Annotated in this window: 87 protein-coding genes and 1 other annotated feature (2 of these 88 only partly in view); of the genes, 34 read left to right on the plus strand and 53 right to left on the minus strand. The window is 63.5% G+C overall.

Features of this window, described 5'->3' with window-relative positions; genetic code table 11:
- The 3 genes from AC1PPK_RS14565 to AC1PPK_RS14575 all read right to left on the minus strand — a co-directional run.
- On the minus strand, positions 1-798 hold the 5' end (the start) of the coding sequence (locus tag AC1PPK_RS14565) for an EAL domain-containing protein (RefSeq protein WP_481113766.1). The gene continues 2,205 nt to the left of window position 1, outside the view; only the first 798 of its 3,003 coding nucleotides appear in the window; the start codon lies at positions 796-798; its stop codon lies beyond the left edge, outside the window.
- Positions 795-1,964, minus strand: a complete 1,170-nt coding sequence (locus AC1PPK_RS14570) for an FIST N-terminal domain-containing protein (RefSeq protein WP_481113767.1) — start codon at positions 1,962-1,964, stop codon at positions 795-797. The genes AC1PPK_RS14565 and AC1PPK_RS14570 overlap by 4 nt, the downstream gene beginning before the upstream one ends.
- 144 nt (positions 1,965-2,108) lie before the next feature.
- Positions 2,109-2,819 (minus strand): FCD domain-containing protein, encoded by a 711-nt coding sequence (locus AC1PPK_RS14575; RefSeq protein WP_481113768.1) that lies wholly within the window; start codon positions 2,817-2,819, stop codon positions 2,109-2,111.
- 173 nt (positions 2,820-2,992) lie between these two features.
- Between AC1PPK_RS14575 and AC1PPK_RS14580 the strand changes: the two genes are divergently transcribed.
- The 15 genes from AC1PPK_RS14580 (at position 2,993) to AC1PPK_RS14650 (ending at position 19,310) form a co-directional block, all read left to right on the plus strand.
- Positions 2,993-3,436 carry a GlcG/HbpS family heme-binding protein gene (locus AC1PPK_RS14580; protein WP_481113769.1) on the plus strand — a complete coding sequence of 148 codons (444 nt, stop codon included), beginning with the start codon at positions 2,993-2,995 and terminating at the stop codon, positions 3,434-3,436.
- A 37-nt stretch (positions 3,437-3,473) separates the two neighbouring features.
- A complete protein-coding gene (locus AC1PPK_RS14585) occupies positions 3,474-4,934 on the plus strand; it encodes a 2-hydroxymuconic semialdehyde dehydrogenase (RefSeq protein WP_481113770.1) in 1,461 nt (486 codons plus the stop codon).
- 16 nt (positions 4,935-4,950) lie between these two features.
- Positions 4,951-5,811 (plus strand): alpha/beta fold hydrolase, encoded by an 861-nt coding sequence (locus AC1PPK_RS14590; RefSeq protein ID WP_481113771.1) that lies wholly within the window; start codon positions 4,951-4,953, stop codon positions 5,809-5,811.
- Positions 5,812-5,820: 9 nt separating this feature from the next.
- Complete coding sequence (gene dmpE / locus AC1PPK_RS14595; protein WP_079437414.1) at positions 5,821-6,603, plus strand: 2-oxopent-4-enoate hydratase; 783 nt, start codon at positions 5,821-5,823, stop codon at positions 6,601-6,603.
- 7 nt (positions 6,604-6,610) lie between these two features.
- Positions 6,611-7,405 carry an SDR family NAD(P)-dependent oxidoreductase gene (locus tag AC1PPK_RS14600; RefSeq protein ID WP_481113772.1) on the plus strand — a complete coding sequence of 265 codons (795 nt, stop codon included), beginning with the start codon at positions 6,611-6,613 and terminating at the stop codon, positions 7,403-7,405.
- A 30-nt stretch (positions 7,406-7,435) separates the two neighbouring features.
- A complete protein-coding gene (locus tag AC1PPK_RS14605) occupies positions 7,436-8,350 on the plus strand; it encodes an acetaldehyde dehydrogenase (acetylating) (protein WP_481113773.1) in 915 nt (304 codons plus the stop codon).
- 11 nt (positions 8,351-8,361) lie between these two features.
- The gene (gene dmpG / locus AC1PPK_RS14610) at positions 8,362-9,393 is read left to right on the plus strand and encodes a 4-hydroxy-2-oxovalerate aldolase (protein WP_481113774.1); all 1,032 of its coding nucleotides are present in this window, start codon (positions 8,362-8,364) and stop codon (positions 9,391-9,393) included.
- The gene (dmpH, locus tag AC1PPK_RS14615) at positions 9,390-10,178 is read left to right on the plus strand and encodes a 2-oxo-3-hexenedioate decarboxylase (RefSeq protein WP_481113775.1); all 789 of its coding nucleotides are present in this window, start codon (positions 9,390-9,392) and stop codon (positions 10,176-10,178) included. Before dmpG ends, dmpH begins: the two co-directional genes overlap by 4 nt.
- A gap of 23 nt (positions 10,179-10,201) precedes the next feature.
- On the plus strand, positions 10,202-10,393 hold the full coding sequence (locus tag AC1PPK_RS14620; protein WP_079437550.1) for a 2-hydroxymuconate tautomerase: 192 nt from the start codon (positions 10,202-10,204) through the stop codon (positions 10,391-10,393).
- 145 nt (positions 10,394-10,538) lie between these two features.
- Entirely contained in the window at positions 10,539-11,528 is a 990-nt protein-coding gene (locus tag AC1PPK_RS14625; protein ID WP_481113776.1) for a YCF48-related protein, read from the plus strand.
- 8 nt (positions 11,529-11,536) lie between these two features.
- Positions 11,537-13,927, plus strand: a complete 2,391-nt coding sequence (locus tag AC1PPK_RS14630; protein ID WP_481113777.1) for an efflux RND transporter permease subunit — start codon at positions 11,537-11,539, stop codon at positions 13,925-13,927.
- Between the two features lie 91 nt (positions 13,928-14,018).
- Positions 14,019-16,022 (plus strand): DUF1302 family protein, encoded by a 2,004-nt coding sequence (locus AC1PPK_RS14635; protein WP_481113778.1) that lies wholly within the window; start codon positions 14,019-14,021, stop codon positions 16,020-16,022.
- Between the two features lie 16 nt (positions 16,023-16,038).
- Positions 16,039-17,346 carry a DUF1329 domain-containing protein gene (locus AC1PPK_RS14640; protein ID WP_374486352.1) on the plus strand — a complete coding sequence of 436 codons (1,308 nt, stop codon included), beginning with the start codon at positions 16,039-16,041 and terminating at the stop codon, positions 17,344-17,346.
- 78 nt (positions 17,347-17,424) lie between these two features.
- Positions 17,425-18,849 carry a methyl-accepting chemotaxis protein gene (locus AC1PPK_RS14645; RefSeq protein WP_481113779.1) on the plus strand — a complete coding sequence of 475 codons (1,425 nt, stop codon included), beginning with the start codon at positions 17,425-17,427 and terminating at the stop codon, positions 18,847-18,849.
- Between the two features lie 83 nt (positions 18,850-18,932).
- Positions 18,933-19,310, plus strand: a complete 378-nt coding sequence (locus tag AC1PPK_RS14650; RefSeq protein WP_481113780.1) for a hypothetical protein — start codon at positions 18,933-18,935, stop codon at positions 19,308-19,310.
- Between the two features lie 15 nt (positions 19,311-19,325).
- Here the strand turns inward: AC1PPK_RS14650 and AC1PPK_RS14655 are convergent, their stop codons facing one another.
- Positions 19,326-20,063, minus strand: coding sequence for an SDR family oxidoreductase (locus AC1PPK_RS14655; protein WP_481113781.1), 738 nt, complete (start codon positions 20,061-20,063; stop codon positions 19,326-19,328).
- A gap of 155 nt (positions 20,064-20,218) precedes the next feature.
- On the minus strand, positions 20,219-23,107 hold the full coding sequence (locus AC1PPK_RS14660; RefSeq protein ID WP_481113782.1) for a bifunctional diguanylate cyclase/phosphodiesterase: 2,889 nt from the start codon (positions 23,105-23,107) through the stop codon (positions 20,219-20,221).
- 262 nt (positions 23,108-23,369) lie between these two features.
- Here AC1PPK_RS14660 and AC1PPK_RS14665 point away from each other — a divergent pair, with 262 nt between their 5' ends.
- A complete protein-coding gene (locus AC1PPK_RS14665) occupies positions 23,370-25,067 on the plus strand; it encodes a sensor histidine kinase (protein WP_481113783.1) in 1,698 nt (565 codons plus the stop codon).
- Positions 25,068-25,071: 4 nt separating this feature from the next.
- Complete coding sequence (locus AC1PPK_RS14670; RefSeq protein WP_481113784.1) at positions 25,072-25,425, plus strand: response regulator; 354 nt, start codon at positions 25,072-25,074, stop codon at positions 25,423-25,425.
- Positions 25,426-25,496: 71 nt separating this feature from the next.
- Here the strand turns inward: AC1PPK_RS14670 and parC are convergent, their stop codons facing one another.
- From parC to AC1PPK_RS14745, 15 genes are all read right to left on the minus strand, one after another.
- Complete coding sequence (parC, locus tag AC1PPK_RS14675; protein ID WP_481113785.1) at positions 25,497-27,857, minus strand: DNA topoisomerase IV subunit A; 2,361 nt, start codon at positions 27,855-27,857, stop codon at positions 25,497-25,499.
- 162 nt (positions 27,858-28,019) lie between these two features.
- On the minus strand, positions 28,020-29,045 hold the full coding sequence (locus tag AC1PPK_RS14680; protein WP_481113786.1) for a MerR family transcriptional regulator: 1,026 nt from the start codon (positions 29,043-29,045) through the stop codon (positions 28,020-28,022).
- A 233-nt stretch (positions 29,046-29,278) separates the two neighbouring features.
- A protein-coding gene (locus AC1PPK_RS14685; protein WP_481113787.1) for an IS3 family transposase occupies positions 29,279-30,501 on the minus strand; the annotation gives its coding sequence in 2 pieces (ribosomal slippage) (positions 29,279-30,219 and positions 30,219-30,501; 1,224 coding nt in all).
- Positions 30,107-30,223, minus strand: a sequence feature (AL1L pseudoknot). Its footprint overlaps the gene before it by 117 nt.
- Before the next feature lie 47 nt (positions 30,502-30,548).
- Positions 30,549-31,022, minus strand: coding sequence for a YcxB family protein (locus AC1PPK_RS14690; protein ID WP_481113788.1), 474 nt, complete (start codon positions 31,020-31,022; stop codon positions 30,549-30,551).
- A 117-nt stretch (positions 31,023-31,139) separates the two neighbouring features.
- Positions 31,140-31,433 (minus strand): YceK/YidQ family lipoprotein, encoded by a 294-nt coding sequence (locus AC1PPK_RS14695; RefSeq protein WP_481113789.1) that lies wholly within the window; start codon positions 31,431-31,433, stop codon positions 31,140-31,142.
- A 98-nt stretch (positions 31,434-31,531) separates the two neighbouring features.
- Positions 31,532-31,900, minus strand: coding sequence for a hypothetical protein (locus AC1PPK_RS14700; RefSeq protein WP_481113790.1), 369 nt, complete (start codon positions 31,898-31,900; stop codon positions 31,532-31,534).
- A 292-nt stretch (positions 31,901-32,192) separates the two neighbouring features.
- Positions 32,193-32,600 carry a hypothetical protein gene (locus AC1PPK_RS14705; protein ID WP_481113791.1) on the minus strand — a complete coding sequence of 136 codons (408 nt, stop codon included), beginning with the start codon at positions 32,598-32,600 and terminating at the stop codon, positions 32,193-32,195.
- A 631-nt stretch (positions 32,601-33,231) separates the two neighbouring features.
- The gene (locus tag AC1PPK_RS14710) at positions 33,232-33,663 is read right to left on the minus strand and encodes a hypothetical protein (protein WP_481113792.1); all 432 of its coding nucleotides are present in this window, start codon (positions 33,661-33,663) and stop codon (positions 33,232-33,234) included.
- Positions 33,660-34,049: a VOC family protein gene (locus tag AC1PPK_RS14715; RefSeq protein WP_481113793.1), complete on the minus strand. Its 390-nt coding sequence runs from the start codon at positions 34,047-34,049 to the stop codon at positions 33,660-33,662. Before AC1PPK_RS14715 ends, AC1PPK_RS14710 begins: the two co-directional genes overlap by 4 nt.
- A gap of 63 nt (positions 34,050-34,112) precedes the next feature.
- Positions 34,113-35,975: a M48 family metallopeptidase gene (locus AC1PPK_RS14720; protein ID WP_481113794.1), complete on the minus strand. Its 1,863-nt coding sequence runs from the start codon at positions 35,973-35,975 to the stop codon at positions 34,113-34,115.
- Positions 35,976-36,182: 207 nt separating this feature from the next.
- Complete coding sequence (locus tag AC1PPK_RS14725; RefSeq protein ID WP_481113795.1) at positions 36,183-36,929, minus strand: SAM-dependent methyltransferase; 747 nt, start codon at positions 36,927-36,929, stop codon at positions 36,183-36,185.
- 259 nt (positions 36,930-37,188) lie between these two features.
- Positions 37,189-37,911 carry a hypothetical protein gene (locus AC1PPK_RS14730; protein WP_481113796.1) on the minus strand — a complete coding sequence of 241 codons (723 nt, stop codon included), beginning with the start codon at positions 37,909-37,911 and terminating at the stop codon, positions 37,189-37,191.
- A gap of 146 nt (positions 37,912-38,057) precedes the next feature.
- Positions 38,058-38,432 (minus strand): DUF7674 family protein, encoded by a 375-nt coding sequence (locus tag AC1PPK_RS14735; RefSeq protein WP_481113797.1) that lies wholly within the window; start codon positions 38,430-38,432, stop codon positions 38,058-38,060.
- Positions 38,433-39,142: 710 nt separating this feature from the next.
- Positions 39,143-39,817 (minus strand): phytanoyl-CoA dioxygenase family protein, encoded by a 675-nt coding sequence (locus AC1PPK_RS14740; protein WP_481113798.1) that lies wholly within the window; start codon positions 39,815-39,817, stop codon positions 39,143-39,145.
- Between the two features lie 26 nt (positions 39,818-39,843).
- Positions 39,844-40,539: a hypothetical protein gene (locus AC1PPK_RS14745; RefSeq protein WP_481113799.1), complete on the minus strand. Its 696-nt coding sequence runs from the start codon at positions 40,537-40,539 to the stop codon at positions 39,844-39,846.
- Positions 40,540-41,638: 1,099 nt separating this feature from the next.
- Here AC1PPK_RS14745 and AC1PPK_RS14750 point away from each other — a divergent pair.
- From AC1PPK_RS14750 to pbpC, 3 genes are all read left to right on the plus strand, one after another.
- Positions 41,639-42,028, plus strand: a complete 390-nt coding sequence (locus AC1PPK_RS14750) for a hypothetical protein (RefSeq protein WP_481113800.1) — start codon at positions 41,639-41,641, stop codon at positions 42,026-42,028.
- A 477-nt stretch (positions 42,029-42,505) separates the two neighbouring features.
- The gene (locus AC1PPK_RS14755; protein WP_481113801.1) at positions 42,506-47,650 is read left to right on the plus strand and encodes an alpha-2-macroglobulin family protein; all 5,145 of its coding nucleotides are present in this window, start codon (positions 42,506-42,508) and stop codon (positions 47,648-47,650) included.
- 3 nt (positions 47,651-47,653) lie between these two features.
- Positions 47,654-49,999: a penicillin-binding protein 1C gene (gene pbpC / locus AC1PPK_RS14760; protein WP_481113802.1), complete on the plus strand. Its 2,346-nt coding sequence runs from the start codon at positions 47,654-47,656 to the stop codon at positions 49,997-49,999.
- A gap of 21 nt (positions 50,000-50,020) precedes the next feature.
- On the opposite strand, the gene AC1PPK_RS14765 is transcribed toward pbpC, so the two are convergent.
- From AC1PPK_RS14765 to AC1PPK_RS14815, 11 genes are all read right to left on the minus strand, one after another.
- Positions 50,021-51,118, minus strand: a complete 1,098-nt coding sequence (locus AC1PPK_RS14765) for a nucleotidyltransferase domain-containing protein (protein ID WP_481113803.1) — start codon at positions 51,116-51,118, stop codon at positions 50,021-50,023.
- Entirely contained in the window at positions 51,115-52,035 is a 921-nt protein-coding gene (locus AC1PPK_RS14770; protein ID WP_481113804.1) for an HprK-related kinase A, read from the minus strand. Before AC1PPK_RS14770 ends, AC1PPK_RS14765 begins: the two co-directional genes overlap by 4 nt.
- Positions 52,032-52,277 carry a hypothetical protein gene (locus AC1PPK_RS14775; protein ID WP_481113805.1) on the minus strand — a complete coding sequence of 82 codons (246 nt, stop codon included), beginning with the start codon at positions 52,275-52,277 and terminating at the stop codon, positions 52,032-52,034. Before AC1PPK_RS14775 ends, AC1PPK_RS14770 begins: the two co-directional genes overlap by 4 nt.
- A gap of 90 nt (positions 52,278-52,367) precedes the next feature.
- Positions 52,368-52,910: a hypothetical protein gene (locus tag AC1PPK_RS14780; protein WP_481113806.1), complete on the minus strand. Its 543-nt coding sequence runs from the start codon at positions 52,908-52,910 to the stop codon at positions 52,368-52,370.
- 425 nt (positions 52,911-53,335) lie between these two features.
- Positions 53,336-53,686 (minus strand): hypothetical protein, encoded by a 351-nt coding sequence (locus AC1PPK_RS14785; RefSeq protein WP_481113807.1) that lies wholly within the window; start codon positions 53,684-53,686, stop codon positions 53,336-53,338.
- The gene (locus AC1PPK_RS14790; protein ID WP_481113808.1) at positions 53,683-54,174 is read right to left on the minus strand and encodes a hypothetical protein; all 492 of its coding nucleotides are present in this window, start codon (positions 54,172-54,174) and stop codon (positions 53,683-53,685) included. Before AC1PPK_RS14790 ends, AC1PPK_RS14785 begins: the two co-directional genes overlap by 4 nt.
- A gap of 75 nt (positions 54,175-54,249) precedes the next feature.
- Positions 54,250-55,287: a CobW family GTP-binding protein gene (locus tag AC1PPK_RS14795; protein WP_481113809.1), complete on the minus strand. Its 1,038-nt coding sequence runs from the start codon at positions 55,285-55,287 to the stop codon at positions 54,250-54,252.
- 76 nt (positions 55,288-55,363) lie between these two features.
- Positions 55,364-55,567, minus strand: a complete 204-nt coding sequence (locus tag AC1PPK_RS14800; RefSeq protein ID WP_481113810.1) for a YbdD/YjiX family protein — start codon at positions 55,565-55,567, stop codon at positions 55,364-55,366.
- Between the two features lie 10 nt (positions 55,568-55,577).
- A complete protein-coding gene (locus AC1PPK_RS14805; RefSeq protein ID WP_481113811.1) occupies positions 55,578-57,635 on the minus strand; it encodes a carbon starvation CstA family protein in 2,058 nt (685 codons plus the stop codon).
- Between the two features lie 244 nt (positions 57,636-57,879).
- Complete coding sequence (parE, locus tag AC1PPK_RS14810; RefSeq protein WP_481113812.1) at positions 57,880-59,841, minus strand: DNA topoisomerase IV subunit B; 1,962 nt, start codon at positions 59,839-59,841, stop codon at positions 57,880-57,882.
- Between the two features lie 94 nt (positions 59,842-59,935).
- The gene (locus AC1PPK_RS14815) at positions 59,936-60,412 is read right to left on the minus strand and encodes a DUF302 domain-containing protein (RefSeq protein ID WP_481113813.1); all 477 of its coding nucleotides are present in this window, start codon (positions 60,410-60,412) and stop codon (positions 59,936-59,938) included.
- 225 nt (positions 60,413-60,637) lie between these two features.
- Between AC1PPK_RS14815 and AC1PPK_RS14820 the strand changes: the two genes are divergently transcribed.
- Complete coding sequence (locus AC1PPK_RS14820) at positions 60,638-61,249, plus strand: hypothetical protein (RefSeq protein ID WP_481113814.1); 612 nt, start codon at positions 60,638-60,640, stop codon at positions 61,247-61,249.
- A gap of 15 nt (positions 61,250-61,264) precedes the next feature.
- Complete coding sequence (locus AC1PPK_RS14825; RefSeq protein WP_481113815.1) at positions 61,265-61,807, plus strand: DUF6306 domain-containing protein; 543 nt, start codon at positions 61,265-61,267, stop codon at positions 61,805-61,807.
- A gap of 6 nt (positions 61,808-61,813) precedes the next feature.
- Here AC1PPK_RS14825 and AC1PPK_RS14830 read toward each other — a convergent pair whose 3' ends face one another.
- The 13 genes from AC1PPK_RS14830 to nifE all read right to left on the minus strand — a co-directional run bounded on the left by AC1PPK_RS14830 (position 61,814) and on the right by nifE (position 75,880).
- A complete protein-coding gene (locus AC1PPK_RS14830) occupies positions 61,814-63,115 on the minus strand; it encodes a diguanylate cyclase domain-containing protein (protein WP_481113816.1) in 1,302 nt (433 codons plus the stop codon).
- Positions 63,112-66,726 carry an ABC transporter substrate-binding protein gene (locus AC1PPK_RS14835; protein ID WP_481113817.1) on the minus strand — a complete coding sequence of 1,205 codons (3,615 nt, stop codon included), beginning with the start codon at positions 66,724-66,726 and terminating at the stop codon, positions 63,112-63,114. The genes AC1PPK_RS14830 and AC1PPK_RS14835 overlap by 4 nt, the downstream gene beginning before the upstream one ends.
- Positions 66,727-66,925: 199 nt before the next feature.
- Positions 66,926-69,166: a hybrid sensor histidine kinase/response regulator gene (locus tag AC1PPK_RS14840; protein ID WP_481113818.1), complete on the minus strand. Its 2,241-nt coding sequence runs from the start codon at positions 69,164-69,166 to the stop codon at positions 66,926-66,928.
- Positions 69,163-70,032 carry a transporter substrate-binding domain-containing protein gene (locus tag AC1PPK_RS14845; protein WP_481113819.1) on the minus strand — a complete coding sequence of 290 codons (870 nt, stop codon included), beginning with the start codon at positions 70,030-70,032 and terminating at the stop codon, positions 69,163-69,165. The genes AC1PPK_RS14840 and AC1PPK_RS14845 overlap by 4 nt, the downstream gene beginning before the upstream one ends.
- Before the next feature lie 31 nt (positions 70,033-70,063).
- The gene (locus tag AC1PPK_RS14850) at positions 70,064-70,564 is read right to left on the minus strand and encodes a hypothetical protein (protein WP_481113820.1); all 501 of its coding nucleotides are present in this window, start codon (positions 70,562-70,564) and stop codon (positions 70,064-70,066) included.
- Positions 70,565-70,663: 99 nt separating this feature from the next.
- Entirely contained in the window at positions 70,664-71,035 is a 372-nt protein-coding gene (locus AC1PPK_RS14855; RefSeq protein ID WP_481113821.1) for a hypothetical protein, read from the minus strand.
- A 14-nt stretch (positions 71,036-71,049) separates the two neighbouring features.
- The gene (fdxB, locus tag AC1PPK_RS14860; protein ID WP_481113822.1) at positions 71,050-71,331 is read right to left on the minus strand and encodes a ferredoxin III, nif-specific; all 282 of its coding nucleotides are present in this window, start codon (positions 71,329-71,331) and stop codon (positions 71,050-71,052) included.
- Positions 71,332-71,361: 30 nt separating this feature from the next.
- Complete coding sequence (locus AC1PPK_RS14865) at positions 71,362-71,571, minus strand: CCE_0567 family metalloprotein (protein WP_481113823.1); 210 nt, start codon at positions 71,569-71,571, stop codon at positions 71,362-71,364.
- A gap of 10 nt (positions 71,572-71,581) precedes the next feature.
- Positions 71,582-72,043, minus strand: coding sequence for a NifX-associated nitrogen fixation protein (locus AC1PPK_RS14870; protein WP_079436707.1), 462 nt, complete (start codon positions 72,041-72,043; stop codon positions 71,582-71,584).
- Between the two features lie 5 nt (positions 72,044-72,048).
- The gene (locus AC1PPK_RS14875) at positions 72,049-72,522 is read right to left on the minus strand and encodes a SoxR reducing system RseC family protein (RefSeq protein WP_481113824.1); all 474 of its coding nucleotides are present in this window, start codon (positions 72,520-72,522) and stop codon (positions 72,049-72,051) included.
- Positions 72,519-72,944 (minus strand): NifB/NifX family molybdenum-iron cluster-binding protein, encoded by a 426-nt coding sequence (locus AC1PPK_RS14880; RefSeq protein ID WP_481113825.1) that lies wholly within the window; start codon positions 72,942-72,944, stop codon positions 72,519-72,521. Before AC1PPK_RS14880 ends, AC1PPK_RS14875 begins: the two co-directional genes overlap by 4 nt.
- Positions 72,945-72,954: 10 nt before the next feature.
- Positions 72,955-74,373, minus strand: coding sequence for a nitrogenase iron-molybdenum cofactor biosynthesis protein NifN (gene nifN, locus AC1PPK_RS14885; RefSeq protein ID WP_481113826.1), 1,419 nt, complete (start codon positions 74,371-74,373; stop codon positions 72,955-72,957).
- A 10-nt stretch (positions 74,374-74,383) separates the two neighbouring features.
- Complete coding sequence (gene nifE, locus AC1PPK_RS14890) at positions 74,384-75,880, minus strand: nitrogenase iron-molybdenum cofactor biosynthesis protein NifE (RefSeq protein WP_481113827.1); 1,497 nt, start codon at positions 75,878-75,880, stop codon at positions 74,384-74,386.
- Positions 75,881-76,186: 306 nt separating this feature from the next.
- Between nifE and AC1PPK_RS14895 the strand changes: the two genes are divergently transcribed.
- A complete protein-coding gene (locus tag AC1PPK_RS14895) occupies positions 76,187-76,567 on the plus strand; it encodes an RNA recognition motif domain-containing protein (protein WP_481113828.1) in 381 nt (126 codons plus the stop codon).
- A gap of 168 nt (positions 76,568-76,735) precedes the next feature.
- Here the strand turns inward: AC1PPK_RS14895 and recJ are convergent, their stop codons facing one another.
- The 4 genes from recJ to AC1PPK_RS14915 form a co-directional block, all read right to left on the minus strand.
- Positions 76,736-78,427, minus strand: coding sequence for a single-stranded-DNA-specific exonuclease RecJ (recJ, locus tag AC1PPK_RS14900; protein ID WP_481113829.1), 1,692 nt, complete (start codon positions 78,425-78,427; stop codon positions 76,736-76,738).
- A complete protein-coding gene (locus tag AC1PPK_RS14905) occupies positions 78,424-79,455 on the minus strand; it encodes a hypothetical protein (RefSeq protein WP_481113830.1) in 1,032 nt (343 codons plus the stop codon). The genes recJ and AC1PPK_RS14905 overlap by 4 nt, the downstream gene beginning before the upstream one ends.
- Positions 79,456-79,601: 146 nt before the next feature.
- Entirely contained in the window at positions 79,602-80,477 is an 876-nt protein-coding gene (locus tag AC1PPK_RS14910; protein ID WP_481113831.1) for a peptidoglycan-binding protein, read from the minus strand.
- Positions 80,478-80,574: 97 nt separating this feature from the next.
- Complete coding sequence (locus AC1PPK_RS14915; RefSeq protein WP_481113832.1) at positions 80,575-82,167, minus strand: SH3 domain-containing protein; 1,593 nt, start codon at positions 82,165-82,167, stop codon at positions 80,575-80,577.
- A 156-nt stretch (positions 82,168-82,323) separates the two neighbouring features.
- On the opposite strand from AC1PPK_RS14915, the gene AC1PPK_RS14920 reads away from it, so the two are divergent.
- The 3 genes from AC1PPK_RS14920 to AC1PPK_RS14930 all read left to right on the plus strand — a co-directional run bounded on the left by AC1PPK_RS14920 (position 82,324) and on the right by AC1PPK_RS14930 (position 86,491).
- On the plus strand, positions 82,324-83,577 hold the full coding sequence (locus AC1PPK_RS14920) for a lipoprotein-releasing ABC transporter permease subunit (protein WP_481113833.1): 1,254 nt from the start codon (positions 82,324-82,326) through the stop codon (positions 83,575-83,577).
- Entirely contained in the window at positions 83,570-84,268 is a 699-nt protein-coding gene (gene lolD / locus AC1PPK_RS14925) for a lipoprotein-releasing ABC transporter ATP-binding protein LolD (protein WP_481113834.1), read from the plus strand. The genes AC1PPK_RS14920 and lolD overlap by 8 nt, the downstream gene beginning before the upstream one ends.
- Before the next feature lie 201 nt (positions 84,269-84,469).
- A complete protein-coding gene (locus tag AC1PPK_RS14930; RefSeq protein WP_481113835.1) occupies positions 84,470-86,491 on the plus strand; it encodes a methyl-accepting chemotaxis protein in 2,022 nt (673 codons plus the stop codon).
- A 52-nt stretch (positions 86,492-86,543) separates the two neighbouring features.
- Here the strand turns inward: AC1PPK_RS14930 and AC1PPK_RS14935 are convergent, their stop codons facing one another.
- The gene (locus tag AC1PPK_RS14935) at positions 86,544-87,650 is read right to left on the minus strand and encodes a potassium channel family protein (protein WP_481113836.1); all 1,107 of its coding nucleotides are present in this window, start codon (positions 87,648-87,650) and stop codon (positions 86,544-86,546) included.
- Positions 87,647-88,186, minus strand: a complete 540-nt coding sequence (locus tag AC1PPK_RS14940) for a DUF2062 domain-containing protein (RefSeq protein WP_481113837.1) — start codon at positions 88,184-88,186, stop codon at positions 87,647-87,649. Before AC1PPK_RS14940 ends, AC1PPK_RS14935 begins: the two co-directional genes overlap by 4 nt.
- Positions 88,187-88,337: 151 nt before the next feature.
- On the opposite strand from AC1PPK_RS14940, the gene AC1PPK_RS14945 reads away from it, so the two are divergent.
- The 3 genes from AC1PPK_RS14945 to AC1PPK_RS14955 all read left to right on the plus strand — a co-directional run bounded on the left by AC1PPK_RS14945 (position 88,338) and on the right by AC1PPK_RS14955 (position 92,317).
- Complete coding sequence (locus AC1PPK_RS14945) at positions 88,338-90,632, plus strand: DNA internalization-related competence protein ComEC/Rec2 (protein WP_481113838.1); 2,295 nt, start codon at positions 88,338-88,340, stop codon at positions 90,630-90,632.
- A gap of 69 nt (positions 90,633-90,701) precedes the next feature.
- Positions 90,702-91,631, plus strand: a complete 930-nt coding sequence (locus AC1PPK_RS14950; protein WP_481113839.1) for an alpha/beta fold hydrolase — start codon at positions 90,702-90,704, stop codon at positions 91,629-91,631.
- Positions 91,631-92,317 carry a DUF599 domain-containing protein gene (locus AC1PPK_RS14955; protein WP_481113840.1) on the plus strand — a complete coding sequence of 229 codons (687 nt, stop codon included), beginning with the start codon at positions 91,631-91,633 and terminating at the stop codon, positions 92,315-92,317. The genes AC1PPK_RS14950 and AC1PPK_RS14955 overlap by 1 nt, the downstream gene beginning before the upstream one ends.
- Here AC1PPK_RS14955 and msrB read toward each other — a convergent pair whose 3' ends face one another.
- The 3 genes from msrB to ppsR form a co-directional block, all read right to left on the minus strand.
- Positions 92,318-92,716: a peptide-methionine (R)-S-oxide reductase MsrB gene (msrB, locus tag AC1PPK_RS14960; protein WP_481113841.1), complete on the minus strand. Its 399-nt coding sequence runs from the start codon at positions 92,714-92,716 to the stop codon at positions 92,318-92,320.
- A gap of 71 nt (positions 92,717-92,787) precedes the next feature.
- Positions 92,788-93,957 carry a DUF2863 family protein gene (locus tag AC1PPK_RS14965; RefSeq protein WP_481113842.1) on the minus strand — a complete coding sequence of 390 codons (1,170 nt, stop codon included), beginning with the start codon at positions 93,955-93,957 and terminating at the stop codon, positions 92,788-92,790.
- A 60-nt stretch (positions 93,958-94,017) separates the two neighbouring features.
- Positions 94,018-94,842, minus strand: a complete 825-nt coding sequence (ppsR, locus tag AC1PPK_RS14970) for a posphoenolpyruvate synthetase regulatory kinase/phosphorylase PpsR (RefSeq protein WP_481113843.1) — start codon at positions 94,840-94,842, stop codon at positions 94,018-94,020.
- Positions 94,843-95,110: 268 nt separating this feature from the next.
- Here ppsR and ppsA point away from each other — a divergent pair, with 268 nt between their 5' ends.
- From ppsA to AC1PPK_RS14995, 5 genes are all read left to right on the plus strand, one after another.
- Positions 95,111-97,477, plus strand: coding sequence for a phosphoenolpyruvate synthase (gene ppsA / locus AC1PPK_RS14975; protein ID WP_481113844.1), 2,367 nt, complete (start codon positions 95,111-95,113; stop codon positions 97,475-97,477).
- Between the two features lie 144 nt (positions 97,478-97,621).
- Positions 97,622-98,065 carry an NfeD family protein gene (locus AC1PPK_RS14980; RefSeq protein ID WP_481113845.1) on the plus strand — a complete coding sequence of 148 codons (444 nt, stop codon included), beginning with the start codon at positions 97,622-97,624 and terminating at the stop codon, positions 98,063-98,065.
- 19 nt (positions 98,066-98,084) lie between these two features.
- Positions 98,085-98,945 (plus strand): SPFH domain-containing protein, encoded by an 861-nt coding sequence (locus AC1PPK_RS14985; RefSeq protein ID WP_481113846.1) that lies wholly within the window; start codon positions 98,085-98,087, stop codon positions 98,943-98,945.
- 73 nt (positions 98,946-99,018) lie between these two features.
- Entirely contained in the window at positions 99,019-99,996 is a 978-nt protein-coding gene (locus AC1PPK_RS14990) for an ABC transporter permease (RefSeq protein WP_481113847.1), read from the plus strand.
- On the plus strand, positions 99,996-100,770 hold the 5' portion of the coding sequence (locus tag AC1PPK_RS14995; RefSeq protein ID WP_481113848.1) for an ABC transporter permease. Its footprint extends 629 nt past the window's final position; the window shows 775 of its 1,404 coding nt (coding positions 1-775); it begins with the start codon at positions 99,996-99,998; the stop codon falls past the right edge of the window. The genes AC1PPK_RS14990 and AC1PPK_RS14995 overlap by 1 nt, the downstream gene beginning before the upstream one ends.

A 100,770-nucleotide genomic window follows, 5' to 3' on the forward strand; every position in this document is an offset into this window, starting at 1 on the left:
CGGGCACAGGCGGGCGACCACGGCGCTGTGGCGACGCATGGTCGCAAGGGGGCTGCCCGTTTCGGCCAGGTGGGTTGGCAGGGCGAGCAGCGTGAAGAAGCGCCGGTTGCAGGCCACCAGATGTTCGTCCTGACCGAATACCGCAATGCCCTGGTCGATGCTGTCCAGCGTGGACTGCAGCAACTGGGACTTGCGGGCCAGGGCTTGCTGGCGCAGCAGGGCCTCCTCCGCCTTCAGGTCGGTCACGTCTGAATAGATGCCCACCAGGCCGCCGTCGTCCATGCGTCGTTCGCGGATCTGAAGGATTTGTCCCGACGGCAGCTTCAGCTCGCTGCGCTCGCGCCTGTTCCGGCAGGCCTGCAGGCGGTGGGGCAGGGTAGGGTCAGTGGCGCAGGCGGCGAGCAGCTCGCGAAAAGGACGCCCGCCGAGGTGGCCGCCAAGCCCCCACAGGCGGCGGAAAGCCTCGTTGCACAGCAGGATGCGGTCGTCGGCATCGAACAGCGCGAAGCCGTCGGACATGTTGTCCATCGCCGCCTCCAGCTGGTGGCGGGCCGCGCTGGCTTCGGAGGACATCTCGCGCAGGGCCTTCAGCGTGGCAACCAGCTCCTCGGTGCGCTGGCGGATCTGCTCCTCCAGCATGAAGGTGGTCTGCAGCAGGCCGTAGTCCTGTCCGGGGGCGGAGGGGTTGCTTTCGGCCTGGTAAACCAGGGCCTCGATGATGCGGTCCCGGCGCGCGATCTCCGCGCGCAGGCCGGCCGCATCGTCCGGGGCGCAGCGCAGGTCTTCGGTACGGCTCATCGTCCGGGCCCCTTGCCAAAGGCGATGCCGGTGAAGGTCTGGTTGAGGTGCAGGCCGCGGAACTGCTCGCCAAACGTGTTGAAGCCGATGACGCGGCCCTTGGCGAAACAGCGCCCCACCGCGTCGGCAAGGCCCGTCTCGGTGGCCGCCAGGCGCCGCAGGATGCAGTCACAGCCGAGGATCAGTTCCGCCTCGCCGACTGCTTCGGAAGCGCTGTCGAGGGCCTTGTCCAGATTGCTCAGCAGGTCTTCGCCATGGGCGATCTTGAAGACGATGCCGCGGTCGATGGCGCAGAAGAAGTCCAGGCTGCCGTCCGGGTTGGCGCGCTGGATGGAGCGCACGAAATCGGCGCCGCCGATACGTACGAGCAACGGGTTGGCGGCGAAGACAGCCGGCGTCAGTCGCGCGACGCTGACGCCGAGGGCGCGGGCGTATTCATCCGCGGCGGGGCAGCCGTTCAGTTCGGTGACCCGGCGCTCGGCGGGACTTGCGCCAGTGACGATCAGCCGTTCGTCAGTGGGAGTGAAGTGCTGAGTCTGGAACACATCCAGCCGGCGGTGGCTGACGCCTACCAGCAGCACGGCCGCGTTATCCACCAGGCGCCCCTTGTAGATCACCCGCGTATCGACGAAGTGCAGGTCATCCCCGGCCGAGCCGCCGGACAGGGGAATGCCGCCAAGGCCGTCGTGGAACGCGCGGGCGACGCTTTCCTCACGGCCGCACAGGCCATCCACCAGCATGAAGGCGAAGCAGGACAGGCCGTCGAGGCGGCTGTGGCGGGTCTGCAGGGCGTTGCGCAGGTCGCGGGCGAAGGCCGCCATGCGGTGCGGATCGAGGCGGTCGAGGCCGTCGAGCAGACCGATCTCGAAATCGATCACATCGTCGCTGAGGGAGGCGCCGGCCAGGCTGGCCTGCTGGTAGCCGCGCGGTCCGATCTCTCCGGCCGTCGTACAGCCGATCAGCGGCGTCTGCCCGAAGGCATCGGCAAGGCCGGCTTCCAGTTGTTCCGGCGCGAAATTGCTGGAGGCGAACACCACCGACAGGCGATCCGGGGCGGGGGTCAGCTTCTCGGCGAGTTGGCGAGCGGCCGCCGTCGCGTCCGCATGATGGCTTTCGCCGACGCGGATGCCCTTTGCCGGGACTCCGTTGGCAGGGTGGGGCGTCATTGTAGTTTTGTCTCCTCGGCGTGGCACGTCTTCGCGGCCACTACGCGCCTGCGCGGGCGCGTTATAGGGAGGGAGATTAACGGAGCCGCTGGTGTATGTCTTTAGTTATATCTCACGAAAGTGGGTGAATAGCCCGGCTTTGCGCTAGTTGATGAAGTCCGCCGGCAACTGACGCACAGCGTCCAGTGTGCGCAGGATGTGATCGGACAGGATGCGCGTCGCCTCGGCACTGTTGCGGGCGAGGGCTGCATCGACGATGGCCTGGTGCTCGGCGTGGACGTCCCGCGGGATCGGCTGGCGGAACAGGGACAGGCGGCGGTAGCGCTCGGACTGGTGGTACAGGATGTTCTGGAAGTGGCGGATCCAGCGCGATGGGCAGGCCGAGATGAGCACCTCGTGGAAGGCCCGGTTGCGCAGCTCCCATTCCTCGCGGGTGCCCTTGGCGCCTTCGACGAGCTTTTCCTCGGCGCGGGACAGCATGTGGAAGGCCGCCACCACATTGGCTTCCCAGGTGTCGTCGCCGAGCTCGATGGACTGCTGCAGTGCGGAGGTTTCGAGCAGCACGCGGGTGCGGGTGATGTCCTCGAAGTCGTCCAGCGAAATCGGCGCCACGCGGAAGCCGCGTTGCCCCTGGGCCACCACCAGCGCGTCGGTGACGAGCAACTGCAACGCTTCGCGCAGCGTGCCGGCACCCACTTCATATTGATCCTTCAGGTGCTCGACCCGCAGCTTTTCGCCGGGGCGATGCAGGCCTTCGATGATGTCCCGGCGCAGCTGGCGGTAGGCCGCCTCGGCCAGGGTCTTGGGTTCGTCGGCCTCGCTGGCGAGGTCGGTGCTGCTGACTAGGTCGTTCATGGTGTGGAGTTCCGGTGTTTCTGGCGGTGCCTCGCGGGCGCCCGTTGCTTGTTATGAATTCTAGCCGAACCGGCTTGAAGCGATCATAATCAAAAATCTCGAGAAAAACTGTTGACGTCGAGATAAGAAGGAAATATCGTTCCATCAACGTCACTGATTCAGGACTGCCCACGATGAGCCAGCCTTCCGCCACCCCGCTTTCCGTTCCTCAAGCCGTGATCTCCGCCGAGGCAGCCGCCCTTGCGCTGCAGGCGGCGGTGGCGCACGCCAACAAGATCGGCGTGCGCATCAACGTGGCGGTGGCCGACAGCGGCGGCAACCTGGCTGGCTTCCTGCGCATGCCGGGCGCCTTCGTGCAGTCCATCGACATCGCCATCGACAAGGCCTACACGGCCGCGGGATTCGGTTTTTCAACCAAGGACTGGATGTCCGTTATCGGCCATGACGAAGGGATGAAGCTGGGCTTCTCCGCGCGGCCGCGCCTGGTGGTTTTCGGTGGTGGCCTGCCGATCCGCAGCGCGGACGGCCTGATCGGCGGCATCGGTGTGTCCGGTGCATCCGAAGCCCAGGACGAGGAATGCGCACGGGCGGCCCTCAAGGCCATCGGCGCCGAGTGAACAAGACAAGCTCTTCACCAAGAAGGACGAACAGCAGATGAAACTGATCAAGAACTTCATCAACGGAGAATTCGTCGAGGCCGCCGGCGGCCGCCTCTTCGAGAAGCGCTCTCCGCTGGACAACAGCGTCATCGCCCAGGTCAGCGAAGCCGGCCTGCCCGAAGTGAATGCGGCCGTCGCCGCCGGCCATGCGGCGCTGGAAGGCGAGTGGGGGCGCATCACCGTCGCCGACCGTGTCGAGCTGCTGTACGGCGTGGCCAACGAGATCAACCGCCGCTTCGAGGACTTCCTGGCCGCCGAAGTGGCCGATACCGGCAAGCCGCGCAGCCTGGCCAGCCACCTGGACATTCCCCGCGGCGCGGCCAACTTCAAGATCTTCGCCGACGTGGTGAAGAACGTCCCCACCGAGTTCTTCGAGATGGCCACGCCGGATGGTCGCGGCGCGATCAACTACGCGGTGCGCCGCCCGGTCGGCGTGGTTGGCGTGGTATGTCCGTGGAACCTGCCGCTGCTGCTGATGACCTGGAAGGTCGGCCCGGCGCTGGCCTGCGGCAATGCGGTGGTGGTCAAGCCCTCCGAGGAAACCCCGCAGACCGCCACGCTGCTCGGTGAGGTGATGAACGCGGTCGGCATCCCGAAGGGTGTCTACAACGTCGTGCATGGTTTCGGCCCGAACTCCGCTGGCGAATTCCTGACCCGCCACCAGGGCGTCAATGCGATCACCTTCACCGGTGAAACCCGCACCGGCGCTGCAATCATGAAGGCGGCTTCCGACGGTGCCCGTCCGGTGTCCTTGGAAATGGGCGGCAAGAACCCGGCTATCGTGTTCGCCGACGCCGATCTGGATGCGGCCATCGAAGGCACGCTGCGTTCCTGCTTCGCCAACTGCGGCCAGGTCTGCCTCGGCACCGAGCGCGTGTATGTGGAGCGCCCGCTGTTCGACAGCTTCGTCGCCCGCCTGAAGGCAGGCGCCGAGAAGCTGGTGGTCGGCCTGCCCGACAACCCGGAAACCGGCATGGGCCCGCTGATCTCCCTGGAGCACAAGCAGAAGGTGCTGTCCTACTACCGCAAGGCGGTGGAAGAGGGCGCCACGGTCGTCACTGGTGGTGGCGAGCCCGACATGCCGGGCAGCCTGAGCGAAGGCGCCTGGGTCCAGCCCACCATCTGGACCGGCCTGGGTGACGAAGCCGCCATTGCCCGCGAAGAAATCTTCGGCCCCTGCACGCTGGTGATGCCCTTCGACAGCGAAGAGGAAGTCGTCCGCCGCGCCAACACCACCACCTACGGCCTTGCCGCCTCGGTGTGGACCAAGGATGTGACCCGCGCCCACCGCGTCGCCGGCCGTCTGGAAGTGGGCCTGGTGTGGGTCAACTCCTGGTTCCTGCGCGACCTGCGTACGCCCTTCGGCGGTGCCAAGCAGTCCGGCATCGGCCGCGAAGGCGGCGTGCATTCCCTCGAGTTCTACACCGAACTCAAGAACGTCTGCGTCAAGCTCTGAGAGGAATTTGAAGATCATGAGCAGCAGTCCGTCCTCCCCGGAAATCGGCCGCTTCCTCCCGGCGGCCGGCCGGCAGACCAACGTCCATGACCTGGGCTCTGGCGAGCCGGTGCTGCTCATCCACGGTTCGGGGCCGGGCGTCACCGCCTGGGCCAACTGGCGGCTGGTGATGCCGGCCCTGGCCGCGGACCGTCGTGTCATCGCGCCGGACATGGCCGGCTTCGGCTACACCGAGCGCCTGCCCGGCGACGTGTATTCGATGGAAGACTGGGTCGCCCATGCAATCGGTGTGCTCGACGCTCTCGGCATCGAACGTACCGACCTGGTCGGCAACTCCTTCGGCGGTGCCATCGCACTGGCCCTGGCCATCCGCCATCCGCAGCGAGTCCGCCGGCTGGTGCTGATGGGCAGCGTTGGCGTGCCCTTCGAGATCACCCCGGCGCTGGATGCCGTGTGGGGCTATCAGCCGTCCTTCGAGGCGATGCGCGGTCTGCTCGACCTGTTCGCCCACGACCGCAATCTGGTTAACGATGAGCTCGCCCAGTTGCGTTACGAGGCCAGCATCCGCCCCGGCTTCCAGGAGTCCTTCGGTGCCATGTTCCCGGCCCCGCGCCAGCACTGGGTGGATGCGATGGCCAGCCGCGAGGCCGACATCCGCGCGCTGCCCAATCAGACCCTGGTGATCCACGGCCGCGAGGACAAGGTGATCCCGCTGCAGACCTCCCTGACCCTGGCCCGCTGGATTCCCCGCGCCCAACTCCACGTGTTCGGCCAGTGCGGCCACTGGACTCAGATCGAACACGCAGCCCGTTTCGCCCGTCTCGTCGCCGACTTCCTCGCCGAAGCCACCGACGCCGAACCCCAACCGCTTTCCTGAGAGAAATCCATGGACAAGGCCCTGATCACCCAGCTTGGCGATGAGCTCTACAACGCCCTCGTCAATCGCGAAACCCTGACCCCGCTCACCGAGCGCCATCCCGAGATCACCATCGAGGATGCCTATCAGATCCAGCAGCAGATGATCGCCCGCCGTCTGGCGGCTGGCGAACGCGTAGTCGGCAAGAAGATCGGCGTGACCTCCAAGGTCGTCATGAACATGCTCGGCGTGCATCAGCCCGACTTCGGCTGGCTGCTCGACGGCATGGTGTACAACGAAGGCGAGGCGATTCCTGCGAACACCCTGATCCAGCCCCGCGCCGAAGGCGAGATCGCCTTCCTGATGAAGAAGGACCTGATGGGCCCCGGCCTCACCGCCGCCGACGTACTCGCCGCCACCGAGGGCGTGATGGCCTGTTTCGAGATCGTCGACAGCCGCATCAAGGACTGGAAGATCAAGATCCAGGACACCGTCGCCGACAACGCCTCCTGTGGCGTGCTGGTGCTGGGCGACCGTATGGTCGACCCGCGCAAGGTGGACCTCGCCACCTGTGGCATGGTCCTCGAAAAGAACGGCGAGATCGTCGGCACCGGCTCCGGTGCGGCAGCCCTCGGTCACCCGTGTAATGCCGTTGCCTGGCTGGCCAACACCCTCGGTCGCCTGGGCATCGGCCTGAAGGCCGGCGATATCGTGCTGTCCGGCTCCCTGGCCGCGCTGATCCCGGTGCAGGCCGGCGACAGTCTGCGCGTCACCATCGGCGGCATCGGCGGCTGTTCCGTCCGTTTCAGCTGAGGCCGCCATGGATCTGCAACTGACCGGCAAGCGTGCCCTCGTCACCGGCTCCACCTCGGGCATCGGCTTCGCCATCGCCCGCCAACTGGCCGCCGAAGGCGCCGAAGTGATCATCAACGGGCGCAGCCGCTCCGGCGTGTCCGCCACCATCGCCCGCCTGCTCGAGGCACTTCCGGAAGCCAAGGTCACCGGCATCGCCGCCGATCTGGGAACCGCCACCGGTTGCGAAGCGCTGGTCACCACCTGTCCGGACGTGGACGTCCTGGTGAACAACCTCGGTATCTTCGATCCGCGCCCCTTCGAGGAGATCGATGACACCGAGTGGTTCCATTTCTTCGAGACTAACGTGATGAGCGGCGTGCGCCTGTCCCGCCACTACCTGCCGGCCATGAAGGCCCGCAACTGGGGCCGCATCGTCTTCATCTCCAGCGAGTCCGGCATCTGCCCGCCGGCCGAGATGGTGCATTACGGCATGAGCAAGTCGGCCCAGCTGTCGGTGGCTCGCGGCATTGCCGAAACCTGCATCGGCTCCGGCGTGACCGTCAATTCGGTGCTGCCCGGCCCGACCCGCACCGAGGGCGTCACCACTTTCTTCGGCCGCCTGGCGGAAGAGCAGGGCGTGTCCCTGGAGCAGGCGGAGAAGGACTTCTTCGCCAATGCGCGGCCGACCTCACTGATCAAGCGCTTCATTGAACCGGCGGAGGTGGCGAGCCTCGTCGCCTACGTCTGCAGTCCCCTTTCGTCTGCCACCCACGGCGCGGCCCTGCGGGTCGAAGGCGGTGTGGTGCGCAGCATGGTTTAACCCTTCGCGACCCCCAAAGGAAACACAGCGATGACCAAGAAAATCAAATGCGCCCTGATCGGCCCGGGCAACATCGGCACGGACCTGCTGGCCAAGCTGCAGAGGAGCCCGGTGCTGGAACCGGTGTGGATGGTCGGCATCGACCCTGAATCGGACGGCCTCAAGCGCGCCCGCGAGATGGGCCTCAAGACCACCGCCGAAGGCGTGGACGGGCTGCTGCCCCACGTGCTGGCCGACGGCGTGCAGATCGCCTTCGACGCCACCAGCGCCTACGTGCATGCCGAGAACAGCCGCAAGCTCAACGAACTGGGCGTGCTGATGGTCGACCTCACCCCCGCCGCCATCGGCCCCTACTGCGTGCCGCCGGTGAACCTCAAGCAGCACGTCGGTCAGCGCGAGATGAACGTCAACATGGTCACCTGTGGTGGCCAGGCGACGATCCCGATGGTCGCCGCGATCAGCCGCGTGCAGCCGGTGGAATACGGCGAAATCATCGCCACCGTGTCCTCGAAGAGCGCCGGCCCCGGCACCCGCAAGAACATCGACGAATTCACCCGCACCACCGCCGGCGCGGTCGAGAAGGTCGGCGGCGCCAAGAAGGGCAAGGCCATCATCATCATCAACCCGGCCGAGCCCCCGCTGATGATGCGCGACACCGTGCATTGCCTCGTCGAAGGCGAACCCCAGCAGGACGCGATCCGCGAATCCATCGCCGCCATGATCCAGGAAGTCCAGAAGTACGTGCCCGGCTACCGCCTGGTGAACGGCCCGGTCTTCGACGGCAATCGCGTGTCCGTCTATCTCGAAGTCGAAGGCCTCGGCGACTACCTGCCGAAGTACGCTGGCAACCTCGACATCATGACCGCCGCCGCCGCCCGCACCGCCGAGATGTTCGCCGAGGAAATCCTGGCCGGCAGCCTGACCCTCAAACCCGTTACCGCGTAAGGAAAACCGCCATGGAACTCAAAGGCACAAAAATTCGCGTTCATGACATGACCCTGCGGGACGGCATGCACCCCAAGCGTCACCTGATGAGCCTGGAGCAGATGAAGTCCATCGCCACCGGCCTCGACGAAGCCGGCGTGCCGCTGATCGAAGTCACCCACGGCGACGGCCTGGGTGGCAGCTCAGTGAACTACGGCTTCCCGGCCCACACCGACGAGGAATACCTGTCCACCGTCATCCCGCTGATGAAGCAGGCCAAGGTCTCCGCGCTGCTCCTGCCGGGCATCGGCACCGTCGATCACCTGAAGATGGCCAAAGAGCTGGGCGTGTCGACGATCCGCGTCGCCACCCACTGCACCGAGGCCGATGTGTCCGAACAGCACATCACGATGGCCCGCAAGCTCGACATGGACACCGTCGGCTTCCTGATGATGGCCCACATGAACAGCCCCGAAGGGCTGGTCAAGCAGGCCAAGCTGATGGAGAGCTATGGCGCCAACTGCATCTACGTGACCGACTCCGCCGGCCACCTGCTGCCGGAAACCGTGAAGGCCCGCCTCAGCGCCGTGCGTGAAGCCCTGAAGCCCGAAACCGAACTCGGCTTCCACGGCCACCACAACCTGGCGATGGGCGTGGCCAACAGCATCGCCGCCATCGAAGTGGGCGCCACCCGGATCGACGCGGCCGCCGCTGGCCTGGGTGCCGGAGCCGGCAACACCCCGATGGAGGTGCTGATCGCCGTGTGCAGCCTGATGGGCATCGAGACCGGCGTGGATGTGGCCAAGATCACCGACGTCGCCGAAGACCTGGTGGTGCCGATCATGGACTTCCCGATCCGTATCGACCGCGACGCGCTGACCCTCGGCTACGCCGGCGTGTACGGCTCCTTCCTGCTGTTCGCCAAGCGCGCCTCCAAGAAGTATGGCGTGCCGGCCCGCGACATCCTGGTCGAACTGGGCCGCCGCGGCATGGTCGGCGGGCAGGAGGACATGATCGAGGATACGGCCATCACGATGGCGCGGGAGCGGGGGCTGACGGTATGAAGCTCGATCAAGCCACCATCGCCCGTCTGGCCGAGCACCTGGAGAACTGCGAGCTCGAGGCCAGGGACACCGTCAAGATCACCGACGAGTTCCCGGACATGGACTGGGACGATGCCTACGCGATCCAGGACACTATCAAGGCCCGCAAGGTCGCCCGTGGCACCCGTATCGTCGGTCTCAAGGCTGGCCTGACGTCCTTCGCCAAGATGAAGCAGATGGGCGTCGAGACGCCGGTCTTCGGCTTCATCACTGACTACGGCACGGTGCCGGACGGCGGCGAAGTGAAGGTGTCCGAACTGATTCACCCGAAGGTGGAGCCCGAGATCGCCTTCGTGATGAAGCACGCGCTGAAGGGGCCTGGCTGCCATATCGGCGCCGTGCTGGCGGCGACCGACTTCGTGATCCCCGGCATCGAGGTCATCGACAGCCGCTACCGCGACTTCAAGTTCGACCTTAAGAGCGTGATTGCAGACAACACTTCGTCGGCCCGCTTCGTGGTCGGCGGCCAGCCGCTGCCGGTCAGCGAAGTGGACCTGCGCACGGTTGGTGTGGTGATGGAGAAGAACGGCGAGCCGGTGGCCTTTGGCGCCGGTGCTGCGGTGCTAGGCCATCCGGCGGCAGCCATCGCAGCTCTCGCCAACCACCTCGGCGCCCGTGGCGAGGAAATCCCTGCCGGAGCGCTGATCCTGTCCGGCGGCATCACCGAAGCCGTGGCTGTGAATTCCGGAGACAACGTGACCCTGCGGGTCCAGGGCATGGGCTCCGTGTCCATCCGTTTCAAGTAATCAAGTAAGCAAGGGAGAGAAACATGCCTTTCGCGCAGATCTACATGATTGAAGGCCGCACCGAAGAACAGAAGCGGGCGGTCATCGAGAAGGTCACCCAGGCCCTGGTCGAAGCCGTCGGCGCCCCACAGGAGAACGTTCGTGTGTGGATCCACGACGTTCCCAAAGCCAACTGGGGTATCGCCGGCGTCAGCGCGAAGGATCTGGGCCGCTGATTTTCCCCTGGGGCCGGCGGCGAAGCCCGCCGTCGGCCTCTGACAATTCGGGCGAGTGACTTCGCACAACAACAAGAACTCCAGGCTTCTGCCATGGAGCAGGGCCGTTTTGCGCCCAAAAAACGAAATAGCTGGAGGAGACCCAGTGAAAGTCAAATTCGGATGCCGCGCCCGCGGCATGGTTGCGCTCGCCAGTGCGACCACCTTCCTCGCCGCTTGCCACGCTGCGCCAGACCTCTCCGGGGTTGCCAGCGAGTCGGCCAAGCCCGTTCAACGTTATGACACCACCCAAGCCCTGGCCAGCAACGGCAAGGTCGTCGTCGCTGGAACCCAGAGTGGGGCTCTGTTGGTTTCTGGTGACCAGGGACGTACCTGGAAGCGCCAGCCGCTGACCGGCGCCTCGGTGATCGGCATCGCCACCTGCCCGGACGGGCGCTTCGTGGCGGTGGATTTCTTCCGCAAGGTGTGGAGCGCCGATGCCTCCGGCAGCGGGTGGAAGTCCGTATCCCTCGACAAGCCGCGCACGCCGCTGGCCATCAGCTGTGATGGCGAAGGCCGCTGGTGGGTCGCCGGCACCGGCGCGACGCTGGCGGTCAGCACTGATGCCGGCGCCAACTGGAAGGTCACCGACCTGCAGGAGGATGCCCAGCTCACCGGCATCCAGATGGTGGACAAGGAGGCCGGCTACGCCACCGGCGAGTTCGGCCTGGTCGCGACGACTACCGACGGCGGCGCGACCTGGACGCGCCAGGGCAAGATGCCCGACGAGTTCTATCCCTACGCCAGCCTGTTCGCCAGCCGGACCGAAGGCTGGGTCAGCGGTATCGCCGGCCAGATCCTGCACACCACCGACGGTGGCAAGAGCTGGGCCAAGCAGACCAATACGAGCCGGGCGCCGCTGTACCGGCTGTTCATGCATGAGGGCGTGCCCTACGGCGTCGGTGCCGGTGGCGTCGTCGCCCGCCTCGAAGGCGATACCTGGCGCAACGTGGCGTATCCGGACGCTGTCCCGGTCTTCCTGGCCGCAGCCGTGTCCCTGCCTGAACAACACGCCATCGTCGCCGGCGGACCGGGGGGCCTGCTGCGCCTCATCGGTACCCAGGCCCAACCGCTCGTCGCTTCTGCGGCCCACTGAGGCGCATCATGGTCAGCCAATCCCGTCACCGCATCACCCACGCCCTGCACAAGGGTGAAGAGTGGATCTTCGCCAACCCGAAGATCGTCCTGTCCCTCATTTTCTTCGTCACACTGATCTTCGGCGCCTTGGTGCCGAAGCTGCGGATCTATTCCGACTTCGCCGACCTGCTGCCCCAGAACCACCCCTACATCCAGACCTACAACCGCCTGAAGGAGAATTTCGGCGGCGCCAACATGATCGTGATGTCGATCGAGGTGGAGAAGGGCACGATTTTCAACGACGAAACCCTGGCCCTGATCCACAAGGCCACTCAGGGCCTCGACAGCCTGCCCGGTGTCAACCACAACCTGGTCAATAGCCTGACCCACCGCACCGCTCGCAAGATCTTCCTCGATGAGCAGGGCGGCTTCGCGTCGGAGTCCTACTACGACCCGCTGAAGAGCGGCCGCACGGTGGCCGAGCTGGAGCAGCTGAAGAAAGACGTGATCGCCAACCCGACGATCTACGGCCTGCTGGTATCCCCCGACCTGAAGGCAGCTCTCATCAAGGCCCAGCTCAACGAGGCGGACATCGACTACCCGAAGACCTTCGCCGCCCTGCAGCAGGTGCGTGAGTCCCTCGCCACCTCCGGCCACAAGATCTACGTGACCGGCAACCCGGTGCTGACCGGCTGGGTGTACACCTACCTCAACCAGATCGTCGAGATCCTGGCGTGGACGCTGGCGCTGCTGACTTTCCTGCTGGTGATCTACTTCCGCCGCCTGTACGGCATCGCATTGCCGCTGCTCGGCATTGCGCTGTCGTCCATCTGGGGCCTTGGCTTCATGGCGCTGATGGGCATCAACCTGGAGCCGCTGTCGCTGCCGATCCCCTTCCTGATCGCCGCCCGCGCCACGTCCCACGGCGTGCAGCTGGTGGTGCGCTATTACGAGGAGCTGGCCATCGTGAAGAACGGCCAGAAGGCTGCCCGCAACGCGCTGGACGCGCTGTTCCGACCGGGCTCGTTGGCGATCATCGTGGATGCGGTGGGCATCGCCGTGCTGGTGCTCGGCGCTGCGCCGTTCAATCACAAGCTCGGCCTGGCGGCTGGTTTCTGGGGCTTCTCGGTAATCTTCACGGTGCACTTCATGGTGCCGCTGGCTCTCACCGTGCTGCCCGCGCCGAAGAACACCGTCAATGCCAACGAAGGCGTGCGCAACTTCCTGGCCGGGGCGATGGCCCGCACCGGCGGCACCGACGGCGGCGCCCGCAGCATCCTGCTGCTCACGTTGATCGGCGCGGTTGGCGGCCTGTACTTCGTCGGCAAGGTTCAGCTCGGCGAGTCGGAGCCCGGTTCCCCGCTGCTGCATGTGAACCACGACTACAACGTGTCCACCAAGGCCATCAATACGCGCTTCCCGGGTTCCGAGGAGCTGCACGTGCTGATGCGCACCGACGAGAAGGGCGGCATCAAGCGCCCGGAAGTGATGGCGGCCATCGAGCGCTTCCAGGCCCACATGCTGTCCGACCCGACCCTCGGCGGCGCGAAGGCGATTCCCGGCGTGCTGCGGGTGGTGAACAAGCTGACCCACAACGACGATCCGCGCTGGATGCAGGTGCCGGACACCGCCGACGAAGTGGGCGGCCTGATGTTTGCGTACATGGCGGCCAGCCCGATCCCCGGCGCGCTGAAGGAGTTCGTCAACGCCGACGAGAACGAAGCCGACATGGTCTTCTACTACAAGGATCACCAGGCCGACACCATCAACCGCGTCGTCGCGCTGGCCGAGGAGGGCAAGCGCCTGATCGAGGCCGACGTGAAGGGCGTTCACATCGAACTCGGCGGTGGCATCGTCGGCGTGACGGCGGCCGGCAACCAGGCCCTGCACACCGACCACATGATCATCATCCCGACCGTGATGCTGATCGCCTTTGTGATCGTGATGATCTACTACAGCTCGCTGCATGCCGGCTGGTTGATGGTCCTGCCGATGCTGTTCGCCACGCTGATGACCTACGCCTACATGGGCGCCGCCGGCATCGGCATCAACGTGAACACCGTGCCGGTGATCGCAGTGGGCGTCGGCGTCGGCATCGACTACGCGGTGTACTTCATGGACCGCATCCGCGAGGAATACGCGCTGCTTCAGGACATCAAGAAGGCCGTGATCCGCGCCGTGGCCACCACCGGTTACGCGGTCAGCTTCACCGCTGCAACGCTGATCGCCGGGGTCGTGATGTGGATCTTCATGTCGGACCTGCGCTTCCAGTCGGATGCTGCTGTGCTCCTGTCCTTCATGCTCATCGTCAATGCCATCGCCGCGGTGCTGATCGTGCCGTCCTGGTGCGTGGTGTTCAAACCCAAGTTCGTCACCGCCGCCCACTACGACGCGGATGGCGTGCTCGAGAACGACTAGGAGGAAAGCCCGCTACAGCCAAGTCCATCGATTCAAGGGAGGGCGGCCGGCTTTGCTCCGGCCGCAATCGAAAATTCAAGGAGGAGACACCATGAAGAACAGATCAAACCGGGCACAACCGGCTCTCACCCTTTGCGCACTGGCGGTGGCATCCGCCTGTGCATCCCAGGCTTTTGCAGAAGACAACCTGCCCGACATGGGCAGCAGCAGCGAGCCGTGGAAGGTGGACACCTTCTACGAGAACCACACAGCCTTCCGCGGTCGAGACGACACCGGCAAGGTCGTCGGCCTGTCCAAATTCCGCAACACCGTGCAGGTGGAGGCCGACAAGAAGCTCGACAAGGGCTGGGCTTTCCACGGTGTGTTCCGTGGCAGCTGGGACGGCGTCTATCGCATGAACAAGGGTCAGTACGGTGAGGACGCCGGTGGCGCGATCACCTCCCAGAGCACCCTCGGCGGCGTGCAGACGACGGTGCCCTGGGGCACCACGTCGCCGGCCGGACCGATCGGCTATACGGCAGTAGCGGGGCTCGGCTATCCCGGCTCGACGAATAATGCGTTTCTGGATTCCTACGCCAACAATCCCAATTCCGGCCTGCGCATCCTCGGTGACCGCTGGCACAAGACCAACGGCGGTGTCGGTTTTGCCACTCCGGTGCGTCCGTGCAACGTAGATAGCCGCGGCTGCGCCGACTTCGGCGGCTACGGCGACAAGAATCTGAACGAGCTGGAGTTCCCCGAGTTCAACAGCCGTCTGGACTTCATCCGTGAAGCCTATGTGAAGAACAGCATCGACATCGGTGGCGGCCAGGAGCTGTTCCTCAAGCTCGGCAAGCAGCAGGTGGTGTGGGGCCGGACCGACCTCTTCCGCGTCCTCGACGTGGTGAACCCGGTCGATTTCTCCCGCAACAACATCTACGACGAGCTTCAGGACATCCGCATTCCCATGTGGATCGCCCAGGCCGAGTGGCGGATGGGCGCCAGCGAGTCCATGCAGGACCGCAACCTGCAGCTGATCTGGAACGTGGACCAGTTCCGCGCCAACAACCTGGGCCAGTGCGGTACGCCCAACGTGGCGCTGGATGCGGGCTGCTTCTTCCGTGGCATGAAGAGTCTGTGGGACAACGGCGGCACGGTGGCCAACTTTGCCAACGTCGGGCCCAACACCTACCTGGCGACCAACTTCGGCCCCGGTCAGATCGGCCTTGCCGACGTGAACCTGCCCAAGTGGAGCCTGGCCAATACGCAGATCGGCGGCAAGTTCGAAGGCGTGACGATGGGCGGCTTGTCCTTCTCGGTCAACGCCCTGCATTACCGCTCCCAGCTGCCGTCCCTGCATGGGGGCAAGCGGGCCACCAACTCTTTCACCGGTGCCTATCAGAACGCCTGGCCCTACCTGATCTCCTTCGACATGAACTTCCCGCGGGTCAACCTGCTGGGCGGTTCGCTGGACTTCCAGTCGGAGACGCTGGGTGCCGCCTTCCGTTTCGAAGGTGCGATGACCTGGGGCGAAGAGTTCGCCAACACCATCAAGCCCGAGCTGTATTCCAAGAACCGTGTGTGGCGCAGCGTGATTGGTGTCGACCGGCCGATGTTCGTGCCCTTCATCAACCCGCACCGCACCACGCTGTTCTCGGGCCAACTGTTTTGGCAGCACATCTTCGACCATGAGCTGGAGAGCACCTCCCTTGGCATGCGCGGTATTCCGGACTTCAAGGACAACGTGATCGGCACGCTGCTGATGAAGGGCTTCATGGCCGGCGACCGGATCAGCCCGCAGCTGATCATCGCCCGCGACTTCCGTGCGCGCTCCCACGCCATTGCCCCGGCGGTGGAGTGGAGCAGCACCGACAACCTGAAGTTCACCTTCGGCGCCAACTTCAAGGGTGGCTCCAACGGCCGCAACGAGTTCGACGACTGCCGCTCGTGCAACCCGTTCGCGCCGTACACGGCTGGCACCTATCCGGGCGACCCGATGACCGCATATTCCCGCGGCCTGGCCGGCATGGAGCCCCTCGGCCGCTTCCGCGCCGGCCCGATCGGCACCGCGATGCGCGAAGACGAGATCTACCTGACCATGCGTTACAAGTTCTGATCGAGGAGACAGCTACATGAAAAAGACCTTTATTGCCGCGGCCCTGGCCGTGCTCGCTTCCGGCCTGGCCCATGCCGCCACCGAAGCCGACGTGGAAAATACTTTCAACCCTTACAAGGGTGGTTTCCCCAAGGCGGCCGGCCTCAGTGCTGGCACCGTGATCAACAAGGGCAACGCCGACCAGTTCAAGGATGTGCTCCCGGCCGGCGTGTTCAAGCTGCTGAAGGATGGCCTGTTCGAGATCAAGGTCGGCCCGACGACCCAGTTCGAGCTGTCCAAGCCCTACATCGAGGCGACCCGCAAGAACCTCGGCAAGGCCAAGCTCGGCGCCAAGAACGGCGACATCGAAGGCTACGTAGCCGGACGTCCGTTCCCCGAAGAACCGGACGCCAAGGACCCGCGCGCCGGCGAGAAGCTGGCCTGGAACTACAAGTACGGCGTCAACTGGGGCGACAACGCGGCGATCTACCCGTTCTACTGGAAGTACCGCAACATGCAGACCGGGCAGGTCGAGAAGACCCTCAAGCTCAACATGCACTTCCTCAACTTCAAGCACCGCGTGAAGGATGCGCCGATGCCGGAAGTGACGCCGAACCCGTCCGAGCTGTTCCGCGCCATCTACATGAAGGTGCTGGAGCCCCAGGATCTGAAGAACACCCAGCTGCTGATCCAGCGCTACGAGGATGACCAGAAGCTCGACGACGCCTACCTGTACCTGGGCTTCCAGCGCCGTGTGCGCCGCCTGGCCACCGGCCAGACGACCGACGCCTTCCTCGGCTCCGATCTGATGATCGAAGACTTCGAGGGCTACAACGGGCGCATCTCCGACATGAAGTGGACCTACAAGGGCACCAAGAACGTGATCCTGCCCATGTGGAACCACAGTGACCTGAAGCTCGCCGGCGATATGCCGGCCGAGGGCGACGGCTACAAGTACGTGAACTTCGGCGGGCAGGGCGGCTGTTTCCACGAAGGCACCTGGCAGCTGCGCAAGGTCTATGTGCTCGAGGCTGCACCGGTCAATCCGAACCATCCGGTGTCCAAGCGCGTGTTCTACATGGACGCCCAACTCGGCAACCTGAACGGCGCCAACGAAATCTACGACCGCAAGGGCGAGCTGTGGAAGGTCTTCATGGTCGGCAAGTCCCATCCGGACCACCACCTGCCGCTCAACAAGGGCTCCGGCATCGGCATCGACGACGCCTTCTCGATGGTGGACGTGCAGAGCAAGCACTGCACGACCGGTCAGTTCAAGGGCCAGGTGGACGCCAAGCTGAACCCGCCGTCCATGTTCCAGGTGCAGTACATGCGCGGTGGCGATTGATTCGCTGAAAGCATGACTTTGGGCCAGCCCGCGGAGCATCCGCCGGCTGGCCTTTTTTCCCTCAAGACGGGGCTTTTCATGACGACTGAGATTCTCGTTTCCGGGATCGGCCTGATCCTGGTGCTGGCCACCTGCGGGTTGGTGTTTGTGCTGGCGCGCCGCCCGCTGCGCCAGGTGCAGCGGCAACTGGACGACATCCGTGGCCTGCTCGACGACCCGAGCGCGTCGGCCAGCGCCGCCGACTCGGTGAGCCGCCTCGAAGGGCTGCTGCAGCAGAAGGTTGCCGCCGCCCGCCGCATGGGCGAGCTGGCCCGCAACCTGATGGTGTCCTCCGGCACGCTGGTGTCGTCCTTCACCGACGTGGTGCAGACCGCCGACCAGCAGTCGGAACTGGCGATTGCCGCCTCGTCGGCGGTCGATGGCATGGCGGCCGGCATCGGTGCGGTGTCGGCGGAGGCCGGGCAACTGCTCGGCATCGCCGCCGACGCCCATGCGCGGGCCTCGTCCGGCGGCGGCCGGGTGGCCGAGATGTCGGACAGCGTGCGCGAACTGGCCGGCGTGGTTGGGGCGGTGGGGCAGGAATTCGCCGGTGTGCACGCGCACATCGAGCAGATCGGCAAGATCGTGCAGATCATCCAGGGCATCGCCAGCCAGACCAACCTGTTGGCCCTCAATGCGGCCATCGAGGCGGCGCGGGCCGGCGAGCAGGGGCGCGGCTTCGCGGTGGTGGCCGACGAGGTGCGCAAACTCGCCGAGCGCACCAGCGAGGCGACGGTCAGCGTTGGCGAGATCATCGCCGCCATTGAGAGCGGCAGCGACGGGCTCAACGTGCTGCTCAGCCGTGTGAAGGCCCAGGCCGGCGCCAGCGCCGACAGTACCGGCGAGGCGGCCCAGACCCTGGCGGCGATCGCCGACGGGGCCAGCCAGACGATGGCGGCGGTGGAGAACATCGTCAGCCGGGCCAACGGCGAAGCCGCCTCCGGCGGCCGCCTGGTGGACGAGATGGGCGGCGTGGCGGGCCTGGCGCGAGCCCTGGACGAGCGGGTCAATGGCTGCGATGAGGGCTTGCGCCAGCTGATGACGGGGCTTGTGGAACTGAACGGCCTCAGCGTGGCCCTCGACGTGCGCCGCGACGCGCTGGTGGCGCTGCTCGACGCCATCGAGGAGACGCGTACCAACAGCATCCTGGTGGTCAATTCCCGCAACCGCGAGCAGGCGCTGCCGCACGTGGAGCGCATCGAGGCGCTGGACGGGGTCGTGGATGCGCAGCTGGCGCAGATCGAGCGCAGCGTGCAGGACGCGGCCGGGCGGCAGGAGGTGCAAGGCTTCAAGGATGCGCTGCGGCAGTACCGCCAGGTTCGCAGCCGCATGTTGCAGCAGGCGCGCGCCGGCGATCTGGCGTGGGTGCGGACGATAGGCATCGGCGAGGTTCGGCCGGCCTACAAGGGACTGAAGGACGCCTACGGGGCGCTGGTCCGCGTGCGTCCCACTGTCAGCGCCTGATTGACCGGCGCGGTGGGGGGGACTCCGGTTGGGGGCTGTGGACGTGCTATGGTCCGCTCCCAACGAGAAATGGAGTCCGTCGCATGAGCAGTCTGGAAAAAGGCCTGCGTTCGGCGGTGACGGAGCGGGGGCTGCGCGTAGCGCTGATCTTCGCCCTTACCGCCGAGCGTCTGTCGGGGCATTACGAGCATGGCCAGTGGCTGACCGAGGCCCAGGGCGCGACGCTGGTTGCCGACTGGCTGGGGCGCAGCAAGCGCAGCCTGCCGCTGGAGGAACGCCGCCACCTCTCCGGTTTGAGCGACCAGCTGGCCCGCCAGATCGCAGGTTCGGTGTCCCGCGAGGTCGGCCTGCACATCACCCACGAGATGATGGAGGCGCTGGACCCCAACCATCAGTCCGACGTCGGCCAGACGATGATGGTGGAGTGCGAGCGCATGCTCGATATGCCGACCGAAGGCTGAGGCCGGCGCGGGCCTTCAGTCCGGCAGGTGGCGCAGGTCGCCGTCCACCACGTCGCCGAAGCTCGGCCCCAGCAGATAGTTCACGAGGCGTTGTGCCGCATGCTCCGGTGCGGTCAGCTGGCCGCTGCTCTTCAGCGCCTCGAAACGTTCTTTCTGCGGGAACTGTTCAACGCTGCTGGCCCGGATCTCTGCCTGCATGCTGGTATCCACAACGCCCGGTGCCAGGCTGGCGACCAGCAGGCCGGGAAGGTGCTCGGCAGCCATCGATCGGGCCTGGTGGTCCAGCGCCGCCTTGGTGGCGCAATACACGCTCCAGCCCGCGTAGGGGCTGCGCGCCGCGCCGCTGGAAATATGCATGACACGCCGGTCGGCGCAGTGTCGCGTGGCGGCGACGAAGGCATTGGTAAGCAGCAGCGGGGCGGTCACATTGACGGCTACCGCGCGAGTGATCGCCGCCGCCTCGGCGTCGCCGACAGGCCCGACCGGCTGCAGCAGGCCGGCATTGTTGATCAGCAGCGCGGAGTCCGCGTCGGCGAGGAAGTCGTGCAGAGCGGGCGTCTGCAACCAGGCTTCCAACGATTGCGTATCGGACAGGTCGATCTGCGTTTCGCGCACAAGGTCCGGATGGGCGGTGCATAGCGCAGGATTGCTGCTCCTGGCCAGCGCGAGCAGCGGAATGCCACGGGACAGCAGGACATCGGCTACGGCGGCGCCGAGGCCGCGGCTGTGCCCGGTGAGGATGGCTTTGATCATGGACGGGCGAAGTCATGGTGAAAGCATCATGCTAACGCCGAAGAGTTACGCCCGATCATGATCAGCGTCACGGCTCAAGGGATGACGCCATCAGCGTGCCGTGTGCGAGAGGAGCAGCCCGGACGCCCACAGCCCGATGGCAGGGCGGGCGCCTCTCAATCGACGATCGAATCCGTTTCCGCCGGAAGCGTACTGATCAGCTTGCCCATCTGCTCGGCGTCGACCGGGCGCGAGAAGTGGTAGCCCTGGCCGATCATGCAACCCAGTTCGTGCAGGATGCGCTGCTGCTCTTCCGATTCGATGCCTTCGGCGACTGTGACCAAGGACATGTCGCGGGCGATGCTGACGATGGCGCGGATCAGCGTGATGTCGTCCTGGTTGCATTGCAGCTCAGAGACAAAGGACTTGTCGATCTTCAGCACGTCGAAGCGGAAGTTGCGCAGGTAGGACAGGCTGGAGTAGCCAGTGCCGAAATCGTCCAGGGACAGCTGCACGCCCAGGTTGGCGAGGCCTTGCAGGGTCTCGCGGATCTGCTCGTCGTGGTTCAGGAAGACACTTTCCGTCACCTCGATCTCCAGACGCTGGGGATTGAGGCCGTGGCGCTGCAGGGTGTCGCGCACGAGGCCGACGAAGTTGCGCTGGCGCAGTTGCGGCACGGCCACATTGACCGCCATGTCGATGGGGCGGGCGCCGTCGGAGTCCCACGCGCGCAGCTGGCGGCAGGCTTCGTCGAGGACCCAGCTGCCGATGGTATGGATCAGGCCGGTTTCCTCGGCGATCGGGATGAAGCGGTCCGGCGGGACCAGCGCACCGCCGGTCGGCAGCCAGCGCAGCAACGCCTCGCAGCCGACGATGTTGCCGTTGGCGAGATCGACTTGCGGCTGGTAGTGCAGCAGCAGCTCCTGGCGGGCCAGCGCATGGCGCAGCCCGTTTTCGACCTGCAGGCGTTCCATGACCCACTCGTTGAATTCCGGCGTGAAGAACTGGAAGTTGTTCCGCCCGTTGTTCTTGGCGTGGTACATCGCCGTGTCGGCGTTCTTCAACAGGGTTTCACTGTCCTGGCCGTTGTCCGGAAAGAGCGTGATGCCGATGCTGGGGGTCAGCTGCAGTTCGTGCTCGTCGATGTAGTAGGGCTGGCTGAGGGCGGAGAGGATCTTGCGCGCCGCAGGCAGCACGTGGGACGGGCCGTCCAGGTGGGTCAGCACTACCGCGAATTCGTCGCCGCCCAGGCGGCTCACCGTATCGCTTTCCTGCACCAGGTGGCGCAGGCGGTCGGCGACGGCCTGCAGCACCCGGTCGCCGATGGGGTGGCCGAGGGAGTCGTTGATATTCTTGAAGCGGTCGAGATCGATGAACAGCACGCCCAGTTGTCGGGCTTCCCGACGGGCCTGCGCCACCGCGTTGGCGAGGCGCTCGCTGAGCAGACTGCGGTTGGGCAGCTGGGTCAGCGGGTCGTACTCGGCCAACTGACGGATCTGTTCCTCGGCTTCCTTGCGTTCGGTGATGTCGAGGAAGGTGCCCACGTAGTGCAGCACCTTGCCGGTCTGGTCGCGTACCGAGCTGATGCTGATCAGTTCGGGGTAAACGGCGCCATCCTTGCGGCGGTTGCGGATCTCGCCCGTCCACGAGCCGGTTTCTCGGATGGACTTCCACATGTTTCGGTAGAAGGCGGCATCGTGCTCGCCGGAGGCCAGGATGCTGGGCCGCTGCCCGACGACTTCGTTCGGTGTACGGCCGGTGATCGCACAGAAGGCCGGATTGACGGCAAGAATGCGGCTGTCCGGGTCGGTGATGACGATGCCTTCCTTGCTGCTCTCGAAGACATGGCCGGCCAGGCGCAGTTGCTTGGCCTGCTTTTCAAGGGCCTGGGCATGCTCGTCCAGCTCACGCCGGTAATTGCCCAGCAGACCGCTCATCCAGCGGGAGAACAATATCGACGCGCCGATGGCCATCACGATAGCGCCCAGCGCCGCGGCGGAAAGGAAAGGTATCTGCCGCGACAGCGCCTGCAGGGTGGCTTCCCGTTCGGCGTTGAAGGTGCTTTGCATCTCCTCTTCGAAGACCGAGGCGATGACGATCATCTTCCATGGCCGATACGCCTGCACGTAGGCGGTACGCAGGCTCTGCATGTTCTTGGCCCGGTTGGGCCACGGATATTCGAGGAAGCCGCCGCCCTCGCTGGCCACCTTGATCAGTGCCGCGCGGACCTTCTGTTCCTCCTGCGTACCGACCTCCATGAAGTGCTTGCCCTCGAACTCCGGCCACTGGGGCTGGAGCAGCAACTGGCCGTTCTGGCTGATCGCGATGAAGCTGCCGGTATCCCCGAACTTCCACGCACGCAGTCGTTCCAGGCCCTCACGCATGCGCATGTCCTGCCATTTGTAGAGATAGTCGCCGGTGCCGATGACCCAGCCAAAGGGTTTGAACAGCCGTACATAGGCCATCTTGTCGGACATCTCTTTGGGGCTGTCGGGGGAATACCAGCGGTAGGCCGAATAGCCACCATCGGGATTGCCGCGGGCGGTGTCGGCCAGTCCGCGCATGATGAAGTGGCCGGTGTCGTCCTGGTTATCCCACAGGGAGCTCCCTTCGCGCTCCGGGGCGATGGGCAGCAGGATGCACGCGCCATCCAGGCCGTCGATGAAAAAATAACCGCGTCCGTCATAGAAGCGCTGCGGGCGCAGGGCCTCGACGATGAGGCGCTTGACCTCGGCTTCCGGCCGGCGTCCGTGTTCCCGGTCGTAGATCGCCTGGGCCGTCTGCATAGCCATATCCACACGGTCTCGCAGGGCTTCGCGCAGGACGGTCTCGGTACGGGAGTGGACGAAATCCAGATAGCCGATGGCCGCGGCCATCTCGCCGCGCAGGCGCTCCTGCTTCTGCGTGGAAAAGCCGTGTTCAAGGCGGTCTATGCTCTGCTGGTGCTGGTGGACGCCGATCCACAGGAAGCTGGCACCCATAGTCAGTGCCAGGGTGACGACCACGATCAGTGTCCCAAGCAGGTGGTAGCGGGGCAGGTTGCGGTCGGTCAGATGAAATTTCATTACGTGCTGTCGGGGCTGGCTGCGGTCTTCCTATAGGGCGCCGAAACGCCACATTATGTGAACAGCGTCGCAATATATATCTAAAGTAGTATTCTACCTTCCCGCTACGGTTTTCGTGCGCAGGCTGCCGGTAGAATGGCGCTCCATCTGCTTTTCTGGAGCCTGCCGCGTTCACGTTACCAGGAGGCCGTCGTCCTTTCCGGTGTTGCTCCGGGGCGATGGGAGCCCGCGTGACGCGCGATCCGTCTGGTTTGCCGATTCCATGCCTTCTTCCTACGCTCCGCTTACCGCCGGCCGCCGTGTGCGCCTTCTTGCGCCGATTGTGGTTCTCGTCCTTGCGCTCCTCGGGCTGATCTGGGGCGCCGTCCTGTACAAGGCAGAGGCGGAGGAAAAACTGGTCATCCGTTCCGTCAATACGGAGAACCTCAACCTTGCCCGCGCCTTTGAAGAACACACCATCCGCACGATCAAGAGCGTCGATCAAGCGGTGCTCTTCCTGAAGTTCCAGTACGAGAAATACGGCGACAAGGTCAATGTGGCCGAGTATGTGCGCGAGGGGATGATCATCAGCAGCATCTTCAACCAGCTGGGGGTGATCGACGAACACGGCATGTACATCCTCAGCAACCTGCCCAATCACAAGGTCATGGACTTGTCGGACCGGGAGCACTTCCGCGTCCATAAGGAGAAGGATACCAACCAGCTGTTCATCAGCAAGCCGGTGCTGGGGCGGGCGTCGGGCAAGTGGTCGATCCAGATGACACGGCGCATCAACAAGCCGGACGGCAGCTTTGGCGGTGTCGTGGTGATTTCCGTCGACCCCTATTACTTTTCCGATTTCTACAGCGGTGTGGAGCTTGGCCATCGCGGGGTCGTTTCGCTGGTAGGGCACGATGGCATCGTGCGGGCGCGACGTGTGGGCGACAACAGCGAGGTTGGGCAGAACATCAAGGGTAGTCCGTTGATGACGGTGTGGGATAAGGCCGCGAGCGGAAGCTACCGCTCCACCAGCGTGGCGGACGGCGTAAAGCGCTTCTACAGCTATCGCGCGCTCAAGGAATACCCATTGGCCGTGGCCGTCGGCGTCGATGAGAATGAAGCGCTGGCTGAGTTCCATGAGCGGCGCAACGGATACATGGTCTACGCCGGGGGTATGACCCTGGTGGTCCTGCTGTTCGGTGGCCTGTCCATCCACTTGCTCACCCGCCAGTACCGCATCTCCGATGCCTTGCGCGAAAGCCAGATCAAGGCCGAGGCAGCCAACCGCATGAAGTCCGAGTTCCTGGCCTCCATGTCCCACGAACTGCGCACGCCCTTGAATGGCATCATGGGTTACGCGGAGTTTCTGCGCGACACCTCGGAAGACACCAACAAGGAGTTCGCCGGCATCATCCTCGACAGCAGCCATCACCTGCTGGATCTGGTCAATTCCATCCTCGATCTGGCCAAGATCGAATCCGGCAAGATGGAGCTGGACCTGCGTCACGAGGCACTGCAGCCGATGTTGGAGCGCATCGTGCGAACCCATTACCCGTCGGCAGAAGAGAAGGGGCTTGAACTACGTTTCGATGTGGCCGCCGATGCGCCCGCAGATTTCGTCTGCGATGGGACCCGGCTGGCGCAGATCCTCAACAATCTGCTGCATAACGCGATCAAGTTCACCGACAAGGGGAGCGTTGGCGTGAAGGTTGGCCGTGATGGGGACATGCTGCGCATCGCAGTCGCGGATACGGGTTGTGGCATCCCGGAGGAGATGCTGCCCCACGTGTTCGAACGCTTCCGCCAGGTGGACGGCTTCCTGACCCGGCGCCACCAGGGTACCGGCCTCGGGCTGGCCTTGGTTCAGGAACTGGTTACACTGATGGGAGGGGATGTGAGTCTGACCTCCCGCGTGGAGGAGGGCAGCGAATTCGTCATCCGCCTTCCTTTTGTCAGCCATCCCATGTCCGGGCAGGTGTAAGCCGATGAAAGTCCTGATCGTCGACGACCAGAAGATCAACCGCATGCTGCCCAGCGTGTTGCTGAAACAGGCTGGCTGCGAGGTGTTCGAGGCGGATAGCGGGGAGGCCGCATTGACAATGCTGCAGACCAATCCGGTAGACGTGGTGCTGCTGGACATCAGCATGCCGGGTGTCAGCGGCATGGAGGTGTGCGCACAGTTGCGCAAGGAGCCGGCCTGGGCAGGACTGCAGATAGTGGCCTACACGGCTCACGCACTGCCCAGCGAGCGCAATGAGATTCTCGCTGCGGGCTTCGACGAACTGCTGATCAAGCCGATCAACCGCCAAAGCCTGCTGAGTGCATTGAAGCTCCTGTAGGCGCAAGTACCCTCAGGCGCCATCCCAAATGAACACCGCCCCTGGGCGGGGCGGTGTCATCGGGTGCCGGATCAGTCGCCGCGCAACGCGCTGGCCTGGGAGCGTCCTGGTGCCTGCTTGCCCTTGCGGGCGCGCTTGCCGATCCAGCTTTCCCATTCCTTCTTCGGCAGCGTGCTTTCCACCGCTTTGCCGCCACGCGTATTGGCCAACAAGGTGATCGACTCGCCGGCCACGCAGACGGAAGCCAGCGTCTGGCCGTCATTCAGACCCATGATGATGACGCCACGGCCGCCGCCGGACAGTTCCTTCATCTGGTCGAGGCCGAAGATCAGCAGGTGATCGTCCGACGACAGCGCGGCCAGGTGCAGATCGGCGGCATCGTCGAAGAGCACCGGCGACAGCAGCTTCGCCTTGTCGTCGATGGTCACGAACTGCTTGCCGGCGCGCTTGGTGGCGGTCATGTCGGCGAGGCGGCACATGAAGCCGTAGCCGTCGGTGCTGGCCAGCAGCACGCGCTTGTCGGCCGGGCCGGCCAGCACGTGGGCGATCTTGCTGCCGGTGGGCAGTTCGATCAGCGATGCCAGCGGCGAGCCGTTGCCGCGCCCGTCGGGCAGCGTCGATACCGCCACCGTCAATGCGCGGCCGCCGTCGGTTATGGCGATCAGCGCATCCACGCTGCGGCATTCGAAGGCCGCGCCGAGGCGGTCGCCATCCTTGAAGCTCACGTTGGCCAGATCCACGCCATGGCCGTTGCGGCAGCGCACCCAGCCTTTTTCCGAAACGATTACCGTCACCGGCTCGTCGAGGACGGTCTGCGTCACGCCGGCGCGGGCGGCTTCTTCCACCAGCGTGCGGCGCGCGTCGCCGTACTTGGCGGCGTCGGCGCGGATTTCCTTGATGACCAGCCGGCGCAGCTTGTTGTCGTCGGCGAGCAGGGCTTCCAGATCGGACTTCTCGCCGCGCAGCTCGGCCAGTTCGCGCTCGATCTTGATGCCTTCGAGACGGGCGAGCTGGCGCAGGCGAATTTCCAGGATGTCCTCGGCCTGACGGTCGGACAGATCGAAGCGGGCGATCAGCGCCGGCTTGGGCTCGTCCGACTCGCGGATGATGCGGATCACCTCGTCGATGTTCAGGAAGACGATGTGGCGGCCTTCCAGGATGTGGATGCGGTCGTTCACCTGGCCGAGACGATGCACCGAGCGGCGGCGCACCGTGGTGACGCGGAAGCGGCCCCATTCGTGCAGGATGTCGGCGAGATTCTTCTGCCCCGGCCGGCCGTCCAGGCCGATCATCACCAGGTTGATCGACGCCGAAGTTTCCAGGCTGGTGTGGGACAGCAGCAGGTTGGCGAACTCGGCCACGTCCTGGTTGCGGCTCTTCGGCTCGAAGACCAGACGCACCGGCGCATCCTTGCCCGACTCGTCGCGCACCCGGTCGAGGGCGCCGAGCATCAGCGCCTTGAGCTGGGCCTGGTCGGCGTCGATGGATTTCTTGCCGGTCTTGGGCTGCGGGTTGGTCAGCGTCTCGATCTCGAACAACACCTTCTGTGCCGATACGCCCGGCGGCAGTTCGGTGATGACCAATTGCCACTGGCCGCGGGCCAAGTCTTCTATCACCCAGCGGGCGCGCAGCTTGAGGCTGCCGCGGCCGCTCTCGTAGGCCTGGCGGATGTCCGCCGCCGGCGAGATGAGCTGGCCGCCGCCCGGGAAGTCCGGGCCCTTGATGTGCTGCATCAGGTCGGCCACGCTCGCGGCCGGATGCTCGATGGCGTGGATCGCCGCGTCGGCCACTTCCCGCAGGTTGTGGGACGGAATCTCGGTGGCCATGCCGACTGCGATGCCGGACGCGCCGTTGAGCAGCACGAAGGGCAGGCGGGCCGGCAGCAACTGCGGCTCTTCAAAGGCGCCGTCGTAGTTGGGACGGAAATCCACCGTGCCGCGGTCGATCTCCGACAGCAGCAGCTCAGCGATCGGCGTCAGGCGGCATTCGGTGTAACGCATCGCCGCCGCGGAATCGCCGTCGCGGGAACCGAAGTTGCCCTGGCCATCCACCAGCGGATAGCGCAGCGAGAAATCCTGAGCCACCCGCACCATCGCGTCGTAGACGCTGCTGTCGCCGTGGGGGTGGTACTTACCGATCACGTCACCGACCACGCGGGCCGACTTCACGTGCTTGGAGCCCGGCGACAAGCGCATCTCGTTCATCGCGAACAGGATGCGGCGCTGTACCGGTTTGAGGCCGTCTTCCACCTGCGGCAGCGCGCGGGCCTTCACCACGCTCATCGCGTAGGCGAGGTAAGCACGCTCGGCATATTGATCGAGGGGCAGGGCGTCGTCGCTGCCCTGCAGGGGCGCCGCGGGGGGCGGCGGCGGTGCCGGCGGCTCATTGGCCTCCGGCAGAAGGGAATCGAAAAGATCCGGAGTTTCGTTCATGGTGCTGTGTGTTACGGCGGGCGGCGCAGGGGCCGCCGGAGTTGCGCGCGCCGGAGTTGGCGCGACGAAGGCCGCAAAAATACCACAGGCACCGCGCTTCGCCTGCTGTATAGGGCGTGCGACAGGCACATCCGCGCTACGGATGGCCTGCGCACACGCTACTCAGTGCGGTTTGAGATGCGCAACGGCATCCTTCACGAAGCCCAGCAGTGTTGCGTCGATCAGGCTGCCTGCCATCAGCTCCGGCTCCTTCTCATGGGCCAGGCGGATCTTGGCATGGGTTTCCGGATCGTCGCCTGCATAGGAGCGGAACAAGGTCAGCCAGCGCAGCGCCAGCTGCCGCACCGCCGGATCGTCCGGGGCACTGCCTTGCTCCAGGTGCTCGCGCAGAGCACCGATCAACTCCGGCCACTCGTAAGTGTGTTTGCCGTAGTGCTCGCGCATGAAGGCGAATTCTTCGGGCGAAAGATATCTGGCGTAAATGCGCAGCTTCGTCTCCGCGTTGGCCTGCAGCACAAAGGCCAGCACCTCCGGCGTGATGCCGGTCTGGGCCTGCACGGACGGCTCGTTGAGATGCATCGCGTTCAGCTTGGCCAGCAGACGCGGATCCCGGTCCGTATCGCGCTCGATCATCTCTATCCAGCGCTTCGACAGGCCTTGGGCCTCATCGCTCTGCGGTGGGAGCCCGCGCTCCATCACCGCACGCACCTCGTCCACCAGGGCTCGCCACTCCGTTTCGGTGGTCTTGCCAGCCCGATAGAGGGGAAGCCGGGCAAGTTCATCCTGCGAAAAATACTTGTCGTACATGGTCATCCTTTCCAGCGTTGTCAGCCATTCGGCAAGTTCCGGCTCATCGCCTCGCAGCAAGCGGCCCTGCAAGCGGGACAGACGATCGCGCAGCTCCATCGCCTGCTCGATCTGCTTGTCGAGCATATCGATCTGTTGCTGCACGATGGATGCAAGCGAAGAGTCGGGCCTTGCCAGTACAGCCCCGATGTCAGCCAGGGACAGGCCGAAACGACGCAAAGCCTGGATCTGGTGCAGCCTGGCGATGTCGTCCCGGTTATACAAGCGATAACCGGCCTCGGAGCGCGCAGACGGGGTGAGCAGGCCGATGGCGTCGTAGTGATGCAGCGTCCGGACCGTGAGTCCGCAACGCCTGGCGAGATCGCCCACTTTAAGCAACATCGAATGCTCCCCGGTTCATGCGTGCGACGAGGCTGGGGGCTGACGTGGCGTGAGGGTCAAGGGATGGCTGATCACAGTTGGCGGTGTCGTACCAGCGGGGGATTAGATTCATGTTCGGGGCGAAGCCGCGATGTGATTGATGTTATGTGCTAGCCGTTTTCCACCTTAAGGCCAGATACGCGTTCGAGGCTCTCTGAATCGCCCCGGGTTTCGCGGAGGCCATTTGGTTTAAGTCAGGCCATGACAGCCTGAGCGGTTTGACTGCGGTGATAGTTTGCCTCAGCTTCAGCCGGCGGCATGTAGCCAATAGGGGCGAGCAGCCGATGATGGTTGAACCAGGCCACCCACTCGAGGGTTGCCAGTTCCACCGCTTCAGCACTTTTCCATGGGCCACGGCGATGGATCAACTCTGCTTTGTAGAGTCCGTTGATCGTCTCGGCCAAGGCGTTATCGTAGCTGTCCCCCTTGCTGCCAACCGACGTCTCGATGCCCGCCTCGGCGAGTCGCTCGGTGTAGCGGATGGACACGTATTGCGACCCTCTATCCGAATGATGGATCAGGGCATCCCGCTGGGGCTGGCGTGCCCATAAGGCTTGCTCCAGTGCGTCCAGCACGAACTCGGTGTGCATGGAGCGGCTGACGCGCCAGCCGACGATGTAGCGGGCAAACACATCGACGACGAAGGCGACGTACACGAATCCCTGCCAGGTCGAGACATACGTGAAGTCGGAGACCCAGAGCTGATTCGGGCGCTCGGCCACGAACTGCCGATTGACCCGGTCCAGCGGACAAGGCACAGCGGGATCCGCGCGAGTCGTGCGGACGGCGCTTCCACGCCGGGCGCCGACAAGTCCCTCGGCCCGCATCAGACGTTCGACGGTGCAGCGAGCCACCTCGATGCCTTCCCGCTGCAACTGCCGCCACACCTTGCGCACGCCATACACCCGCAGATTGGCCTGCCAGACCCGCTGGATATCCCCGATCAAGCGTTCGTCGCGCAGCGCCCGGGCGCTACGCAGATCAGGGTTGCGCCGACGTGCCGCCCGGCGTCGATACGCCGACGGGGCAACCTGCAAGACCTTGCAGATCGGCTCGACCCCGAGACGCTCCCGGTGCATGTCGATGAAGTCGTGGGTCACTTGTTGCGGCGGTCGAGCTCCGCCTGCGCGAAATATGCGCTAGCCAGGCGCAGGATCTCGTTGGCCCGTTTCAGCTCCCGAACCTCCCGCTCCAGTTCCTTGATCCGTGCGGTCTCGGCACTGCTGACCCCGTCCCGCTGTCCGGTATCCCGCTCGTGCTGCCGAACCCAGGCGTGCAGTGTCTGGGCCGTGCAACCGATCTTCGCTGCAATCGACTGGATCGCTGCCCATTGCGACGGGTGCTCACTGCGCTGCTCGAACACCATCCGCACTGAACGCTCACGTACTTCCGGGGCGTATTTCGTTGTCTTTTTCATGGCTCCATCTTCTCAAGAGTAGGAGCCTCCGCGAAACCCGGGGCGATTCACTCGAGCAATTCAGCTTTGTTCAAGCCTCGAAATGGAATGATGATCGCAATCGAACTGTCAAGGAATAACATGAGCAAGTCATTAGTTGTCTGTGCTGAGGTGAACGAAGGCCATGTATATCTGGCCTGCCACTTGAGTGACACCAACTCTAATCCGGCTTCACTGAGAGTGACCTGCTGTGGGGATGTGAAGAAGCTATCAGACCTTGGGGTAAGGTACTTACGCATACTCCTTTGCTTCAGATACGAATTGCTTATCAAAATGGCCAGGATGGCTAATGCGCCCAGGAGTGAGGGGAGTGCATTATGATTATATGTTTTGGCGATAAGCTGGATCGAAAACCCGATGACGAACCAAATGCTGAGAGATTTTAAGAAGGAGCCTGGGGTACTACCTCTGGATACCTTTTTATAAAGATATCTGTTGAAGGTCAACCAGTCGTCGGGGACTAATTTGATTTCAAAATTCATTTTTACCCTTTGCGCAAGTGGCTGATTGCTACCCTGTAAGACGAGGGGGTTCAACATCTGAATTTATTGGGTTGTTGCAACAAATTATGTGGAGCTATTGACTGCTCCGTACGAGGATCATTTCTGAGAAGGGGGCGCTGTGATCATGTTTGCCCCTTCGTTGTTTGACGTTGTGTCGCCACCTGCCAGATTGAAGACTGTCCAAGGAATTGTTAAAGGTAATAGTGCGGTGTCGGCAATAAGCGAAACCGGGAAGTCAAAACAAGTGCCATGGCCGCATTTCAGGTCGGCTTGTCTCACTGTGCCGGAGTAAATCTTGTTCTTTGTCTCAGGTTCGCTGAGGGTGATTAATGTCGTACAGCCTGTGAAGAAAACTGGAAGGGCCGAAAATAGAAAGACTAGCTTGCGCATGATGATTCTTTCGGTTCATGAGGCCAATGTTGAGTTTGAGCAATCAGTTGCAAACTGGTCGGGCTTGACCAAGCCTGGCTGAAATGGCCGAGATCGCATCAAGGCTTGGGATCGATTTCAACGAGCGGGATCCCGTCTTTATCGATGAAATGACTGTCAATTTCACCTTCTTCAGGAAATCCCTCCGCTTCGCAACCGTTTGCATGCGGCACGATAAGTGGCATGGCACAAAGCGCATGCGTGCTGCCTTGACCCTTTACTTCGATATTCACAAGAACATCGTTGCGGAAGTCGATCGCCAAATGGTCATGTCCAACAGGGACGAGAAGTGGAATAGGTACGATCACGGCAAATAGAAGCACGCCTGCCCAGGTCACGTCCTTGTTGTAGATCCAACGTTCCAGTTCACCGCGGGGTTCGATGCGATCCGGCTCGCCCCAGCCTTGCCTCACGGTTGCCTTGTTCACGGTAGGGGCACTCGCATTGGGTGCCAGAAGGACGATGTTCCCGCGGCTCTTCGCCAGCGCTGCGTGCTTAGGTGTTCCTGTCTGACTTGAGATCACGCCGGCGCCAACGCAGGCTGTAAGTAAAGGAGTCAATGCGGAGAGGAGAAGCAGTCGTTTCATCCTGGGGGCTTATGGGTATTCAAAAAGAATGGCATGTCGCGCATTGGCTTCCCTATGCACTGCTTCACTCGTGCACCTTTTTGCTGAGTGTTCTACCGTTCTCGGTCAGTCACTCATCGTATATTGAGCCGATTCATTGAATGTGGAGAGGTCGAGCAACTTCGGGATGGCCGTTCTCAGAGTTCCAGCATACATCTGCTTTCTCTGGATATTTGGTTGCACACCATCTTCTCCATCGATTGATCGACAACCCGTCCGCCGATTTCACTTCGAAGTCGTAAAAATAGTGATCGAACGACTCGCCAGTGACTTCGAATAGCAAATACATCAAGGCGGATGAGACCATAGTAGTTGAAACAAGTCTCGCGGGCATTTCGATGCCCGCGTTTGGGCCAGGTGATATGGGCATGGTTGTCGCTGGGAGGGGGCGAGCGTCGTTTAGGTACTTGATGACGTAGGGAACGCCCGGTTCGCCAATGTGTCGCAGCGCGTTGATGGTCGTCCACTGCGTTTTTGCGTCCTGGGGCATGGCTTCAATCAAGGATCTGATTTCGGAGTCTAATGGATCCCTGGTGGCTGGTTGTGCAGAGGCGCCAAACGCTGTTACGCATGCGACAAGGAAGTGCCGCCAATTTTTAAAATTGCCGGAATTCATATCTGAGCGAGTATGAGTTGTTTGACAAATATCCTGCTGCAGGCTTGTCCTTTAAGGGTGAGCGCAGTCAAGACTCAACAAGCGGAGCCTCATTTGGCATATTCTGAGCCTGCTTATGAAAATTAGATCTTACAACAAAAATATCCTTTCGAAATATCTCCATGGCGGTGTCTGTATTGCCAGGAGGCGAATGGATAGGGTTGACATGGCACCACTGCCCCTGCTGAGAGTAGCTAATCGAAGACGCGATAGAACCCGCCACCCCGATTAGACAAAAAGTCACTTTCCTTAGGAAGTATTTCCACGTTGAGCGCATGCTTCAAGCTTTCTCACTACGAGTTCGCGGGTTCTGGATCAATGTCACCAAAGGTGCGGACGTGATTTTATTAGTCTATTCGAAAATGTTCGGGGACTTCTTCAGAGATGGATAGATTGCTGTCTTCACGTAAAAGGAGCTTTAGCAGACCTATGTTGCGCTCCCTTTGAGAATTACGTGCTTGATGAGTTTTTGAGAGCGTCATTTGGCTGAACTCTTCCTGTCCAGAGTGAAGAACCCCCGCGGTGATCTGCTGCCTATGCTCAAGCCGTAATAGTCGCCACGAGCCGTTCCGCCATCGAGAGGGCCGTGCAGCATCAGATAGCCATCGCATACTTCGTTGCGTCCAATCGTCAACTGGCCGTCCTCAATGCGGAAGGACAGTGGATCCGATACAGGATAGAAGCGCGCATCCTTCGTGCTGGCGGAAACAACATTTACACGTAGCCAGTTTCCGGCGATGCAGGACCGCGCCGTCTTGTTTGTAAATTCGATGACAAGCGTGGTGATGACGCGATGGCTTTGGTCTGCGATTTTCAAGTTCCACTGCCCCGCCAAGTCAGCGGAGCAGGCAGAGGTCGAGACGGCCATGGCAAACGCAAGGGCGGCCATACGACGCATGGCCGTCATCATGATTCCGCGTCGTGGCAGACCGCTTCGATGTTGTGCCCGTCCGGGTCGAGAACGAATGCGCCGTAGTAGTTGGGGTGATAGTGAGGACGAAGGCCTGGGGCTCCGTTGTCCGTACCGCCGGCAGTCATTGCGGCTTTGTAGAACGCATCAACCTCCGCTCTGGATCGAGCCCGGAAGGCGACGTGGATCGGTGGTTGATTGGGTGTCCCGCGGCTGAGCCAGAAGTCGGGCTTGGGTGGTTCGCCAAAGCCGGCGACATCCGTGTGGCCGGTCACGGAGGCGGGAAGCTCCATGATCAGCACGTAGCCAATCGGCGCCAGCACCTGCAGGTAGAACGCCTTGCTCTTCTCAAAATCGCTGACGGTGATGCCGGTGTGGTCGATCATGTTGTCTCCTCGGTTTTCGATGGATGGACTGGGCTCACGGGACGATCAGATGGCGCTGCCGCATCACAGGATTCGCGTTCCACGCTTCCAGCTGAATTTGCGGCCGAACTGGCTGTTATTCCCTTCGAGGTTGATGAGGATCGTTTCTCCAGGGAAGTTGACGGACTCCTGGATCCGCTGCAAGACCTCCTTGGCGCGACTTTCACTGTGCAGTTGAAACCACCGGGAAGTCTTGAAGCCGAAGACGTAACAAGGGGAGTGCGAAAGATGTTTGACCCGTTTCCTGACTAGGTAGGCTTTGCGAAGACCGGGGATGCTCCGTAGCGCGTTGCGCAGGGCGGCCAGATCGTCTTCGGGAAGGCCATGGCGTTCGAAGCGGTCGCGGAGCGATACCCCATTGCGCTCCTTGGTGGCGTCCTCCTGCAGGGTGACGCGTTCGACCAGACGTTGGTGCCATGCATGGGCTTCATCCCGGCGCTCATTGCGCCAATGGTAGTCACGCAGCAACTCGCAGCAGTTGGCGGTTGCGTTTTCATCCAGGTGCATGGTGCGCTCGATCAACGCGCAGCCGCTGGCATCGTTTCGGCTCAGGAGGCGGGCGCCGAGGGAGAAGCAGACCAATGCGTCGTCAGGCACGCGTTCGTGCAGGGTCTGAAATTGGCTGAGTGCGTCATCGGCGTTGTGGCCGACGGTCTCGGTGAGGTTCGCACGATCATAGGCTTCCTGTACCGTCAGTTCGGCGCCCGCGTTGGCACGGGCATCGAGGTCGGCCAATTGGCGGCGACCGTCCTGCACTTCCCGATGGCGTTCCTCCCAGGATGGCGAAATAGCGTCCCGCCAGCGCTGGTCGAAGTTCTCGGTCACGACAGCCAGCATGCTGCCCAGGAGCCGGTCCGCGGTGTGTCCCGCATGCGGGAGGTGCAGGCGTGGAGTTTCCCCCAGGGCATCGAGACGGTCGGCCAGTGCCGGGTGCGTGTCGGCAGAGCCCGTCTGTTCAGCCATGGCCCGCTCCAGCCACACTTTGACCGATGCCTCGTCGAGTTCCGTGGTGATGCCGTGGCCCATTCCGGAATACGGCGCAAAGCTGGGTTGCGGATGCTCGTCGGCGTGTCTGTGAATCCCGGGCCAGTACTTTTCGGCGAGAAAGCTGCCCACCACGTTGACACTCGTGAGTGCCTCTGCGGCCGTCCGTGCAGAGGTGAGCGTTGCCGCAGTGGCATCCGCCTGGTACTCGTTGGCCCGCGCCATCGGGAAGGTGTAGGCGCCGAAGAAGGGGGCAAACCACTTCAGGAAAGGTTTGAACAGCAGACTGCCCCAGCTGTCGTCGGCGTCCAGCACGTTCCACAGGCGGCTCCAGCGCAGGCGCTGGCGGTAGATCCAGTTCGACATCCGCCCGTGGCCCTTGGCAAGATGGCCGAATTCGTGGGCGAGCACGGCCTTGAACTGATCGGGTGTCAGCGTCTTCATCAAGGGCAGGCCGAGCAGGAGATAGTTGCGTGACCAGCCGAAAGCGCCCAGACGCGGCGACTGCACGACCCCGGCATTGAAATCGTCGGTGATCAGTACGTGGTGGAAGGGCGGGGCGCCCAACTGCCGGCGCAATCCATTCACCATCGCGAACAACTCGGGCGCCTGCGCCTCATCGACCGGCGTCCCCTTGGGAGGCTCGATCTTGACCCACAGCGCCTTCAGCACCATCCACAGAAAGAACCCGGCGATGATGATCAGCTTCACGCCGATGGCCCTGAGCACCATGATGTAAGCGCATAGCCCCACCAACGCCGCGATGATCGCCAGCAGCATCACGGCGATGTAGGCATTCCCCAGCGTGGCCAGCAGCAACACCTTGAGCTTGTAGAGGCCGGGGTTCTGCTGGGCCTGTCCTTCCAGCCTGCCGACCAGGGCGTCGAACTGTCCGTCGTTCATGAGTGCAATAAAATCTGAATGGGTATGTTTTTGGAATTATTTGGCACTCACTCAAATTCGGCTATGCACTGCGTCACTTGTCTCCTGGGTTGATAACGACAGGGGCCCGACAGCAATCTGACAATGGTTGGCAGGGACGTGATAAACGCACGCCTTCGCCCAGAATTCACCGATGCTCGCGGCGCTGCCCTTGCCTGGTCGTTCCTGTCATCGCGGCATCAGCGCGAACACACCCCAGCCCAGGTATTCACGCGTGTAAGTAGCATGGCGCTCGGGTTCCGAGTTCAGTTTGGCCCGAACCTCTTTCGCGAGCTCATCACCGGGGTTGGCGTCGAGCCATCGGCGCATGGTGAGCCATTTGGCCGCCTCGTATCTGTCCCAGCCGTCTTGGTCCGCCAGAATCATTTCAACGACGTCGTAGCCGAGGCGGCCGAAAGACGCGAGAAGTTCGGGGAGTAGCAGAAAGTCGGAGATCGAGTTGGCGAGACACCCTTGGGCAACGTCTTCTGTCGGCGGTAGCTGCCGCCAGTAGGGCTCGCCGATGAGGATGATTCCTCCAGTGTGCAGGCTCCGCGCCAGAAGCTCGATAGTGCCGGCGACTCCACCGGCGATCCAGGTGGCACCGACACAGGCGGCCACACTGGCCTTCTCGTCGGAGACATGGCCGGCAGCATCGCCATGGATAAAGGTGACCTTATCGGCAACACCGAGTTCTATAGCCCGGAGCTTCGCCTGCTCGGTAAATAATCGGCTCATGTCGATGCCGGTGCCGACGATGCCATGATCGCGTGCCCAGGTGCACAGCATCTCCCCCGAACCGCTGCCGAGGTCGAGCACCTGGGCTCCTGGTTCCAGACGCAGCGCCGCGCCGAGCGTCGCGAGCTTTTCGGGAGTGATCGGGTTGTGGATGCGGTGAGCGCTCTCAGAGATGTTGAATATACGTGGGATGTCCATTTCGGATGGCTTCCTTATGGGGGTGAATAGAGATACGGTCAGGGCCTGACGATGCTGCGGCCCGCTCGCGGGACGTCTCGGCAATCGGTGGGAGCCACTTTGATCCAGGTGCTAGACGGCATTCCGCCATCGCAGTCCAAACGGCAATAGTCTGGGGGCGAACAGGAAATTTGGCCTCAAGTGTCTGGCACTCGTGCTCACTCAGTAACGGTGAGGTAATGAGGTAGCCATCCTGTTCGAAGGTGTTTGAGAGCATGATCTACCCGATCTGCGTGGTTTTTCTCGCAACTTCATGCGGCAGGTCCGGTTGGTCGCCGGGCTTGGCGTCAAGGGTTGAGTGGCGAGAGACGGCTAGCGAAATGTAGAAATAAAGCCAGAAGGTGCCAGCCGTGGCATACCAGTATTCGCCAGCGGCAGCGGATAGGGCAATAACCGCCGTGGTTGTCATGGCGATTGTCAACAGCCACCAATTGGTTTGCCGCGACCACGCACGAGACAGCACTTCGGCATGGTAGGGGCGGCGAAGAAATGCCAGGTGCGCGCCAGACCAAATCAGCAGGACTAGAAACAGAGCAGGCACCCCCATCAACGGAATTGCCATTGAGTCCGCCCAGTGAGGAAACTCACCTCTGGCAGAACCCTGCAATAGATCGAAGATGCAGGCGCCGACGGTCAGTAACGGCGTGGCGACGGCGAGCCCAAGCCATCCGGCGCGGGACTTCGGCGACTTGAGTTGCCGCCAACCGCGGCGGCAAACGAGAAGAACACCGATTGATAGCGCAACCAAGGTGCCACCGTAATCCTGGAGTTTATACTTTGGCGTGAGCATTTCATCTCGGAGTTTCCAATACTCGTCGTTCTGACCATCTGACAGGGTCATGTAGCGCTCCATGAAGAGCGCCGCATCTTTGTATGGTGCAAGTGAATATGCGTAGCCCAGGAAGGCCGCGCCGATGAGAAAAAGGATGGTCGCGAGTTTCATGACGCCGGATGTGAAGGAGACGACCGTCGCATAGTGCAACGCATGAGATGGTCGTCCATGTTATTCGGATGCGTTGAAGGTCAAGATCTGCCCGCTAATCTTCGAGTTTAGCGGTGCAGGATTTTTGGACCCCTTTGACGGACTTGTCAGGGTTCGCGGTGGTGGAATTCAAGGTAGAGCTTCTTAAGGGCTGGTGGGAGTTGCTGCCAGTATGGCGCACATTTGATGTGTGGAATCTGCCAAAACAAATTCTCGATTAATGCAGAGTCGATGCAGTTGCGAACGGCTGGACTTGCTGTTGCAAATGAGCCGCTGACGTAGTTGAAGAGAGGAGCATGGATGCGAGCCTCAACCCCTCTACTCATTTCCGCGTTGAGTGCATTTGCCAAGCTCTCAAACCACGAGTAGGCGAACTCTGGATCAACGTCACCAAAGAGACGGATGTGAAATTCATCAGCCTGTTCGCAAATGCTGGGGAAACGGCCTCTGATGGAGTTGAATAGATCGATGACTGTTTCCACGTGAAGGGCCTCAGCGTTTGACGTAAGGGACTGCTGCAGCGGCTAAGCGGCTAAGCGGCGGACGGGGCCCAAGGCTCAGCTTTGAGCGGGGTGCTCACATAGGGCTCCAAGTTCTTGAAAGTCATGAGTGCAAAAAGTCTTAGTGGGTATGTTTTTGGAATTATTCAGGGGCGTGCAAATTCGACTATGTACTGTGTCACTTGTACCCAGCTCCACCAGGCTCAACTCAGGCCGGAGTCATTGCGATACACGCCGAAGGGGACCGAAGCAGGCATTTAGAGAGGGGTCTTGGCATATGAGCATTTCGCTCCTTGTCGGGTGAAAGAGGATATAGATGGTAGCTTCGTCACCAACTGGTGTCCCGCCAGCCGTGCCGTCACAGCCGGTACGCCCATTGCTTTTTGTGACTACGTCTGTCATGCGATAAAACCCTTTCATGTCCGGTCTATCGGAAATCGTGAAACGGCTCTCGCCAACCTCTTCGCCACTTGTCACTATGGATGTGTTATCCGAACGGTAGTCGTATACCTCCGTGCAGTTATTCGTTGGATAGGTCCACGTCCATTGCCCGTACAGCCTGTGGGCCGGCGGATTCCCGACATTAGCGAGGGCTGCCGTCGTTGCAGAGCAAATGACCAATGTAGCAAGAATTTTTCTCATGATTAGTTTTAGGTAAAGGACGTTACTGCAGTCGGAGGGGGCGCCTGACGTTAGACGGCATTGCGCCACCGCAGCCCGAAGGGCAATGAACGAGGGGCGAACAGGAAATGCAGAACCCTGCGCCTGCTTTGACCTGAGGCTTTTGAGGAAGCGTGCAGCAGCAACGGACTCATGAGCAAAGCTCCGCCCCGGGCAACGGGGCAGACCACCTCGCCGAGTGAATCGCGCAGAGCGAGGGCAATCTCCTGACTGGTTCGCCCATGGGCGTGGGAGCCCGGCACAACTTTGAGTGGCCCATCGTTGGAGGAACACTCATCAACGTGCAGGCGAACAGCGACAATTTCCTGCAAAACGGCTGGTGGTGGCTGCACGAAGATACCGCCCTCTTTTTCGGACCAGCCCGTGAGGTCGGGGTTATTGACTCTTTCGGAAACCGGGATGCTCAAATCCTGATGAAGCGACACCAACCAGTTTCGCTCGACCGACTTTTCGAAAAGAGTGCACTGAACGGCTACAGAATCCCGGGGCAGGAAGCACGAAAGCGACGGGTGATTCTTGAGCTTACCTGCCAGCGAATAGCACCAATCTGTTTCAAGCAGGCAGCGGTTGCCCGCCATGGAGATGGCAACCGAAGCCAGATTGGCTTCGAGCCTTTGGCATTCGTGTTCGCTCAGCAACGGTGAGGTAATGAGGTAGCCATCTTGTTCGAATGCGTTGGAATCCATGGCGTTGCCGTCTGACGTGGGTTTCGCTACTTGAGAGAGGTAGGCACTTCATATTCGGCAACCGGCGAGGAAGGATCGTCGGGATTCAGCTCGATGGCGGCCAGTTTTGTGCCTATGGAGTACAAGATGAGAAGCCGGCTGGAGGCAAGAAGCATTGCCTTGTTCAGGTGGTCAGCCTTGGCCACGAGAACACGATAGCCCTTTCCGTTTGGTGCGGAGATAGCGATCTGTTTTGCATCCGACTCAGTCAGTCGGGCATCGCCATTGGTGTCTATGTTGACAGTGACATGGACATAGACGATGGCGTGTTGCTTCTTTTCGCCGTACTCAGTGGAAGGAAGTGCGATTGAGCTAAGGATCACGCTATCCATTGACGGGCGAAGCCAATATGCGGAGCGTGTCGATGGCTCGAAATAGAGGTAGTTGCGGGTGGAGCCCGCTTCCTTGGAACTCGGGCCCAAGGCATAGGTCTGGCGTACGGTGAGAGGTGCGCGAACCACCGTACTGCCTTGGATTGAATCAAATGAGCCAAGCTCTGCGACTGACTCTCGAACATCGCCAAGCGCAGTATTCGCCACGTTATCGACATGTCGTAAATTCGTCGCCTCCTTGAAAAAAAGGTAACAAACTACACTGAGGGCTGCGCCAGCAATCAATCCGACGAGCAAGATGATGATGGCGTTAATTCGCCAGAGTAGAACAAAAAGCTTGCGAGTCTGCATAAAAATCTAGCGAAGCTGTGAAGTAATTTTGCGGGAACGGGTCGAAAACTATCCCTCTTGACAGTTACCAGGCGTCACTGCTGCTCCTTGTCGATCAATTGCAGCTAGGAAGGGAAGGGTAATGAGCTGCAATATCGAAATTAATACCCGTGCAAAAACCGCGCAAAAGAAAACATAAAAGAGAAATGTCACGGTCACGCCTTTTGCGAGCGGCAGCCCAGCCACTGCCACGATCTGTAGCGGAACCTTCATCAAGAACCCCGCGTAGTGCGCTAGCGATAGAGATACGATTGCGAGGACGCCCCAAAGTACTGATGTCTTGTTATGCCAAGCCTCCTTGAGCCAGTGGTAGCTTGGTCCAGGTATGTATTGGATGTGAGGGTAATTCCTATTATTCATATAACAAGCGTTGAGCCATGGCGAGGGGCAGTCGTTATTTCTTAAAAAATTTCTTGATGATCGCGAGAGCTACAAGACCAAATATTAGATAGCCAACGAACTTGCCGGCCGAGTGTCCGGTTTGATATGCCTCGCTGTTTGTGTTGACTTGTGCGATCACTGCCTCTGACGCAAGTGCGCAGGAGATGAGGGCGATCGATCTAAATGCGTTCCTTGCGTTCATTTTTCTCTGTGCTGGTGAGTTGTTGTATCGACATCGAACACGGGAAACCATACGTCATTCTTTAGGTGTTTGCCATCGAATTTTAAACATGATGGCATATGTTTTTCCGGTCTCACTATGTATTGAGTCACTCACATGGCCCACCGCAGAGTGCTCCGCCGTTTCTGTCAATCATTCCCCTTGACGCTCTTCCTCCGCCGGATCGATACTCCGCCGCGTCACCTGAACGAGGGTGGCCGGGCGTGAGAACCCGGATTGCAAAGGCCGATGAAGGCCGCGTTTCGACGCGGTTTTTTCTTGTCGGAGCACGGTTGCGCCTGTCCAATGGCGGGCCGTGCGGGGCAGCCGCAAGGCTGGCCGGTCCCTTTGCCCGGTATTCTCACCCCCGCACGGTTCCGCCGCCCACCGTGAGAAGTGGGCGGTGGAGATGCAAACCGCAGCAAAGGAGTTACCCATCATGACCATCCACACCCACAGGTGCGCAAACGCGTGCGCGCTGATTGCATCCGTTTCTCCCGCTTCACGCTCAGCCAGTTCATCGCCTATGACGGGGAGGGTTTCGGCATGAGCACGCCGATGCGTTTTCCCGCCTCTGCAAGCCCGATTTACGTCCTCGCCAGCACTGCTGACGCGCTCGCCCTCACCGATCAATTCACCGCACGACAGGCTCAGCTCCAGGCGCTTCTCGCCATGACGCATGGCAACGCAGGCGACGTCTTCCGGCGCATGGATGCGGATTGTCAGGAGAACTACCTGTGGGCTTGCGCGATGATCGCGGGGGAAATGCGTGAGTTGACCGAGGCTATATACGCTCGGCGAGCTGAGAGACGTGAAGAGCGGGCAGGGCGGTCAAGCAATGATGACTGAAAGGTCTATGTTGCAGTCCTATTGATCGTCGTGCACTCGGCAACTGCTTGATAGTCGCCGGCAACACGCTCCGTTCACCTGACAACATGCTGGGTTGCCAGGTGAACGGAGCGCGTTGCCGGGTGAACATTCGATCTCGTTGCCGCAACACTGAATGCGCGCGCCATGGCATGAGCGGTCCGGATTGGTGTGTTTGATGTGCGGCCGCGAACATTGAATGTAGACACCGTTGTGTTGAGTGGGGGCGTCGCGATGCTCGATGTGGCGGAGACAACTTGTGTTGTTGACGGCGGCGCGTGACATATCCAGCCGCCAACATTGAATGTCGTGGCGTCAACATGGATGAATGCGCCGGCCACATTCGATGTGGCGCCCGCAAGGATTCAGTCACCGATCTCATCGACGATCAATGTTGATGGAATACCCATCCCTTGTCATGATGCGCGCTCCGATTGAGCGGGCTCCAGGGAGAGGTCGATGTTGCGTCATTTATCGCGTCGCGGTTTCGGGCTTGTGCCCTTGTTGCTGGTGCTTGCCGCGCTGGCGGCGGCAGGTGTGTTCGTTGCCAGGACACAGCAGGCCGATGAGGGAGGGACCGTCGACGGGCCGTTCCAGATTGCCGACTTCGCAAATCGGGACTTTGAGGGCTCGCCGGCGCTGGCGCTGAGCTTCACGCATCCGATGGATGCGCGCCGGGACTACGACGGGTCCATCCAGGTGTTCGAGATGCCGCCGCGCACGGGTGAGGCCAAGCCGAACAGCCAGGATGACGAGGACGCCGACAATCAGGGCGAGGGCACACCCGGCAGTGGCAATCCGCAGGTCAGTACGGCGCCCGACGATGTGGCGATCGACGGTGGCAAGCTGGTGAAGGGCGCGTGGGTGGTGGGCGACAATCCGCACATCCTGTATTTCCCGCACATCAAGCCGCAGACCCGTTATGTGGTGCGTGTGGCGGCAGGACTGCAGTCGAAGGCCGGCCAGACGCTGGCGGAAGCCAGCAGTTACTCGGTGCTCACGGCCGTCGTCTCGCCGGCCTATTACTTCGCCAGTCGTGGCATGGTGCTGCCTGCCAAGCAGAACGGCGGTCTGCCGGTGGTCACGGTCAACGTGCCGGAGGTGGATGTCCAGTTCCTGCGCGTGAAGCCAGACCAGTTGCCGCGCTTTCTCGACAAGGTGATCAGCGGGCCGCGTCCCCAGCGGGGCAAGCGCCAGCAGAACAACGACGGCTACGATTACGACGAGGAATACGACGGCGATGAGGATTGGCGCGCGACCGATCTGAAGGGGGCCATCGACAACTGGTCGCTCGATAATCTGCACAGCCTGACCGAGAGCGTGTTCACCGGCCGCTTCCTCACCGAGCAGAAGCCCAACAAGCGCAACGTGACCTTCCTCCCGGTCGAGGACATCAAGGAGCTCCGCGAGCCCGGCATCTACATCGCGGTGATGAACCAGCCGAACCGCTTCCGCTACGACTATCAGGTCACCTATTTCTACGTCAGCGATCTCGGCTTGAGCGCCCGCGTGTTTGCGAAGGGCGCCGATGCCTACGTCAGCTCGCTGACCACCGGCAAGGCGATGGCGGGTGTCGAGGTGGCCTGGATGGATGAGAACGCCAAGGTGCTGGCCCGCGCCGAGACCGACAGCAACGGACGGGCCAACTTTGCCGAACGGCCCGCGGCTGCGAAGGTTCTCCTGGCTCGCCACGACCAGCAGATTTCGCTGATCGCGCTGAAGGAGCCGGCTCTCGACCTCTCCGAATACGACATCGCAGGGCTGCCCGGTCGGCCGGTGCGCCTGTTTGCCTATTCCGGCCGCAACCTGTATCGCCCGGGCGAGAGCTTCGATCTGTCCGTCCTGGCCCGCGATGCGGACGGACGCGCGGTGCCGCCGCAGCCAGTCCAGGCCATTCTCAGGCGCCCGGACGGCAAGAGCCAGTTCACCGCGACCTGGCAACCGGACGGCAAGCTGGGGGGCTATTACCAGAACCGCATCGTGCTGCCAGTGGATGCGCCCACCGGTTCGTGGACGCTGGAGCTGCGCGTCGACCCGGCCGACAAGCTGGCGACGACGAGCTTCCGCTTCGGCGTGGAGGAGTTTCTGCCGGAACGCATGAAGCTCGATCTGGCCAGCAAGCAGGCCACGGTGTCGCCGGACGACACGTTGAGCATAGCCGTGAAGGGCGCTTATCTGTACGGCGCGCCAGCGGCCGGCAACCAGCTGCTCGGCGTTGCCGTCTTCGAGCGTCAGAAGAACCCGCTGGCCCAGAAACTGCCCGGCTTCGAGTTCGGTGATACCAACGAGGAGAGCCAGCGCCAGCGTGTCGAACTGGACCAGAGCCAGCTCGACGAGAACGGCGAGATGACGCTCGACGTCGATCTGTCGCCGGCCAAGGACAAGCGCTCGCCCTACACCGTGCGGACCACGTTGAGCCTGCTGGAGAGCGGCGGCCGGCCGGTGGTGCGCAATTTCGAGCGGGTGGTGTGGCCGGCGCCGGTGCTGGTGGGCGTCCGTCCGCTGTTCACCGGCGACTACGCCCGTGAAGGCAGCATCGCGCAGTTCGAGGTCATCCGCGCCAATGCGGAGGGCAAGTTGAGCGCGGGTAGCGGGCTGCCGGTCCGCCTGTTCCGCGAGAACCGCGACTACTACTGGCGCTTCGATGACCAGCGTGGCTGGCATTCGGGCTTCACGGAAACCGACGAGCTGGTGAGCACCGCGAGCGTCAGCATTCCCGACGGCGGGCGCGGCAAGCTCGGCGTGCCGGTCAAGTACGGCCGCTATCGCCTGGAGATCACCGATCCGGCCACCCAGCAGACGACGAAATACCGCTTCTACGCTGGCTGGAGCGCCCGCGGCGACGAGACCCAGGGCGTCCGCCCCGACCGCGTCGCGCTGAAGTTCGACAAGCCGGCCTACCAGGATGGCGAAACCGCCAAGCTGAGCATCACGCCGCCGCACGCCGGCGAGGCGCTGATCACCGTCGAGGCGGACAAGACCCTGTGGGTCAAGCGCCTGCCGGTGGCGCTTGACGGCACGACCGTCGAGATTCCGGTGGACAAGGACTGGAAGCGCCACGACCTGTATGTGTCGGTCAGCGTGCTGCGGCCGGGCAGCGCCGGTGAGAAGGTCACCCCGGCGCGGGCGCTGGGCCTGGCGCACCTGCCGCTCGAACGGGGTGAGCGCAAGCTGGCGGTGAGCCTTGAGGCACCTAAGAAGATGCTGCCGGACACGCGCCTCAAGGTGAAGGTCAAGGCGCCCGGCGCCGCCGGCCAGCAGGCGGTGGTCACGCTGTCTGCCGTCGATGTGGGCATTCTCAACATCACGCGCTACGCGACGCCCGACCCGCACGGCCATTTCTTCGGAAAGCTGCGCTACGGCGCCGACCAGTACGACGTGTATGGCCGCCTGATCGAGAAGATGGGCGGCCAGAAGGGCAAGCTCAAGTTCGGCGGCGATGCCGTGCCCAAGGCGACCAAGAGCCTGCCGAAGAAGGTGCGCCTGGTGGATCTGTTCTCCGGGCCGGTGCTGCTCAACGCACAGGGCGAAGCGGAGATCGCCCTCGATGTGCCCGACTTCAACGGCACGCTGCGCCTGATGGCAGTTGTCGCCGCGCCGGAGAAATTCGGCAACGCCGAGGTGGAGACCGTCGTTGCCGCACCGCTGGTCGCCGAGCTGATGACGCCGCGCTTCCTGACCGTGGGCGACAACGCGACCATCGCGCTCGACCTGCACAACCTGTCCGGCGCGGCGCAGAAGCTGAAGGTGCGCATCGAAAACGCCGATGGCCTGAAGATTCAGAACGCCGAGCGTGAGCTGGAGCTCAAGGATCAGCAGAAGCAGACGCTGCGTTTCCCGCTCGAAGCCGGCAATGCCTTCGGCCTCACCGATGTGCGGGTGCACGTCAGCAGCGTCGCCGGCCTCAAGCTGGAGCGCAGCTTCGGCCTGCAGGTCCAGGCGGCGACGCCGCAACAGCAGGTGCTCAAGCTGCTCGCCGTGGGGCCGGGCGAGACGGTGGAGGTGAAGGACGCGGAACTGGGCGGCTTCATCCGGAGCACCGTGCAGTCGCATCTGGTGCTCTCCAACCAGGCGCCGATCGACGTGCGCAGTGCCATCCAGGGCTTGCTCACCTATCCCTATGGCTGCGCCGAGCAGACGACCAGCACTGCCTATCCGCATGTGCTGATCGACGAGGAGGGCGCCAGACAGTTCGGGCTCAAGACCTATACCCGCGCGCAGCGGGCCGACATGCTGGAGAAGGCCATCGCCCGGCTCGGCGCGATGCAGGCGCCGAACGGCGGCTTCAGCCTGTGGGGCAATGTGTCCGAATACCAGTACTGGCTGTCGGCCTATATCGGCAACTTCCTGCTGGACGCCCGCGAGCAGGGTTTCCAGGTGCCGGAGGCGATGCAGAAGAAGACCCAGGAATTCCTGTTGAAGTATCTGCAGGAAGGCGTTGCAGGCCTGCCGACCGGTAAGCTGAGTTACAACGAGAACGGCTGGCAGGATTACCGCTTCGGCGGTTCCGGCCGCTTCGGCGTGCTCGCCTATGGCGCCTACGTGCTGGCCCGCGAATCCAAGGCGCCGCTGTCCACGCTGCGCCAGATGTTCGAGGTCCGCAGCCAGGCGCACTCGGGCCTGGCCCTGGTGCAGCTCGGCCTGGCGCTCAAGCTGATGGGCGATGAAACCCGCGCCCAGACGGCGCTTGCCGAGGGCGTCAAGAAGAGCCGCGATACCGGTTACTGGTGGGGCGACTACGGCAGTCCGCTGCGCGATGCGGCGTTGTCCTACGCGTTGCTCGACCGCCACAAGGTGAAGGTCGACGGTCGTGACAACCTGGTCGCCGTCGCTGCCGCCGAGCTGGGCAAGAACCGTTACACCAGCACCCAGGAGAAGCTCGCGCTGTTCCTGCTCGGCCGCAACTTCGCCAAGGCCAGCGAAGGCGAGGGCGGGTGGACGGCGGAAGTGCTCGGCAAGGACAAGCCGGAGGTCATCAACGGCGCCGGCACGCAGATCCGGCCGCTGACGGCAACGGCTTTGCAGGGCGGCATCCGCATCAAAAACACTTACAAGGACAAGCTCTACCTGCAGCTCAGCCTGAGCGGCAATCCGGCGAAGATGCCGGCCAACCGCGACGACGCCATCGCATTGAGCCGTGACCTGTTTGAGGCCGACGGCACGCCGCTGAAGAGCCGCGCGTTGAAGGTCGGCGAATCGGTCATCGTGCGCATCAAGGTCAATCCGCACAGCTGGGTCAATACCGGCATGGTGGTGGACCATATCCCGGCCGGCCTGGAGATCGAGAACCTGAACATCGTCCAGGGCGAGGGCATGGGCAGCACGACGATCGAGGGCATCAATCCGGCTGAGGCGATGCAGGACCCGCGCATCCAGCACGTGGAGTTCCGCGATGACCGCTTCGTGGTTGCCGCGCGGCTGCATGGCAAGCTCAGCCTGTTCTACCGCGCGCGCGTCGTCACGCCCGGCAAGTTCGTCTTCCCGCCGATCTACGCCGAGGACATGTACCGGCCGGACGTTTATGGCCTCGCCAGCGGCGATGCCACGCTGACGGTGAGCGACGGCAAGGACAAGCCGGCGGCTGCAGCGCCGGCCAAGCCCTAAGGCATGACGCAGCAGGCAGCGTGGCTGCTTGCCGGGCGCGGATGGCTGAAGCGCCGTCCGCGCTGGCAGTGGGGTGTGCTGCTCGCGCTGCTGGTGCTGGCCGGGCTGGACCACGCCTTTCCGCCGCCGGTGCCGGGCCGCGATGCGCCGAATGCGCTGCTCATCGTCGCCCGCGACGGCACGCCGCTGCGGGCTTTTCCGGACCGCGACCATGTGTGGCGCCATCCGGTGGCGCTGGCCGATGTTTCACCGCTCTATCTGGAGGCGCTGGAGCGTTACGAGGATCGCTGGTTCCGTTGGCATCCTGGCGTCAATCCGCTGGCCCTGACGCGGGCTGCGTGGCAATGGCTGCGTCATGGGCGCATCGTCTCCGGCGGTTCGACGCTGACCATGCAGGTCGCCCGCATCATCGAGCCGACGCCGCGGACGCTGCTAGGCAAGAGCAGGCAGATCCTGCGCGCGCTGCAACTCGAACTGCACTATTCGAAGGACGAGATCCTCGCCCTCTACGTCAATTACGCGCCGATGGGTGGCGTGCTCGAAGGCGTCGAGGCGGCCAGCCGGGCCTACCTCGGCAAGCCCGCCAGGCGGCTGAGCCACGCGGACGCGGCGCTGCTCACCGTGCTGCCGCAGAGGCCGTCAGGCCTGCGGCCGGATCGTCAGCCGGTCAGGGCGCAGGTGGCGCGCGACAAGGTCGTGCACCGCATGGCGGGCGTGTGGCCGGACAGCGAGATCCGCGATGCGCTGCAGGAGCCGATCATCGCCCAGACGGCGCGCGATCCGCTGCTCGCGCCCTTGCTCGCCGAGCGGCTGCGCAAGGAGGCGCGTGGCCGGCAGCGCATCGATACGACCATCGATGCCCAGACCCAGCAGACCGTCGAACTGCTGCTCACCAGCCGGCTTGCCGCCTTGCCGCCGCGGGTGTCGATGGCTGCGCTGGTGGTGGACAACGCGACGCTGGAGGTCCGCGCCTATGCGGGCTCGGCCGATTTCGGCGATGCCGACCGCTTCGCCTTCGTGGACATGGTGCGCGCCTCGCGCTCGCCCGGCTCGACGCTCAAGCCCTTCCTGTACGGGCTGGCGCTCGACGAAGGTTTGATCCATTCGGAGTCCCTGCTCGCCGATGTGCCGCAGTCCTTCGGCGGTTATCAGCCGGGCAATTTCCAGCAGTCCTTTCATGGGGCGGTCAGCGTTTCCGAGGCCTTGAGCAAGTCCCTCAACGTGCCGGCCGTCGAGGTGCTCGACCGGCTGGAGCCGGGCCGTTTCGTCGCCGCCCTGCGGCGTGGTGGCCTGAAGCTGGATTTTCCCAAAGGCGAAACGCCGAACCTGTCGGTGATCCTCGGCGGTGCCGGTACGACGCTCGAACAACTGGTCGGTGCCTACACCGCCTTCGCCCGCCAGGGCGTCTCGGGCAAGCCGCGCTACCGGACCGATGAACCGCTGGTCGAGCAGCGCATGCTGTCGCCCGGCGCGGCCTTCATCATCCGTGACGTGCTTGAATCCGGCGGTCCGGTCGGTCGCGCGGTCGAGCAGGGGCCGGGCATCCGCCGGGGCATCGCGTGGAAGACAGGCACCAGCTTCGGCTTCCGTGACGCCTGGTCGATCGGCGTGTCGGACCGTTATACCGTGGGTGTGTGGATCGGCCGCCCGGACGGCACGCCGAACCCCGGCTTCTTCGGCGCCAACATCGCGGCGCCGCTGCTGGTCGACATCTTCTCGGCGGTGGATGGCCAGCCGGCCACGACGAGAACGCCGCCGCCGTCAGTGCATCAGGAGAAGATCTGCTGGCCGCTCGGTACGCGCTTCCAGCCGGAGGACGAGGCGCTCTGCCATCGCCAGGCCCTGGCCTGGGTGCTCAACGATACGGCGCCGCCGACCTTCCCCGACCGGCTGCGCAGCGGCGAGATGCGCTACACCTACGAGGTCGATGCGGTTAGTGGTTTGCGCGTCACTCCGGCGTGCAGCACTCGACCGCGCCGCCGGGTCGAGGCTGTGCATTGGCCTGCCGCACTGGAGCCCTGGCTGAGCACCGATCTGCGGGCCAAGGCCCAGCCGCCGGCGTGGGATGTGCGCTGCCAGAATCAGGTCGATCCGGAGGCAGGCCTGAGCATTGTCGGGTTGAGCAATGGTGAAGTGATCAAGCGCCCGCGCCCCGACCAGGCGCCGGTTGTCCGCCTCGAACTGCGCGGCCAGCGCGGGCAGGTCTATTGGCTGATCAACGGCAGGCTGGTTGCCCACCGGCCCGCCACCCAGCCCTTGATTCAAACCCTGACCGAAACCGGTCGCGTCGACATCACCGCGATGGACGAACAGGGCCGCTACGACCGGATCAGCGTCAGCGTGCGCTGAAGGACTGCGTCTCCGAGTGCGTCAGCCCTGTTGTTCCGTCGAGAGCGGATGGGTTTCCTGTTTGGGTGGGAAGATGGCCTTGTGCGCCAGATGGTAGGCCAGGAGCAGCGGCGGCATGCGCAGCCAGTGGGCGCGGATGTAGAGGCTGCGGCGGGCCAGTGGGGTGAGTGCGTCGGCGGTGCTCGGGTGTTGCGGGCGCAGCACGCGGGCGTAGATGCCGTCGAGCATGCGCTGGACGATCCCTTGGTCGGAGAGGCAGTGGCTGCGGGCCGCGATGCGCTCGGGGAGCGGTGTGCCGAGCAGGCGGTGGCAATAGCGCAGCGCAAGGCGCAGCGGGCCGGATAGCTGAAGTTGCATGGCCCGTTCGAGGAGCCCGTCCCAGGCGGCATCGTCGCGGGCCAGGTGGCGCAGCAGCAGGTCCAGGTCGGTGAGGTCGCGCAGCAGGTTGTCCGGCTCGCCCTCGTGGAAGAGATGCGAGGCGCTGTGCAGGATCAGATCGGGCAGCGACAGGGTGTGCACGCCGGGCAGATCGGGTAGGGCGACGCTGGCTTCGATCAGCAGGCGGGCATCGGGTTTGAGGCGGGCCGTGGGCGGCAGGATGGTGTGGTGCACATCGAGCGCGGAGCCGCGGAAAACGTGGCGCATTGCCGGCAGTTCGTGCATCCAGCGGCGGTAGTAGCGCTGGTCGTAGTCGTCGGTGGCGGTGCTGGCCCAGCCCTTCAGCATCAGTGCGGATTCGGCATCACCGAGGCGCTCCTTCGGCAGCAGGATGTCCACGTCCGAGAACAGCCGGCCCTGGGCGGCGGGCAGGCCGGCGGCGACGTAGGCGGCGCCTTTCAGCAGGATCACCGTGATGCCGGCCGGTTTCAGCGCTTCGCGGAGAAAGCAGGCTTCCCGACGGATCGCGTGGCGCTGTTCGCTCGCCATCACGGCGCCGGACAGCAGGTGGTTGTGGGGCCGCTCCGGAATGTCGGCTTCGACGCCGGCGCTCTGCAGGCGCAGGAACAGCCGGCCGACCAGGTTGGCATGGCGCGCCTGGCGGACGAGCAGGTCCCAGTCTGTGGTGCCGAGGCGGTGGATCGACTCGGGGTGGCGGTAGGCCTCGATGAGGAGGTTCATTCGGCCGTGCCCTCCCCGGCAAGGCGGTCGAATACCGCAATGGCGTCGTCGAGGCGGCTGTACTCGAAGCTGTAGTTGTGCGTTCGGTCGATGATGTCCCCGACTGCCTTGAAGCCGCGCGCGCCAAGCACATGGTAGTTCATGGCGTTGTCGGCGAGCTGCATGAAGGCGGCGCCGCTGCCCATCGGGGTCAGCGTCGCGTCGGAGCCGGCGCGGTAGCGCGGAAGTACCATCCAGGCGGGATCGGCCCATTCGCCGACGGTCTCGACGCTGGCCTGGGTCGGCGCCATCAGCGCAACGGTGCCCTTGGTGGTGTCGAGTATCGGCCGGGTGAGGAAGGCATCGGGCGCGTAGGCGCGAATGATGTCGATGGATGCGTTCTTCAGGTTTACCGGTCGGGCGAGGCCCATGATCTGGCCGGTGTCGAGGCGGATCAGCGTGAGCTCATCGGACAGCAGACGCCAGCCCCGGTTGACCAGCGCAGCGCACAGGGTGCTCTTGCCCGAGCCCGGCGGCGCCGGGAGGATGGCCGCGTGCTTGCCGCGTGCGACCGAGGCTGCATGGATGACCAGGATGTGGTGGCAGTAGGCTGTCACGCACCAGTTCAGGCCCCATTCGAGCATCGGCAAGGCCTGGCTGCGGGGAAGCGGCGTGAACGGCTCGACGGCGTCGACGACGAAACGCGCCTGAGGCGCGATCCACCGACGCAGGCCATGGCCGGGCTGGACGCCGACATGGAAGTCGACGAAGAGCTTGTCGTCGATCAGCGGATGATGGGCGTAGAGCCGGGCGAGCTCATCGGCGAGTTCGGGAATTCCGCTCTGCAGGCGGCAGTTGAACGGTCCGGTGGCCAGCCGGATCCCGTCTCCACCTAGCCGCGCGCGGAATTCAGCCAGGGAAAGATCACGAATCTTCAAGGGAATGGCTCAGCGGCCTGGATCAGGCGGGCGCCGATCAGCGCGTCGAGGGCTGCCACGACGAGTTGCCGGCAGTCCTCCAGGGCTGCATCGGGCTCTTCCTGACGGATGGCGTGGATCAATTCGTCTTCGGAGAGCTGTCGGCCAGGAACAGACAACTGATCAAGCACGAATCGGGTGAGCGGAGCGAGCAGAAGGGTTGCACCAGCTTGTGGGTCGTAGCGGACCCACCCTTCATCCACGTCTTTCCAGAGTACGTCCGCCAAGCCTTCGAACAGGGTTTCGCTGGCGGAGTACCGGATGTCGGCCGGGACCAAAAGTTGGCGTCGCGATCAGGGGAGCAGCACGTAGTCGAGGTAGGTTTCCACCTGAGCTGCATTCCACGTGATGCCCAGCGTAGGTTGGTAGGCATTGGCCACGACGCCGGTGTCCCACATCTTCTTGACTTCGTCCGCGCTAAAGAGCGAGGTGCTGCCAACATTGGCGCTCAGCCAGGCGGCAACGATCTTGCGTTGAATCGGTGAGCCGGAGGAGAGAATCTCGCGGAATGATTGGGTAACGGTAGAGCTGAAGACGCTGTTGAACTGCTTGTCGAGAGTGGCGTCAGTGGGGTTGTTGGTAGCGTAGTTGGTCCAGAAGCTGATGCCGCTTACCTTGGGAGAGCATGGCGTGGTGCCGTTGCGGCTTAGGTTGCCGGACGCAGAGAAGCCCGAGGGCCGTTTGCATTCTGCGGCAAGGGCCGGGACGCTCTTGAGTGCCATCAGTACAGGAGCGCCGGCCAGACCGGTTCTTATCAGCTTGCGGCGGGACAACAAGGGCGCCCCGGCGCTGCTGCCTTGTTGTGCGACCGACTTTTCCGGGTGCTCCAGTTTCATCCTAAACCTCTTCGTTCTAGCGCCGTACGTCGGCGCGGTCGAACGTAATATAAGTACGCCTGATTTACAGGGGCGTGACATTTGCACGCTTACGTTAAAAATAGATCAAGCAAATTTTGTTCCGCGAATTTTATAGCATACAGAGTGCTGATTCAAAACGAATTTTTTTGAGATGCCGAAGAACATCGGAAAAAACGGCCGGTTTGTGTAAAAAAAGTCGACGAACTCTGGCGCAGATATCTGTGGGCGTCGGGCCCTTCTGAGTTGATGATTTGCTCATGCTCCGCACGCTGCCGATGATTTGTCCCCCGATTTGCAACAGCCGCGAACGATGTGTGTAGCAGGGAGCGCTCTCCGGTTTTGTTGCTGTCGGTGGAGCGAGGCTGTGTGTTATCCGCTGATGGGGCCGTCGTGCGTGGAGGCTCTCACCCCGCCACGGCTGCCGGTGACAGCGCAGCGGCGAGCCGGCTGACCGCGCTCCAGTCGAGGGCTTGCGGCCCGTCCGGCGTCTCGACCGAAATGCCGTCCGCAGCCACCGGGGCGACGAAGATCGCGTCACTGGCAATGGGGCACATGAAGAGTTCGGTCTCGGCGCTCTTGCCATCCCGCACCGCGACCATCGCGAGGGCGAGAGTGTGGGCCTCGTGGGGCGTGAGGCGCACAGTGAGGGTGCCGCCGACCTTCAGGATGAGCAGGCGGCCAAGGGCGCGGTGTGTCGTTTCCAAGACCGAGAACGGGGGTTTGTCGGCTTCCTGACCGCCGTTCGTGTCGCTCATGCGCCGTCCCCGTGGGCGAGGAGCGCGGCGATCACCGAGCCGCCGGCGCCGTCTTCGGGGTCAAGCTCCTGCAGCTTGGCAAGGGCCCTGGCGGAGGCATCCTGGTTGTTGCGGCGCAGTTCGATGAAAGCGACAGCTTTCAGGAACTGGAGCAGGAAGCGGCGCGGGGCCGCGGGGGCGGCAGCCAGGTCGGCAAAGCTCCAGTTGGCCCAGTTGCGCGGCAGCGCGGCCTGGTCGGCAGCCCGGGCGAGGGCCGTGATGGCGGTCTCGAAGGCGGAGTCGAAGTCGCGTAGCTTGTTCTGCAGCTTGAACAGGCAACGGTAGGACGGCAGCACGTCCGGTGCCACCTCGATGGCGGTGCGGAAGAAGGCGCGGGCGCGGGCCGGGTCACTGGAATGGATGGCGACGCCCTGTTGCAGCAGGGCGTTGATGTTGTCGGGCACGTCGCCGAAATCGACGGTGTCCTCGCTGAGGGCGGTAACGCTCATTGAACTCTCCGGGGGCTGTCTGTTGTTGTCGGAGAGTTATAGCAATTATGGGGCCAGCATCGGCGGCCCCATCCGTCAGCGACAGGCGAGGCGGAAGCCGGCCTCGATGGCGGCGCCGTCGAGGCGGCGGCCGATGATGACGATGGTGGTCTCGCGCGCTTCGTTTGCCTCCCACGGGCGGCCGTAGTCAAAGCCGGTGATGCGGTGCACGCCTTGGAAGACCAGGCGCCGCTCCTCGCCACGTACGGCCAGGATGCCCTTGTAGCGCAGCATGTCGTTGCCGCTCTTGAGCAGCAGCTCTTCCACGAAATTGCCCATCAGACCCACGTCCACGTCACCGGCGTGGTGCAGCACCAACGAGGCGATATCGTCGTCGTGGCGTACGAAGGGCTGGCGCTCTGCACCACCGCGGCGCAGGCCGCTGGGCGCGGCGTCGGCGAGGAAGCTTGGGGTGTGCTCCAGCACGTCGGTGAGCACGAAGGCGTCGAGAGAGAACAGCTCAGCCACAGCATCCGCGTCGGCGGGGACGGTGGTGATCGGCACGCGCAGGTTGATGCGGCGCAGGCGGATTTCCAGCGCTTCCAGCTCGGCGGGTGTGATGAGCTCGGTCTTGCTCAGCAGGACGCGGTCGGCAAAGCCGATCTGGGCGGCGGCGACGCGGTTCTCGTCGAGCTGCTTGCCGGCGTGGACGGCATCCACCACGGCGAGGATGCCGTCCAGCTCGTAGCGGTCGCGTACGCCTTCATCGACGAAGAAGGCCTGGGCCACGGGCGCCGGGTCGGCGAGGCCAGTGGTCTCGATGACCAGGTGCTCGAAGTCCAGCTCGCCGCGGTCGCGGCGGTCGGCCAGGGCGGCGAGGGAGAGGCTCAGTTCGCCGCGCACACTGCAGCAGATGCAGCCGTTGGCGAGTTCTACGACTTCGACCGCCGGTGAGCCGGCGATCAGGCCGCCGTCGATGCCGACGGCGCCGAATTCGTTTTCGAGCACGGCGATCTTCTTGTGGCCGGCCGTGTTCAGGTAGCGGTTGAGCAGGGTGGTTTTGCCGGCACCGAGGAAGCCGGTGAGGATGGTGGCGCGGATCGGCGGGCGGGGTATGGCGAGGGGATTGGTCATGGCATGGATTGAATGAAAAATCGGCCGGAAACCCGCCAGAAGCGGGCTTGCCGGCCGAAGAATACGCGTGCCTTGCTCAGCAGCAGCGCCCCGGGCGTCCGTCGGCGCCGCCGTAGCGGGCTTCCTGGCGTTCCCGGAAGAACTCTTCATAGCTCATGATCGGCTTGTCCGGGTGGGTGAGGCGCATGTGCTGCACGTAGGTGTCATAGTCAGGCATGCCCACCATCAGGCGGGCCGCCTGGCCGAGGTACTTGCCTACGCGGGCGAGGTCGGAGAACACGTGGCGCTCCTTACTTGGCCGGCAGCGGCTCGAAAGGTGTTTCGAGCGTGGTCGGCTTGTTGGCGTTGAGCGCACGCAGGCAGGCCGGGATGGCATATACGACGATCGCGACCACCAGCAGGATGAAGAGGCCGGACATGGTGGCATCCACATAGTTGTTGGTGATGATCTGGTGCATCTGGTCCATGCTCTTAGCCGGTGCCAGGATCTCGCCCTTGTCGAGGGCGGCCTGGTATTTGTGGGCGTTGGCGAGGAAGCCGATCTTCGGATTCTCGTGGAACATCTTCTGCCAGCCGGCGGTCAGCGTGCAGGTCAGCAGCCAGGCAGTGGGCACGATCGTCACCCACGCGAACTGCTGGCGCTTCATCTTGAACAGCACCACGGTGGCGAGGGTCAGCGCAACGCCAGCCAGCATCTGGTTGGCGATGCCGAACAGCGGCCACAGGGTGTTGATGCCGCCGAGCGGGTCGACCACGCCCTGATACAGGAAGTAGCCCCAGGCGGCCACGCACAGGGCGGTGGCGACGAGGCTGGCGAAGATGGAGTCCATCTTGCGCATGGACGGCACGAAGGTACCGAGCAGATCCTGCAGCATGAAACGGCCTGCACGGGTGCCCGCATCGACGGCAGTGAGGATGAACAAGGCCTCGAAGAGGATCGCGAAGTGGTACCAGAAGGCCATCATCGTCTTGCCGCCGAGAGCGTTGGAGAGGATGTGGGCCATGCCGACGGCCAGCGTCGGCGCGCCGCCGGCGCGGGAGATGATGGTCTTCTCACCGACATCCTGAGCGGTCTGCAGCAGCATGTCGGGCGTCAGCACGAAGCCCCACTGGGAGATCGCCATGGCGGCACTTTCGGCAGTCTTGCCGATCACCGCGGCCGGGCTGTTCATCGCGAAGTAGACACCCGGTTCAATCACCGAGGCGGCGACCAGCGCCATGATCGCGACGAAGGACTCCATCAGCATGCCGCCATAGCCGATGAAGCGGGCGTTCATCTCGTTGTCGAGCATCTTGGGCGTGGTGCCCGAGGAAATCAGCGCATGAAAGCCGGACACGGCGCCACAGGCGATGGTGATGAAGAGGAAGGGGAACAGGCTGCCGGACCACACCGGGCCGCTGCCGTCGATGAACTTGGTCAGCGCAGGCATCTGCAGGTTGGGCGCGACAATGGCGATGCCGATGGCCAGGCCGACGATGGTACCGATCTTCAGGAAGGTGGACAGGTAGTCACGCGGCGCCAGCAGCAGCCATACCGGCAGCACGGAGGCGACGAAGCCGTAGCAAACCAGCAGCCAGGTGAGTTGCTTGCCGTCGAAAGTGAACAGCGGACCCCAGGTTTCGCTGGCAGCGATGTCGCCGCCAAAGATGATGGCAGCCATCAGCAGCACGAAGCCGATCAGCGACATTTCGCCGATGCGCCCTGGGCGAATATAACGACAGTACACGCCCATCAGTAGTGCGATGGGGACGGTGGCTGCTACGGTGAACAGCCCCCACGGGGACTCGGCCAGTGCCTTCACGACGATCAGCGCCAGAACCGCGAGGATGATGATCATGATCATGAAGGTGCCGAACAGGGCGATCACCCCCGGCACGGGGCCGAGTTCGGTCTTGACCAGATCGCCCAGGGAGCGGCCATCACGGCGTGTGGAGATGAAGAGCACCATGAAATCCTGCACCGCCCCGGCGAAGACCACGCCGGCGAGGATCCACAGCATGCCCGGCAGGTAGCCCATCTGCGCTGCCAGAACGGGGCCGACCAGCGGGCCGGCGCCGGCGATGGCGGCGAAGTGGTGGCCGAACAGCACGTACTTGTCAGTGGGGACGTAGTCGAGGCCGTCGTTGTGGCGGACGGCAGGGGTCATGCGGTTGGGGTCGAGCTCCATCACCTTTTCGGCGATGAACAGACTGTAGTAGCGATAGGCGATGAGATAGGTACACACCGCGGCGATGACCAGCCAGAGGGCATTGATGGTCTCGCCGCGGTGCAGGGCTACGGTGCCGAACGCGGCTGCGCCGAGCACGGCAACGGCCCCCCAGCCGAGGTGACGCTGTATGGATGACATGGTTTTCCTCACTGTCTGTTTCGTGGAGACGCACGAACCTCAGCCCGACCAGTGAGGAGGAAATGGTGCCGGCCCCGGTTGGGCATCAGCACCGGATCGACCGTGGGGCCGGGAGAAAGCCCGCCAGCGGCCCATTGTGTGTCTTATAACTTTAGTTGCATTTCGGGCCGCTCGCCCATTCTTTGCATGCGGCCCGGTATGGTCAATCAGGGTTATCACACATTGCGTCCCCCTTTGACGGAGATCAGATGTCGGCCTCCACCGAGTCGCCTTTTTCTTCCATCCAGGCCCGCCGGCCGGAGGCTTCGCCCTTGCCCATCAGCAGCGTGAACATGCGCAGGGTGTCGTCGAAGGCTTCGGGGCGCACATGCACCGGCAGCACGCGGCGGGTGGCCGGGTCCATCGTCGTTTCGCGCAGCTGGTCGGGGTTCATCTCGCCGAGGCCCTTGAATCGACCCACCTCGATCTGCTCGGCCTTGACGCCTTCGTGGGCCAGGCGGTCGCGCAGGGAGGCGAGCTCCTGGTCGTCCAGCGCATACAGGCGGCGCGGCGGACGCTTCTTGCCCTGGGCTGGCACGTCGAGGCGGTACAGCGGCGGCTGGGCCACGTAGATGTGGCCGTTCTCGATGAGCTTGGGGAAGTGGCGGAAGAACAGGGTCAGCAGCAGGGTCTGGATGTGGGAGCCGTCCACGTCCGCGTCGGACATGATGATGACCTTGCCGTAGCGCAGCTCGGAGAGGTCCGGCTCGTCCTTCGGGGTGTGGGCGTCCACGCCGAGGGCCACCGCGATGTCATGGATTTCGGCGTTGGCGAACAGACGCTCCCGGTCCACCTCCCAGGCGTTCTGCACCTTGCCGCGCAGCGGCAGGATGGCCTGGGTGTCCTTGTCGCGGGCCATTTTGGCGCTGCCACCGGCGGAGTCGCCCTCGACCAGGAAGAGTTCGTTGCGCTCGATGTCCTCGGATTCACAGTCGGACAGCTTGCCGGGCAGCACGGCGACGCCGGAGGACTTGCGCTTCTCCACCTTCTGCGCCGCGCGGGCGCGGGCCTGGGCGGCCTTGATGGCCAGTTCGGCGAGCTTCTTGCCGTACTCCACGTGCTCGTTGAGCCACAGCTCGAAGGGGTCGCGGACCATCCGCGAGACGAGCTGTACCGCGTCGCGGCTGTTCAGGCGTTCCTTGGTCTGGCCCTGGAAGCTCGGGTCGAGGACCCGTGCCGACAGCACGAAGGAGGCGCGCCCGAAGGCGTCGTCGGCGGTCAGCTTGACGCCCTTGGGCAGCAGCGCGTGGTGGTCGATGAAGTTCTTGACGGCGGTGAACACGCCGTCGCGCAGGCCGGCCTCATGGGTACCGCCAGCCGGCGTGGGAATCAGGTTGACGTAGGACTCGCGCACCGGTGCGCCTTCGGCGGTCCATGCCACGGCCCAGGATGCACCTTCGCCGGTGGCGAAGGTGTCGTCGCCCTTCGCTGCGTACTTCTCGCCGCTGAACAGCGGGATCAGCGGCTCGTCGGGCAGGGCTTCGGACAGGTAGCCGCGCATGCCGTGCTCGAACAGCCACGTGCGGGTGTCGCCGCCTTCGATGCTCAGGCTGACTTCCAGGCCGGGCATCAGCACCGCCTTGGAGCGCAACAGGCGTTCCAGCTCGGCGCGGGGCAGGTCGGCGGCGTCGAAATACTTGGCGTCCGGCCACGCGCGCACGGTGGTGCCGCTGGCCTTCTTGGGGGCGTCGCCGATACGGGCGAGGGGTTCGATCACATCGCCGGCTGCGAATACCAGCCGATGGCGGCCGCCGTCGCGGACGACTTCCACTTCCAGCCGGTGGGACAGGGCGTTGGTGACGGACACACCGACGCCGTGCAGGCCGCCGGAGAAGCGGTAGGCGGATTCCTCATCCGTCTTGTTGAACTTGCCGCCGGCGTGCAGACGGGTGAACACCACTTCGACCGTCGAGACGCCCTCGACCGGGTGGATTTCCACCGGGATGCCACGGCCGTCGTCGGACACGCTCACCGAGCCGTCGGCATGCAGGGTCACGCCGATCTTCTTGCAGAAACCGGCCATTGCCTCGTCGGCGGCGTTGTCGATGACTTCCTGAATGACGTGCAGCGGGTTTTCGGTGCGGGTGTACATGCCCGGCCGCTGCTTGACGGGTTCGAGGCCCTTGAGGACAGTGATGGAATCGGCGTTGTAGGTTTTCTGCGACATGCTGGGGTGACGACGGATGGATTTTGAAGCGGACCGGACTATACCGCGCCGGCCGCCGGCCCGCGAGGGGCGCGGGCGATACGGCGTGGTGCGTTCAGCGGCCGAGGCTGCTGCGCCCGGCGTTGTCGGCGGTCTGCTGGGCGATGCGTTCGAGCAGCGCGTTGGCGGCGCGGCTGGCCGGACTGTCGCCGTGGGCTTCGCGCCAGGCCAGATGCACGGTGGTGGCTTCCGCAGGCAGCGTGTAGATGGCCATCGACAGCGGGCACTGGGCAACGTTGAGCGGATTCTCGCGCGCGAAGGTCCAGGCAATGCGGGCACTGCAGAAATGCAGCACTTCGGCGTCGTGATACACCAGCGTGGTCTGCTCCAGCGCGGGGCCGGTGCGTGCCAGCATGTCGCCGAAACGGCTCGGCGGCGCCGGTACCAGGCCTTCGGCCTCGATGGCGTCCACCAGCGCTTCGCGGGCGTCGGCGTAGCGGCCGGGCGTGATCGCTTGGTGGCGGATCCCGTCGGCGAGGCTGACGCCGCTGCCGGCGAGAAGCAGAGCGATGACGAAGAGGGCACGCAGCATGGGCTTGGAGCTCCGATAGAGGCGGGGATACAGGCAAAAAGGCCAGGCCATGGGCAGGCTGTGGCACGCGAGGGGCCGACGATAGCATTGCCGGCGGGCCGGATTGAAGCGCTGCGGCGGGGCACGGCAAATGCGGGCGCGCATATCGTAGATCAAGGCCCCTTGTCGGGCGGCCCCTTAGGGTGGCGGGCATCTGATCTCAGCGGAGTCACAACGGGTGTCGTCATGAGTTACCCCAGTTTTTTCGATGAAATTCCCCCGCTGCGGGTGCGCGACCCGTTGGCTGAATTCCTGGGGGCCGCAGAGGGCGGCCTGATCGAATACCGCTATCTCGACGCGGTGCGGCTGGCCGGGCATTCCTGCCCGACGGTGGCGAGCGCCTACCGGCTGACCTGCCTGGCGCTGGCGGCGCTCTACGGCGCGGAATTGCCCGAGCGGGGCGGTGTGCATGTGAGCTTCCGTGACAGCCGGACGGACGGCGTGACCGGCGTGATCGCCAACGTGGTGTCGCTGCTCACCGGGGGGACGGTGGATACCGGTTTCAAAGGCCTGGCGGGGCGATTCGACCGTCGCCATCTGCTGGCTTTCGATGCCGGGCAGCCCCTCGATCTGCGCTTCCGCCGTGTGGATACCGGCGTGGCTGTCGATGCGATGAGCACGCTACGGGAAGTGCCGGCCAATCCGCGCATGATCCCGCTGATGCAGCTGAGCCTGGCCGGCCAGGCCAGCGACGATGAGATGCAGGAGTTCCGGCAACTGTGGCAGGACCGCGTCCGGCGGGTGTTGCTGGACCATGGCGACGACCCCGCGGTGTTCGTCGTCCGCCAAGCCAATTGAATCCAGGAGATGGTCATGAGCCGCAAATCCGGCCGACAGCCCGATGCCCCCAACGATACGCAGGCGGCCTATAGCTCTCCGCCTTGTTACGCCCGAGACTTCCCCGGCCACTTCGGCGAAGAGGTGCCGAGCGCCGAGGCGATTCGCATCGAGCGGCTCAATGCGCTGCTGGAAGCCGAACGCGCCGGCGCCAAGGTGTTGGCCATCCTGCGCGATGAACTGGATGTCCGTGCTCCCCTGCGCGCCCTGCTCGAACGCCTGCAGAAGGATGAAGGCAGCAACGCCGTGGTGCTGTACAAGACCATCCGGCGTCTCGGCGGCCTGGCCTCCCACGAGACCGGCGCCTTCGTCCACAAGACCCTGGCCATCGACGGCCTGGAGTCCCGCCTGAGCTTTCTGAACAAGGGACAGGCGTGGGTGGTGCGCAAGATCGACGAGGTACTGACCGACATCGACGATCCCGACGCCCGGCGCATGCTGGAGGAGATGCGGCGCTCCCACGTGGACAACATTGCCGCCTGCGAGGCGGCTCTTGGCCATCCGCCGACATCGTTGTGAGGTGGGTCAGGAGCCGGGCTCCGCCTCCCGCAGCGTATTGCGACCTGCGCTCTTGGCTGCATACATTGCGATGTCCGCGCGTTTGAGTATTCCATCGATGCCGTCGTCCTTGCCGGAGAACAGCGTCAGGCCGATGCTGGGCGTGCTGGTATAGGAAAGCTCGCCCAGTCGATAGGGGCCGTTGAGCGCTTGGAGGATTTTGTTGCCGACGGTGCGGGCATTGACGATGGCCTCGTCGAAAGGACCGGACAGGTTTTCCAGCATCACCACGAATTCGTCACCTCCGAGGCGCGCGACCGTGTCCTGTTCCCGCACGCAGCCGCGCAGGCGGCTGGCGACCTGGATCAGCAATTCGTCGCCCTTGGCATGGCCGTGGGTGTCGTTGAGATGCTTGAAACGGTCCATGTCGAGGAACATCAGCGCGCCGAACTGCTTGTTGCGCTGGTTGCGCAGTACCGCCTGCTGCAGGCGCTCGATCAGCAGGCGTCGATTGGGGAGCTCGGTGAGCGCGTCGAAGTAGGCGAGATGATGGATCTCTGCCTCATGGCGCTTGCGTTCGGTGATGTTGGCGATGCTGCCGACCATTCGGGTTGGTTCACCGGAGGCGGCCCGTTCGACGATGCGGCCGCGGTCGGCTACCCACACGTAATGTCCGCAGGTATGGCGCAGGCGGTGTTCGCTGGCATAGACGCCGCCGCCGGCCAGGCAGGCACCCAGCACGCGTTGTACGCCGGCGCGGTCGTCCGGATGGATGAGGTTCATGAAGGTATCCACCGGGTGGGTCAGGAAGGACATGTCCAGACCCAGAATCCGGCACCAGGATGCGTTGTGATGCACGACACCATCGGGCATGCGCCAGTCCCATACTCCTTCGCCGGTGGCTTCCATCACGTAGCGCAGGCATTCCTCGCTGGCCTTCAGCTCCTGGGACAGGCTGCTGATGCGCAGGATGTTGCGGATGCGCAGCTTGACCAGCTCCACCTTGAAAGGCTTGATGATGTAGTCGGCGACACCGAGGCTGAGCCCCGACAGTTCCGATTCCAGATCCGAGAGAGCGGTCACGAAGATGATGGGCGTTTTTGCCAATGCAGGCTCGGCCTTGAAGCGGCGGCAGATCTCGAAGCCATCCATGCCTGGCATCATTACGTCGAGCAGGATCAGGTCGGGCGGAGACTCGCGGGCCATGACCAGGCCTTCCGGCCCCGAATTGGCGATCTGCAAGTCGAATTCTCCGGCCAGGGCCATGCCTAGGGTGTACAGGTTGGTGGGCGTATCGTCGATCGCCAGGATGCGTGGTTTGCCGTTCATGATGCTTGTCGTGCGCTTGTTGAAGCCGCGAGGGTTCGTAGCCGCTCCAGGGCCGGACCGAAGCGGAAACTGGCCAGCAAGGTACCGATCTCGCCGATTTCGGCGGCAAGATCGGTGCCGCTGACGAGGGCTTGAAGTTCCTTGAAACGGATCAGGGCGTCGAACTTCTGGTCGGCCAGCAGGGGCTCCAGCTCACCGACGAGGGCCAGCAGGAGCCCGTTATCCAACGGCGGCACGGCCGGGACAGCGCCGGGATCGCCGTGCAGCCACTTGGCCAGGACTGTTCGCAGGATGTCGAGGGGCACTGGTTTGGTGAGGAAATCGTTCATGCCGGCATGGATGCTGCGTTGCAGGTCCTCATCGAAGGCCGAGGCAGTGAGGGCAATGATGGGCAGCGGCGCTCGGTCGTTGAGGCGTTCCCAAGTGCGGATGCGCTGGGTGGCGGTGTAGCCGTCCACGTCCGGCATCTGGCAGTCCATCAGGACGAGATCCGGTGGCGTGCCGAGGGTGACGGCGTCCACCGCTTCGCGGCCGTTGCGGGCGAGCGTGGCGCTCAAGCCGAGTTTGCCGAGCAGGGCGGCGATGACCTTGCGCTCGGTGCCGTTGTCATCCACAACTAGCACTTTGCCGCTTAGGGTGCAGGTGGCAGCGGGTTCGCCGTCGGCTGCGACCTTGGTGCTTTCGCTCTTCAGGCGCTCCGCGCGGATGCGGAACCAGAAGTGGGAGCCTTGTCCGGGAGTGCTGCTGACTCCGACCGAGCCGCCCATCAGATCCGCCAGACTGCGCACGATGGACAGCCCAAGGCCGGAGCCGCCGTATTCGCGGGTCGTCGAGCTGTCGGCCTGGCTGAAGGGCTGGAAGAGTTGGGGCAGCTTGTCTGCGGGAATGCCGATGCCGGTATCCGATACGGAGAACTCGAGGGTGGAGTGGCTGCCGTCGCGTTCCACTTCATGGGCATCGATGTGGATCTCTCCGCGTGATGTGAACTTGATGGCATTGCCGATCAGGTTGGACAGCATCTGGCGCAGTCGGTGAGGGTCGATCAGGAAGCATGGCCCGACGTCGCCGTGCCAGCGTGCTTCCATGCTGAGTCCTTTGCGCCATGCTGCATCTTCGAAAAGAGACTGGAGTTCCTGAAAACACTGCGCCGGATCGAGGGGGGCGGGCTCGATGAGGAGCTTGCCGGCTTCGATCTTGGACAGGTCCAGCATGTCGTTGAGCAGCGTGAGCAGAGTCTGGCCGGCCTTGATGATGATGTGGGCGTACTCCTGGCGCTGGGGGGCGGTAATGCCCGGGGACAGAAGGATCTGGGCCATGCCGAGAATGCCGTTCATCGGTGTCCGGATTTCGTGGCTCATCGTGGCCAGGAACTGGCTCTTGGCGAGGCTGGCTGTTTCCGCCGCCTGTCTGGCCCGCACCAGCTCGGTGATGTCCACGCGGAAGCCGACGGTATATCCGTTGGCGGTGCGTCGCTCGCGGATCTTCAGCCAGCGGCCGTCGTCGAGTCGCTGTATGACCTCGGAGCTTCCGTCTTGATGCCAGGCCAGGCGCTCGGCCAGCCACGCCTCCTCGCGCCCCAGCGCATCTGGATAAATGGCGTGCTGCAGGCCAGTGCGCAGGATTTCCTCGAAGCTGCGGCCCACTTCGATGGGAACGGCGCCCCGGTAGATCTGGCGGTATTCCTCGTTGAAGAAGGCCAGCCGGTCGTCGGTGTCGTAAATCACGAAACCTTCGCCGATGGTATCGATGGCCGAATGGAGTAGCTGCTCGCTCTCGATGCGCTTGGCCTCCGCTTCCTTGCGCGCGGCAATGTCCATTTGAGTGCCGTACATCATGAGGGGACGTCCGTCCGGCGAGCGGCTGATGACTCGGCCGCGATTGAGCATCCAGGTCCAGCGGCCTTCCTTGGTGCGGATGCGGGTTTCGTACTCGTATTGATCGATCTTGCCGGCGAAGTGCTGACGCAGGATGGCTATGGAGTGGGCGAGGTCATCCGGATGGATGAGCTGTGTCCAGGTGTCAATGGTGAGCGGCTGCAGTTCGTCGAGCCGATAGCCGAGCATCTCGGCCCAGCGTTCGTTGAATTGCACTTCGCCGCTCTGGATGTTCCATTCCCAGGTTCCGGCCCCGGTACCGTTGAGTACATTGACGAGGCGCTGGCGTTCGTCGCGCAGGTCTTGCTCGGCCTCTTTGCGGTCGGTGATGTCGCGGGACATCACGATGAAGCGGCACGGCTGGTTTGGCGGCGCCGGCTTACGGGCGACGGAGAGTTCGAACCAGCGATTGCCATCCGCGAGTTGGAGCAGGATGACGCGGCCGTAATCGGCGCCGTGCTTGCAGGCCGCGTGCAGCGCATCGCGCAGGGTCGCCGCGGCGCCTTCGGGGAGAATGTCGAAGGCGCTGCGCCCGAGCAGTTCATTCCTTGGGGCCGCGAGTAGAGCATCGTGTCTGGCGCGGACGTCCAGGTAGATGCCGTCTTCATCGAGTTCGAACAGCAGGTCGGGAACCGCTTCGAGGGTAGTGGCCAACTGAGCCTGGCTGCGCCGGAGGCGTTGGTTGACCCGAACGGTGGACACCGTCACCGAGCCGGCACAGGCGGCAATGGCAAGGGCCAGTACGAGGTAGCGGAGCAGTTCGTTGTAGGTGGTCTTGCCCTTTTCGGGGTCGTAAAGAAAGCCGTCCAGGGAGTAGCCCTCGGGGAGCCGGCCGATTTCTGCATAGCTGTCGGCGATGTGTCGCCAGCGCCCTGCGTTCATGTAGCCGATGGTGACCATATCGGCATGAATCAGGGCCTCGGTGCGTTCCGCTTCGTACTGGATCTGCACGCGGGATTCTTGCGGAGCATATTTTTCGAGGATGAGGTCGATGGTTTCTGTCGGATGGGCGAGTGCGTGCGCCCATCCGCGCAGGCTGGCTTCGACGAATGCCTTGACATGTTCCGGATTTGTTTGGAGCTGTCGTTCGGACGTGAAGAGGTTGTCGCCATAGAAGTCGATGCCTGCAGCCCGTGGCGTGTAGACGTGATGGGGGAAATGGATCTGGTCGAGACGGAACGCCTGGTCGGTGACGTGGGCGCTTGTTGCATCCGTCTTGCCGGTGGTCAGGTCGGTAATATCGAAGCTCTGCGGCTGGTGCTGGATGGCGTCGATGGGCACGCCTTCCCGCTTGAGATACACCAGTAGTTCGTCCGCCATCGGGTCCAGCATGACCCGTTTGCCGAGTAGATTCTGAATGCTGTCGGTGGCGCTGAAAGTCCCCGTGATCAGCACATAGGGCGAATGTTGCTGGATGACGGCCAGGGCCACTACCGGCTTGCCGGCTTTGCGGGCCAGCAGCAGACTGCTGGAGCCGACGCCGAATGTGGCACGACCGGATACGACTTCCTCCACGCTGTCTGTCCCCGGACCTGCTTCCCGGATCTGTACGTCGAGTCCCGCGTCTCGGTAGTACCCGAGTTCCTTGGCAACGTAATAGCCGGCGAACTCGAAACCGTGCCGCCACTTGAGCTGGACGACGGTACTCCCGGCCGAATGGGCATCGGGCAGGAGGAACATCATCTGCAGCGTGAATAGCGCCGCGATCAGGAGCCGGGAGACAGGGGTATTGGCCATATTTAATCGGTATTTTTGGCAAAAATACCGATTAAATTCATTAATGTAAATCGATTTTAATAAATTTATAGATTTTGTGGGGTGTGTCCGCTGTATGTGTGAGCCAATGCACAAGAAGCCGAGGGTTTGAACTTGCGCAGACAGCGGCCGCAAGGTGAATACGGGTAGTTTAGAAATCGTTACTTTCGAGACGGTCGAGTCAGCGCCTGCTTCGTTCAAGCCAGTAAAGCAGGCAGGCATGGAGCCGGGCTGGGTCCACCGGCTTGGAGAGAAAGTCGTTCATGCCCCCTGCGAGGCAGCGTTCCCGGTCTTCACGGAAGGCGTTGGCGGTAAGGGCGATGATTGGTGTGTCGTGGTATTCGGGGAGCTGGCGGATCAGATGGCAGGCGGCGAGGCCGTCCATCACGGGCATCTGCATATCGAGCAGGATCAGTGCGTAGGGTGCCCGCTGGGCGAATGCCACCGCCTCAGCGCCGTTGTTGGCGGTGTCGACGGCCAGGCCGGCGTCGGTGAGCATTTCGCCAGCAACGAGTTGATTCACCTGCTCGTCCTCCGCCAGGAGAATTTTCGCTCCGGCGTGGCGGGTGCGCAGGGCGTCCAGGGCGTTCTCCAAGTCAATCTCGTCCGCCGGGAATAGCGCCGTGTGGCTGCTGCCTAGGCGGGCGGTGAACCAGAAGGTACTGCCGCCGCCCGCGGTGCTCGACACGCCGGTCTCTCCGCCCATCAGCCGGGCAAGGTGGCGGTTGATGGCGAGCCCGAGGCCAGTGCCGCCGTACCTGCGCGTCGTCGAACCATCGGCTTGTTCGAAGGCGTTGAACAGGCGAGCCTGCTGTTCCGGCGTCAGTCCGATGCCGGTGTCGCTGACTGAGAAGCGCAGTAACACCTGGCCATCACGCTCTTCTTCGCGTCGGACAGTGAGCTGCACATGGCCGCGTTCGGTGAACTTGATGGCGTTGCTGAGGTAGTTGAGCAGCATCTGGGTGAGCCGGGTCACGTCGCCATGCAGGATTTCGGGCAGCGGGTCGATGTTGACGCGGTAGTCGAGGCCCTTGGCGCGCGCCTTCTCGCCGATCTGGCTGGACACGGAAGCCAGGAGGTCGGCCAGGCGGAAGCCCACCTGTTCGATGACGAGCTTGCCGGCTTCGACCTTCGATAAGTCGAGGATGTCGTTGATGATCTCCAGCAAGTGGGCGGCGGCATGGCCGACACGGTCCAGCAGTTCGTGCTGGCGAGGGCTGGCGGGTTTCTTCCGGAGGATGTGGGTGAGCCCGACGATCGCGTTCATGGGTGTGCGGATTTCGTGGCTCATCGTCGCCAGGAAGGTGCTCTTGGCCTGGTTGGCGGCTTCCGCCTGGACGCTGCGGCGTTCGAGCTGGCGGTTGAGCTCCGCGATCTGGCTTGTCCGCTCCTCCACCAACTCCTGCAGGTGATGGCGATGGCGGTCCAGTTCGGTGACAAGGCGCTTGTGTTCGTTGATGTCGGTGTGGGTCCCGGACATGGTCAGTGGCTGTCCCGCCGCGTCGCGCTCCACGACCTTCCCGCGGGACAGGATCCAGTGCCATTCGCCGCTCTTGGTGAGGCAGCGTAGCTCCGCTTCGTGGCGCGGTCGAAGTCCTTGCAGGTGCGCTTCGATAGAGCGCGCATTGGCGGCCAGGTCGTCGGGGTGGACGTAGCGGGGCCAGTTTTTCTCGCTGAGATCGAGTTCGCCCGGTGTGTAGCCAAGCATGGTCTCGAACCGGTCGCTCACATCGAACACATGGGTCTGCAGGTTCCAGTCCCAGAAGCCTTGATCGGAGCCTTCGATGACCCGTTCGTAGCGGGCGCGGGCGGCTTGTTCCAGTTGTTCTGCCTGATGCCGGGCGCGCATCGACAGATAGGCAAGACTGATGATGCCGGTGATGAAAAGCAGGGCAGCGGCGGTGGCCAGCTGGAAGTTGCGTTCAAAACGTGCCGCGAGCAGGCGTCCGCGCTCGCGTATCACGCCGTCCACGTGGGTAGCCTGGCGTTCAAGGTCGTGGTATGCGATCAGCATGCCGACTTCGCGCTGGGGCTCGCGGCTGCCTCGGTGGCGCCAATCGGTGAGCAGGGCTTCGAGATGCTGGACCTTGCGGTGCAGTTCGTCGGCTAGCGTCGGTGCCCGGGTTTCCAGGTCCGATACCGTTGCGGCCAGTGAGCTTGCAGCCTGGCGCAGCAGCGCGAGTCCCTGCTCGCTGCGGAAAGGGGAGCCGTCGGCGTCGCCCAGGCTGGCGTAGAGAAAGCCCTTGGCCAGTTCGGTACGGGCCCGCCGGACGCTTTCCAGGCGCCGGTTCACATCGGCGAGATCCCGTTGCTGCTCAGCGTAAAGCCAGACGAGGGCGGTGGCGATCAGCACTGCCACGGACATCGTGACGGCCAGCAGAAGGTGGGGGCGGCGGGTGAGACGGGTGCGCAGGGTTCTCACCGGGAGAGCACCTCCCGGGTTCGGACGGTGCCGGGAAGTTCTCCGTCGTCAAATCCGAGAGCCGCGATCAGTGCCCGGTGTTCGGGGCTGCCGATGTAGCCGGTCTGCGTGGCGTTCCAGGCCGCTAGCAGGCGGGTGTCGTCCTTGCGGAAGGCAAAGGCGCCGTAGCCGGCCAGCCCTGGCAGCATGTCCGGCTGGGAGAACGGCGTGGCTATCTCGGTGCGACCAAGTTCGCGCTGCAGGGCCAGCCAGCGCAGGGAGGGCAGGGACAGGGCGAAGCCTTGGACTGCGCCGGTTTCGACGGCGATTCGGCCGGTCCGGGCATCCGGTACGCGCGTGAGCTGTGCAGGGTCGCGAACCAGCACGCCGAGCTGGGCCTCTTCGATGGAGCCGGACAAGACGGCGATCTTCACCAGCGTGTTGTGGACGGCATCGGCATACGAGTGCAGTGCATGGGGATTGCCGGGATTGACCAGCAGCCCTTCGCTAACATGAAAGGTTGGCTCGGAAAAGGAGACGCGGCGGGCGCGCTCCGGCGTAATGAACATGCCAGCGGCGATCACGTCGATGCGGCCATCCTCGAGTTCGGGGATCAGCTCGGAGAACTCGGCGAGGCGCCATTCGATATGCGGGATGCCGAGCCGGGCGACGATTCGACGGGCGACCTCGGGGGATTCGCCGGTCACGTCGCCGTTGGCCGGCAGATAAGCGTAGGGGGCTTCGATGGCGTAGCCGATTCGGATCACGCCGGGTTCGCGCAGCCCGAGGGGCGAGTCCGGATGCTCCGGGTAGGGCCATATGGCGACGGCAAGGCCGAGTACGAGCGCAGCCGTCAGCAGTAGCCCAACAAAGGAAGCCCGGTTCATCGGCACGGATTCAGGGAGTCTCGATCAGTGGCTAATTTAGCCCATATCCACGTAGCGCTCGTGGCTCAACCGTGAGTCGGTCGTGATCTCTGTCCTCGCTGTCGTCTTCGGCGTTGCAGCGGGCGATCGCGGCCAGCGCGGCACCGACCCGCAACAGCGCGCCCTGGCGGCGGAGGTAGGCGTTCTGGACCCGGTAGGCGAGTGCCTCATGGCGCAGGGTGTCTTCGCAACGGACGAAGAGGTCGGGGCCGTAGCGCCGGAACTGCAGGACATGGACGAATTCGTGCAGGAGGTACGAATGGTCGGCGGGCTGGCTGAGGTCCAGGCGGGCGTCGATCAGGATGCGGTAGCGGGGAATGTCGAAATAGGCAGCGATGCCGACGCATTCGGCTGGCCGTTCGGGGCAGACCTGCTGATGCAGGTCTGCCGGGGCCAGCCGGATGATCGGTGGCAGGTCTTCCGGTGCCTGGGCCGGCAGACCGCTGACGGATGAGGCGAAGGCCAGCAGCCAGGCGATGAGTTCCGTATCCATGACGTCGCTCCCAGAGGGCGGGGGCCCTTCGGGAGGTGGACTGTGGTGCCACGGATCGGTTTCGCTGGGATGATCGTCGGCCCGGCGGGGGGCTTTCCGCTATGCGGCGTCCGGCCAGACCAGCGTGCGCAGTTCGGCGCCGATGCGTTCGCCGCGTCCCCAGGCCGTGGTGGCTTCGATGAACAGGCGGGCATCCGCCGGGTCGTTGACCAGCACGTCGTATTCGGCGAAGAAGCTGCCGTCGGCGTTGATGATCAGGCTGCCCTTGCGTCCGGCCCCGTCGGCCGGCCAGGTGCCGATCAGCGCGGCTTCCCCGGTATAGGGGTCGTCGCGCAGGCTGTAGGCGGCCCGCGCCGGATCAATGTCCGGCGCGGGAAGGCCGTGGCGCTCCACCTCCTGGGCGAGACGGGCGCAGATCCGTTCGAGCAGCGGGCGCTCCAGCGCCAGCCGCTCGTCCGTACTGCCGCTCACGGCCTGGCCGGTGCTCACAGCGAGGCCGGCGAGTGGGTGTGACAGTCCTTCGGACAGACCCGGCCACAGGAGCCGCAGCCGATGCAGTCCATCGCGTCAGCGATGGCCATGACCATCGTGTTGTCGTCGTCGCCCTCGTCGTCATCGTCGAACTCCCGTTCGACGAGCTCGAAGACGTTGCGCGGACAGACCTTGTAGCAGCGGCCGCAGCCGATGCAGGTTTCCTGGTTGAGGTCGGTGACGAAGGTCGGGGTGTAGGCTTTGCCGCCCCGGGTCAAGCCGGTAATCGTTTCCATGATCGTGCCTTGATTATTGCGTAGTGCTGCTTACTGACCGCCGGCGGCGGCCAGCTTGCGGTTGGCCTCGGCCCATGCCTGGCAGGCCTCGTAGGTGGATTTGGCTATGCCGGGGATTTCTTCGTAGGCAGCCGGCAGGCGGTCTTCCACCAGATCGTGCATCTGCGATGCCCATTCGGAGGCGATGCGCTTGAGCTTGCGCACCTCCTTGTCGAGGGCCTTGATCTCGTCTTCCGTCATGGTGCTCACCTTACAGACCGGCGACTTCCGGGTACTTGCCGACGATGGCGAGGGCCACGGACAACAGCTTGTCGGCCTCGTCCTTCATCTTGCCGATGCTGTCGAAGCCGAAGCGATGCACGTCGCGCAGGGTGCGGTCGAGGACGATCAGCTTGCCCACCGAGATCAGCGCGCGGCCGAAGCCTTCGTGGGTGATGTTGATGATCGAGCTGGCCATCAGGCCGCTTTCCTTCTCGATGAGCACCGCCAGGCCGTTGTAGAAGGCCTTCACGCGGGACAGGATGACCTCGTCCGGATCGCCGATCACCGGGATCTCGCGACGTTGGTCCTTGGTGACGATGAACGGAGCGAGCACGCGCTCGTTCGGCCAGCCGTCGTAGGTGCCATAGGAGTCAAGCGCGCGCATCTGCTTGACCATTTCTTTGACGTAATCGGAACTCCACAGGCCTTCGTCAGCGGTGGCGGTAGTCATTGTTGTCACTCCTTGGATAAAGCGGCTTGAAAATAGATCGGCAGGGCGGAGCCCTGGGACGGCGCGGTATTGGCGATGGCGAGGATGTGCACCCCGCTCGGGATGCGGGCGGCGGCGAGGCGGGCGCCGACGAAGCCGGACAGGGCGCCGAGCAGCGCGCCGAGGGCTTCGCCGCTGCTGCCGAACAGGCCGTGGGCGAGCGCCATGCCGGCGATCATCCCGACCGTCGGCAGCCCGTAGGCGACACCAACGGCGGTGGTCATGGATTCGGAACTGACGGACAGGTCGACGATGTCGCCGGCCTTGGCGCTCACCGTGTTGGCGAGACGCAGCACCATGCGACCGTGGACACCCTGCTTGCCTTCCTTCGGAACGCCGCAGGCGCTGGCGGTGCCGCAGCTGGAGCAGCCGCTACCGCCAGCCTCGACTTCGGCCCATTCGGCGTTTGCCGCGATGACGCGGCCTTGTTCGATGATCATTCGCTCCACCCTTCCTCTTCCATGTCGGCAAAGCGCTCGGCAGCCTTCGGCGTGCCGCGGTTGACCGCCTTGGCCAGCCAGCCGGTGGGGCCTTCCTTGAGTTCGCCCTGCAGCATGGCGATGACGGAGTCGATGGTGGTGCCGTTTTCGACCTTGACCGGCTGCACACCCTTGGAGAGCAGGCGCTGAATCGCGGAGGCGCCGACGGCTTCGCTGAACACTGCGGAGCAGCCGTCGAGGAGGGCGATCTTGGCGTCCAGCTTGCCTTCGTGGCCGTCCATCGCGGTTTCGATGAACTGGGCCACTTCGATGAGGCGCGAGCTGTCGAGACCGATCTCGTGGATGGCGAAGGCGCTGGCGGCACCGAAATGCTGATCGATGACCAACCGGTCACTGCTGGCGAAGGCGACGCGTAGCTGCATGGCTGATTCCTCAGTGGATTGGGAGACCACCAGCCGCAGTCGCCGGGGTGGCCGGGCCGAGCTCGGCGAAGGCTTCTGCGGGCCGGAAGATGGACCGGTACGGGGCGATGAGGTGGTGTTCTTCATGATGTTCGAGCAGCAGGTTGGCGAGGTCGAACAAGGCTTGCCGGCTACCGCGGTAGCCGATCCAGGTGCGGGTGTAGCCACCCACGAGGTCGTACTGGGGGAAACCGATGCGCAGGATCGGCACGCCGAGGCGCTCGGCGCTGGAAACCGCGTGGGAGTTGCCGATGACGAGCTGGCACTGCCCTTCGCGGCCGGCGATCTCCAGGTCTTCCAGGTCGCCGATGTGTACCTTTTCGGCCGGCACGTCGTCGAGGGACGGGGCGCGGACCGGCGCGATGGCGGCGACGATTTCCGAGCCGACCGACTTGAGGAACTGGCTCATGCCGAGCAGCAGGTCGGGGTCGGCGGCGATTGCAATGCGCGCCATGCCGAGCATGAAGTGGCAATCGACGAGGGCATCCTGGTACTGGGCGCGCTGGCGCTCGATGCGTTCCGGCACCGGATGGCCGGACACTTCTGCCAGCACGCCGATCAGGCGGTCGTTGGCGTCCAGGCCCATCAGATGGTCGAAGCGGTAGTCAGGCACGCCGGTGCGCTCGGCCAGCACGTCGGCGGCAGCGTCCAGCGAGCGGCCGATGACGATCGTCGCGGCGGCTTCTCCGAGCGTCGCGAATTCGCTGACCGGCGTGCCGCCAAGTGTCAGCGGCGTGTAGTCCTCGGGCATCAGGTGGCCGTCGAGGGAATCGCCCACGTCGGGCACCATGACCGGCCGCAGGCCAAAGGCTTCGATGAGTTCCTTCAGCGCCTCGGTGTCGCCGGGTGTCAGGGATGCGTGCGGAACCACATTGATCTGCCGCGGGCGCAGGCCGACGCGCGTACGGTCTTCCGGAACCAGGGCTTCGAACATGCCTTTGACGGCCAGCGCGTAGCCGGTTTCCAGGCAGCCGGTGAAGTCCGGCGTATTGACCGGGATCACCGCCACGTGGGCGTATTCCGGGTACTGGCGGTAGAAGTCCTTGACCAGCCGGGCGATGTCGGTGCCCTGGGTTTCCGACAGGCCGGTGGTTGGCAGGCCGATCATCGCGGGTTTCTGCTTGGCGCAGATGGTGGCGAGGCCCTGGATCACGTTGTCGTCTGCGCCCATCACGCTGCTGGCCTGGTCCATTGCTGTGGTCTGCAGCGGGATCGGTTCGCGGAAGTGGCGTACGAAGTAGACTTTGGCGAAGGCTGTGCAGCCCTGGCTGCCGTGCAGCATCGGAATGGCGTGATGGATGCCCAGGAAGGCCAGGGCGGCGCCGGTCGGCGAACTGGCCTTGAGGGGACTCACCGACATGGCCTTGCTGCGTTTGATGATCTCGCTCATGGCTGCGTCCTCAGGCGGCGGCGTGGTGGTGATCGTGCACGTCGTCCATGTCGAAGCCGTCATCGAGGGGCATCGGCAAGTCGTCGGCGTCCAGCGGCAGTTCAGGGGCGGCAGGGCGCAGCGCGGCCCACGGTGCGGTGCTGCGGGCCTGCGTCCAGACCGGGGATTCGAGGGTCAGGGCGAGCTGCTTCACCAGTTCGAGCATGCCGGTGTAGCCGGCGTAGCCGAATTCCCGTTCCTGGTTGATGTCGAGGAAGGGCAGGCGGGCCTTGAGGGCGGTGTAAAGGTTGCGGCCACCGGCGATCAGGATGTCGGCGCGCAGTTCCTTGACCATGTTGAGCAGTGCGCGCGGCGAACCGTCCTCGACCATCTTGGCCTCCGGGCCCATCAGTTCGCGGATGCGCGCCTTGTCTTCCTCGGTGGATTTCTTGGTGGCGGTGGCGACGACCACCAGGCCGAGATCCTGAAGCGCGGAGACAATGGACCAGCTCTTCACGCCGCCGGTGTTCAGCAGCACCCGCTTGCCTTCGAGGCGCGCGCGCCAGGGCTTGAGAGCGGCGAAGATCTTGGCTTCTTCGCGGGCGATGAGGGCTTCGGTGCGCTCGGTGAGGTCGGGGTCGCCGATCAGGCGGGCGAAGTCGCGCAGGGCCTGGGTGGTGTCGGTGATGCCGTAGAAGCTACCCTCGAACCACGGTGTGCCGAAGCGGTCCTCGAGCTTGCGGGCAACGTTGAGCATCGCCTTGGAGCACACCATCATGTTGACTTCGGCCCGGTGCATGGCCTGCACTTCATGGAAGCGGCCATCGCCGGACAGGGTGCAGATCACACGGATGCCCAGTTCGTCGAGCAGCGGGGCGATGAACCAGAACTCGCCGGCAATGTTGTACTCGCCGATGAGGTTCACGTTGTGAATCTTGATGCCGCGCTTCTCGGCGTATTCGACGGCAGCGGCCGGCGGCGGCAGGGGCTCGGCGGTGCCGGCCACGTACTTGACCATCGCCTCGCCGGCGATGCGGTTGCCGAGGTTCTTGGTGCCGTAGAAGCCGGCGGAGTCGACCGGCACGACCGGCGTGCCCCAGCGTTCGGTCGCAGCCTTGCAGACGGCGTCGATGTCGTCGCCGACCAGGGCAGGCACACAGGTGTTGTAGACGAAGACGGCTTTCGGGTTGTGGGTCTCGATGGCCTGCTTGATCGAGTGGAACAGTCGTTTTTCGCTGCGGCCCATGATCACGTCCTGCTCGGTGAGGTCGGTGGTCATGCCGATGCGGTACAGCGTGGGGCCGGTGGAGCGGGTGCCCCGGTTGTCCCAGGAGCTGCCGGCACAGGCGATCGGGCCGTGGACGATGTGGGCCACGTCGGCGATCGGCAGCAGCGCGATCTGGGCACCGTCGAAGGCGCAGCCACCGGCGGAGGCACCCGGCGTCGGCTTGGAACAGCCGGATTTCGCCTTCTTATTGTGGGTGCAGGCGGGTTCGTCGAGAAGGACTGCTACTTCAGATGGTTTCACCGCGAATCTCCCGGTTGGTCTCGAGTATCGATCCGCAAGCTCCGTGCCATCTGAGGGCGAGCGCTAAGGCATTGAAATTACAGTGGTGTGGCGGAATGTTGTAGGTAAGGGCTTGTGACGAACCCTACAAGCATCGCGGTGCATTGTCAGGGGCTCCACAATGGCCGCGCGCCATGCCGAAGGAATGCGGTAATACGCCTTGCCTTTTAAGTACAAAAACATTCGACGTCCGCGGAATGCCTTGCTATTGTGTGAGGGCGGACTGTCTCTCGTGGCCGCCATTCTTTTCGAAATGGAGCGCGTCAATTGGGTACTAAGCTTTACGTGGGCAATCTGGCCTACACAGTGGATAAGAGTCGTCTGGAAGAGATTTTTCACGAGTTCGGCACCGTGGCTTCGGCCCAGGTGATCATGGATCGTGAAACCGGCCGCTCCAAGGGGTTTGGCTTTGTCGAGATGGGTTCCGATGACGAGGCCCAGGCAGCGATCGCAGGCGCCAATGGTAAAAATTACGATGGACGCAACCTCACGGTGAATGAGGCTCGCCCGCAGGAGCCGCGTAGCGGTTTCGGCGGACCCCGTCGGGGTCCGGGGGGCGGAGGCGGTGGTGGCGGTTTCGGAGGCGGCGGTGGCCGACGAGGTCCGGGCGGTGGCTCTGGCTTTGGCGGTGGCGGCGGACGTTACTGAACCGTATTTCGAACAGGCATTTTTTCATGCCGGGTTTCCCGCCCGAGCGTCATATGGCGGGCGGGAAGCTTTTTGCGAAGCGCCTAAGAAGCGTATGGCGCTGTACGCGTTTGGTCTGTGCTGCGAGCAAGTCTCCGATAGAGTCTTTTCTTCTATCGGAGACAGCTTTCAGGCGGATTCGAAATGTTCCAGCATCAGCTGGACGTTCGCGGCACCGTTATATTCGTTGACTGCCAGCCGGAAGGCCGCGTGGATCTGTGGCCCCGCCGATGTTGTGCAGTTGAACTGGATGGCGTCGATCCGTGTGTTGCCCTTGCGCAACTGGAGCTTGAGGTGCTTGTCCTTCAGGATGCGCTGGTTCTCGACGCGGAAGGTGTCGTCGAAGACTGGGGCGGCAAAGCCTTGGCCCCAGATTTCCCGTTCCAGTAACCTCGCCGTTTCCAGGTTGTAGAGGCTGTCTTCCAGTGCGCCGTCGGTTTCCAGGCTGCGGGTCAGATCGGCCGGGTCGATCAGCGATTGCACGACTGACTCGAAAACTCTTTCGAAACGTTCCAAGTCTGCTTCACGGATGGTGAGGCCGGCGGCCATGGCGTGTCCGCCGAACTTCAAGACCAGGTCCGGCGCCTGCTTGGTTACTAGGTCAAGGGCGTCGCGCAGGTGCAGGCCTGGAATCGAACGCCCGGAGCCTTTCAGCTGTCCTTCGTCGCCGCGGGCAAAAGCCACCGTGGGGCGATGGAACTTCTCCTTGATGCGCCCGGCCAGGATGCCGATGACGCCTTGGTGCCATTCGGGCTGGAACAGCGTCAGCGTGGCTCGGCTGCCAGGGTCGATTCCATCCAGTTCGAGCATCGCACCTTCCTGCATTTCTGCTTCGATGCTGCGCCGTTCCCGGTTGAGGCGGTCGAGTTCCTGGGCGATGTTGAGGGCGCGTCCCATGTCATCGGTGATCAGACATTCGATGCCGAGGGACATGTCGGCCAGTCGGCCGGCGGCGTTGAGGCGTGGGCCCAGCGCAAAGCCCATGTCGAAGGTGGTGGCGCGGGTCGTATCGCGCCCGGCGGCGGCGAAAAGGGCACGGATACCCGGCTGCATGCGGTCTGCGCGCATGCGCTGCAGGCCCTGGGACACCAGGATGCGGTTGTTGTGGTCGAGCTTGACCACGTCGGCGACGGTGCCGAGGGCCACCAGGTCGAGCAACTCGGCCAGATTCGGCTCCGTCCGCCCTTCGAAGAAGCCCCGGTCGCGCAGTTCGGCGCGCAGTGCCAACATCGTGTAGAACATGACGCCGACGCCGGCCAGAGCCTTGCTTGGAAACGGGCAGCCGGGCTGGTTGGGGTTCACGATCACGTCGGCCTCGGGCAGCGTGTCGCCTGGCAGGTGATGGTCGGTGATCACCGTGGCAATGCCGTGCTCCCGGGCCGCAGCGACGCCTTCCACACTGGCGATGCCATTGTCCACGGTGATCAGCAGGTCGGGCTCCATCTTGGCCGCCAGCTCGACGATGGCGGGCGTCAGCCCGTAGCCATATTCGAAGCGGTTGGGCACCAAGTAGCCGACTTCGGCGCCGAAAGCGCGCAGTGCGCGGATGCCGACGGCACAGGCGGTGGCGCCGTCGCAGTCGTAGTCGGCGACGATGAGCATGCGGGCGCCGGCTTCGATGGCGTCGGCGAGGATCTGGGCCGCGTCCTGAACACCTTTTAGCTGCTGGGGCGGAATCAGGGCCTTGAGGCTGTAGTCCAGCTCTTCCCGGTTCTCGATGCCGCGGGCTGCGTAGATGCGGGCGAGCAGCGGATGGGTGCCGGCCTCCAGCAGGTGTGTGATCGCGCGGGTGGGAACGGAGCGGGGAAGAATACGGGTCATGGCGTTTGGGTGGCGGGTTGAGGGGCGGCGGCGAGCACGCCGCCAAGCTTGCGTGGCTTGCGCCAGAACTTCCAGAGTCCGCTGGAGCCGATGTCGAGTTGCAGGGTGTAGCGGTCGTTGGGCACGCTGATGCGGACTGCGTCCAGCTTGCGTGCCTTGAGGTCGGCCAGCAGCGGGGCGAGCCAGTCGGCCTCCAGTGCTTGCAGAGCTTGGCGCCAGCCTTCCCGATCCAGGTGGATAAAGGGGCGCTGGAGGTCGTCGACAAGCGCCAGGCCCTTGCCGGCCGGACGGCGATAGCGGTCGGCTGCAGCGGGGCTCAGGCCCATGTGGCAGGCGAGGCCGCGGGCGAAGGGTTGGTCGGCCTGCAGCGTGGCGAATGTTTGGGATGCAGAGGTGGTCGTTGCGCCGCTACCCCACAGCCAGATGCCATTTATGGTGCGTTGGCCGCGTTCTTCCCGCGCCGCATTGACCGGGTGGCTGAACAGCCAGACTTCCAGTTCGTTGGACAGGCGCGCCCAGCGCGGGACGTCCTCGCCTTCGGGGAGGAAGAGCTGCACTGGGCGGCCATTGACGTCCGCAAGGGGGTGGAACACGGGCTGCGGCTCTGCAGTTAGGCGAATGTACCAGCGGTCTGGAGCCGGTGCTTCGAAGTGCCCGATGTCGGCGAAGGTCTTGTTCAGCCCATCCATCAGCGCATCGGCCTCCTCGCGTGTGATGTCGAGTCCGCCTGCGTCGTTGAGCAGTAGCGTGTCGCGGGAGAAGTGCAGGTGAACCGGGTCACAGCAGAGCCAGTGGCCGTCGGTCGGCGTTGGCGTGCCTTCACCCAGGCGGCGGAAGCGCGCATGGGGCAGGCGATCCGGTAGCCCGAAACGTTCAGTCAATATGATTTCCGGCGTGCTGCGCGGCATCCAGGCAGCCTCTGCGAAGCCAAGCAGCTTGGACAGGGCGGGGAGTGCCAGATCGTCGGCAGGGTGATGGCCGGGCCCGGTGGGCCAGTCCAGTCCGGGCAGGATCAACTCGAAGTGCATCGGAACATTTGTTGAAAGCGGGCCGGGGCATCGGGAGGACGATGCCGCAGGTTCCGCCGTGTAGCCGCGGAAGGCGGCAAGCGCGGCGGGAGTCCAAAAACGCAAAGCCGGGCGCGAGGCCCGGCTCTCGGAGAGCTAAGAGTGCCTTATTTCTTCTTTTTCGTCGACTTGGACTTGGTCGTCGTTGCGTCGTTGCTGCCGCCCTGCACGCCGAGCTGGCCGCCAGTGCCGAGGCCACCCTTGACCTCTTGAGCCTTGTAGTTCTTTACGGCCTTGACGACGTTGTTGTAGGCGTCGGTGAAGGCGGCAACGATGACCTTGCCTTCCGCGGTATTGGTGTAGCCGCCGAGGCCACCGCCCAGGCCGCCGCCGAACAGGGCGCCCATGCCGCCGAAGTCCATGTTGCGGGCACTGCCTTCGGCCGCCACGAGCTGAACGCTGGAACGATTGTCCACCATCGTCAGCATGGTGCTGGCTTCCTTGACGTTGATGCTGCCGACGACCGCACCGAGCACGCCGCCACCGATGCCGCCCAAGCCACCGGTCATGCCGCCCGCGTTGTTGTTGCTGAAGGTGATGGATGGGCTCATGGAGTAGTCGGCAGACGCCATCTGGCCCTTACCGAAATTGGAATTGGAACGCAGCTCGCCGGATTGCTGCAGAGCACGCTCCTGCATCATATTGTTCATCGCGCGGCCGCGTTCGACCACCACGAAGCAGTTCGACTGCTGGATCAGCAGCTTGAGGACGGGGACGGTCGAGCCGAGCTTCATCTGCCCGGTGAGCACGCCGTACCACGGGGCTCCGGTGTCTTCCACCACGGCGATCGTACCGAGGGGTGCCGTACACTTCTCGAGGGTGGAATTGGCATTCTGGGAATTGGCGCCGCCAGCCGAGCCGGTGGCGGTAGTCTTGGCTTCCTGCGAGCCCATTTGCATGTTGGCACAGCCCGATAGGGCCAGCAGCCCGGCGAGAACGGCAAATTTGTGACGATATCCTGCCGAGGTTGAAAGGGCTTTCATGATTTCCCCTGAAGTTTTGATTGGTTGAAAACAGGTGCTGAACGTTTTTGTCGTTTCTGCCGAGTATTTTAGCGACTGTGCATGGGCTTATCGAGAATCATTTTGGGTGCGTTGCGCCGAGAAGGGCTGCGCCGAAACGGGATGAGCATGCCAGTGCCTGGGTTGGTCCAAGGTTGCGAGTTTCGCTGAATAGGCAAGTACGGCTGCTGTCGCCGGATAGAAACTCCTGGGTGACTTCGTGGATGCCAGCTGCGTCGGCGCGGAGCCAGGCGGACGGGCCGTCCGAGACAAAGCCGGCCCGCCTCGGTTTGCGGATGGCGTCACTGACGATGACGAGCCATTCGCCATCCTTCTCCGCTGCAAGCGGGATCTCGATGTCGGTGCTGCGTTGAATCGGCGCTTGCTGGCTGCTCCCGGCAGGGTAGAGCAGGCGGAAATCGTTGCGGTCGGCCGACAGCACGTACAGGTAACCCGCTTCGCTGCTGCTCACGCGCAGGCGGGTCGAGCCCGCTGTCGCGGATAGCTGGGTCACGTTGACGCGCCGCCGTTGATCGCGCTGGGCATGGATGACGCGCAGAACCTGGCGGGCGTCGCGGTTTGTCCGGTTGGTGGCTTGCAGTGCGAGGGCGAGGTCGCCATTGCCTGCAAGGCCGGGATGCTGGGTGCCAGGGGCGGCGGCGAGGCGTTGTCGACTGCAAGAGATCAAGGCTTCGCCGGTGGGCAGGCCCGAAGGACTGTCGGGGGCGGACTGCCCAGACAGGCAGGCATGGAGCGCCTGGCTGAAGACGCCACCGGCCGGCGTGCCGCCCGCGTTCTCGTTCGGGCGGCTGGCTGTCAGGATGAGGACGTTGGCCAGGAGGCGGCTGAACTCGACGCTGGGTTGAGTTGCCTTGCAGCCAGGATCCGACAATGCATGGGCAAAGCGGGGCGCGATCGTGGAGACTCCAGTGGGACCATCGCCACGGCCCGCGTCGAGGACAAGGAATACCTTGTCGGCCTTGCTGGCGAGCAGTTGCAGATGGTGAATCAGGTCTTCGAAGGAAAAGGCGCTGCGGTCGTGAGCCAGGATGGCCTCGCCGCATCGTCCGGATACCTGGCGATGCACGCCAAAGGCGGAAAGATATATGAAGGCACGGTCGCCGTTGCCCATATGGGCGTCGAGTTCGGCAAAGGCCTGGTGCAATCCGTCCTGGTCGAGTTCGCTGTCGGCGCGATAGCGGATATTGGCGTCGGGCACTCCGCTGAGGCGCGCTATTTCGGCGCCGAGACGGGCGTCGGCCTGGCTGCCCGCGAGCATGGTGGACGGGGTTCCGGAAGCCTGGCCGATCGTGAGGATCAGCGCATGCTGGTTGGCACGGGGGAGCGGACGCAATGTGCTGCTACCTGCGCCTGGGCTGGCGAGCATCTGGCCGCTGCCCGTCACGGTCCCGGCGATGCTGCGATCCAGGCTGACATCCCGCAGCCACCCCGTCCGTCCTCCGGCCGCTTCGACACGCGTCCAGCCGCTTTGGGTCTCGAGTACCTGCACTTCGGTTCGGCGCGCAACGTCCATGATGCTGTGCGCTCCGACGGACGGCTGCGCGCGCAGGGGCTCTGCGCGGATCAGCTGCGCGCTCTCCGCATGGCCGGCAAGTGGATGCAGGACGAGAGCTGCGGCGGCCAGCAGGGAGGCAAAGATGGGCTGTGGCATGACGCGGTGAAGGTCGAAGCTCGGGTCGCCGGATTATCGGGGCGAGACGATGACAAATGTAAGGAGATAATTCTCACGCGCCGTGCGGGATACCCAGCATCGGCCAACTCCGGCACAATGCGCCCCTGATCTGCTATCCGGTATGTCCGGTCCCTGATGTCTTACGAATTCCTCGTCGGCCTGCGCTATACCCGATCCAAACGACGGGCGCAGGGGCGCAATCGTTTCATTTCCTTCATTTCGCTCGTCTCCATGCTGGGTATCGCCCTCGGTGTGGCGGCGCTCATTGTCGTGCTGTCGGTGATGAACGGCTTCCAGCGCGAACTGCGTACGCGCATCCTGGGAGTTGCGTCCCATGTGCAGGTGACGGGTTTCGATGGCGAACTGGCCAACTGGCAGCGGGTTGCCGATGAGGCGACCAAGCACCCGCGGGTCAAGGCTGCGGCCCCATTCGTGCAGGCCCAGGGCATGCTGTCCTTCGACCAGACCGTGCAGGGCACGCTGGTTCGCGGGGTGTTGCCGGATGCCGAGGACAAGGTGGCCGATTTCGCACAGCATATGCGCGCTGGGCGGCTCGACGATCTGCAGCCCGGTGGCTTCGGCATCGTGCTTGGGGCCGATCTGGCGCGGGCGCTGCGGGTGTCGGTCGGCGATAAGGTGACGCTGATCGCACCGCAAGGGCTGGTCACGCCGGCGGCGATCCTGCCGCGCCTGAAGCAGTTCCGGGTGGTGGGGATCTTCGAGGTTGGCATGTACGAGTACGACTCGAGCCTGGCCCTGGTTCATCTGCAGGACGCCCAGACGCTGTACCGCATGGACGACCGGGTTTCCGGCGTGCGGCTCAAGATCGACGACCTCTTCGAGGCGCCGCGGGTGGCGCGCGAACTGGTCAAGTACGTGGATGCCGACTTGCTGGTGTCCGACTGGACCCGCAGCCATGCCAATTTCTTTCGCGCGGTGCAGATCGAGAAGAACGTGATGTTCATCATCCTGCTGCTGATCGTCGCCGTGGCGGCCTTCAACATCGTGTCCACGCTGGTAATGGCCGTGCAGGACAAGCAGGCTGACATTGCCATCCTGCGCACGCTGGGGGCGAGCCCCGGCTCGATCATGAGTATCTTCGTGATCCAGGGGGCCCTGATTGGTTTCATCGGACTCGCCATCGGCGTAATCGGTGGCGTCAGCCTGGCGCTGAACATCGATGTGGTGGTGCCGGCTATCGAACGGACCTTTGGCATCCAGTTCCTCGCCAAGGACGTGTATTACATCTCAGACCTGCCATCCGAGCTGCTGTGGTCGGACGTGATCGCGATCACCGTGGTGTCCTTCGTGTTGACGCTGGTGGCGACGCTCTACCCGAGCTGGCGTGCATCGCGCCTCAACCCTGCGGAGGCTCTGCGCTATGAATGACCTGACCAAGCCCCGTACGGTGCTGGAGTGCAAGGGGCTGTCCAAGTCCTTCCGGGAAGGTGCCGACGCACTGGAGGTGCTGCGGGATGTGAGCCTGTCGGTGGAGCGCGGCGAGCGCTTGGCCATCGTGGGTTCCTCGGGGTCGGGCAAGAGCACGCTGCTGCACCTGCTGGGGGGGCTGGATGTCCCGTCGGCCGGCGAAGTACGCCTGCTGGGCCGGAATTTCTCGGCCATTTCCGATGCGGAGCGGGGGCGCCTGCGTAACCAGTCCCTGGGCTTTGTGTACCAGTTCCACCATCTGCTGGCTGAGTTTTCGGCGGTGGAGAACGTTGCCATGCCCTTGTTCGTGCGGCGCATGGACAAGGAGCAGGCCCTGGCCCAGGCGACGGAAACCCTCAAGGCTGTGGGCCTCGGGCATCGGCTCGACCACACGCCCGGCGAATTGTCGGGCGGTGAGCGTCAGCGCGCCGCCATTGCCCGGGCGCTGGTGACGCGGCCGGCCTGTGTGCTGGCCGACGAGCCGACCGGCAACCTCGACCGCCAGACGGCGGAGAAGGTCTTCGGCCTGATGCTCGAACTGGCCGAGGAGAAGGGAACCAGTTTTGTGATTGTCACGCATGACACACAACTGGCCGCCAGGGCCAGCCGAGTTCTGCAGTTGCGCGACGGTGTTCTCGGTGCTGCCGACTGAGCGCTCTGCTGCACTACGCAGGGCTGGTTGCAGACGGGTTGCCTCTCGCAGCCCGGATATCGCTTCAATCTGCGCAAGTCTTTTCTAGACTGAATAACCCATAGCATTATCTGCGGCCCCGTAATTCAAGGGCTGCAGGGTTCCCGCCGATAAAGGGCGTGGCAGGCGTTCCGGCAGTCAACCAGATTTCCAGGAGTCAGCATGAAAGCCTTTTTTTCGCCAGCCGTGAGCATGCTTAATCGCATGCGCTACCCGGCCAAGTTTACGCTGTTGGGTCTGATCGCCTTTCTGGTGGTCGGCTTCCTGCTGGCTCAGCTGACCGTCTCCCTGCGTGCTGACATCGCCTTCACGGAAAAGGAGCTGAATTCGATGGACGGAGTGCCGCGGGTGCTCAAGCTCATCGAGCTGGTGCAGCAGCATCGCGGCCTGTCTTCCGGCGTGCTGAATGGCAACGAGGAATTGCGGCCGCGTCTGCAGAAGAAGACGGAGGAGGTCGTGGCGGCAGTCGCGGCGGCAGAGAGCGTGCTTGCCGCTGATGTGGCGCCGTCGGCCAGCAAGCGCTGGACGGAGGTCAAGACGGCTTGGGAGGCGATCCGTGGCGGCGGCCTGCAGATGCCCCCGCGGGAGAACCTGCAGGCCCATACCGCGATGATCCGCAAGATAGTGCTGACCCTGCATGACCTGGGTGATGACGGCAACCTGGCCCTCGATCCGTCCCCGGACACCTACTACCTCATCGATAACATGTTGCGGCGGGTACCGGACGTTTCGGAGCGTCTCGGCCGGCTGCGGGCCTTGGGTACTGGCGCGCTGGCAGCAAAGAGCGTGGATGAACAGCGGCGTTTCGACATCAGCTCCCAGTTGGGCGAGCTGAACATGGCGGTGACTGACCTGAACGAGAACTTCGACCGCTCCGGCATCGCTAATCTCCATATCAAGGGCACGTTGGATGCGCTGCGCAAGGAGTTCAATGCGGAGACCGCCAATGTGATCGAGCAGCTTCAGAATCATCTTCTGAAAGGGGATTATGAAATGGCCGCACCGGCCTATTTCGACATGGTCACCAAGAGCATCGACATCGTGTTTGCCAAAACCTACCAGGACCTGATCCCCGAGGCGCGGGGCTTGCTGGCCGCGCGCCTGGCCGCATCCGAGAAGAAGTTCATGCTGGCGGCGGTCCTGTCAGGCATATCGCTGCTGGTCCTGCTCTACCTGTCGATGGCCTTCTGCCTGTCGGTGATGCAGTCGGTGAGCGAGTTGCGGGCTGGCGCCAAGGAGTTGGCGGCGGGTAACCTGCGCGAGCGCATCAGGCTGTCGGCCCGGGATGAACTGCACCTGGTGGCGGACCAGTTCAACGAGATGGCCCAGGCCTTTTCCGACGTGATCACCAAGGTCCAGCGCGGCGCCAACGATGTGGCTGCGTCCGCGGTATCGCTGGCCAGTTCCGCATCCCAGGTTTCGAACGGCTCGGATCAGCAGAGCTCGGCCGCCTCGAACATGGCTGCAGCGGTCGAGGAGATGACCGTTGGCATCGAGGAGATCGCCAGCAGCGCATCGTCGGCGGAGGGCATTTCTGCTGAGTCCGGGCGCCTGTCTGCGGAAGGGGGCGCCGTCGTGGCCAGGACGGTGGCCGAGATGGAGCGGATTTCCGTGTCGGTGCGCGAGTCCGCTGACGTGATCCAGGACCTCGGCGACCAGTCGGCGAAGATTTCGGCCATCGTCAATTCCATCAAGGAGATTGCCGACCAGACCAATCTGCTGGCTCTCAATGCGGCGATCGAGGCGGCGCGTGCGGGTGAAACCGGTCGGGGTTTCGCCGTGGTGGCCGATGAGGTGCGGAAGCTGGCCGAGCGGACGGCCAAGGCCACAGATGAGATTACCGGCATGGTCGCGGCCATCCAGCATGGCACCAGCCGCGCAGTAGATACCATGCAGGGCGGTGTCGTGCGGGTGCAGGAGGGCGTGGAACTGGCGGGCCAGGCCGGGGCGTCGATGGATCAGATCCGCGCTGGCGCGAACCAGGTGGTGGCCGCAGTGACCGATATTTCTTCTGCGTTGCGAGAGCAAGGGGCTGCCAGTACCGACATTGCCCGTAACGTGGAGCAGATAGCCCAGATGGCCGAGCAGAATTCGGCTGCGGTGCGGGAAACGGCCAATACGGCGCGTCGTCTAGAAAACCTGGCCCAGCAGTTACGGGCCGAGGTCTCCCACTTCCATATCTGAAACCTGCTGCAGCGGCAGGCGCGTGCGCCACTGCAGCCGTCCTTGAGGGGAATCAATCCGGCAGCAGTGCGCCTTCCAGTTCCTGCCGTCCGAGAGGGGACGCCATCGCGATCACGTATTGCCCCGGTTCGAGCATGAATTCCTTCGGCGGATTGAAGACGAAATCGCCGCCACTGCGCACGGCGAGCAGCACGTAGTTGGGGCTGCGCAGGCGCAGGGTGTCCAGGGCACGGGGCTCGAACCGCTCCGGCACCTCGACCTCCTCTAGGCGCAGCTTGTGCTCGGAACGCAGCATTTCATCCAGAAAGGACACTACGTGCGGGCGGATCATGCTGGATGCGATCCGCATGCCGCCTGTGAAGTCCGGTGAGATCACGCTGTCTGCACCCGCCTTGCGCAGTTTTTCGGCATTGCGCACCTCGTGGCAGCGCGCCACGATGCGGATGCCCGGATTGAGCTGCTTGGCGGTGAACACGATCATCAGGTTGCGGCTGTCGTCGCCAGTGACGGCGAACAGGCCGCGGGCTTCCTTGATGCCGGCCGCCAGCAGCAGGTCGTCATCCGACGCATCGCCCCCCAGATAGATCAGGCCGGGCAGACGCTCCCGCTGGGCTTCCAGAGCGACTTCGTCGGCGTCGATGGCGACATAGTGCCGGTGGGTCGTGGTCAGTTCGTTGGCCACGTTGCGGCCCACGCGACCGAAGCCACAAATGATGAAATGCTGATGCAGTTTGTGGACCTGCTTTTCCATGCGTCGTCTCCGCAGGGTGTAGTCGAGATCGCTCTCGAGGAAAAAGACGGTGAGGCTGGTGAACAGAAAGGTCACCGCGCCAAAGCCCGCAAGGGCGATGAGGCCGGCGAAGAGCCGCTCGGCAAAGCCGTCGATTGGCACGACCTCTCCATAGCCGACCGTCGTGACCGTGATCAGCGTCATGTAGATGGCGTCGGACAGGTTCGCCTTGTCGCCTCCGGCCCAATAGAAGCCCACGGTGCCGAGGACGATCAGCCCGATCAGCACACCTGCCGCGTAGTAGATGCGCAGCAGGATGCGCGGCAACTGGCTGGCGCGGCTGGAAGGCTTCTTGGGAAGATGTCGTCGCCGCAGATGGAGGTGCTGGCGTAGTCGTCGCAGCAGCGCGAGGACGATGGAAATCTTCATGGTCGGTGTGCCCGCCGTTTATGCCAGTGGCGGATCAGGTAGGTTCGCCAGGCGAGACGGGTCAGCAGATAGCCTGAAAAGGCCAGCACGAAGGCCAGCGCAATGAGTCCGATTGCCAGCGGACGGCCAAGACCGATGAGCCAGTGCGTCAGGTCGATTATCCAGGCCACCAGCCCGGCTGAGCCCCATTCCGGCGGCTGGGTGAATTGGCCCACGCCAGGGGCAAGCATCCATTCACCGATCGAGAACGCGGCAATGTAGATCGGTACGATGGTGAAGGGGTTGGTGTACAACGTGGTGAACAGGGCAAGGGGCAGGTTGACCCTGAACAGCAGGCAGCAGATCGCTGCGCTGAGCATCTGGAACGGGCCAGGGATCAGGCCGCAGAACAGCCCGACAGCAATTGCGCCTGCCGCAGAGTGGCGGTTGAGGTGCCACAGGCGCGGATGGAGCAGTGTCGAGCCGAAGGGGGCGAGCCAGCGGTTGGCAGCCAGCGACGCGTGGTCTGGCAGATGGCGCTTCAGCAGTCGTCGCATTTTCTTGTTATTCGTCTCGGGCCGGGCCCTTCTCCTCAGGGCTGAATTCTAGCCGACGCAGGCCCTCTTGGTGTTTGCTGCCGTTGCCGCTAAATTGCGGCCCATGCGAATTATGTCAATAGGATTTTCTGCGGGGGTTCTCGGTTGCCAGATGGCAGCCGTGCTGCCGTCGTCGGAAGGTGTTCTGGGGCTTCTCATCGGAGCCGCAGTCAGCCTGCTCTTTGCCACGTGCGTCGCGTGGTTGCGAATGCATACGGTCGCCAAAGCGCTGCTGTTGCTGGCGACTGTCCTGGCCGGATGGGGTTTTGCGGCCTGGCGTGCCGAACTGCGCCTGGCCGACTCCCTGCCGATGGCGCTGGAAGGACAGGATGTGGCGGTGACAGGGGTGGTTGCCGGCCTGCCGCAGGACTTCGAGCGGGGGGTGCGCTTTACGTTCCGTGTCGAGGGCGGTGTGGAGGGGGTGCCGGAAATGCTGTCGCTGGCCTGGTACAAAGGCTTTCGTGACGACGAGTGGCACACGCTGCCGGCACTCCATGCCGGTGAGCGATGGCGGCTCACCGTCCGCCTCAAGCGCCCCCATGGCAACGTCAATCCCCACGGTTTCGATTACGAAGGCTGGTTGCTTGAGCAGGGGATTCGGGCCACCGGCTATGTGCGTCCGGATCGGGCTAATCAACGTTTGGATGCCTTCGTGCCGGGGATCATGAGCCTCGTCGAGCGCTCCCGGGAGTACATCCGGGCGCGTTTCCAGGAGGCCTTGCCTGAGGCTGAGTACAGGGGCGTGCTGGTCGCGCTGGCGATCGGCGATCAGCGGGCGATCAGTCAGGAGCAATGGCAGATCTTTGCCCGCACGGGAATTGCCCACCTCGTCGCAATCAGTGGCGCCCATGTCACGATGCTGGCGGCCCTGGTGGCCGGGGCATTGGGGTGGGGCTGGCGGCGCTGCCCGTGGCTGGCATTGCGCTGGCCGGCCCAGCAGGCCGCAGTGCTGGTTGGGTTCCTGGCGGCCTTCGGGTATTGCCTGCTGGCGGGATGGGGCGTGCCTGCCCAGCGTACGCTGTATATGCTCGGCTGCGTTGCATTGGCCCTGCTACTGCGCCGCGAGACCGAGCCGAGCCGGGTGCTGGCTTTCGCATTGCTGGTCGTCTTGCTCATTGATCCCTGGGCGATCCTGGCGGCGGGTTTCTGGCTGTCCTTCGGCGCGGTGGCACTGCTGTTGCTGGTCGGCAGCGGGCGTCTGCGTACCGCCGGCTGGCTGCATGAGGCCTTGCGCGCCCAGTGGGCGGTGACGTTGGGGCTGCTCCCGGCTTTGCTTGTGTTGTTCCAGCAGTTCTCGCTGGTATCACCGCTGGCGAACGGCATCGCCATTCCGCTGATCAGTTTCATCGTCACACCGCTGGCCATCGCCTACGCGGTCCTGCCGCTGCAGATGTTCGCCGACGTGGCGCACATGGCGCTGGCGGCCACGATGGTGCCGATCGAGTGGCTGGCGGAATTGCCTATGGCCCAGTGGCAGCAGGCGGCGCCACCCCCGGAGTTGGCCGTGCTCGCCACTCTGGGTTGCCTGTGGGCGCTGCTGCCGCGAGGGACGCCCGTGCGCTGGCTGGGGCTGGCGATGTTGGTGCCCGTAGTTGCATGGGCACCACCGCGGCCACCGCCGGGCGAGGCCTGGGTCGCCGTGCTGGACGTGGGGCAGGGTCTGGCGGTGCATGTGCAGACGGCCAACAGCGACCTGATCTACGACACCGGACCGGCCTTTTCCGCGGATGCCAACAGCGGCGAGCGGATCCTGCTGCCCTATCTGCGCGCGATGGGCGTGCAGCGACTCGACATGCTGGTGGTGACACACCAAGACAATGACCATGCTGGCGGCGCAGAGGCCGTACTAGCGGGCATCCCGGTCGGAGAGGTGCTGTTCTCCCTGCCGGAGAATCACCCCATACGCCTGATCGCCGACCGCAGGGGGCGCGCTTGTATGGCGGAGCAGGGCTGGGTTCAGGACGGGGTGCGCTTCTCGGTGTTGCATCCCGTCGGCGGTGGCGTTCCGCGCAAGAGCAATGACGCGTCCTGCGTGCTGCAGGTGGAGGCGGGTGGGCGACGCGTGCTGCTGAGTTCCGACATTGAAGCGGTCTCTGAGGCGGGGCTGCTCGGGCGCGATCCCGCCGGACTGGCCAGCGATGTGGTGGTGGCACCCCATCACGGAAGCCGGACCTCGTCCACACCGGCCTTCATCGCAGCCACGTCTCCGCGCTTGGTGATTTTCCCGGTGGGCTATCGCAACCGCTTCCGTCATCCGAATCCCGAAGTGTGGGCGCGCTGGGCTGCCAGCGGCGCGCGCCTGCTGCGGACGGATGCCAGTGGCGCGGTTCGGGTCCGGCTGGGGGCGGGAGAGGTGCAGGTGGATACTGCCCGCGAGGCCCTTCCACGCTATTGGCACGGGCGATGAGGGCGGACGACTGGCGGCGAATGTTATCCTTGAGCCCATTCTCAGTCAGTGAGCGAAGCGGATTTTCTCATGAGTATTTTCGAGCCTTATCGCCGCCTGCTTGCCCCCTTGCAGGTCGTGCCTTCCGATTCCGCCACCACGCCCTCCCTTGAGCCCCGGCTCCGCAGCGTGCAATGCGCCTCGCCCCACGGGCTGCACCGGATGGCGTATACGGAGTGGGGCGATCCGGACAATCCCCGCGTGTTGCTGTGTGTCCATGGCCTGACCCGTAATGGCCGCGATTTCGACGATCTGGCCCGTGCCTTGGCCGCCCGTTACCGGGTAGTGTGCCCGGACGTGGTCGGGCGCGGGCAGAGCAGCTGGTTGCCGGTGAAGGCCGATTACCAGTTGCCGACCTATGTGGCGGATATGGTGACGCTGATCGCCCGCCTCGACGTCGAGACCGTGCATTGGGTCGGAACGTCCATGGGGGGGCTGATCGGCATGGTGTTGGCGAGTTTGCCGGGCAATCCGATCCGGCGACTGGTGTTGAATGACGTGGGGCCGGTTCTGCCGGCGGAGTCCTTGCTCCGGATCGGGCAGTACGTGGGGCAGGCGCCGGTCTTCTCCAGTTACGAGGCGGCCGAGGCTTATATCAGGGCGGTCAGCGCGCCTTTCGGCCGGCTGACCGACGCCCAGTGGCGCCATCTGACCGAGCCGTCCGTCAAGCAGGTCGATGGCGGCTGGGCGATGCGTTACGACCCGGCGATCGGCGACGCCTTCCGCGACCCACAGATGGCGGATGTGGATCTGTGGCCGATCTATGAAGCCATCGGCTGTCCCACGCTGGTCCTGCGGGGGGCGGATTCCGACCTGTTGCTGCCCGACACGGCGTGCCAGATGGCCGCGCGGGGCCCGCGGGCGCGGGTCGTCGAGATTCCCGATGTGGGCCATGCGCCGACCCTGATGGATCCGGCCCAGATCACGCCGATCCGTGACTTCCTGCTGGAGGCGTGTTGATGCAGGGCGCGTGGCTGACTGCCTTCAGCGTCATGGACTGGATCGCCGTGAGCTGGTTCATTTTCTGCTGGACCGGCTATGGCTGGCTTGTCGAGCACGGTCCTGGTGGCACGATGCGCGGCCTGATGGGGGCCAGCCACGCCTTTCGCCTGGAATGGGGGAGGCAAATGCTGCGCCGCGAAGTGCGTGTGGCGGATTCCGGGCTGGTCGGCAACCTGATGCAGAACGTGTCCTTCTACGCCAACACCACGATCTACGTGATCGCCGGTTTGCTGGCGCTGCTCGGTACGGTGGACAAGCTGATCGATGCCGCGTCCGACCTGCCGTTTGCGCGGCACGTGTCGCGGGAGGTGTGGGAGGTCAAGCTACTGTTGCTGCTGATGGTCTTCGTGGTGGCCTATTTCAAGTTCACCTGGTCGCTGCGGCAGTTCAACATGCTGTCCATCCTGATCGGCGCGGCGCCACCGCCGGGAGAGGGCAAGGAAGAAGATGTGCAGCGTTTCGCCAAGGTGAACTCCTTGGCCGGGGACGAGTTCAACCGCGGCATCCGGGCCTATTACTTCGGCTTGGCCGCGGTGTTCTGGTTCGTGCACCCGTGGCTGTTCTTCGCGGTGACGAGCTTCATCGTACTGGTGTTGTACCGGCGCGATTTCCTGTCCCACACCTACTCGGCGATGCGCGCCTGATCAGCTGTCCTGCTCGAGCTTTACCGAGACCGAGTTGATGCAGTAGCGCAGCCCGGTGGGGGCCGGGCCATCTTCGAATACATGTCCGAGGTGCGCGCCGCAGTTGTGGCACAACACTTCGGTGCGCAGCATGAAGTGGCTGCGGTCCTCGGCCTCTTCGACGTTCTCCGGGGCTCCCGCAGTGTGGAAGCTCGGCCAGCCGCAGCCGGAGTCGTACTTGTGCTCGGACGAGAACAGGTCGGCGCCGCAGCAGGTGCACACGTACTTGCCCTGTTCGTGGCAGTCCCAATAACGGCCTGTAAAGGCGCGCTCGGTGCCCTTCTGGCGAGTGACGACGTATTCCTCGGGGGACAACTGGGCGCGCCATTCGGCGTCGGTCTTTTCGATCTTGCGGTTCATGTATCTCTCCGGTGGGGGATGCCGGATGGAGCGTCCGAAGGGCGGGAAGGTTCCCACCCATCGGGGGAGGATCAGTGCAGGTGCTTGGGCATCTGCTCTGCCTGCTCTTCGGGCAGTTCGGCGTGCACGGCTTCGCCTTCAGGCGAAGGGTACATGGGGGCACCGCAGTCGTCGCAGTATTCCATCGGGAACTCGTTGTCGAGGGTCAGGATGTCGGTGATACCGCAGGCACGTAGTGTGGCCTCGATCTGGCCCAGGGTTTCGACGCTCTCGTCCTCGGCGCCGAGAAGTGGCCACACAACGCCGTGCACCACGTCGCTTTGCCCGCGCAGGGTGAAGCCGATGCGGAATTCTTCCACCTGCCGCTCGAAGAACGGCGCCACGACAGCCCGCAGACTGGCGGCCGGCGCGTCCATCGTAGTGCTGAGGAAGGCGACCGAAGCCTGGATGGAGTAGGGGCGGGACATCTTGTCCGCCTCACGGCTGGCAGCGAAGTAGGCGTCCGGCAATACGACTTCGAAGGCACAGCCGGTGAGCAGCGGGGTGATGCAGGCTCCGCCTTGGGCACGCCATTGTTCCAGTGCCTGGTCGCGGGTGCAGTCCTCTTCCTGCCAGCGGAAGATCGGGGCACCCTTCGGGACGATGACCGCGCCGAGTATGTAGCGGTTGTCCGACAGAAACTGGGCGGTCTCCGGCAGGTTATCGGTCTTGATGTGCAGGTCGCTGTCGTTCTCCGCGGCACGGCCGATGTGGGTGGCCAGATCGGCGGTGGCGCAGTAGCCCTGCGGCAACTGGTCGGGACTGAACAGGAAGTCGGCGAGGGCCAGCTTGACACCATTGGCCAGTACGTGGGCCTTGAGTTGTACGCGCAGGTTGGCCATCACGGCGGCTGCGATCGGTGCGGCCGGAATGCGGTAGCGGGACCAGGCCATCACCGGCACGGCGATCAGCAGCACGTCCTGCTGACCGTCGGATTTGAGGGCGCCTTCGGCCCGCGACTCGATCATGTCAGCGAGCTCGTCGTAGGCGTGGACGCTGGCCGTGCTGAGGTGGTCGAGGGCCGTCGTCAGGGTGTCCTCGTCTTCGGCGCTCAAAAGATGATCAACCGCGGCTGCCAGTCGCAGGTCCCAGAAGTGGTCTTCGGCACGGCTGCTCGAATCGGCAAGACCGTTGGCGAGCCACAGCAATTGTTCGGCGTCCCGCGGCAGTCCGCCGCGACGCCCGAGTCGATTACGTTTCATCGGGGGGCTCTCCGTGTAGTTATGGATTGGACAGTGGGCGTCCGTTGGGGATTCCCGGTATTAATAGGTGAGGGGATCGATGCGCACTTCCTGCAGGATGATGGTGGAGATTTCTTCGATGGACTTGGTTGTGGAGTCGAGCCACTTGATGCCTTCGCGCTTCATCATGCGCTGGGCTGCCTCGATTTCCGCTAGGCAATTGTCGATGGATGCGTAGCGGCTGTTGGGCCGGCGTTCCTGGCGGATCTGGGATAGGCGATCCGGGCCGATGGTCAGGCCGAACAGCTTGTGGCGGAAGCGGGAAAGCTCGCCGGGCAGCTTGTTGCGTTCGAAATCCTCGGGAATCAGCGGATAGTTGGCCGCCTTGATGCCAAACTGCATCGCGAGATAAAGGCTGGTCGGTGTCTTGCCGGAGCGGGATACGCCGACAAGGATCACGTCGGCCTCGGCGAGGTCTGCGTTGGAGACACCGTCGTCGTGGGCCAGCGTGAAGTTGATGGCCTCGATGCGTTTTTTGTAGTCATGGCTGTCGGCAATGCCATGGAAGCGCCCAGCCGTGTGGGTGGAGCGTTGTCCGAGTTCGTTCTCCAGCGGTTCGATGAATTTCTCGAACAAGTCGAGGAAGAGTGCATCGGCTTCCCGCAAGGCGGCAACCGCCTCGGGGTCCACCAGCGTATTGAACACGATCGGGCGGATGCCGCTCTCGATGGCCGCATCCCGGATCTTGAGTGCGCAGTCGCGGGCCTTCTCTGGGGAGTCGATGAAGGGCATGCGGTGATTGCGGAAACGGGATTCCGGAAACTGCGCGAGAAGACTGTGGCCAAGGGTCTCGGCCGTGATGCCTGTTCCGTCGGAAATGAAGAATACGGGGCGGGTCTGAGTCATGAACGTGCCAACAGGAAAAAGGACATGTTTGTCGGCCGGGAGGCCGAGGGCAGGTCTGCATCTTATCCCATTCTTGCCGTTGGGCTCCGTTTGAGCCCCGGATGCGCCGGCGCCCCCAAATTGCCCTGATATGCATTCCGCCTGAAGTGGGCATGGTTAGGATAAACCCTGCATGCGGCGGGGCAACAAAACGACTTACAATACGGCCCGACGACGTGAGTCGCCCCAGATTTACTTTCTTCATTACCTCCCCAGGAAGAGTCCTTTTATGGCCCGTAACGTCATTCCTTTCCAAGAGCTGCGCATGTCCGATGTCGAGCAGGTTGGTGGCAAGAACGCCTCCCTCGGTGAAATGATCAGCCAGCTGCCGTCCAGCGTGCGTGTGCCTGGTGGTTTTGCCACCACGGCCGATGCCTACCGCGAGTTCCTGTCCCATCAGGGCTTGGCGGAGCGCATCAGCGCCGCACTCGACAGCCTGGACGTGGATGACGTGGTAGCTCTGGCGAAGACCGGCGCACAGATCCGCCAGTGGATCGTCGATACCCCGTTCCCGCCGGCCCTCGAAGCCGAGATCAAGGCTGCTTATGATCAGCTGACCGCCGAAGGTGATGGCAGCTTCGCAGTGCGCTCCTCCGCGACCGCAGAAGATCTGCCTGACGCTTCTTTCGCCGGTCAGCAGGAATCCTTCCTGAACATCCACGGCTACGAAAACATTCTGCACGCCATCAAGGAAGTGTTCGCGTCACTGTACAACGACCGCGCCATCGCTTACCGCGTGCACAAGGGCTTCACCCACGCCGAAGTCGCCCTGTCCGCGGGCGTGCAGCGCATGGTGCGCTCCGACATTGGCGCTTCCGGCGTGATGTTCACGATGGACACCGAATCCGGCTTTGACGGCGTGGTGTTCATTACCGCTTCCTACGGCCTTGGCGAAACCGTTGTTCAAGGCGCGGTGAACCCGGATGAGTTCTATGTTCACAAGGCAACCCTGGCTGAAGGCAAGCCGGCGATCATCCGCCGCAACCTGGGCTCCAAGTTGATCAAAATGGTCTTCGCCGACAAGAAGGAAGCCGGCAAGTCCACCCGCACCGTCGATGTTGCCGAAGCCGAGCGCAATGTGTACTCGTTGACTGACGCAGACGTGCTCGAGCTCGGCCGTTACGCGACCATCATCGAAAAGCACTACGGTCGTCCGATGGACATCGAGTGGGGCAAGAGTGGCGACGATGGCAAGCTGTACATCCTGCAGGCCCGTCCGGAAACCGTGAAGAGCCAGCAGTCCGGCCATGTCATGGAGAAGTACCGCCTCAAGCAATACGGCAAGTCGCTGACCCACGGTCGTGCCATCGGCCAGAAGATCGGTGCCGGTCACGTCCGCATCGTCAAGGACGCTTCCGAAATGAACCGCGTCCAGGCTGGTGACATCCTCGTCACCGACATGACCGATCCGAACTGGGAGCCGGTGATGAAGCGCGCTGCCGCCATCGTTACCAACCGCGGCGGTCGTACCTGTCACGCGGCAATCATTGCCCGTGAGCTGGGCATCCCGGCCATCGTCGGTTGTGGCAACGCCACCGAAGTGCTGGAAGAGAACGACGAAGTCACCGTCTCTTGCGCCGAGGGCGATACCGGCTACGTGTACCGTGGCAAGCTGGAGTTCGAAGTGGTCACCACCGACATGGGCAACCTGCCCGACATCCCGGTGAAGATCATGATGAACGTTGGCAATCCGGAGCTGGCCTTCGAATTCGCGCAGATCCCGAACGGCGGCGTTGGCCTGGCTCGTCTCGAGTTCGTGATCAACAACATGATCGGCATCCACCCGAAGGCGATCCTCGAGATCAACCAGGTGCCGGCCAGCCTGCGCGCCGAAATCACCCGCCGTTCCCGCGGCTATGCCACGCCGAAGCAGTTCTTCATCGAGAAGCTGGTTGAAGGCGTTGCCACCATCGCGGCGGCCTTCTATCCGAAGCCCGTGATCGTCCGTCTGTCCGACTTCAAGTCGAACGAGTACCGCAAGTTGCTCGGTGGCGAAATCTACGAGCCGGAGGAAGAAAACCCCATGCTGGGTTTCCGTGGTGCGTCCCGTTACATCGCCCACAGCTTCCGTGACTGCTTCGAGCTCGAATGCGCGGCAATGAAGAAGGTGCGTAACGAGCTGGGCCTCACCAACGTGCAGTTGATGGTGCCTTTCGTGCGTAACCTGGACGAGGCCAAGGGCGTCGTCGAGCTGCTGGCCGAACACGGCCTGAAGCAGGGCGAGAACGATCTCAAGCTGATCATGATGTGCGAGATCCCGTCCAACGCGCTGCTGGCTGACCAGTTCCTCGAGATCTTCGATGGATTCTCCATCGGCTCCAACGACCTGACCCAGCTGACTCTCGGTCTGGACCGCGACTCCGGTCTGGTGGCGCACTCCTTCGATGAGCGCGATCCTGCGGTCAAACAGCTGCTTTCGATGGCCATCCAGAGCGCCAACAAGCTCGGCAAGTATGTCGGCATCTGCGGCCAAGGCCCGTCCGACCACGCCGACTTTGCCGAATGGCTGATGGACGAAGGTATCCAGACCATTTCCCTCAACCCGGATACGGTTGTGGATACGTGGCTGAAGCTGGCTGCCCATCAGAAGGGCTGACGTTTCGCTGTCACGGATGGAAAAAAAGCCGGGGGAACCCGGCTTTTTTGCGTTCGCAGCCTGCGTCGTATGGAAAGGAATGCCGAAGCTCTGATAGTGTCTTGATACGTCCGTCATTGATGGCCGGCAACGCGAGGAGGTGGCATGGAATTCGAGTGGTGGTACTGGATCGTGCTGGGCATTGCATTGGTCATTACCGAACTGGTCGTGCCGGCCTTTTTCGTCATCTGGTTCGGCCTTGGAGCGTTGCTGGTTGGGCTATCGTTGGTGCTGCTACCTGCTCTCGGCGTGACAGCGCAGGTGTCGCTGTGGATACTGGCCTCACTGGCGATGGTCGTGCTTTGGTTCAGAGTCTTCAAGAAGAGTGATTACAAGACCCGGATTGGGCAATCGGACGGCAATGCGATTGGTGAGATTGGTCTGGTCTCCAAAGCTGCAACCTCATTCGAGCGGGGCAGGGTTCGTTTTCAAAAGCCATTGCTCGGCTCCGAGGAGTGGGAGTGTGTGGTCGAGGAGTCCCTAGCCGTCGGAGAGCGTGTACGGGTTGTGGCCGTGGAGGGAAGTTTCCTGAGGGTGGAGAAGCGCTAAGAAACGTGAGGAGTGGGTGATGAGTGCTGGGTTTATCGTGGTGCTGGCAATTCTGGTCTTTGTCGTGGTGACCATTGCAAAGGGGGTGCGTATCGTGCCCCAGGGCGAGGAGTGGATCGTCGAGCGCTTGGGTAGGTACTTTGGGACTTTGAAGCCTGGTCTCAACATCATCATTCCGTATCTCGATCAGGTGGCCTACAAGCTCGTGACCAAAGACATCATTCTTGATGTTCAGGAGCAGGAGGTCATTACCCGGGATAACGCAGTAATCCTTACGAATGCAATTGCCTTCCTGAAAGTGACCGATCCGGTTAAGGCGGTCTATGGCGTTACGGATTTCTCGGAGGCTATCCGCAACATGATCATGACAACCTTGCGATCCATTATTGGTGAGATGGAGCTCGATGAGGCGCTTTCCAGCCGCGACAAGATCAAGGCTCGTCTGAGGGAGAGCATTGCGGATGAGGCCATCGATTGGGGGCTGACGGTCAAGTCGGTGGAGATCCAGGACATTAAACCGTCTCCGTCCATGCAGAAGGCCATGGAGCAGCAGGCCTCGGCCGAACGGGAGCGCAAGGCGCTGGTCACTCGTGCCGAAGGGGCGAAGCAGGCGGCCATCCTGGAAGCTGAGGCACGTCTCGAAGCATCCAAGCGAGATGCCAATGCGCAAGTGATGCTTGCTGAAGCGTCTGCCGAAGCCATTCGGCGCGTAAGTGCCGCGGTTGGGACGGAGAGCGCGCCGATGCTGTTCCTGCTAGGGGAGAAATATATTGCATCGCTCGAGCGCCTGGGAGCGTCTGAAAGCGCCCGGATCGTGGTGTTGCCTGCCGATCTGCAGGAGGCGGTACGGGGGCTGATCGGTGGCGTCGCCAAGCCCTGAAGTGCAGCTTGTTGGAGTGAGGTGCGGAATGGAGTTTCTTCGCGGGCTCTCGCCCATGTAGGATAGCTCGCCTATGCTCGCCTATATCGTCCGTCGGCTGCTTTACGCACCGCTCATCCTTGTCGGTGTAAATCTACTCACTTTTGCCCTGTTTTTCGTGGTGAACACGCCGGATGACATGGCGCGCATGCAGTTGGGAGGCAAGCGCGTGACACCAGAGGCCATTGAGAGATGGAAGGTTGAGCGCGGCTACGACAAACCGCTGCTGTTCAATGTAGAAGCCCATGGTGTGGGGAGGCTGACGCAAACGGTCTTCTTTGAGAAATCCTTGAGGATGTTTGTCTTCGACTTTGGCCGGGCGGATGATGGACGGGATATCGCGACCGAGATCCGCAGCCGGATGGGGCCGTCACTGGCCATTGCGTTACCGACCTTCGTGTTGGGCTTGTTTGTCACGGTCGCCTTCGCGCTGCTGCTAGTTTTCTTTCGAACGTCGTACCTTGATTTTTGGGGCGGGGTGTTGTGCGTCGGAATGATGTCCATTTCGGGGCTCTTTTACATCATCGGTGGGCAGTGGCTCGTTTCCAAAGTCTGGCACCTCGTCCCTATTTCTGGCTACGGTCAGGGGGCTGACGTCTCCCGCTTTCTCCTGCTTCCAGTTCTGGTAGGTATCGTGGGAGGAATCGGGGCGAGTTCCCGCTGGTATAGAGCGATCTTTCTCGAGGAGGCAGGAAAAGACTACGTGAGGACGGCCAGAGCGAAGGGCCTGTCCGAACTGCAGGCCTTGTCCCGGCATGTATTGAAGAACGGCATGATCCCCATCCTGACGGGGGTGGTGGTTGTGATCCCATCCTTGTTCATGGGCAGCCTGCTGACCGAGTCCTTTTTTGGCATACCCGGGTTGGGGAGTTACACGATCGACGCGATCAATGCGCAGGATTTTCTGATCGTACGGGCAATGGTTTTCATCGGAGCGCTGCTGTACATCGTGGGACTGCTATTGACGGATTTATCCTACACGTTGGTCGATCCACGGGTGAGGTTGGAGTGATGGCCTTTCAGCCCGTCTTGCTATGGACCGACATGTTGCTGTTCGGGCTGCTCGCCTGTATTGCCTTGGCAATAGGTCAAGTCCGGCAGAGTGAGCCTTTGCTGGCGGCTTGGCGTCGTGTCGGTGAGAGTAATGTTGGGATGGCTTCCCTCACCATCTCGCTGCTGTTTTTGCTGGTGGGGGTGGTCGATAGCTTGCATTACCGCGCGCGCCTTGTTGTAGAAACAGGATCGAAAGAGCAATTGTCGATCGAGGTCCGTAGCCTTTTCGATGCGCTTGCTGAGCCTCTGCGATCCAGGGTGGAAAAGACCTACTCGGCACCGCTTGCCTATCGCCTTTTTGCAAGAGAGACCATCGAAGGGGCGGATGGCGTGCAGCGACGAGAGTCTCCGAGATTGAGGTTCGGCGGTAGTGGGTTGCAGTATCCGGAAGACGATCACGCAGGGGATGTGCTGGGACGTGTTGGTATTGGGTTGGCAGTAGCGGCAAGCTCATGGGGTGTGCTGGCGCTTGTCCTAGTGAAGTGGGTTGCTCTGTCTCGCAGCGTACCTCTCGGTGCGGCCTGGAGAGCAATATGGAGAGGACGAGGGGGCCTAGCTTGGCGTGCTATGCTCGCGACCGCCGGTGTCGTCTGTATTTTTGCTGGGCCGCTAATCGCCCTGGCGGGTGAATATCATGTGTTTGGCACAGATAAGGTTGGGCAGGATGTGTTTTATCTGACGCTCAAGAGTATTCGCACGGCGCTTGTCATCGGTACACTCACAACCTTGGTGA

The sequence above is a fragment of the Zoogloea sp. JDB1 genome (assembly GCF_056724025.1).

Excerpts from the sequence above, each read along its gene's own strand:
- AC1PPK_RS14570 (WP_481113767.1), bottom strand. The coding sequence starts at position 1,964 with ATGACGCCCCACCCTGCCAACGGAGTCCCGGCAAAGGGCATCCGCGTC.
- AC1PPK_RS14575 (WP_481113768.1), bottom strand. The coding sequence starts at position 2,819 with ATGAACGACCTAGTCAGCAGCACCGACCTCGCCAGCGAGGCCGACGAA.
- AC1PPK_RS14580 (WP_481113769.1), top strand. The coding sequence starts at position 2,993 with ATGAGCCAGCCTTCCGCCACCCCGCTTTCCGTTCCTCAAGCCGTGATC.
- AC1PPK_RS14585 (WP_481113770.1), top strand. The coding sequence starts at position 3,474 with ATGAAACTGATCAAGAACTTCATCAACGGAGAATTCGTCGAGGCCGCC.
- AC1PPK_RS14590 (WP_481113771.1), top strand. The coding sequence starts at position 4,951 with ATGAGCAGCAGTCCGTCCTCCCCGGAAATCGGCCGCTTCCTCCCGGCG.
- dmpE (WP_079437414.1), top strand. The coding sequence starts at position 5,821 with ATGGACAAGGCCCTGATCACCCAGCTTGGCGATGAGCTCTACAACGCC.
- AC1PPK_RS14600 (WP_481113772.1), top strand. The coding sequence starts at position 6,611 with ATGGATCTGCAACTGACCGGCAAGCGTGCCCTCGTCACCGGCTCCACC.
- AC1PPK_RS14605 (WP_481113773.1), top strand. The coding sequence starts at position 7,436 with ATGACCAAGAAAATCAAATGCGCCCTGATCGGCCCGGGCAACATCGGC.
- dmpG (WP_481113774.1), top strand. The coding sequence starts at position 8,362 with ATGGAACTCAAAGGCACAAAAATTCGCGTTCATGACATGACCCTGCGG.
- dmpH (WP_481113775.1), top strand. The coding sequence starts at position 9,390 with ATGAAGCTCGATCAAGCCACCATCGCCCGTCTGGCCGAGCACCTGGAG.
- AC1PPK_RS14620 (WP_079437550.1), top strand. The coding sequence starts at position 10,202 with ATGCCTTTCGCGCAGATCTACATGATTGAAGGCCGCACCGAAGAACAG.
- AC1PPK_RS14630 (WP_481113777.1), top strand. The coding sequence starts at position 11,537 with ATGGTCAGCCAATCCCGTCACCGCATCACCCACGCCCTGCACAAGGGT.
- AC1PPK_RS14635 (WP_481113778.1), top strand. The coding sequence starts at position 14,019 with ATGAAGAACAGATCAAACCGGGCACAACCGGCTCTCACCCTTTGCGCA.
- AC1PPK_RS14640 (WP_374486352.1), top strand. The coding sequence starts at position 16,039 with ATGAAAAAGACCTTTATTGCCGCGGCCCTGGCCGTGCTCGCTTCCGGC.
- AC1PPK_RS14645 (WP_481113779.1), top strand. The coding sequence starts at position 17,425 with ATGACGACTGAGATTCTCGTTTCCGGGATCGGCCTGATCCTGGTGCTG.
- AC1PPK_RS14650 (WP_481113780.1), top strand. The coding sequence starts at position 18,933 with ATGAGCAGTCTGGAAAAAGGCCTGCGTTCGGCGGTGACGGAGCGGGGG.
- AC1PPK_RS14655 (WP_481113781.1), bottom strand. The coding sequence starts at position 20,063 with ATGATCAAAGCCATCCTCACCGGGCACAGCCGCGGCCTCGGCGCCGCC.
- AC1PPK_RS14660 (WP_481113782.1), bottom strand. The coding sequence starts at position 23,107 with ATGAAATTTCATCTGACCGACCGCAACCTGCCCCGCTACCACCTGCTT.
- AC1PPK_RS14665 (WP_481113783.1), top strand. The coding sequence starts at position 23,370 with ATGCCTTCTTCCTACGCTCCGCTTACCGCCGGCCGCCGTGTGCGCCTT.
- AC1PPK_RS14670 (WP_481113784.1), top strand. The coding sequence starts at position 25,072 with ATGAAAGTCCTGATCGTCGACGACCAGAAGATCAACCGCATGCTGCCC.
- parC (WP_481113785.1), bottom strand. The coding sequence starts at position 27,857 with ATGAACGAAACTCCGGATCTTTTCGATTCCCTTCTGCCGGAGGCCAAT.
- AC1PPK_RS14680 (WP_481113786.1), bottom strand. The coding sequence starts at position 29,045 with ATGTTGCTTAAAGTGGGCGATCTCGCCAGGCGTTGCGGACTCACGGTC.
- AC1PPK_RS14690 (WP_481113788.1), bottom strand. The coding sequence starts at position 31,022 with ATGAATTTTGAAATCAAATTAGTCCCCGACGACTGGTTGACCTTCAAC.
- AC1PPK_RS14695 (WP_481113789.1), bottom strand. The coding sequence starts at position 31,433 with ATGCGCAAGCTAGTCTTTCTATTTTCGGCCCTTCCAGTTTTCTTCACA.
- AC1PPK_RS14710 (WP_481113792.1), bottom strand. The coding sequence starts at position 33,663 with ATGATGACGGCCATGCGTCGTATGGCCGCCCTTGCGTTTGCCATGGCC.
- AC1PPK_RS14715 (WP_481113793.1), bottom strand. The coding sequence starts at position 34,049 with ATGATCGACCACACCGGCATCACCGTCAGCGATTTTGAGAAGAGCAAG.
- AC1PPK_RS14720 (WP_481113794.1), bottom strand. The coding sequence starts at position 35,975 with ATGAACGACGGACAGTTCGACGCCCTGGTCGGCAGGCTGGAAGGACAG.
- AC1PPK_RS14725 (WP_481113795.1), bottom strand. The coding sequence starts at position 36,929 with ATGGACATCCCACGTATATTCAACATCTCTGAGAGCGCTCACCGCATC.
- AC1PPK_RS14730 (WP_481113796.1), bottom strand. The coding sequence starts at position 37,911 with ATGAAACTCGCGACCATCCTTTTTCTCATCGGCGCGGCCTTCCTGGGC.
- AC1PPK_RS14740 (WP_481113798.1), bottom strand. The coding sequence starts at position 39,817 with ATGGATTCCAACGCATTCGAACAAGATGGCTACCTCATTACCTCACCG.
- AC1PPK_RS14745 (WP_481113799.1), bottom strand. The coding sequence starts at position 40,539 with ATGCAGACTCGCAAGCTTTTTGTTCTACTCTGGCGAATTAACGCCATC.
- AC1PPK_RS14755 (WP_481113801.1), top strand. The coding sequence starts at position 42,506 with ATGTTGCGTCATTTATCGCGTCGCGGTTTCGGGCTTGTGCCCTTGTTG.
- pbpC (WP_481113802.1), top strand. The coding sequence starts at position 47,654 with ATGACGCAGCAGGCAGCGTGGCTGCTTGCCGGGCGCGGATGGCTGAAG.
- AC1PPK_RS14765 (WP_481113803.1), bottom strand. The coding sequence starts at position 51,118 with ATGAACCTCCTCATCGAGGCCTACCGCCACCCCGAGTCGATCCACCGC.
- AC1PPK_RS14780 (WP_481113806.1), bottom strand. The coding sequence starts at position 52,910 with ATGAAACTGGAGCACCCGGAAAAGTCGGTCGCACAACAAGGCAGCAGC.
- AC1PPK_RS14785 (WP_481113807.1), bottom strand. The coding sequence starts at position 53,686 with ATGAGCGACACGAACGGCGGTCAGGAAGCCGACAAACCCCCGTTCTCG.
- AC1PPK_RS14790 (WP_481113808.1), bottom strand. The coding sequence starts at position 54,174 with ATGAGCGTTACCGCCCTCAGCGAGGACACCGTCGATTTCGGCGACGTG.
- AC1PPK_RS14795 (WP_481113809.1), bottom strand. The coding sequence starts at position 55,287 with ATGACCAATCCCCTCGCCATACCCCGCCCGCCGATCCGCGCCACCATC.
- AC1PPK_RS14805 (WP_481113811.1), bottom strand. The coding sequence starts at position 57,635 with ATGTCATCCATACAGCGTCACCTCGGCTGGGGGGCCGTTGCCGTGCTC.
- parE (WP_481113812.1), bottom strand. The coding sequence starts at position 59,841 with ATGTCGCAGAAAACCTACAACGCCGATTCCATCACTGTCCTCAAGGGC.
- AC1PPK_RS14815 (WP_481113813.1), bottom strand. The coding sequence starts at position 60,412 with ATGCTGCGTGCCCTCTTCGTCATCGCTCTGCTTCTCGCCGGCAGCGGC.
- AC1PPK_RS14820 (WP_481113814.1), top strand. The coding sequence starts at position 60,638 with ATGAGTTACCCCAGTTTTTTCGATGAAATTCCCCCGCTGCGGGTGCGC.
- AC1PPK_RS14825 (WP_481113815.1), top strand. The coding sequence starts at position 61,265 with ATGAGCCGCAAATCCGGCCGACAGCCCGATGCCCCCAACGATACGCAG.
- AC1PPK_RS14830 (WP_481113816.1), bottom strand. The coding sequence starts at position 63,115 with ATGAACGGCAAACCACGCATCCTGGCGATCGACGATACGCCCACCAAC.
- AC1PPK_RS14835 (WP_481113817.1), bottom strand. The coding sequence starts at position 66,726 with ATGGCCAATACCCCTGTCTCCCGGCTCCTGATCGCGGCGCTATTCACG.
- AC1PPK_RS14845 (WP_481113819.1), bottom strand. The coding sequence starts at position 70,032 with ATGAACCGGGCTTCCTTTGTTGGGCTACTGCTGACGGCTGCGCTCGTA.
- AC1PPK_RS14850 (WP_481113820.1), bottom strand. The coding sequence starts at position 70,564 with ATGGATACGGAACTCATCGCCTGGCTGCTGGCCTTCGCCTCATCCGTC.
- fdxB (WP_481113822.1), bottom strand. The coding sequence starts at position 71,331 with ATGGAAACGATTACCGGCTTGACCCGGGGCGGCAAAGCCTACACCCCG.
- AC1PPK_RS14865 (WP_481113823.1), bottom strand. The coding sequence starts at position 71,571 with ATGACGGAAGACGAGATCAAGGCCCTCGACAAGGAGGTGCGCAAGCTC.
- AC1PPK_RS14870 (WP_079436707.1), bottom strand. The coding sequence starts at position 72,043 with ATGACTACCGCCACCGCTGACGAAGGCCTGTGGAGTTCCGATTACGTC.
- AC1PPK_RS14875 (WP_481113824.1), bottom strand. The coding sequence starts at position 72,522 with ATGATCATCGAACAAGGCCGCGTCATCGCGGCAAACGCCGAATGGGCC.
- AC1PPK_RS14880 (WP_481113825.1), bottom strand. The coding sequence starts at position 72,944 with ATGCAGCTACGCGTCGCCTTCGCCAGCAGTGACCGGTTGGTCATCGAT.
- nifN (WP_481113826.1), bottom strand. The coding sequence starts at position 74,373 with ATGAGCGAGATCATCAAACGCAGCAAGGCCATGTCGGTGAGTCCCCTC.
- recJ (WP_481113829.1), bottom strand. The coding sequence starts at position 78,427 with ATGACCCGTATTCTTCCCCGCTCCGTTCCCACCCGCGCGATCACACAC.
- AC1PPK_RS14905 (WP_481113830.1), bottom strand. The coding sequence starts at position 79,455 with ATGCACTTCGAGTTGATCCTGCCCGGACTGGACTGGCCCACCGGGCCC.
- AC1PPK_RS14910 (WP_481113831.1), bottom strand. The coding sequence starts at position 80,477 with ATGAAAGCCCTTTCAACCTCGGCAGGATATCGTCACAAATTTGCCGTT.
- AC1PPK_RS14915 (WP_481113832.1), bottom strand. The coding sequence starts at position 82,167 with ATGCCACAGCCCATCTTTGCCTCCCTGCTGGCCGCCGCAGCTCTCGTC.
- AC1PPK_RS14920 (WP_481113833.1), top strand. The coding sequence starts at position 82,324 with ATGTCTTACGAATTCCTCGTCGGCCTGCGCTATACCCGATCCAAACGA.
- lolD (WP_481113834.1), top strand. The coding sequence starts at position 83,570 with ATGAATGACCTGACCAAGCCCCGTACGGTGCTGGAGTGCAAGGGGCTG.
- AC1PPK_RS14930 (WP_481113835.1), top strand. The coding sequence starts at position 84,470 with ATGAAAGCCTTTTTTTCGCCAGCCGTGAGCATGCTTAATCGCATGCGC.
- AC1PPK_RS14935 (WP_481113836.1), bottom strand. The coding sequence starts at position 87,650 with ATGAAGATTTCCATCGTCCTCGCGCTGCTGCGACGACTACGCCAGCAC.
- AC1PPK_RS14940 (WP_481113837.1), bottom strand. The coding sequence starts at position 88,186 with ATGCGACGACTGCTGAAGCGCCATCTGCCAGACCACGCGTCGCTGGCT.
- AC1PPK_RS14945 (WP_481113838.1), top strand. The coding sequence starts at position 88,338 with ATGGCAGCCGTGCTGCCGTCGTCGGAAGGTGTTCTGGGGCTTCTCATC.
- AC1PPK_RS14950 (WP_481113839.1), top strand. The coding sequence starts at position 90,702 with ATGAGTATTTTCGAGCCTTATCGCCGCCTGCTTGCCCCCTTGCAGGTC.
- AC1PPK_RS14955 (WP_481113840.1), top strand. The coding sequence starts at position 91,631 with ATGCAGGGCGCGTGGCTGACTGCCTTCAGCGTCATGGACTGGATCGCC.
- msrB (WP_481113841.1), bottom strand. The coding sequence starts at position 92,716 with ATGAACCGCAAGATCGAAAAGACCGACGCCGAATGGCGCGCCCAGTTG.
- AC1PPK_RS14965 (WP_481113842.1), bottom strand. The coding sequence starts at position 93,957 with ATGAAACGTAATCGACTCGGGCGTCGCGGCGGACTGCCGCGGGACGCC.
- ppsR (WP_481113843.1), bottom strand. The coding sequence starts at position 94,842 with ATGACTCAGACCCGCCCCGTATTCTTCATTTCCGACGGAACAGGCATC.
- ppsA (WP_481113844.1), top strand. The coding sequence starts at position 95,111 with ATGGCCCGTAACGTCATTCCTTTCCAAGAGCTGCGCATGTCCGATGTC.
- AC1PPK_RS14980 (WP_481113845.1), top strand. The coding sequence starts at position 97,622 with ATGGAATTCGAGTGGTGGTACTGGATCGTGCTGGGCATTGCATTGGTC.
- AC1PPK_RS14985 (WP_481113846.1), top strand. The coding sequence starts at position 98,085 with ATGAGTGCTGGGTTTATCGTGGTGCTGGCAATTCTGGTCTTTGTCGTG.
- AC1PPK_RS14990 (WP_481113847.1), top strand. The coding sequence starts at position 99,019 with ATGCTCGCCTATATCGTCCGTCGGCTGCTTTACGCACCGCTCATCCTT.